The following is an 89,101-nucleotide window of genomic DNA, read 5'->3' as shown; positions in this document are numbered from 1 at the left end:
TTAAATTCTGTTTTGGAAGCATTCAAAACAACATAGCTCTAAAACAGCATTTAACACTTTGAATAAAAAACCTTGGTTTTGGAAGCATTCAAAACAACATAGCTCTAAAACAACATAACCTTTTAAAAAATATTTGTTTTTGTTTTGGAAGCATTCAAAACAACATAGCTCTAAAACCTGTCATGTTTCTTTATATTGATTTCATCGGTTTTGGAAGCATTCAAAACAACATAGCTCTAAAACACTCCTTTAATTAATCTAATTCATCTAACAGTTTTGGAAGCATTCAAAACAACATAGCTCTAAAACTTGTATGAAGCAGTTGCAAATCGTAATTTAGTTTTGGAAGCATTCAAAACAACATAGCTCTAAAACATGATTAGAACGTTATCGGCGCGCGTTTGAGTTTTGGAAGCATTCAAAACAACATAGCTCTAAAACACTAAGTACTGCATAACCTTCTGTCAACAAGTTTTGGAAGCATTCAAAACAACATAGCTCTAAAACCACCATGCTAAGAAACCATCACCCCACATTGTTTTGGAAGCATTCAAAACAACATAGCTCTAAAACATCAGGATTGAGGGGTTCGGCGATGGCGAAGTTTTGGAAGCATTCAAAACAACATAGCTCTAAAACCCATTTTTACCAGGCTCACCTTTTAAGTCAGTTTTGGAAGCATTCAAAACAACATAGCTCTAAAACACAGTGCTAGTAATCTGTCCTGCCATTTGTGTTTTGGAAGCATTCAAAACAACATAGCTCTAAAACATAATAAAACCATCAATACTAATTGTTAAAGTTTTGGAAGCATTCAAAACAACATAGCTCTAAAACTTCTGCATTGATTAGTGTTACGGTTAGTATGTTTTGGAAGCATTCAAAACAACATAGCTCTAAAACTTACTGGAATGGCTGCTAGTGCTGCTACTTGTTTTGGAAGCATTCAAAACAACATAGCTCTAAAACAGGTGATGCTACTTATGGTAGACGAATAGAGTTTTGGAAGCATTCAAAACAACATAGCTCTAAAACTAGACTGTTGAATATATAAGCTAAGAGATTGTTTTGGAAGCATTCAAAACAACATAGCTCTAAAACGGTGAATGCGGAGGAAATGGACTAGGTCTCGTTTTGGAAGCATTCAAAACAACATAGCTCTAAAACTTGCTTTGCATTAATCGCTTTGGTAATTATGTTTTGGAAGCATTCAAAACAACATAGCTCTAAAACAAGAGAAAGGGGTTGAGTGCCGAAGGCTTCAGTTTTGGAAGCATTCAAAACAACATAGCTCTAAAACTTCATGTTTTTTCTCCTTATATTTTTATTTGTTTTGGAAGCATTCAAAACAACATAGCTCTAAAACTCTTAACACAAAACTTCCACTTGTTCCAGAGTTTTGGAAGCATTCAAAACAACATAGCTCTAAAACGAATAAAGCTATAGACCTGTCAGAACCTAAGTTTTGGAAGCATTCAAAACAACATAGCTCTAAAACTATTTATGCTAAAATATGCATAATTAAAGAGTTTTGGAAGCATTCAAAACAACATAGCTCTAAAACAAGCGTTGTCGAAGGCATCTAAAACCTTTTGTTTTGGAAGCATTCAAAACAACATAGCTCTAAAACACAGCTTTAGTTATCTATTTGAAGAAATAAGTTTTGGAAGCATTCAAAACAACATAGCTCTAAAACACCTTTAGGACTATCTTTAATAGCTACAATGTTTTGGAAGCATTCAAAACAACATAGCTCTAAAACTATACTAGCGTTTGGAAGTGCTTAAACAATGGTTTTGGAAGCATTCAAAACAACATAGCTCTAAAACGAAACCATTGTTTGTTAATTTAGAATCTTCGTTTTGGAAGCATTCAAAACAACATAGCTCTAAAACACCGCATACCTTGCAAGCCTCATCAACGTAGTTTTGGAAGCATTCAAAACAACATAGCTCTAAAACTTATCTAATTTAGTTAGCTCTTGCTTAGGAGTTTTGGAAGCATTCAAAACAACATAGCTCTAAAACAGATGATGTTGTGAAGGTAAGTATAGTTAAGTTTTGGAAGCATTCAAAACAACATAGCTCTAAAACCTCGTAGCAAATAAAAATGCCCTTAATTTCGTAATCGCGCTACTCATCCATAGCAAGAATCCTGTTTTGAATGCTTCTTTTTTAAAACTATTTAATTGTCAAAGAACATTTTTTATTTATATTCAAGATAAAAATCTTCATCAATTACATATTGTTTAATAGCGCGCCTACTTCTAGGTTCAAGAAATAATACATCAACTTGTAATAAAGAGATGTAATCAACTATTTCCTTTAACTCTGTATCCGTCAAATAAGCTGTCACATTAACCAATATTAAAAGTTTCTTTCGAGACAAATACTTATAAATCTGAAGAATTTCAATAATTCTCTCAAAAATCGTATCACTTTTGGTTTCAATTTTGATTCCTAACACCTTAAAAAGCTCTAAAAAAGTAATTTCTTCATCCTCTTCTAAATCAATTTCGTGCTCAAGTAATTCATGATTCATTATATCATTGATTTCTGATGTTAACTGATTGATCTTTGTTTTTATTTCTGGCTTTTCATTAAGTTGTACTTCTAGATCAGCATAAATTAACTTTAGAACACTAGCAATATTCACATCAAATCCCATAGCATCTGTAATCAATAAAATTTCTGATTCTTTAATAGCTTTATGAGATGAACTATATATTCTTAGTTGGCTTTCCTCTGTGTATTGATAGACTTGTTTGACAACATCAGCATAAGCTCTAGTTGATTCTAAAACTACGAAGGTTCCTTGATTTATTTCTATTGGATCATCTAATAGTGAAAAATTAATCTTCATCATAATCATCTCCTAAAAACACAACTCTTGTATCTGTATTTCCAATCGCAAGATCTTTCTCACCATGTAAATAGACCATCTTAGAAAACTGTTTTTCAGTAATATTCAAAACCGTTACTAATCCTTTTTGAGGATTATGCTTTTTTAATCGATTGAGCATACCACTACTTGCCGTATTATTTAGTAAGATTTTGCTATATACCGAATATTGATGCATAATAAATCCTTCGCTCAGTAGAAACTTTCTAAACTTTCGATACGCTTTTCTCTCATCTGCGGTTTCAGTGGGTAGGTCAAACATCACTAACATTCTCATATATCGATAACTCATATCCTAAATTTAGGAACTCCTTCCATTTCATCATTTAAGGTTTTAATAATTTTTTTAGTATAGTCACTAGCAATATTAGTTAAAAACATTTGTTTGCCATTATACAAGTAAGTATCAGAAAATATATCAAATAATCTTTTCTTCATAACTCTAAAACTCTCTTCTCGATTTTCATAAATAATGGTATCAACAATCGGTCGAAATGGCTCCATAACATCACTTGCAAAATTAAAGTCATTGAATTGATTAGCATGTTTCAAACCAAATTGAGTCATACAACCTGTTAAAACCAATTCTCTAGCAAATATGCTTAACAGTAAGGCATAGCCGTAATTTAATCCTGCATTAATATCATTTTCTGCTTCTCTATTAAAATCATTACCAAACAATGTGTTGAAATAAATTCTAGCTGCATGACCTTCTCTATTTGTTGGATCAAATAATTGAAGCCCATCTAAAAGCTTATTAATGGCTTCTGACTTCTCCTCAAAATCACAAATTAATAGAAACTGACTTTGATTCTCAATTTTTTGTGAAATAATTTCTGTCCACACTTTGGCTTTCAAATCTATATCCCAAGCTATTTGTTTTGATAACTGTAAGCTGCTATCGTGTCTGGCATAGAAAGGTAATACTTTTCCAATCGGTAATCGTTTATTGTCACAAAAAATAATCAGTACGTTCTCATCTATCAATCGTTTGATTAACATCGTTGTCATTGTGATGTCTGTCGTTTCCAAAATGAGTACATCTAGTTCTGACAGATGAATCATCTCGTAATACTCCACAGATTTGAAAATCAAGTGATTATTCTTGTATGAAATTTTAGAATGCTTATTAACGACAAGTGTTCTCCAGCCCATTTACATTCACACTTTCTTATGGGTTTCATATAACCCAGTAATTGACTGATAAATTACTTTGGCTTGAAGTAGCTCTGTTGTTGATCTGTATTGTTTACGGGGAATATTAACATCAAAAAAATCAAAGCTTGATGGAGCACCCATTTTATTAAATTTCATCAAATTCACAAATGATTCTGCAATTTTTTCAAGTTCATTACTTTCTCTGTTCTCATAAAGATCTATTATTTTTTTGAGATTAGTATCTGCCAAAGTAAATTTTTTTGCAAAATCAACTACGACTGTTAGTAACTCATCAAACTGATTTTGATGCTCTTTAAGATAAGCAATACTCGCTGACTGACTTATATTTATAGAATGATATATCATATTATTCAAGTACGAAGGAACAGCCATTTGATTACCTTTTTGGCTTTCTTTATGACTTGCCAGCAACCTTCTACGACCATTTTCTAGCTCAAATAAAGAGTACTTAGGTAAAACATGCAAAATATTTGGTTCTTTATATCCAAGATTTTCTAGAAACTCGGATCTATTTTGTTCAAATATCTCTCGATTCATAATTGATATTCCAATAATTTCTTTAGTTGTCACATTTTTGGCTCCTTTACTAAATTCAAATATTACAGAATAGGCTATTTCAGGCTTCTTAAATCCTCCATAGTTAACTGGGCTAAGATTCTTTCCTCTAGAGATGTAGCTCGGAGAATTGCTCTTTGGATACAATGTTTCATCTGAAAATCTCCCTGTTTGAACTTCCACTTTCTTTACCACATTAACTTGGTGGTAATTTAGTACTTTTTTGATTTTGCCTATCTCTTTTTGATCCCACAGTATTTCAGCTGTTTCTTCGTCAATGATTCTTTCCTCTTTAGCTAATTTTTCCATAATATTGATATATTGTTGTTTTTTGGCAGTTGCTTTCTTTTCAGCATAATAATTTCCTTTAACATATTCTCCGTAAACAAAATCTGGTGTTAATTTAGGATAAATTTTTAACAACACATTAGCAACAACTGCATTAAGATACGCATCGTGAGCATGATGGAAGTCGTTAATATCACGTACCTTATACATATCAAAACTCTTTCTAAATTGACTAACAAGAGACGACTTAAGTGTTATTACTTTTACGTCTCTGATTAATTTTCCTTCAGTATCTGTTTGATGATTAAATCTCTGATCTAGAATTTGAGCCACATGTTTAGTAATTTGTCTAGTTTCAACCAATTGCCTATTTAAGAAGTTAGCTTTGTCAGCATCCGTTAGCCCTCCTCTTTCAGCTTTGGTTAAATTATTATATTTTCTTTCACTCATTAGACTTGCATTTTTTAAAGTCTTCCAAAACTCTTTATTCTTTCCAACTATCTCTTCACTTGGAACATCATCTGATTTCCCTCTATTATCTTTTGAGCTAACTAGTACACGGTTATCAATCGAATTATCTGTTGTAAAGCTTCTCGGAATAATATGATCAATGTCATAATGACTTAATCGATGGATATCTAAATCTTGTCCCGTATACATATCTTTCCCTTTTTGTAAGTAATATAGATACAAACGATCATCTCTTAACGCTTGATTATCTGTAGGGCAACGCTTTAATAAGTCGCTTCCAATATCACCTAGGCTTTTTTCCAATATCTTTAATCTTGGTGTAGCATTTCTTTTTCCTTGAGAAGTTGTTTGATTCTCTCTTGCCATCTCTACAACGATTGAGGTTGGTGGATAAGACATAATACTAACTAATTCATCGACAATTTTTAAACTTTGTAAAATCCCCTTTTTAATCGCTGGGCTTCCTGTTAGACCTTTGACTGTCTCTTCTAAAGAATCTATATGCTCACTTGTTTGCGCTTCTTTTATTTTGTCTTTAAATGATAGATTAGAGTCATTAATTAACTGCATAAAATTACGATTGAGATTTCTAGGAACTTGATCATCTTCTACTAAGAAATCTAAAATTGTTTTTCCAGATTCTTTATCTTTCATACCGAATAATAATTTTTGAGATAACCTTCCCCAACCTGTATAATGACGTCGTTCTAATTTTTTTAATGTGTTAGAATCAAACTTATCCTTATACTTATCTAACTGACTCCGAATCATTTTCCTGTCTTCAAAGATTGTCAGTATATTAATGATATCCTCAAACATATCTTCATTAGTTGGATCATCTAACATTTCTTTTGGTATACCTATTTTTAATAAATCATGGTAGGTTTTGAAATGACCATTAAACCCTTCTTCTAAACCTTTTATCGTTGGTGCTTCTTGTAAATATTCATCTTTTAAATAATTTTCAATATCTTTTTCTTTTACTTTTTTGGGACTTGATTTAAAAAAGGTATCAAAAATTGCTATTTTTTCTTTCCCAGAAAAATTACAGTTAACACCTCTATCATCTATGTAACTAACTTTAGTTAACTCATTGAAGATGATATATTTTTGATACAACAAGCTATTTTTAGGTAATACTTTTTCTTCAGGTAAATAGCTATCTCGATTAGTCATACGTTCAATAAAACCTTTTGCTGATTGTTCTATATCAACAACTTCAGCCATATTTTCAGGTGTTATAGCATCATCACTCTTTCTAACCAACCAAGCAAATGAACTATGACCATTAGCTAAAGGTCCCACATAGTATGGGATTCTGAAAGTCAGAATTGTTTTAATTTCTTCTTTCTTTACTTTTAAAAATGGATAGTACGCTTGTTGTTTTTCAATAACATGAACTAATTCTTCTAAATGTATTTGATGAGGAATCACGCCGTTATCAAATGTTCTTTGTTTTCTTAAAAAAGTCTCTTGATCCATCTTTTCAATAAAATAGTCACTACCTGGTATTTCACTAATTAATTTTTTAGTAAATTTATAAAAATTTTCTTGAGAGACTTTGCTACTTTTCTCAATATAGCCGGCGTAACCGTCTTTAGTTATATCCTTAAACATGATTGGATATTTTTCTGGTAAATTTTCTCTAAAAAATACTTTCATTTTTTTTAAATCATCTTTGTGCTCTTCATATCTTTCAACCATGCTTGATGATAATTTTGCCTTTGTTGTGTCATCTTTTGTTCGCAAAATACCGGAAAGCTCGATTGCTTCATAAACTTTTCTTGCTGAAACAAAAACATCACTATAGTCATCACCTACTTGAGCTAGGAGAGACTCGATGTCTTCTTCGTAATTTTCACTTGAAAATTGTAATTTAACATCTTCTTCAAGTCCAAACGTTTTTTTGAAATTCCCTTGGTTACCTACAATCATTTTCAAAAATTGAGCATATGTTCCATTAGATTTTTCAGTTGGAAATAAAGTCAAAACTCTATCCGCCTTTTTACTTCTAGACCCTGGATCTGTAAAACTATTTCCAATATCTGTATTTTCATTTAAAGGATTAATTAATGAGCCATCTGTTTGTCTTGAAAACATTTCATTGTATTCACTCAGAAACTCTTTAAAGTTTTTTTTGATGGAAGAGTGTTCTGTACTTAATTTGCCTTCAATTAAAAAATGACCTCTATATTTAATCATGTGAGCGAGTGCCAAATAAATTAAACGAATATCAGCTTCTTCTTCTGAATCAACTAATTTTTTTCTTAAGTGATAGATAGTCGGAAATTCATCATGATAGTTTGCCTCTTCTTCTATAGTCCCAAAAATAGGATGCTTTTCCCATTTTTTATCATCTTCCACTAAAAAGCTTTCGTTGAGACGATGGAAAAAATTCGGATCGTTTTTTTCGATTTCTTCGTTAAACAGAGTTTGTAAGTTCACTATACGATTTCTTCTTCTTGTATAGCGACGACGAGTAGTTCTTTTTAAGCGTGTTGATTCGGCAGTTTGTCCTTCTTCAAATAAGCGAACTCCCCAAAAATTCTTTTTAACATGACTTTTGGGACTATCTCCTAATATCTTCATTTTTTTCTTAACAAGGTCGTTAGTATCATCATATATGACTGACCAGCCAACACTCGCTGTTCCTATATCTAATCCGATTGTATAATTTTTTTCCATACTCATCATCTCCATTTTTATTAAACTCTTGAATTATTAATTGCCTCTGTTATAATGAACTTGTTGGTAGCATTCAAAACAACATAGCAAGTTAAAATAAGGCTTAGTCCGTTTCCAACTTTTGTGACGCTGTTTCGGCGTTATTTTTTTTATTTTTAAATGCGAAACAAAAGAAACATTAATTGAATTATATCATAACAAAACAAAAAGAAAGCGTATTATCTGAACATTATTCAGATAATACGCTTTTTAATTACCCTAACACAATCCCACTACTTGTTAAGGCTTGATCTACAATTTCCATTACCAATTGACTATGCTCAAGTTGCTCTTTTACAAGTGTCATATCATGACTTGCAACCATGTTATAAAAGGCTCTAAACTCTTCATGCATACGATTTGTATGAGCATTATCTTGATAAATAACATCTTCTTCACCATTGAGTTGTTTGTTAACCTCAGCAATAGTACTTGATGAGCCATCAATTAAAATAGAACCTTTATTTCCTTGAATCGTGCTTCTAATTTCTGACGTTGAGTCTTTAGCTCCTATACAAACAGCTTTTACTGTTGGATAATCCAGTACTAAAATACCTGACGTATCAATATCCTTTTCGATATTAGGTAAATAATAGACATCTTTTGGTTTTCCTAAAAGACCTACTACAAAATGAATGTTGTATATGTTGATATCCATCAAAGCTCCTCCACCCATTTTTGGGTTAAAAGCAGGTAAAATGGTTCCTTCTTTAAAGGCATTGTATCGAGAAGAATACTGAGAGTAATTACACTCAATAATTTTCAACTCTCCTAATTCAGGCAATAACTTCTTGATTGTTTGATAATTACCTAAATATTGATTTGTAATAGCTTCAACTAAAACTAAATTGTTAGCTAGTGCTAATTCTTTTAGCTCCATAAACTGAGCTAAGTTTAACGTGAATGGTTTCTCACAAATCACATGTTTTCCATGTTCTAATGCTTTCTTGGCATAATCAAAATGAAGATGATTTGGTAAAGCCACATAAATAGTATCCACATCTGCTTTTTCTAGTAACTCATCATAATCAGTAAACGCTTTGTCAATTTGATTCTCTGCTTGAATTTTCAGTAATTTTTCTTCGCTACGTTTTGTGCCAAGTATTGCTTTTAATTCAATTTCTGGTATGTCTTTGACCATAGTTAAAAAATCTCCTACAATCATGCCGGCTCCTAAAATTCCTAATTTCATTGACTCATGCACTCCCTTTCCTCATTGGCTTCAATTATACCTTAATATGATGGTAATTTAAATCCTTGAGGTCTTAGCAAATCGAGACCTTTACCATAGAAACTTCCTAAACTATGGTAAAATAAACTTATCAAAAAAGGTGCGTTTTTTACTATTAAGGAGGCTCTATCCATGTTAAAAGAAAATCTACTAGGTGGCGACTTAAGGTCTATATCAAAGGTGTCAGAAATTGTTAAAACTATTGATAATCAACAGGCATTTGATACATTGGTTGTTTTTTTATCCAGTTCAGATCGACTGCTACAAATGCGCTCGATTGATGCCATTGAAAAAATTACGGTCAACTATTCAGAATTTTTAATTCCTCACAAAAGCACGTTCTTAGAACTAAGTAAAAGTGAGCAAGCAATTGAATTCAAATGGCATTTAGCTCAACTACTTCCAAGATTACCTCTCAATCAAACAGAGCTAACTCAATTATTTGAGACTTTAAAAAACTGGGCATTAACCACCAATGAAAGTAAAATTGTCCGAGTAAATTCTATTCAAGCGTTATATGACATAACGCCAAAATTACTGGACAGACAAGAAGAATTTCAACAGATACTAGCTAATATCCAACAAGAGGATATTCCTTCTTTGAATGCTAGAATAATGAGGTTAATCTAAAAAAGGGACTGTGACTTAAGCATAAACTTAAGTCAACAGTCCCTTTAGTCATATCTATTGTTTATAACTCTTCTAAAAATTTTTCAGTATTACTTTTTATCTTTTCACCTAGTGTACTCACTTTTTCTCGGCCGTCCTTGATTTCTTTAACGACTTGACCGATTGAGTCGAGCTCACTGTCAGACAAATTATCAACAACATCTAATAATTTTTCGTTGCCATTGAATTTTTCATTCACCATTTGTTTGGCTTTACAACGTGTGCGACCGTGTTCCACTTTTTTTATTACTTTTTCTGATAGAGACACTGCTACGTATACACCTGCTACTGTTGCAATACTAAGTCCTAAACCAATTTTTGTACTTGTTTTCATCAAATCAGCTCCTGTCTTCTATTTTCTTGTTCTACTTAATTTTACCATAACAAGAAGAAAACAAACAATAAAACGGTAATATATTGTATTATATTTCTAAATACCAATCTTAAGCATCAATAAATAACAATACGTCCATTATAATAAACTGTTAGTTTTACCTACATTCTCATTTTCTTAAGCTCAGCATTATAGATTACTCTAAACCAATTCGCTAAAACTAGATAATTCAAAGCAACGGCTAATAAGAGAGTATAGATGTTGCTTAAGTTGAAAGAGTACAAAGAAACTAGTGTTAGTAACGTGAGTGCATTGACCAAGAAAGTTAAACGTAGGACCTGTTTTTCATGACCTAAACTCTGTAAACAATATTTGTACACTTCAAAAAACGGTCGCGCTAAGCTGACAAGTACGACAAATAACAATAATGAACTGGCTAAGTCAATTACTAACGAGTCATTGGAGAAAATTGATAGAATCGAGGGTCTAAATAGATACAACAAACCACTAGCTACGCTATAAATTCCGACAATCCAAGCTAATGATAGTTTTGGAATTAAGTTTAATTCATCTGTTTCTCTATTGGTTAGTCGCTCTCCAACCATGACCACAATAGCATTACAATACATAAACATAGGCGTTAAGCAAAGAGTGACAACATTTAAACAGACTAGATAAGCTGCGTATAGTGTGCCCAAGCGACTTAAAAAAATCGTTAGGACAAATTCCATAACTGACCCTTCTAATAATTCTTGACCAAATAATGGCACGCTTTTAATCAATAAAAATGTCTTTTTACTACTTTTGATTAGTTTTAACTCTTTTATATCTTTCCTGAGAATAAATAGATACGCCAGGACAGAAATCAGTAGACTTAACGTAGACGAGATGCCAATCCCTAGTATTTTTTCTTCACCAGAAAAAACAAAAAACACTAAATAAATAGCTAACAATACTTGAAAGATTGAACTAATCACACCCACTTTTAAAATATCATTAGTTTTCTTGTTAACTTTTACTTGATTAGACATGGCAAAAATCAACATATTAAAAAATACTTTTAGAGAGACTATTTTGGCATACCACGTCCCAATCATTAGTAAGTTTCCTGAAAACAAATAGATTTCCCTAAGAAAAAAAGTGGCACTAAACATTATCAAGAGGACAAAGATGACACCAATCATTCCGTTGAGTAGTAAGATTGATTTAAAGTAATCCTTGAACTCATGAGGCTTGTCTTTTCTTACTCTAGAAGCATAAATATTAAACGATAATGTCCCAACTCCTAACACGCCAATAAGAGTGTACATCAAACTATCAATAATACCTGTCACGATAATAGCATTTGGCGAGATATTTCCAATAATAGCAAACATAGCTGTAGACATCACAACACTAAATAAATTATTGAGAATCAACGGTGCTGCAAATGCGTTTAACTCTTTTGAAAGATGACGATACATACCTAACCCCTTCATTTCCTTTTAAAAAATACCCTTTTATTTTAATATGATATCATAGTTTGATTGTATATATTTAAGATTCTCAGATTAATAAATACGTTTAGACAACATAAAAACTCCTTTAGAAACAATTGTAGTGGACTATATCCTTACAACTATATTCAAAAGGAGTTTCTTTTATCTCTATTCTGGTTTATTTCCAACAGATTCACGAATCATAACATCGTGCTGAATGTAGACTTGTTTATCAACTTCTTTGCCTTGAATCATTTGGTGAGTTCTTCTAGCAGCCTCATAGCCAATAATTTCCATGTTTTGACTGACACTTGACAATTTTGGCGTTAAAAATTCATTTAACACAATATCATCAAATCCAATAATTGATATGTCTTCTGGAACAGTTAAACCTAGCTCACTAATAGCCTTCATTGCACCGATTGCCATCAAGTCACTGGCACAAAAGAGAGCTGTTATTTCTGGATTATTAGTCAGTAAATCTCTCGTTATTTCGACTGAAATTTTCTCACTAAAATTAGCATATTGAACATACTCTTGATTCAAATCAATGTTATTTTTCTTTAAAGCTTGAATATAGCCAGCTTCTCTTTCAACACTGACATATGCTTCTCTTCGTCCGTTAATCATGCCAATATGACTATGCCCATGATGAATCAACGCTTGAACAGCTTCTTCAGAAGCTTTTTCATTATCTATAGAAATATTGCAGACATTTTCTCCTAAAGCAACCATATCGATAAGGGCTACAGGAAAATTAGCTGATTCAATTTCTTTAAAATAAGGGTCATTCATTTTTAATCCCTGAACCACTGCTCCAGAGATACCTTTTTCATTAATAAATTCTCTAAAACTTTTTTTATTTTGTTTAATCGTTGATGTCGCTAAAAATACAAAATCAATATTCTCTTCTTCTGTGTAATTATAAACACCAGTTAAAACTTCCATAACCATAGTATTTTTACGACTAATTTCTAAGTCATTCAGGACTAAGCCTAGGGTTATTTGTTTTTTTGAGGAAAGGGATCTGGCAGCGGCATTTGGTAAATAATTCATTTCCTTGGCAATTTCTATAATCTTTTCTTTTGTTTCAGCACTAATATCTGTATAGCCATTGAAAACACGTGATACTGTCGCTGGGGAAACACCTGCAGCTTCAGCAACATCTTTAATTGTTACCCTCATTTTATCCCTCCTACTATTATAATGTTATGACAAGTCCACTTTCTAATATAACTGATTGCTTGTTAATAGCAAGAGTTATTTTTTCCCCTGAAACAAGAGTTACTCTCACTTCTTTATGACTAACAAAAACACGTATAACTCTTGATTGATACTTAATGCAGAATGTTAGTGACTGCCATTTATCAGGAAGGACAGGGCTAATATGTAGTTCCTTGTCTTGAATAGTGACACCACCAAATCCTTTGACAAGTCCTAACCACATACCACCTAAATTAGCGGCATGAATGCCGTCTATTGTATTTCCTTGAACGTCATCTAAATCCATTGAAACAGTATCCATAAAATAATCATAGGCTTTTTCTACTTCATTGATTCGGGTACCCACGATACCAAATATAGAACGAGACAGAGAAGAATCATGAGTTGTAATACTCTCATAATACGCATAGTCGCGAGCTAGTTGTTCTCTAGTAAAATCTCCCTCAAATAAGTACTGAGATAACACTGTATCAGCTTGCTTATTCACTTGATGCTTGTAAATCATCATCGGATGGTAATGTAACAGTAAAGGATACTTCTCTTTTGGCGTTGTTTTAAAAGGCCACACTTGTCTATAGACCATACCATCATCTTGTAGTGTTAAGCCTCGTTCTTTATCATATGGTAGGCGCATTAACTTAGCAGCTAACGCCCATTTTTCAATTTCATCTTGTTGGATTGCCAAGCGTTCTTGTAAATAAGGAGACTCTTGAATCAAGTTGACCACACACTCCAGATTGTACTTCGCCAGTTTATTTGTATAGAAATTATTATTAACTAATGCCGTATACTCGTCTGGTCCAGTAACACCGTTAATCATAAACTCGTCTTGATTGAATGCTCCAAATGACAACCAAAATCTTGCAATTTCAACCATCATCTCTGCCCCGTACTCTTCCATAAACTGAGTATCTCCAGTTACATCTACATAAGTTTGAATCGCATAACTAATGTCTCCATTGATATGAACTTGTGCTGTTCCTGCTGGGTAGTATGCACTGCACTCTTCTCCGTTTATCGTCCGCCAAGGGAATAACACTCCCGAAGAAATACCCAACTCTTCAGCTCGTTTTTTAGCATTATTTAAAATACTATAACGATACATAAGTAATTTTTTGGCTACTTCTGGCTGTGTATAGATAAAGAAAGGAATCATATACATTTCTGTGTCCCAGAAATAATGACCTTCGTAACCATCACTGGTAATACCTTTAGCAGAGATATTCGTTTTACCATCTCTACCTGCGGCTTGATTTAGATGAAACAAGTTATGACGAATGCCTTTTTGTAACGTCGGATCACCTTCAATTTGAATATCCGACATCTCCCAAAAGTCTAACCAATAAGCCTCATGAGCTGCTTTTTCACTCAAATAATCTAAAAATTCAGTTTCATAGCTTTCACCATAATAGACTTGTTGTCTAACGGCATAGGAGTTATCTTTAGCTACCTCTACCTCGAAATCATAGTGATAGCCAGTTGAGGTGCTTTGTGTACGAGGCAAAATTTTTTCTTGATCTGTACTTAAGGTCAAGGAAGACATCATACACAATCCAGAATGTGAAGTCCTAGTCTCTAGATAAGGCTCCTGTTCTTCACCAAGTAAAACTTGAGTTGTTAATAAATGAGCCATAGATTTTGCTTTTCTTGGGTCATCATCTTCTTCAAGAACTCGGTCATTAGTCGTAAATTCACCGTGAAATTCAAATAAACCCGAATGAGTCACTGGTGTCACTTCATATTGGTTGAATAGAAAATGTTTATTAGTCATGGACACAAAACGCTCTGTCTTGACTTCAACTACTTCATCTTTTTGAGATACCCATGTAAATGATCGACAGAGTATGCCTTTTTTCATATCTAAATAATGATGCTCATTTGAGATTTTTCCTTTAGAAAAAGGGGTGCCATTGAAGCTAAACATAAACTGTTTAGCATTTGGCACTCTGGCAATTGTTTGGCTATCTTTAGCATACCCATATGCTGCTTCTCCATAAACAATTGGTTCACTTTCATAAAAGCCATTCACAAATGTTCCTTGATCTGCTTTTTTATTTAGGATAAAATCCTCTTCTTTACTTCCTCTTGTGCCTAGATAGCCATTGGATAAACTAAAAATAGTCTCATAATTTTGCTGGTTCTTTTCTAAAGACATATCCGTTATTTCTAGTAAAAAATCAGTTTCTGACATTATTTTTCTCCGTCCATTCTAACTCCTTGAAGGAAGTATTTATTAAAGATAATGTAGATAACAATAATTGGTAAAATTGTAATCACACTGGCTGCCATAGTTTGATCCCATCTCACTCCACCGTTTTGACCTTGGAAAGTTTGCAAACCTAGTGTTAAGGTGTATTTACTTGGTGTTGAAATATACATCATTGGTTTCATAAATTCATTCCAGAATCCCATAAAAACAAATACTGCTTGAGTCGCAATAGATGGTTTGGCTAATGGCATAACAATTCGGAAAAATGTTTGGAATCTTCCCAAACCATCTATTGAAGCCGCTTCTTCTACGTCTTTTGGGAAAGATAAGAAGAATTGACGCATCATAAAAATATTCCCAATATTAATGGCTGCTGGTACGATTAAAGCTGAAAATGTATCTAGCATGCCTAAGTTCATTAAAATCAAGTAGTTAGGAATTAATAACACTTGAGCTGGCACCATCATTAAGGCTAAGAAACCATAATAAATTCGCTCGCGTCCAGGAAACTGTAATCTCGCTAATGCGTAACCTGCCATTGTATTTAAAAAGATGTTAATAATTGTTCCAATGGTTGCCACAATTACCGAGTTTAGGAACCACTGAGTAAATAGTGATGAACGACCAAAAATGTATTGATAGTTCTCTGTTGTAAAATTGCTTGATAGTAATTTTAAATTGCCACCAACAATTTCATTTAATGGTTTAAATGACGCTGCAATTGCCCATAGAAAAGGGTAGATTGTTGCCATTGCATAAATAAGTAAAATGACGTATAAAATGATTTTCATCGTTTTATTTTTTTTCATCTTAAGCTGCCCCCTTTTCGCCGTTTAATCTCTCAGCAATTCTTGATACTGTAAAAATAATAATCGCAAGTACAATGGCTAATGCCGCTGCGTAGCCCATCGTATTCATCTGACCAAAAGCATATTGGTAAATCATTAAGGCGATTGTTAATGTAGAGTTACTTGGTCCACCTGAGCCGCCTGAGAAGATGTAGGCTTGGTCAAACATTTGGAAAGTCCCAATAATTCCGGTTAACAATACATAGGTAGTTATTGGTCTTAAATAAGGAATCGTAATGTAGCGTAATTTTTCAATTGAAGAAGCCCCATCGATAGAAGCTGATTCATAAAGTGACTTAGGTAAATCAACTAAAGAAGCTAAATAAATCGTCATATAAACAGGGACTGTTGACCAAATATTCATCGCCATAATAACTTTCAATGAATACGCTGGATTTTGTAAAAAGTTAATAGGTTCACTTAAAATACCAGATGACATTAAAAAGCCATTAATCGGTCCATTGATATTAAAGATAAACATGAAAATAAAAGTTAAAGCAGAACTAGATGTTAATGTGGGTAAAAAATAAATCATACGAAACGCTTTTTTCCCCTTCACACCGTCACTACTTAGCACATAAGCAATAATAAGAGCAAAAATAGTTTGTAGAGGAACAACAATAGCAGCAAATGTTGCCGTATTTTTTAAGGCAATCCAAGCACGCTTATCATGAAACATCCTGGTATAGTTATCCAAACCTGTAAACTGATTTTGCCCGGAAATAAGGTTCACATTATTAAAAGATAAGTACAAAGCAAACAAGATAGATAAAATGAAAAAGACCACCGCAATAATAATTCCTGGTGTTAGAAATAGATAGGCTTGAAGCGCTTCTCCTTTTTCTCGTTTAGTTTGCTTTCTTCTTGGTTCTTTTTTTATCATAAAGAAAGACTCCTTTTCTACTTTTTAAGTCAAAAGAGGTTAGGCACAAGATAGGCCAACCTCTTTTGTCCAATTATTTTCCAGCGTCAATATCAGCGTTTGCTTGCTCGTCTGCTTTTTTCATTGCTTCTTCCATTGACATCGAACCATCTAATGCTTTTGGTACAAAGTTTTTAAAGGCATTGTCAATTGTTGTTAAGCTAACACCTTTTTGCCATGGAGTTGCATATTCCCAAGCATCTAAGTGAACTTTCATATCTTTGTTGTCAGCAATCTTAGCTGATTCAGCTACATCTTCACGACTTGGTAATGTTCCTGTACCTGTTACCCAAAGTTCCATACCTTCTTTTCCAGTTACATACTTGATCCATTTGTCAGCTAAATCACTTTGTTTTGTACCAGAGTATTTACCCCAACCAACAGAGAACATCATTGATCCTTTTTCACCTTTGTATGTTTGCATTGGTTTAACTGTGTATTTAATATCTTTGTAGTCATTGTTTAAGTTTTGGTATACCCAGTTTCCTTCTTCCATCATAGCAAGTTTTCCTGTACCAAATGCTTCACCGTTCCAACCAGCACCAATATCTTGAGGTGTAACAAATCCTTTGGTAGCAACTAAATCATTAAGAATACTGAAGTTATCTACCACTTTTTTATCTGATAAAGTTGAGCGTCCGTCTTTGTCTTCAATTGCTCCACCATCACGTTGAGCAATATGTAAATTACGTGACATTTCAGGATTGTAGCTCATTGCTGATACTTTACCTTTACCGTAAGCTTTATCAATTTTTTCTTGGAATCCTGGTAACCAAGTCACCATTTCTTCATAAGAAGCTGGTACTTCATCAACAGACACCCCTGTTTTCTCAAAAATTTCTGTATTTAAATAAAGAGCTAATGTTGAGAAGTCTTTTGGAGCTGCATACATCTCACCATCTGTTGAAAATGTATCGATTAATGTGCTATAGAATTTATCTGATTCAAATTCTTTTTTATCTAAAGGTGCAAGAGCTCCTTGACTTTGGAAGAATGGGTACATAGAAGCATCTACATAGAACACGTCTGGTGCTGTCTTACCAACTAAGTCAGTTTGCATTTGTGTATTGTAATCTGTGTAAACTTTTTTGTCGACTTTTGCTCCAGTTTCAGTTTCAAAGTTTTTAATTAACTCATCTAAAGATTTCTCTTCAGCTTCGTTACCACCCCAAACACCAATTTTTAAGGTATCACCTTTAAAATCTGTTTTGCCTTCACCAGCTTTACCGTCTTTACTACCACCACAAGCAGCTAAACCAACTAATAATACCCCAGCTAAAACTCCTAATCCTAAACGTTTAAAACTCTTTTTCATGTTTGTTCCTCCTATATTAAATTAATTTAATAACTTGTTTATCAGTAACGCTATATTGTTCACCTTTATGGTCAAAGGTAACTTCTTTCTCACCAGAAATCACTTCAACTTCAAAAGCTTCTTTTGTAACTGTTACTTTTAATTCTGTGCCATGCCAGAAAATACTAAATACCAGATTATCCCAGTTTTCTGGTAGATGAGGTTCGATTCTCAATTGCCCATCAAGAACTCTCACTCCACCATAACCAAAGACGATCATTTGCCAGATACCACCTAAAGAAGCTGCATGAATCCCTTCATCAGAAGAAGTCATATGAGGTCCCATATCAATGTGGATAGCTTCTTTAAACAATTGATAAGATAAATCAAGCTCACCTAAATCAGCTGCTAAAGCACTGTGTGTCGATAATGACAGTGATGAGTCATGCATTGTTTTTGGTTCATAGTAATTCCAATTATCTAGTTTGATTTCTTTACTGAATAAGTTTTCAAATAAGTAAATGAGTAATAACACATCTGCTTGTTTGGTTACTTGCATGTCATTGACTTGTTCTAAGTTGTACTCATGGAATAAAGTTCCCACTTGCTCATCTTCTTTATAAGGTACTAAATCAATGATTTTTTTACTTAGATACGTATCGTCTTGTGGGATAATACCGTCCTCATTTGGTGCTGGAATAAAGATTTTGTCCACACGATCTAACCAATCAGCATACACACGGTCCAAATCCAGTTTAGTATTTAATTCATTGAATTTTTCTACATTATTCTCTTTCAACTCTTCGTAAATATGAATGGCTTTTTGAATATTCCACTTAGCTGTGTAGTTAGTAAAGGCATTATTATCCACGTGCTCTTTGTATTCATCTGGTCCAATAACATCAGTAATTTGATAATTACTATCTTCTTCTGACCACTCTAAGCGGCTGCTCCAGAACTTAGCTGTATCTAAAATAATCTCGTAACCTTTTGTTTCTAGGAATTCTTTATCCCCTGTTGCTTCAACATATTGGTTAACGCCATAAACAACATCACTTGTAATATGTTGTTCAATGAACCCTGACCAGATTTTTGTTGCTTTTCCAGTTACAATATCCGCAGCTCCCCAGACAGGTGTTGTTTCTCCGTCTTCAATCCAAGCTGCTTCCCAAGGGAACTGAGCGCCTTCATAATTGTTTCCTGAGGCTTTTTTATGAGCCCCTTCTAATCCTAAATAACGAAACTCTAGTAAACTTTTAGCAATCTCAGGATGCGTGTAAGTAAAGTATGGCAACATGAAAATCTCCGTATCCCAGAAAGTATGTCCTTTATAGCCTTCACCTGATAAACCTTTAGCTCCAATGTTCATTCGGTTGTCATGAGCAGGTGTCATAACGTGTAAATGGTATTTCGCAAAGTTAATCGCTACTTGATCTTCGTGATCTTTACTTGTAATTGTAATCGGTGCAACTGACCAAACCTCTTTGTCCCACGCTTTAGCTGAGTTCGTTAAAAGAGTGTCGTAGCCACTAGCTAAAACAGCAACTAATTCTTCTAATCCATGTTTCTCAATGTCTTCAACTGATTTTCCTTCATGCTCTTTATCTCTAGTTGTATGAATATTTGAGAATTTTTCAAAGACGGCAGTTTCTCCTTGAGCCACCTCAAACCAATACTTATTAAAGACTTGGCGACGTCTCATTTCAATACGTGATGATAAGTTAGCCGCATTTGAAATCTCATGAACTGTGGTTTCAACCATACTGATGTTTGATTGACTTGTTTCAGATGTCATTTGAATGTATTTACCTTCAAATAAATGCTTAGCACCTTCTGAAAAATGCTGAGAGCCACTATTTGTAAGTTGTCCATTAATACCTGAATCAATACCGATGCGATTATTCCCTTTAACACTTGTTATTTCAACTTTTTGGGAAATTACATGTTTTTGATCCATAGAAACAAATCGACTAAATCTAAATGCTAGCTCACTATCATCTTCAAGATGATAATGGAACTCACGAATTATTTCTCCTGTTTTTAAGTTCAGTGAACGCTTATACTGAGACACTTCACCTTTGGATAAATCCAAAGCTTTGTCATTCACCTTTATCGTCATTTGGATTAAATCAGGAATATTTGGTAATTCAGTTACTTCATTTTCATCAAACTTGTTAAAAGTTCCGGCAACAAAAGTATTTCTCGTTTCTCCTAAATAAGGCTCTTCTGTTGTCCCTCTAATTCCCATGTAACCATTACCTTGGCACATGATTGATTCATACTTACCTAACCATTCTTGGTTAAAATAAGTCTCTTCAATGATCCATTTTGACTCTTCATTTATTTTAATACTCGGCTTCATAACATTCTCCCTTACTAAAACGTTTTCGATATTTTTTAAAAAAATTAATGATAAAAATAATGATTCGATCTAAATCCTAAAACAACTAACCCCATTAGCAACATGCCAATGATTAAAACTATCTTTACTTTTAATAGTAAAAAAATAATACTAAAAATAATGCCAAAAACACCATACATTTTCAACATCTTTGAAATCTTGTATGTATCTTTATAGCGATATGCCAGGAATAAAGCAGCTATAATGACTATAACAAATCCTAATAAAAGCGTCGTTGTGTCGATTGCAGCTAAAGGACTCTTGTCTATAGAATGACTCAATCTAATGCCCCTCCTCAATTAGATCTTTTTCTAGAATAACATCGCTCTTGCCAGCAATGTCGTGTAGAAACTTGCCTTTAAACAAGTAGATAACAATACTAATCACACAAAATACTGGACCTGCTATTGGTAAAAAATATAATAATTTAGTTACCTCTCTAATCCCTTTTTTTATTAACGGACTCTTGTCACCTTCCTCAAACTCAACATATAGTCGAGCTACTTTTTTTCCAAGGGTTTGTCCCTTTAACCAATCGATTAGCAAAAGGTTGTAAATAAGAAAGCCAAACTGAGCGTAAAGCTCACTTATTTTCACAGAAAAATGGAACACGTACAAACTAACAAAAAATAGCGGTACCATTATAACAATCACATCTATACTGCCGCTTAGAAGTCGTAAAATTAATTGTTCTATGCGTTTCTTGTTCATTCTCTCGCCTCCCGAAAAGGTTTTCGCTTATACGTTGATTATAACACCATTTTTTTATTAAGCAAGCGTTTTAATTTGTTTTTTTAGTTGCTTTTTTCAAATAATAAAGGTAATATTCACATTATTACAAAAACGTTTTAGGAGAGTGTTCAATAATGTTAAAAGCTATAGCCTTTGATTTAGATGGAGTTTTGACTGACACTGCTGAGTATCACTACTTAGCATGGAAAGAATTAGGTAAAAAAATTGGAATTGATTTTGATAGAGAATTTAACGAGAAGCTAAAAGGAATTTCACGTGGAGAATCTTTAGAGCTCATACTGGCTTTAGGTGATCAACAAAAAGCCTATACACCTGAGGAAAAAACAGAGATGATGGTTTGGAAAAACGACTTGTATATTGAGTTAATCCAAAACATTACAAAAAAAGATATCTTGCCTGGCATTTTGCCACTTTTGGAAGCTTTAAAAGAGAATAACATCAAAATGGCGATTGCTTCTGCTAGTAAAAATGCCCCTATGATTTTAGAAAAACTTGGCATTATTTCTTACTTTGACACAATTGTAGATCCTAGCTCAATTGCAAATGGCAAGCCTTTTCCAGATATTTTTATCGCAGCTTCCGAACAGTTAAATATTCCTGTTAGTCAGATGATTGGTATTGAAGATTCTCAAGCCGGTATCACAAGTATCAATGACTCTCAGATGTTCTCTGTAGGTGTGGGCGTATTAGAACAAGCTGACTATTTAGTCCCTTCAACTGCTGAACTTAATTTCGATTCAATCATTGCTCAATTTAATAACTAATAAAAAAGCTGTTACGAGTTATATTTTCTAACTCGTAACAGCTTACTTTATTTACTTAGTCATGAAGAAAACGATAATCCCAACAACTATTGTTAAGATACCTGAAATAAGTTGGCCTACACCAGATGCTTGGCCTGATAAAATCAATCCAATCACATTATTTGATACTTTATCTTTCTTAAAGTCTGTTTTTACTCTGACAAATTCCCACACAGTTAGTAGCAAGCCAAAACCAATTAGTAACATACTTGGTAACATCAATAACCATTCCCTTTTATCTTTATTTTCTTTAATATACCATATTTAAAATCGGATCAAATAGGTCTTCAGAACTATTTTTTTCTAAATTCAGACAATTATTTGATGTCACTTCACCATGTTAATACACTTAATTAGCTAAGCAATCCTTTATCTCTTGGCTATACGCGGTCTGACCTTCGACTGTTAGATGAATGCCATCTGCAACAAAGAACTGATTTTCTGGATGTTGTTCAACGTAGGTATTCCAATCACATAACAGAATATTTTTATTATTTTTAACGTACTCTTTAAGTAAATTATTACTTGGGACTTGCCAAGACATCTCAACGGTAGTCGTTATAAAGACAATATTTTTATCACTTAATTGTTTGAGCACTTGATCAAATTCATCTCTTCTAATCAAACCATTGTTCCCTAAGCCAATAACCACTGTATCAATTCCTGTTAAATCTACAGCACTTAAATCAGTTAATATCTCATAAGGTTGCTTACCAACAACGGCATTAAAAGTAATCTGTTTGCCTTCAAACACTTCATAAATACTAGATTCTGCTCCTAACATAACTGAATCCCCTAAAAACAGTAGATGTTTAACTTCTCTAATCGTTCTCTTTTTAGGCTCTTCTGGCACAACTACTTTTGTGGCACTTTCACTTGTTGTTGACTCAGTTGTACTTTTTGTCGTTACTGTTACTTGTGGTGATTTTGTAACGACTGGTTTCATCTGATTTGAGATCACAAAACCACTGACTATCATGACACTCACTAAGCACACCATTTCAAAAGAAATAAGCACCTGAATCATACTTTTTCTATCTCTTTTTCCAACTAGATACCTAGACAAATTATAGGTGAATTCACTTAACACTCCTAGTATCAGCAGCTGAATAATTAGATGAATCAGAAAGTAACTGCCATCCCATTTTGTGTATTTTTGATAAAGAACAATGACTGGATAATACCATAAATAGATGTCGTAACTGCGTGTTCCTATAAAATCAAATATTTTGTTAGAAAACAACTTATCCATTTTTTCCTGTGACGCAACTCCCCAAATTAATAAAGAAGCAAGTGCACTAAATCCCATCATTCCAACTATGTATGTCATGCTCTTATAGTCTGAAATCGTAAATAAAGAAATCAAGACTAATAACAGAGCCAATAAACTATGATTCAAAGATATTTTTTTCTCAAGTTGATGATAGTACAAGCTTACTAAAGAACCCATACCAAAAGATAAGAAACGACCACTAAATAGATAATAAGCTATTGCATTTCCTTTTAGTAAATAGACAATCATTAATACCAACCATGAGACTAAGGAAGTAATCACAAAAAATTCTCGTAAGTATCTCACTGGTTCTTTTTTCGTCACTATTTTTTGAATAATAATTGGTAAAATCAAATAAAATTGAAGTTCTACAGATAAGGACCACAGATGTTTTAATAAATTAACATCTTTAAATTGATCAAAGTAAGAAACTTGATTGGTCATTTGCCACAAATTATTCACGCCAAATAAGGCGCTAGCAGCTTCTAATAAATAGTTACTATCTTTTTCCTTAAAAATAGCAACACAACCAACAATTATTATAACGGTTATTAAAGAAGGATAGATTCTTTTACCCCTCTTTAAATAGAACTCTTTAAAGTTTATCCTCCCTTCAGTCTGTTTTTCTTTCACTAAAGGTGCTGTGATTAAAAAACCTGAGATAGAAAAGAATAATGGCACTCCTAGGAAGCCACCTTTACAGACTTCAGGCATAAGATGATATAAGATAACACTTAAAATTGCTAAGGTTCTTAGACCATCTAACCCACGATAATAATGTTTCAAATCAAATTCCTCTTTCATTACAAACTAGTCTCTTATTCGAAGAATTAAGCAAGTATAGGCTAGTATATAATTTTTGTATTATATGACATTTATTCACACTTCCAACAGTTTAAACCCTTTCCTATAAAATTAAAACATTTTTTTGATTTTTTGTTAAAAAACTATCAAAACTGTCATGTTGTATACTAATAATCATTATTAGCATGTTTAATATCATACAAATTCATTTCAATCTGTTACCTACGATTCTTCTCTATCCACTCAACAGAAAAATCTACTAAGTCACATTGGCTCATTAATTTAAGAGTCGCCTCCCCTAACAATTTAACAGATACATCATGTTTGTTCTCAAAGGCTTCTCCTATTTCTTCAAAATCCTCTCCATCTACATAAAGGGTGTTATAAGACTGCCACACTCGTTTATCGTTGATTGTCATAGCACTAAAATGAGTTTCATGATGCTTGGAAGGATACTCGGCTAATGCATCTGCCAAATGAATGGAGGTGTTTTTGTCATGACCAACCCCAATTAACAAAACCTTCCCTTTTAACTCATACAATTTCTGTAAAGGAGAACTTGGACCAAAAATATCAGATAAGTCATGCGCTACCATCATATCTTCGGCCCCTTTTCCCCACGCAGCAAGAGAACGTGAAGGGTGGCTGCTTCGATAGGTATTTGGCCATAAACGAAACATCTCAGCCACACTTCCCATAGTGTTAGTTGGTGTTAATCTCTTATTAAAGGCTGGCCACGTTTGACGAATCACATTAGCCTCTTCTTCTGTTACGGTCCCGTGAACGCCGGTATCTGGGTCTAAATTTTTCCAACTTTGAGTTGGCATCATGATGAGACCCTCTTCACTCACAATCTCCATCAGTGCTTCAATAATTGTTTGAGCTCCTCCAGACACAATCCCGCCAAAACTACTTAAAGAGGTATGAACCATTAGTCGATCGTTTTTTTCAAGTCCTAATTCTTTAAATGACTTTATCAACATTTCTTTTGTAATAATCATTTTTTCACTCCTTTTGCTATTGATGTTCTTTCGAAAAAGCCTTTTCACTTTTAATGATACTAAATCATGTCTATCCCTACCTAGACATGATATCTAGTCCCCATTCTTTTAGGATATCAAAGGCTGGTAGTAATTTCTCACCTTGTTCAGTTAAAGAATACTCAACGTGAGGTGGCACCTCTGACACTTGTTTTCTTTGGACTAACTGATAATCTTCAAGTTCTTTTAACGAGCGTGTTAGCATGATATTGGTAATCCCTGTTAGTTGTCTTTTTAATTCATTGTATCTAACTGGGCCATTAGCTAGTTTCCAAATAATTGGAATCCGCCATTTACCACCTATTACTTTCAAAGCTTCTGTCACAGGGCATAAATTAGTTGATGTTTGATTTTCAATTGCCATATCGTCCCTCTTTCTTTATTTAAGGCACAAAAAAGTGCGTACTAGTAAATTAAATAATAAAAGATATACTTTAATTTGTAAATAACTATTAGGAGAGATAACTATGAATACTAAAAGAGATCATTTAGTTAATCACATAAAGAACTTAGACAATAAGGAGTTAGTTTATAACACAGCCTGTCTCCATGTCACAGAAGGAAACCAGTTTGAAGCTGTTTATAAAGAGATGATGGCATTTGTTGAAAGAACTACTATAGAGAATGGCTGTATTGAATTTTTCATCGTACCAGGTGATATTGAACAAAAAGAAATTTTTCTATGGGAAGTCTGGGAAAATAAAGCAGCCTTTGATAATCATATGACTGAAGAACATACAGCTACCTTCTTAGGTAAAGGCCTAATCGAATTGCAATGGCATAAATTAGCGATTGCTTAACTAATTTAAACAGTCTATCTAATAAACTCCCCATCCCCTCAAAAAGGCCTTCAGATTTTCTGAAGGTTTTTTAATATCTTTTTTTGCAACTTCCTCATTCAAATATAAACTTGAACGTTTCGATTGTTGGTGGTATATTATATTCAAATATAAATTTGAATGAGGTGGCTATATGGCTAAAAATACGTGTGATGTGGATTTAATTCACTTAGAAGATGTCAACTACTGCAAGGAAGAAATTCAGGAATTACCTTTAGACAATTTGTTACAGCAACTCAAACTGGTAGCTGATGAAAAACGATTTAAAATTTTGTATAGCTTGTCTTTGAAAGAAGAGTTATGTGTGTGTGATATTGCTAATATTCTAGATTCAAGTATTGCAACTACCTCTCACCACTTGCAACAACTTAAAAAAATTGGTGCTGTAGATTCACGAAAACAAGGTAAGCTTCTATACTATCATCTCATTAACAAAGACTTACTCAGTATCATTCAATTTGTCTTATCTATGACTAAGGAAGTGGCCTAATATGTCAAAAAAAGAATACCGTGTAGAAGGGTTAAGTTGTCCCAATTGTTCTGCTAAATTTGAACAAAACGTTAAAGACATTCCTACTGTAACAGATGCCAAAGTTAGTTTTAGTGTAGGAAAAATTTCTGTAGAAGGCGAGGCTTCGATTGCTGATATTGAAGCTGCTGGAGCGTTTGAAAACCTTAAAATAATTGATCCTACTGCTCAGTCGACTCAAGAAGAAATACCAAAGACAAACAAACTAAAAGATAACTGGACATTGATTCTTTCAGCTTTACTCATTGCCTGCGCCTTTCTTGTTCAAAGTATAAAGGGTGAAACTTATCCTCTAACAATTGCTTTGTATGTTCTTGCAATTGTCATTGGTGGATTTAGTCTTTTTAAGGAAGGTGTCAAAGATTTAGTCAAATTAAACTTTTCAATGGAAGTCTTGATGACTGTGGCTATTATCGGTGCATCTCTTATTGGACAATGGGCAGAAGGCTCGATTGTGGTGATTCTATTTGCTTTAAGTGAAGCTCTTGAAAAATTCTCTATGGACAAAGCCAGACAATCGATTCGTTCCCTAATGGATATTGCCCCTAAAGAAGCTCTGGTGAAACGACATGGTGTAGAAGAGATGATTCATGTTAATGACATTGAGATTAATGATATTATGATTATTAAACCAGGTCAAAAAATTGCCATGGATGGTGTAGTTGTTAATGGACGTTCTTCTGTAAACCAAGCGGCCATTACAGGTGAATCCGTTCCTCTTGAAAAAATAGTAGATGACGAAGTATTTGCTGGGACATTAAACGAAGAAGGCTTACTTGAAGTAAAAGTAACCAAACTTGTCACAGACTCAACGATTGCTAAAATTATTCATTTGGTAGAAGAGGCTCAAGATGAGCGTGCACCTGCTCAAGCCTTTGTTGATACATTCGCTAAGTATTACACACCTGCGATTATGCTCATCTCATTTCTAGTGGTGATTGTCCCTCCCCTATTATTTGGTAGTGATTGGAACACTTGGCTTTATCAAGGCTTATCCTTACTGGTTGTTGGTTGTCCTTGTTCTTTAGTTATCTCAACACCTGTTTCTATCGTATCGGCTATTAGTAATGCAGCAAAAAACGGTGTGCTCATTAAGGGTGGTATCTACTTAGAAGAAGTCGGTGGTCTTCAAGCTATTGCTTTTGATAAAACAGGCACTTTAACAGAAGGTGAACCTGTTGTCACAGATTACATTTCAGTTGATGCTAGCAAAGAAAAAGACAACTTCACGAAGATTGCCGCTTTAGAATCATACTCTCAGCATCCTTTAGCTTCAGCAATCATGAAAGATTTAGTCAAACGAAACTTAAGCATTGATCACTTGAACATAAACAACTTTACTTCCATTACAGGAAAAGGGGTTCAAGCAAGTATTGACGGAGAGACTTACTTTATTGGAAGTGCTAAATTATTTGAAACATCTCTTAATCAAAGCTCTTCTCTTAAAGCAACTTACGAAAACCTTCAAAAGGAAGGTAAAACAGCGATGATCTTTGGGACATCAACTGAGATTCTAGGGATTATTGCTGTCGCTGATAAACTGAGAGAAACAAGTCAATCCGTGATCACCCAACTACATGATGCAGGTATAAAACATACCATTATGCTAACTGGCGACAACCAACACACAGCTCAAGCCATTGGCCGTGAAGTTGGCGTGACTGATATTAAAGGGGATTTAATGCCTCAAGATAAACTCGACTACATTAAATCTCTCAAACAATACTATACAAAAGTAGCCATGGTAGGTGACGGGGTTAATGATGCTCCTGCTTTAGCTGCAGCAAGTGTGGGTATTGCTATGGGTGGTGCTGGGACAGATACTGCTCTTGAAACTGCTGATATTGCTTTAATGGGGGATGACTTAGAAAAATTACCTTTCCTCATTCGTCTAAGTCGTAAAACATTAGGTATTATCAAACAAAACATTACGATTTCTTTAGCTTTAAAATTACTAGCCTTACTCCTGATTATTCCAGGTTGGTTAACGCTTTGGTTAGCTATCGTAGCTGACATGGGAGCAACTATTTTTGTTACCTTAAACGGATTGCGTTTAATGAGAATCAAATAAAAAAAAGCACTGAACAACAAGTTAAACATGTTGTTCAGTGCTTTTACGTTTATTTCTTCACACCAAGGACAGACAAACCACATCCTAATGTTGCTATAGCAATAACAATATACATCACAAAAAACGAACCATGATTGGCATCTACTACTCGTCCTAGAATCATAGGCCCTAAGAAACCACCAATCATGCCACCTGTATTTATAACCCCAATAGCCGTTCCAATAATAGAAGCGTCCATAATTTTATGAGGCCATGTAAAAATAGCTATAAAAGGCCCGATAAATAAAACACTGATCACAATATTACAAATCGTAGCAAGTAATAAGTTATCAATCATTGGAAATATCACATATAGAATAGAAACAACTAAAGAAGAACCAACAATAAATTCACGTTCTTTTCCAAGAAAAAGTTTAGACAATAACACACCGGCGACTAAGGTGGCGATGGTTGAAAAGACAGAGTTAAACGCTAATACAGTTCCAATTGTTTTTAGCTCTACGGAAAATGTTCCAGATAAATAGGTTGGCAACCACGACATACTACCATGTCCCACGAAATTTAGTAGCATCATCGAAAGAGATAAGACAATCACATTACGATTTGTTATGACCTCTTTAAACGTGATAGTCGGCTCTTTTTTAATGTCTTCTTGAGGAGCTGTTTCTTTTTTATCAGGAACAAAAAAAGCAATTAGCACACATGAGATGGCAAATAAACTTCCCAAGGCAATATAGCCATATCGCCAATTTTGATTGATCAAACTAGTTCCAACTGTTGCAGCAAGTAAACCTCCGATGCCTGAAGTTGATAACATCAAAGATTGGATAAGAGTTCGTTTTTCTTTAGGAAAGTTCTCTGCAACGGCTTTTGAACAACCTGGTGGGTACCCACAATGACCAACACCAGCACAAAATCGAATGACCATAAATAGAATCAAACTACTTACAGAACCAAAAGCAAATGAAAAAATAGCGATTAATGCAGTTGATAGCATTAATATTTTTTTCGCTCCAATCTTATCTGCTAAAAAACCACCTGGAATTTGCAAAATCGAATTACCTAAAAAGAAGAATGACATGATTAAGCCTGCTTGAGCTGTACTAAATTGAAACTCTTGCCTCATTGGTAGGATGGCTGTTGAAACCATTAATTTGTCCATATAAACCATGGAGTAACCTGCCATCAAAGATAAAACTAATCCTATTTTGTTTCTCTGAGAAAACCTCACATCACTTTGTCCCATTTTCTACTCCTCCATTTCTTGATGAAACCCTTTCCTTAATTATAGAGGGTTAAATAAAAAAACGAAACCACTTTTTAGTCGTTTCGTTAAATTTTAGTCTATTTTTCTCAGATAGCATCATTTTCTTGTGCATAGATCAGTAGTAAGTCTTTTCTTTTCGTGATAAAATAAAAGTAATGACACAAACTTTTATAAAAAAGGAGGGGACTTATTTGTTTAATCCAATAACTGATACTTTCATCCAACCCTTCATGAAGCAAGCTATGGCCTCTTATAGCACCATGCGATTGTCTTGGAACGGTTTGTCATCTTCTCATCCAGTTATCTTTGAAGAATTCCAGCTCTATTCAGATGAAACAATGTATTTAGATGTTTTTCCAGATAGCTATGCCTCCATCTTTTTTCGTCTCAATCCCGAAACCCAAGAAGTTACTGCTTTTTATTTTGGTAAAATGTTGACTACCAATCAAATTTCTTTTACCTCTGGCTGTACTTATTTTTCAGTCCGTTTACCACCTTGTTTACTCTTTAAAGAAACACGCTTTCCACCTGATTACTACATCAATAAAACAGTCTCCCTTGACGAGTGGACACCTGTTTTTCAACAGTTTGATGCTAAACAACTTATCCATTTATCTTTTGATGACAAAATCTCTTTCTTTCAGTCCTTTGTAAAAGACTATTTTCCTTATCATAACCATCCGATTATTAGTTTTGTCCTAATCAATGCAGCCAAAAATAAAAAGGCTAGTATCAAAGAATTAGCTCTTGAACTCGGTGTGAGTGACCGACATATCCGAAATGTCTTTAGCCAACACATCGGTGTCAGTCCAAAACAAATGATTCAAGCTGTTAGACTTCAACGAACACTAGCTCTGCTTGAAAAAACAGATTGCTTAACAGAGACGTTTATCTCCTCAGACTTTTATGACCAAGCGCATCTAACTAAGTTTATTAAAGAAGCAACCCTTTATAAACCTAGTGACTTAAAAAAATTAGGCCAATAGATAAAAAAGAGGCATGACAATAAAGAGAGCAGGTAAAAAATTAGTAATAGAAAACTCTTTAATCCCCATGATTTGTAGTCCTGTTGCTAACATGATCATACCACCAACAGCCGAAAAATTGCTCAACATCTCTGGCGTTGTTAAAGGCATAATTTGTGCTCCTAACAAGTAAAGAGTAAACATGACAATTCCTTGTGAAATAGCTGTTAGTGAAACCAAATGACCTAACTTAGCACCAAAGATAATCGCCGTAAAAAAGTCTAACGTCGCTTTTAAAATGAGAATAGATGAATCTCCCGTCATCCCTTCTCCCATGGCGCCAATAACACCTAAACCACTGGCACTAAACAACACAAAGACAGCCATAAATTGAGTCATAAACTCTTCTTTACTAAGATTACCCGACCTAACTGTCAATCGTTTTTCTAACGACCTCTTTAGCTTATTAGTTAAAGAGGTCAGTTTCTTTTCAAGATTTAATAACTCACCTATGATTAACCCTAAAAGTATAGCTAAGACTGCACTTAGCATATGTGTCATGCTCACAACCAAAGGAATCCCTAAACTAAAAGCAATTAAACCAAATGCTTGAGGCAAATTATCTTTGATTTTTTCTGGAACATAATGCCCTAAGCTTGCTCCGATTAAGCTTCCAATGAGAGTGGCCAACACATTAATCGTTGGACCAACTGGCATACCTACTCACCACTTTCTACTTTAAACACGTGTGATGTTTCTACGCCTTCTAATACTCGCGTTACACCACTTGCTAACGCATACATCTCTTTTTCTCCAGGGACAACAAAGAAAGGCCCTAAGAAATCAACTTTCTCCCTAACACTTTCGGCTAAACGAGTTGAAAAAGCCAATCCACCCGTTAAAATAATACCATCTACTTCTCCTTTTAAGGCGGTAGCTAAGGAACCTATGCCTTTAGCTACTTGATAAGAAAGAGCTTCAAAAACTAAGGCAGCTTCTTGATCCCCTTCCTTAATCCTTTCTTCCACGATTCTTGCATCATTTGTCCCTAAATAAGAATACATGCCACCCACTTGACGTCTTAAGCGTTCCATCTCTTTTTCTGAGTGTTTATAACATAACTTCATCACAGATTTAACAGGTAGTTCTCCCGTACGCTCTGTTGAAAATGGTCCTTCGTCATCTGATAAAGAGTCGATCATTCGTCCCTTTTGATGGACACTGATTGTGTTACCTCCTCCTAAATGAGCCACAATTAAATGACAGTCTTCATAGGCTTTCCCTAACTTATTTGCTACATGAAAAGCTACTGCTCGCATGTTTAAGGCATGTCCGATACTCACTCGTTCCACACCTTTTAAACCACTAATGCGACTAACTGGGGCAAATTGATCCACTGTCACAGGATCATACACATAGGCTTTTGTTTCTGGTGGACATAGTTTCAACAACTTATCAGCAATGATAGCTCCTAGATTTGAAGCATGCTCAACACGTGGTCGATTGACTAAAAAATCTAGCATGGCTTCATTTACTTCGTAAGCGCCTGACTCAACAGGCGGCAGTAATCCACCTCTGGCTGCAATAGCTGCAATTTCATCAAAATTAACATCATGTTTGTCCAAAGTTTCTTTAATCACTTCTAATCGGTAATCGAGTTGATCTGCCACCTTTGAAAAACTCTGAATGATAGCGGCTCTATGTTGAATGGTTTCTGTTAACAGATTCTCTTCACGGTTATAAAGAGCAATCTTTGTTGAAGTAGCTCCAGGATTAATAACAAGAATGTTCATCCACGTTCACTCCTTTGACTTACTCGTTTTGCTAATAACAGTGAGTAGAATTTTTCATCTGAGCTGGAGCCTCTTGAAGTCATAACAATTGGCACTTTAGCGCCATAAATGATGCCAGCCATTTGCCCTTTCCCAATCACTGTAAAACTTTTACCTAGTAGGTTCATAGCTGTCATATCCGGTGCAAGTAATACATCTGCTTCACTAGCTACGTTACTTGAATAATGCTTCAACTCAGCTACTTCTTTTGATAAAGCTAAATCTAAGGAAATCGGACCATCTATCTCACAAGGAAAAGTTGGCTTATTTGTGTAATCTTTTGCTAAGACACTAGCCTCAACAGAACTATTTATTTTTTGATTGACTGACTCAGAAGCAGCTAGTACGGCAACCTTAGGTACTTTTTTACCTAGAGAATAAGCAACTTCCAAGGCATTTTCTAATATACCGTGTTTTTGCTCAAGGGTTGGTTCTGGAATCATGCCGCCATCAGAAGTAATCAATAATTTCGGATAAGTAGGTAACTCAAAAACCACAATATGACTCAACAAACGGCTCTCTATTAGCCCGTATTGCTTATTAACAACTGGTTTTAAGAACTGGCTTGTTGCTAACTGGCCTTTCATCAAGACATCAATTTGTCCTGATTGGGCTAATTCAGCTCCCTTTTTGGCTGCTTCTTCTACTGAATCTGTGTGAATGATTTCTACGTGATCTGCCAGTAAAGGAATCTCTGCTAATTGTTGCATAATGACTAAGGAATTACCAATTAAGACTGGTGTTATAACTTGTTTTAAACGTTCGTCTAAGACTGCTTCTAAACTATGGGTATCTTCTGCGACAACAACACCAACTCGTGTCGGTTTCGTTTCTTCTTGGTTTGTCTCCAACAACTCTTCTAATTTTTTCAACACCTGACACCTCTTTCTAATAGAAAAGAGACTTCGACATAAATACTTCCTTACATCTCAGTCTCTTATTGGCAATGACACATCTGTCACTTTTTTAGTTCTTATTCAACAAAATTGGCTACTCTTGAAATATTTAATAAGTGTGTAAATGATAAGTTTTCAGAGATACTGTTATTTCCCCAAGAACCACACCCTAGAGAAACAGTAGGTGTTAACCCGTTATTCGGACTTCCTCCTGCATCAATAGTTGGTTGATTGACAACAACACGACTCACAGGAAGGCGTAATCCTGCTTCAACACCATGTTCTTTTGTATGAGATAATAAGCCAGCTGAGTGACCTTGTCCTTCAATTTTTAAATTAGCCTCTGCAATATCAAGAGCTTCTGAGAAAGTCTTGTAGGGAATTAAACTCATGACTGGGTTCATTTTTTCTTTAGACAACAACTCATCTTTCCCACTTTTTGTTGTTTTTAAGACGATGATTTGCGTATTTTCTGGTAAAGTCACGCCAATCATATCAGCAATCACTTGTGGGTCTTTTCCTACTGTATCTGGATTAGAGACACCATTTTTAAAAATAATCTCTCTAAATTTAGCCACTTCAGCTTCATCTGTTACTACATAAGCACCATTTTTTTCTAACTCTTGAATCACTTCTGCTTCTTTTACTTCAGGATAGATAAGCGACTGCGTACACGCACACACAATTCCGTTATCAAATGAACGTCCAATCACAGCTAACTGAGCAGCTAACGGAACGTCAAAATCTTCATCGAGAATTAACGGCACGTTACCAGGACCTACACCAAATGCTGGTTTTCCACTAGAGTAAGCCGCTTTAACCATGCCGGGGCCACCAGTTGCCACAATGACATCGACACTTCTCATTAACTCTTGAGATTTTTCAATCGATGGCTCTTCAATCATTTGAATCAAATCTTTCGGTGCTCCTAAGTTGCCTATAGCTTCACGCAATAACTCAATCGTGCGATGGGTTGTCTTTAGGGATCTTGGGTGAGGTGATATAATCACAGCATTTTTTCCTTTTAAAGCCATTAAACTATTTCCCATTGGAGTAATCGTTGGATTTGTTGTTGGTGATACAGCTCCTACAACGCCCACAGGATGCGCAATTTTAGTTATTCCTGTTTCTTCATTGACATCAATAACTCCAACAGATTTTTTACCTTTTAAACTATTGTAAATATTATTCGCCATGTTTTGATTTTTCATGACTTTATGATCCACACGTCCTAGACCTGTTTCTTCAACAGCCATCTTAGCTAATTCTTCATCGTGAGCTAGAATAATCGATGACATAGCTTCTAATAAGCTATCTACCTGAGACTGGTCATAGGCTTTTACCTCTTCCATTGCGACTCTTCCCTTATCTACTAATTGACTAATTTCCATGTTAAAAGCTCCTCTCAATTTACATTACTTATTTTGGTGGTTGGTACGTTTTATCCATCACTAAAACTGATTTAAGGGTTTTTCCAGAAATTAAATCAGCCTCTGCTTCGTTAATCTCTTCAAAATCATAGAACTTAATAAATTGATCAAATGGAAACTGACCTTGTAAATAAAAATCAATTAAACGTGGTAAGTGATACTTAGGAATCGTGTCTCCAATTAAGCAACCTACTATTTTTTTATTACCAAATACTAAATCAAAGAAAGTATTCACTTCAAAGTCTTTTTTGGTTACGGCAAGAGGGACAAAAGTTCCACCATTTCCAACAATCGCTAAGGCTTGTTTCATAACAGGCATTACACCAGATGTATCAATGGCATAATCTACTCCCACACCATTAGTAATAGCCATTACTTGATCCACAACCGTCTCAGGATTAACCCCACTATTAATAACATGAGTTGCTCCCAAATCTTTAGCAATTGATAGACGTTCTTCATTAATATCTAAAGCAATAATCGTTTTACACCCAACAATTTTTGCTGCCATTAAAGCTGCAAAACCAACAGCACCAGTCCCAAATACCGCAATACTTTCCCCTGCTTTTGGTCGCAAGACTTCTAACACAGCACCTGATCCAGTTCCAAGTCCACAGCCTAAAGGACCCAGTAAGCGTAAATCCACGTCTTTAGAGACTTTAACAATATTTGATTGATCTACTAAACTATGAGTTGCAAATGATGACTGGTTAAAGAAGTTATTAATACTATTACCTCCTTCATCAGTAAACACATGCTCACCACGGGTATTAACCCCTGAGTTATTAATATTTAACCAAGAATAACAAGAAGACGGGTGTCCTTCATGACATTTTTTACACTCTTCACAATAGCCATAAGATAGCAACACGTGATCACCTGGTTGAAGATCTTTGACATTTGGTCCAACTTTTTCGACAATCCCTGCTCCTTCATGACCCAAAACATTAGGAAACGGAACTGAGTTACCATTACGTTCAGCATAATCTGAACGACAAATTCCCGAAGCAACAATACGAACTAGAACATCTGACTCTTTTGGCTCTGCTAAGTTAACGGTTTGAATATCATACTCTTTACCCTCTTGTGAAACCACGGCTGCTTTAATTTTCATCTTGTATGTCATCCTTTCTGTTTTCAATTTAAGAATAACATGTAAACGCTTTATTTAATTGTATAAAACGGAACAAAAACGAATCTTTGAGTAAATTTCACACATTTTTTATAGATTCATTTTTGCTCTCATCTTCGATATAATGAAAGTAGGACTTGAATGATAATAGGAGGCAAAAAAATGATCTCTCGTACATATGGCTGGGTTCAAAACCCTTCTGATTTTTCTAAATTAAAACTAGTGGTTCAACTCTTTGATGCCACTTCTACTCATTATCAACACGTGAAAAATGACCTGGTGAAACAATACATTCCTTTTGATGATATTGCCACTCATTTACTAAATAAGCTCCAGAAAAACTGTGAAGCCTTTACCTATTTAGAGCTTGTTGGTACCTCTAAAGACATCACAGGGAAGTCTCCTAAAAAACGTAGTGAAGCTGTTGCTGATAGCTTAATTCAAATAACCATTTTGCCTCAATCAGCTCAAACAACTGGCAAGAAATGGACTGACAACTGGACTTCTGACGGATATTTACGTTGGGCCTTAAGTCTTAATTTTGTTCAACATAATAGAGAAACTGATGTCTGCTCACTAACATCACTGGGGAAAGAATTTTCAATATCTCCAGATAACTCAGAAGAAGAGCTAGCCATCCTTAGAAAAGCCTTACTCTCTTATCCACCTGCGACTCAAATATTAAGTCTACTAAACTCAGCAACTAAGCCAGTGACTAAGTTTTATATTGGGAATCAATTAGGTTTTTCAGGTGAAAAAGGCTTTACTTCTTATGATGAAGAACTCATGCTTGATTGGTTTAAAACAGGAACTATAGAAGAGCAGAAAAAAATAAAAACCGATATCGAAGGAACTAGTGACAAGTACGCTCGCATGATTGCTTCTTGGCTAACAAAAGTTGGTTTTGTGACTAAAGAAAGTACGAAAGTTGCTACGCGTCACGGTATAAAGGCAGGTTTTCAAGAGTTTAAGATCACTGCTCGAGGAAGTCACGCGATTAAACAAACCCATGGTAGCTCTAAAAATGCGCGAATCGATAAGTTTTTAACATGGGAATTTTTAGCAGTCGATGGAGATAATCGTAACTACGTTCGTTCTCGTCGCAGTTATTTACTCAAACTACTAGAAGAAACAACCTCTTTTGCTCAATTACTAGATAAAATGAAACAACTCGGCTTTCATGATGATTCGGCCATCATCGAAAATGACTTAATAGGTCTTACTCAATTCGGTATTCGGATTGAACGCTCAGGCAATCAAGTCATTTTAAAAGATAAATTAGTAGACTTCTCCATTCCAGCTCTCAACTTAACAAAAGAGTTGAAACATACTGAAATGGATAGACTAAAAGCAACCTACATGAAGAAAACCGGCTTACCAATGAAATACATCGAACTCTTGGAGATTGCTTTTGACGGCAAACGAAATCGAGACTTTGAAATGGTGACAGCTGATTTATTTAAGCATGTGTATGGTTTTAACTCAGTCCTATTAGGTGGTGGCAGAAAACCTGATGGGGTGATCTTTACCGAAAACTTTGGCGTCATTATTGATACAAAGGCGTATGAAAACGGCTATAGTAAATCCATTAGCCAAGAAGATGAAATGGTAAGATATATTGAAGATAATCAATTACGAGACACTGTTCGTAACCCAATTGAATGGTGGAATCATTTTGATGAGAACATTCAGCCTGATCAATTTTACTTCTTATGGATTTCAGGTAAATTCACTGGACAATTCCATGAACAATTAACATCTACTTATAATCGTACCTCTTCAAAAGGAGCTGCTTTAAACGTAGAACAATTGCTAATTGGTGCTCATAAAGTCCAGACTGGTGACCTCTCTTTAGAAGAGATTCCTAGTTATATGACAAATGAAGAAATTAGTTGGGAATAATCATATAATTCAAAGAATAGCAAAAAGCCAAAGAATTTTATATCTTTGGCTTTTTTTAATATCTTCGTGATAAAGTACGTATAAAGATTTCCGTCTGTCACTACAATTAAATCTTTTTTTCCATAGGATCATAATCTAAAAATATATTATATTAAAACTTAAAATCTATTTTAATTACTTATAATAAGTGGTTTAATAAAGTTAACAAATAAAATGAAAAGGATTTGATAACATGTTAGAAATTACTTATAAAACCGCACAAGAAGCTAATCCAGAAGTTAAAATTTTCGATAACTACGAAGAGTTTTTACAAGGTCAATTTTTAGAGGTATCTGTATTCCCAGATCATTATATTATTGTTAAAGCTATATTAGACGGAAAAGAGATCGGCTTAACAGATTCCACTATCAATGGTTTGTTTAATTATTTAAACACGTTATAACCATATTTAACGTTAAAACACCTCAAAAGTTTCAAATCGACAGTTCTACATCAAGTGATGTGGACAGACAAAATAATGGCTAAAACTTGTATCAAAATCAAAGTTAACCCCTCCGTATCTAGTAATCGGTACGGAGGGGTTAACTTTAGATATCTAGTTACGTAAAAAAGCTCTCTCATTATCTTTTCAGTCTGCATTAAGTATAGATTATACAGGATAGCTTCTTTTCAAATTAAAGCTTTACAACAGCCTCATACTAAAACCAAAAAATAAAAACTTATTTTCTAGAAATTAGATTTTCTATTTTTTCTGCATTAATTAACAAAAATAAACCAATCACAAAGCAAATTACCTCTGCTAATTGCCACTTATTCATAAATAAAAACAAAAAACCACTAACACCCATTAACACGATACTAAATAAAATGATATAAACTGCTATATTTTTCATTTTTCTTCTCCTATGTCTTTATCAATTAGTCTGGCTTTATGAAAATTGAACCACAAACAAGCAGTTAACATATCGCTTGATTCATTATTGTCAGAAGCACTCTTTATTTGATACAGCAACTTCAATCTTGATAAAAAGCTTGTTAATAGTTTTTTTCATTAGTTGAAATACATCATAAAATAAAGTGAAGGGTCAACACCATAGATAGAACTTACAGATTAGTTACAAAATTGTAAGTGATAGCTTCTTTTTTAGTTAATTAATGTTCCATCTTCAGGATTGTAATTGGTTACTAAGACTTCAATACTGCCACTTCCTTTTGAGTTGTATGAAGCATTATTGTAATGATGATCTAAGTACGTTACATGTAGGTCATGGGAGGCAACAAACTCTTTTAACAACTCATGACTTTTTCCTTTATGCTCCAAAACATTGCTCAAAGCAAAGGGAATGCCTTTTTCAGTTAAGCTTTCCAGTAACTCATACATTTGCTTTTCTTGTGTCTCTCCCCAATTTAAAAAGCCACGATTACCATCATTGTAATTACCAGTTGTAATTAAATAAGGTGGATCCAAATAAACAAAATCCCGAGATGTTAGTCCTGACAAATCAACTTCTGTAAATAAATTATCTGTAAAAGTAGCCTCAATGGTTTGTAGTTTTCTAACAAATAGACGTAAGTTTTTTTCCATGTTTTCACTAAAACGACTCCGATTCCGACCAAAGGGATTGTTAAATACCATGGAATTATTAAAGCGAAATTGATAATTGTAACTGTAAGATACTAATACATATAAATCTAATGGATTTGGTTTGTTATTGTACTGCTTTCTAAAAGCTAGATAACCTGCTTCGTTGGTTTTACTTAACTCATACTCAGCGATTCGTTGGTTGATTTTCTCCACTAATTCGTCTTCATCTTGTGTGGCAAAAAAACGAAACATCTCATTGATTTTATCGTTCATGTCATTAAATACATATCGACCAGCTTCTACATTAATCCCTACATTAGCCCCACCACTAAATAAATCCACAAATAAATCAATCTCTTTTGGAAATAAGGGAATAATTTGTTTTAATAGTTTGTATTTACCACCAACATAGTTCAAGGGACTTTTAATGTATTGATGCTTTTGGCTAGCCCATTTTTTAGGTGCCTCGACTTGTTTTGGTACAACTGCCACGTCTTCAAGAGAAGTTGTTTCTTTTTTCTGAATATAGAGTAACAATTCATACAAATCATAACTTGCTGATGCTTTTTTTGATTTGTATTTGCGGTAAGGAATTTTTTCCACAATGACTTTTTGATTGATATCTTGTTGCCTCATCAGCTCAATCAAGTCTTCCTCAGGAATAATCCCTTCGTTGTTGTAACTTAATACAATATGAGTGGCATCAATCGTCTCAATCAAATCAGTCATAGCCTCAATGGCTTTTTTCTTCATGGCATAATCACTACGAATAGGCGACCAATCAAATATTTTTGTTTTTCCTGAGAGTTCTGGTTTATCGTTTTTAGCAACATTCTCTAATAAATGATAATTAGACGCATACTGACGATTATTATATGGTGTATCAATATAAGCAATATCCACTGTTATATTCTTGATTAAGTCATTGGCGTTTTGATTAAAGGCTTTGTTTTCTCGCTCATTGTCATAAACTTCAAGAGGTACTAAATCTAACTGATTCAAAGCTCTCTTATCCCAATGCTTCAAAAAAGCCCCATAAGTTCCTGTAATATTACTCACATAAGGAATAGCTTCAATCAAAACTGATACCAAGTAGCAATACTCTGTTTCAGTCAGTAAGCCTTCTTTTTGCCATTCATCAATCTGATCTCTAATAAAATCAATTCGCTTCCCATTTTCTACTGTAAGATACATCGCTCCACCAGTTGGTGTGTAGCTCGCTTCATAATACCCAACTTCACTTTTTTGACTGTATACATCAGCTTGTTCTTGTAAAAAATCTAGTGGTGAGTCAATTTGTTTGTTTTTTAATTGTTTAAATTCTAGGTTGCCATTATTTTCAATAATTGCTTTGGCATTTATATAACTAAAATAAAGTAAGTCATTGGAATAAACTGTGTAATCCTTTTTGAAATAGTTGCCCACAGTATTTGTCCCAGCAAATAGATCCAAAAAGGTGGTTTCTTTCCCAGTTGTCCGACTCTTTAATAATGTATCAATATGTGTTAGTAGACTTGATTTTGATCCAATAAATCTCAAATTCACATCCCCTTTCATCCTCGTGGTTAATTTTACTTTCTAGGTCTTGAAAAGTCAATTGTATCTTTTAGCTTCATTAACTATTTTCGTTATTTAAATGTTATAATAATCAGACTGACTATTTTATTTTGGAGGAATTTCATTGAAACATATCATCAAAAAATTAAGCTTAACACTCCTTTTAAGTACCTCTCTACTGGGGCTGACAAGTTGTGGGGCTTCTGAAAAAAAGGAAGTCCAATCGGCAACACAAGAAACAAGCTCATCTGAAACAGTAATAACAAAAGAACAAACGTCATCAAGCAAAGAAACCTCTACAACTACTTCCCTTACTGATTTAGCTAATCTGACTTACGAAGGGACACAAACCATAGATGTGAACGAAGGTATTCCATCTTTCACACAAGAAGAATTATCTTTAGATAATGGTGCTTGGGAAAATTACGGTGATTTAGACGAGTTAAACCGAGCTACAGCAGCAAATGCCATGCTAAATCAAAGTCTAATGCCAACTGGTGAAAGAGAAAGCATCTCTTCTGTCACGCCAACTGGTTGGAAAAACAAAAAAATTGAAGGTGGTTATTTATTTAATCGCTCTCACTTAATTGGTTTTGCCCTTGCTGGTGAGAACGCCAATTGGAAAAACCTTATTACTGGTACTCGCCAACTAAATAGCCCTGAAATGCTTCGTCATGAAATGGACGTTAAGTATTACCTAGAACAAAGTCCAGATAACTATGCTAGGTATCGTGTAACACCTGTCTTTAAAGATGATGACTTACTGGCTCGTGGCGTTCAAATGGAGGCTCAATCCATTAACAGTGATGGGATTCAGTTCAATGTTTATATTTTTAATGTGCAAGATGGAGTCTCTCTTAATTACGCTGATGGCTCTAGCCAATTTGAAACAAGCGTGGCTACATCAACACAATCTTCATCAAAAGAAGCCGTTGAGGCAAATCCTGACACTAATACTGCATCAGTTTTTGTAACACCAACTGGAAAAAAATATCATGCTAAAGCTCATGGTAGAGGTAATTTTAGCGAAACCTCCTTAGATGACGCTTTATCTAGAGGTTTAGAACCCTGTGATGTTTGCTATTAAAAAAAAGAGTACCAAGGAAATAATCCTGAAGTGACCCCTAAAAGTTAGACTTTTAGGGGTCACTACATCCTTGGTACTCTTTTTAAGCTTCTGAAAAATCAAACGTTTCTAGATTTAGCACCTCAATAATGCGGTCTAAATCTGCTACTTTTACTACCATAGTTCGATCTGGCCTGCCTGGAGCAAAAACAAGTTTTTCATGAGCTAATAACTCTTGATCAATAATTACTGGTACCTTTTCCTCGTAGCCAAAAGGTGACACTGCTCCTGGTTTTTGACCTGTTTTCTCTTCCATTTTTTCAGGTGAAACAACTGATAATTTTGCTCCAACTAACTGACTCAATGCCTTAAAATCACTTCGTTTCGTAGTAAACGTTAAGAAAATATAATTATTTCCTTTTTTATCCTTTAGAAACAAGCTCTTTGTTTCTGTCCCAGAAAATTGTTGCTCTGCTTTAATCACAAGAGCATCTTCATTAGTATAAATGCTTCGATGTTCGTATAGTTCAAAAGGAATTCCCTCTTTGTCGAATTTTGCTGCTAAATCAATCATATTAATCACCTATTCTTTCTTAAATGTTCATAAATAATACTTTTAGTTTAACATAAACCAACAAACAGAAATGATAGCTTTATCTCATTTATTCTCCTTTTTACTCTTTAACAAGTTGGCTAAATCCTTGATTTAACTCACCATTTTGAGATTCTTTGAAGTAAAGATAGTTATTCTCATTTCCTTGATTTTGTTGTGTCACATAGACTTTAGGCACTCCTTTTTCTAAGACAAAGAAATACACATGTTTCTGTAAATAAGGTTGCGTGTCGGCATCTGAGTAGACTGCTACTAATTGTAAAGGAGCACGACCTTCTCCTGTTGTTGACCACTCAATGTCAACTGGTTGCTCGTTAACAGCCATTTCCCAACTACCATCTAGGACAGCTGCTGGTAAAGGTAAACCGTATAAATCCACTGACTGAACTTGATTGTACTCTTGATATTGTTGATCCATAGTCTTTGAAAAATTAGCCATAAATGTTTTTAGCGAATTAGCCTTTTCTGTCGTCCACAGATTTTTTTCTGGCACCTCTTCTGAGGAACTATCTGTTTGAGCTGTTTCTGTTTGGGTACTTAAACGCGCCTTATCCTCTTTTGCATAGCCTACTATTTTATCTGATCCTTTTTCAATGCTAATTAGTTTATCTAGTTTTACAATCGCATTATGAGTGTCCTCTTTTTCCATAAAAGTAAGAGCTTCATTATAGAGTTCAATTTGTTTTTGGTAGGCTTTTGCCTCTTCTTCTTTAGGACGACTTTCTAAAGCCATCTCAACAAAACCTTCTGCTTGTTCAAATTTCTTTTCTATAATAGCTTCTTTTGTTTTACGCATAGACTGCTCGTAAGCATCATTTTTACCGCAAGAAGCAAGAACTGTCATAAGAAAACCAATAGTCACTACTTTCATAATCATCTTTTTCATACTTGTTCCTCCTAAAAAATAAACTGTACTCCCCTTATTGTATATCATTAAATCCCCTTTTTTAAGTACATCTGTCTATTTTAAGAAAAAAGAAAAAAAGTAAGCCAAAAGCCTGATTGCTTAAGTCTTACTCTTTTTGATTATATATTAATTAATGTAGCAAATATTGGAACTAAAATCACAGTAACTAGACCAACTACCACAACAGATAGACTCGCCATAGCTGCCTCAGTTTCACCTAACTCTAACCCAACAGAAACACCTAAAGCATGTCCTGAAGCCCCAAGAGCTAACCCTCTTGAAATGGGATGTTTAATGCCGAAGAACTTAATCAAGTTACCACCTAGAGCGTAGATCAAAACTGCTGTAAAAATAACGGCAAAAGCGGTAATGCTTGTTAATCCACCAATTGATTTAGACACAGGTACCGCAATGGCTGTTGTTGCCGCCTGAGGTAAGATAGCTAGGGTAATGTCATTGTGGACATTCATGATTTTCCCAACAGCAATAATCACAAAAAGTGCTACAGATGTTCCGATTGTTAAAGATAGCATAATTTCTAAAGCGTATTTTTTTAAGACATCTCTTTTCTTATAAAGAGGAATAGCAAATGCTACTGTAGCAGGATCTAAGAAGAAACTGATTACTTTTCCGCCTTCGTTGTACTCTTCATAACTAATTCCTGTGACTTGTAAAATCACAATACCTAAAACCATTCCCACAAAAAGTGGCGTAAATAAGAAGAAGCCTTTGCTCCATTTAAACAAAATCGCTCCGATTCCAAAAGCTACTAATGTAATCATAATTCCAACATATGGTGTCATCTTAAAGCACCTCTTTCACTGATTCTACTCGTGTCTTAGCTTCAACGCCCTTACCACTTTTAAATGACTCTCTCACTTTTAAAAGCAGTGTGCTTGAATAACCAATCGTTACAAATAAAACGAGAATACCAATAAAGATTAAACTCATGATTTGAACACCGTACTTCGCCATAATATCTAAAGAGGTAATTAAAGAAATGCCTGATGGAACAAATAAAAATGAAATGATTTTTGATAAGTTATTTCCTAATCCTTCTACTTGCTCTAATTTAATGATATTTAAACATAATGCTAAAAATAAAAGCACCATACCGATTAATGAGGGAGGTAGTGGGATTGGGGAGATACTAGCAATCCCATTAGCTATTAATAAGATTAAGGCATAAATGAAAGCCTGTTCCAAAAAACCATACACTTTTTTCTTTTCCATTTTTGTCACTCCTACTTGTTTTTGATGAGCTTAGTATACAACTCATTTTAGACAGTTTGAGTGATTTTGACATGAGTTGCATAAATCATGACACCACTTACAATATAGAGAACATCACTAACGGATAACTAATCAAGACCAATTTTTTCTTTAAACACCTTAATGTAAGAACGACTAATTGGCACCTTTACTTGATTGAGTAAAGTCACTTGTAATGTGTTATTAAACCAAGGTTGAATCTCCTTGATTTTAGTTAAATTTATCATGTAGCTTCGATGGGTCTGTAAAAAAAGCTGATTCGGTAATTTACTTTTCAAACTATTTAAAGTCCCAGTCATTTCATACTGGTGGTCTTTTGTCATAATTGTCAGTACACGACCTTCCACAGAAATACCATATATTTCCTCCGGATCGATTAAATAAATTCGATCCTCCATATAAACAGGTATTGTATCAAGAACAGCTCTCTCTTCTTCAACTTGAGGATTAGCCGTTCCTTTTAACGCCTCCATGGCTTTATCTAAGGCTTGTAAGATTTTCTTTTCCTCAAAAGGTTTTAGTATATAATCCCTAGCATTAACTTCAAAAGCTTTCACCCCATACGAATCAAAGGCTGTAGCAAATATTAAATATGGTGCTTTTTTCAAGGTGACTAGTCGTTTAGCTAAATCAAAACCAGTTTCTCCCATTAGCTGAATATCAAGAAAAATAATATCTGGTTTGTCATCCATCATTTGCGACATAGCCTCATCTACTGACTCTGCCGTGGCAATACTAGTGACACCTGAGTGCTGCGTCACTAAATAAGCCAACTCCTCTCTTGCTAAGGGTTCATCATCTACAATTAATACGTGCATTACAACGTCTCCTCTCTCATAACAGGTAGTTGAATCAAGAAGCGACTACCACCCTCTGATAAAGAGGAAATAGTAAGGCTTCCTTCTTCACCAAATAAATTATTAATTCGTCTCACTAGATTATATAAAGCAGTACCAGACCCTACTTCAGAAGTTAGCACGCCTTGACCAATCTGTAAGATTCGCTCATCTGTAATCCCTGTTCCATTGTCCACGACTTCAATTTCCAATCTATTATCACGAGTTCTGATTGTCACCTTAATTTGATTATCATTTCGCCTTTTATCAAAGGCATGCTTAATCGCATTCTCAATCAAAATTTGGAGTGAAAACGGTGGAATTTTCATCTGACGCGTCTCTTCCTCTATTTGAAACCTTACTTGATACTTATCTGGAAAACGGGTTTGCTCAAGGTTGAGATACGCATCTACTTGGGCTAACTCTTGTTCCAAGGGAATCAAGGTTTCTGCCGCTCCTATTAAGTTACTTCTAAAATACTGACTTAGTTGTAGTAACAGTTCTCTTGCTTTCTCACTATCTCGTCTCATCAAAGCAGAAATAGTATTAATCGCATTGAAGAAAAAGTGTGGGTTCACTTGAGATTGTAAAGATTTAATCTCCGCATCTTTTAACAACTGAGTCTGCTCTTCAGCTTCTCCAAGTTCAATTTGAGAAGAAAAAATCGTGCCTAATCCTTCAGCTAAAGACTTCATTAACTCTGTTAAATGTCTAGAATCAGTAAAATATAACTTCAAAGTCCCTGCGACATTGCCTTGACTTCTTAAAGGAATCACAATAGCAGCTGATAGAGGACAACTCTCCTCAGTACAACCAACTTCTTCCTTATGATACGCAACGGCCATCTCTCCTGAATGAAGAACCTCTTTAGATAATTCAGTAATCACATCTTTTTCTGGAATATGATGGTCGCTTCCGGCTCCTACATGGGCTAATATCTTATGTTTGTCTGTAATACTTACAGCACTTACTTTGGTATAATGCTGAATAATTTTGGCGACACTTCGACTTGTATCAGGCTTTAACCCTTCCCTAAAATAAGGTAGAGTTTTGGCCGCAAGTTCAAGTACATCATGGGTTTGAATTGCTTTTGCTTCCTCTACTTGATTGATTGTGCTATTTAAAATGGACATAAAAATAAAAGTACCCACACTATTAAGTAAAATCATTGGTACTGAAATAAGTTTGACTAACTCCACACCTTCAGCTAAGCTCCCTGTAAATAACAAAACAAAAATCATTTGAATAAGCTCCATTAAGGCACTCACCAATCCTGACTTCAAAGGATTAGGAAATAATTGTTGCTTAGATAGTAACCCGCCAAAATAACCAGATAAAATCCCAATAATGATGGATGACGGAATATAAAATAGGCCGGTTGTCCCTGTTCCTTGAAAGGCTCGATGAACCCCTGCAATTAGGCCCACCACAGTCCCTACAACAGGTCCACCTACTAAACCAGACACACTGATTGCTAACGTCCTTGTATTAGCAATCGCTGCTTCATTTGAAATATGGGTCAATACATTACTTAAAATAATTTTATCCCCAGAAATTTCAATTCCTGTTAAATTAGAAATAATAGCAAATACACCAAAAAACAAAATAAGTTTCACTTTGGATTGAAACAACTCACGCTCATACAATAGCTTCTTAAAATAAGTCACATTTACAAGTAAATAGGCTAATAAAATAATCAAACCTACTCGCTCCATCATCATAATAAATAAATCAATCACTACAAACACCCCTCTTTCGCCCTATTGTAACACTCTTTTTTAAAAGATAAATAACTTGATACTCATAAAAAAACTCAAGAGGCAAGCTAAGGGCTTATCTCTTGAGTTCCTCTTATTGATTTAGTAACAGCTTATTATCATAAACTGTGTAATCACAACGGTAAACAAATAAACGTTTTCCATCAACTAAAAAGTTAGTTGATGAAGGCACTTCTGTATCAGACAAACGGATATTGTCTCCAGTAAAGGTCGCTAAAGGTGATCCATTTTGACTTCTAATTAAAATGGTCTTTGATTTACCAGTAAAGTCATTTTTAAACTCATTCACCATACTATTTAGCATAGGAACTGACTTATTTTGATTATCAATCGTTACAGTTTTTGCATACTCTTCAAAGACATTGGTCATTCCTTCTTCATAAGCAATTAACGAAGAACCTACATGTGTCATATTCTCTCCACCTACCGTAATGGATAATACTTTAGATTCTTTTCTCGTCTCACCATCAGAGTCTTTTCGGTCAAATGTTGTATCTTTTTCAATTTTTACAGATTTCCCTTTAATGGAGTCAATCAACTGTGAGTTGTTGTCATAAGTTTGAATCACCATATCTAGTCCTTTAAAATCCTGTTTAAAGTCTTTTCCCCAATTTAACAAATCTGTACACCCTGACAATATCACAGTCAAAAATAATAAACCAAAAACTGCTTTTAAGCTCGTTCTTAATTTCTTCTGATTAAATCCCTTCATACCTAATCTCCTCCACTCACCTTTTTATTTATCTTACTAGATTCTCTCAAAAAGATAAATCATAACTTCTGTTGTTCTTCTTGCTTAATCAACTCATCAAAAGGTATTCTGATAATATAATCAACTAACTCAGATGTTTTATGACGATAAGCTTTAGCACCACTTTCAAAAACAGCATATAAATAGCCATCTTTCACAGTAATCTGTTCTAAGTAAGGTGGGAATTCAATGGTATAAGTAGCTTCTGATATCTTTAAGTTTCCTTTATTTTGGGCTTTATCAAAAATGTAAAGTTTCGAATTCTGTTTGCCATAAGATTGAGATAAAAGTACATAATTTTGATAAAAAGCAATTCCTTGAATTTTATTAATAGACAGTGTTTCTGACGTATAATACAGTGGATTAGCTGAATTAGTCTCATCTGTTGGTATTCTAAGTGAATTCGACAACTTGCCACTTTGATCAATGGCATACAGCGTCAACTTACCATTTGTTTGCTTTTTGAAATTACCAACAATTAAGAAGTTATTAAAGACAGTCATAACAGAAGACCGATTAATATTGAGTAGGAGATTATTATCATAATAACGAACTGGTCGGTTATCTTCTATCTCATAAGTCAATATATCTGATAAGGTGATTGCTGCCACACCACCTGTGGTACTGACCCACACATTATTTTTATTCTCATCAAATCCTAAACCTCCTGCGTGGGACGTATCCATTAAAATAGCTGTCCTTAAAAGTTCATGACTATGACCGTCTAAGATGTAAATAACTGAGTGATGCAGATGATCATGACAATAAGCAGATATCAATAAATAATCATCTGAAAGGGTCAATCCTTGAGGTGTCATAGCATCACAAACAGAAACCTTTCCTTTATCATTTAAAGTTTTAGTTGCTTTTAGCCCAGGGATTGGAATTAAAGAAGCTGAATTTTCAGTCTCCAAAACAGTAGCAATACTTGGATACTGATTCAAAATAGCTAATTGCTCCTTTTTACTTTGATTGTGATTCATTGTTTCTTGTTTCTTGTATTGCAACAAATTATTTGGAGAAAATAGAATAACACTCTCTACAACCAGTACCAACAACAGGCCAACTATAAAATAACTAGTTTTTATCTTCATCACTTTACTCCTACTGTTTATTTTATCTCCATTATATAGGATTGTTATCACTAAAGGTAAATAAGAGAACTAAATCACCTATGTATTATCTTATGATAACAATTTAAAAGTCACGATACCTTTAATTGTATTAAATCTTTGATATAATGAAAAGAAAACAGGTATCGGAGAATTAGACGTGACAAAAGAAAACTTAACAAGAAGCTTAAAAAATGATCGAAATAACAAAGATTTATTGCGAACAGAGATTAATCATGCAACAGATCCTAACGTCAGACTTGAGCTGACAAAAATGCTACTCGAACTTGAAAAAGAAGAAAAAAGAAAACGAATTAGAAATTGGATAATAGTAGGCGTCTTACTAATTTGTATCTTATTTTTTTTACTATACTTAGGAACTCAGTCTTCAAAAAATACTCCAGAAACTAGGATCGCTACAAAATCGAGTTCAACAGAACAGTCTACTGACTCAACGACTACAGATTCTAAACCTTTAGAAACCAATCTGACAGAAGAGCAGCTAAAAAATTGGGTGATGGCTATTTTAGATTTAACACCACCGCCACCAACTCGTTATCTACTAGATGTTTACATTGATGAAAAAGATAAATTAGCATACATTCAAGTTGGTGTTAATCAATTAGATAATCTGGGTACATTTAGAGTTAACGCTCAAGGACAATTAGAAGCTAATGGCCCAATAACAGGCAGTATTGGCAATTCTAATTGGGTATTAATGTCAGAGAAGTACCTAGATACCAGTATCGCTGAAGAATACCTAAAAACGAATAAACTAAATACTATCCAAAACAAGCGGCAACTGCCTGAGATACTCCTGCCTTATTCTGATGAAGAGATTGAGTATGCTAGAGTATGGTTGGCTGTTATGGGCGAGGATTATTTTAACCAAGTTGATATAGATGATTTTAAACTTAACGTTAGCTTTATCAAAAAAGGAACACCTCTTTATTATGCTAAAGAAGAGTTACATATTAATTGGCCAAGTGATGTAGTACTCCTCACAGGAAATTATACTGCTCAAGGACAGATATTTTATTCGAGTAACTTTGATGGAACTGTTACTGTATATCCTATGCCATCTCATTGGCATCAAGATGAAAAAGACTGGAATGATGACACCTACATGTCAAATTACCTAAATGATATTTTAGCAAACAAAAGAATAGTCAAAGTACCTGCTGGAGATTCTCAGCTAGTAAAAACATTAATTGAACACGAGAATATTATTCATTAGAAAAAGAAAAGAAGCTCCTCTATAGAGCCTCTTTTCTTTTTCTATATTTCTTAAATAGCTAACTCGCCATCAGATAATCGAACAATCCGTTTGGCTTGTTGAGCTACCTGTTCATCATGAGTAATCACCATAATTGTATACTCCAACTCATTTAACTCATGAAACAAATCAATAATTTCTTGTCCTGTTTTACTATCTAGGGCGCCTGTTGGTTCATCAGCCAAAAGTAAAGTTGGCTTTGTAATTAACACTCGTTCAATTGCTACACGTTGTTGCTATCCCCCAGATAATTCTTTCGGCAGTTAAACATGTACAAAAGCAGATGAATCCTACTCCTGATATGTCTGATTAAGTCTATTTAGTGTTTTTATGTACTCTTCTTCCATTGACTCATATGTTTCAGAATCTTTTTTGTCTATTTCTTTATTTTTAATACTAATATCGTTTAGGTTATCATCAACTATCTCTTCTAACTCTGGAATAACCTGATTGGTTTGTCCCTCACTAATTAGCCTCTCATCACCAAACGTAAACTTGGTAGCATCTCGTCCTGCCATCATGACTTTGAAGGTACTGTTCATTAAGTAAACTCTTCCTTGATTGGCTGTATCATGAGGAAAAGTCGTTGGTGCAAAGGTTGCGTCCACATAAGATGGGCTACCTACCCATGTAGCAACTGATATTTCAGGTGAAGCCATAGCAAGTAAAGCATCTGGCGATTTATTTTGACTATTTGGAACAGAGCTTTCAAAATTACTTAATCCTGATTTCATCACATAAGTTTCTTGACTAAATCCAGTGTATTTCGGTCCAGCATATGGCTCAGAACCATTTGGACCAGTTGCTTCTTTTAGCATGCTAACCATTGTTTTAGCTGTTGAAGAACTCATCGCTCGCTTACTTTCTGGTTCTGCTAATTTAATTTGAACATCACCAGTTTGAATACTTTCAATTGTTGTTGGCTCGACCCTGACACCATCATTTCCAAAAGCACTAAAGGCTGAGGATAAAGCTAACACATTAGTCGGATAATTAATGGCTTGTTCTGGATTAAAGCTAGAACCATTCGGATTATATGACTGCAGTCCCAGTGGTTCCATGATATTATTTTTTTGTTGGTCATTTGTTAGCTGGAAAGCCTCAACTGCAGCTGTATTGAGAGACAATCCCAAAGCATAAGATGCTTTGACATTCCCATAATTTTCATCTCCGTAATTTTTAACTTTCCAATCACCTACTGAAAAAGATGTTCCATTCTGTATTGTGTTTGGAGTCATTCCTGCATATTCAATAGCTGGTGCATAATCTAATAACGGCTTAATAGTTGAACCTGATGATCTCGTTGCCGTATATGGAATTAAGGGATTATCCGAATTTGTCCCTAAGCCAATAATATGTCCTGTTTTCGTATCAATCACAGAAATCGCTGTTAAGCTTTCTTTATGCTCTAAATAACCATTTGGCAAACGATCATCTTGAGGGTAAACACCTGTTGCAATATGATGTAACTCTTTTAACTGGTTCGCCTCAGCGTATGTTTTAACTGTAATAGTCGTACTTTTAGGTAAATTCAGTTGACTTAACTCGTCTTTAACCTTTGCCACGTAGGCTTGATACTCTCTTGGCGTCCCTTGTTGGGTATAACTTTTTAAAACAAATTCTTCCTTTTCACTTTTTACCACATCAAGAGCTTGTTTATAGATGTCTTCACTAATTAACTCGTTATCCTTCATAACCCCTAGAACTGTTCGTGTCCGCTCTTTACCACTCTTTTCAAAATCCTGTACATAGGTTGATGGAGACTGACCAAGTCCTGCCATAAAGGCTACTTGAGCCACTTGCTTAGGATCTTTTGAATTAATATCTGACATATCATTACCAAATAATTCAATTGAGGCAGCTTTCAAACCGACTGTATTTGGCGTTAAACGTAATTCATTTAAATAAGCCTTCAAAATGTCATCTCGGCTATACTTCAAAGTTAGTTTCCTGGCATCAATTAATTGAATAATTTTATCAGATACTGAATTTTTATTATTTGTTCCAAACACCATTAATTTAACCAACTGTTGCTCAATCGTTGATCCTCCTCTTGAAACGACGTCTTTACCTCGCTTACTTTGAACTTGGGAAACGATAGCTCCAATTGTCCCTTTTATGGAGTAGCCATTGGTTTTTCTTGTATAGAAAGAACTATCCTCAACAGCTAAAAGTGTATCAATATAAAGTTGACTAACATTCCACTTAGGCTCATATTCAATAGGATCAAACTTAACAATCACTGTATTAGCATCTAAGGGTTCATTGTTTCTATCTAGTATAATAAAAGACTGAGTAATTTTTTGATCAATTGTTTGAATTTCAAGCAGAGAGCTGTATGGACTATATCGTTTACTAATCTGATAACCACCAATTGACACTAATAAGACAATCAACAGCCCTACCAAGCCTAATAGATTCAAAATCAAGCGACCGCGTCTCTTAGCTTTCGATTTTTTTTTTACTTTTTTCTTAATGCCCATTAGCTAACTCCTTTTCTCCACTATCTTTCACTAACATCACTATTTGTTGTACTAGTGGTTTCTTCTGTTGAACTTGAACTACTTATTGAAGACTCAAAAATTGAGCTACTACTTGATTCTGTTGATTCTTCTGGTTTATTGATTGGTTTGTTTTCAACAATTACTTGAATCGTAGAGCCATGGGTTATAAATTCATAATCAGTTGGTGAAGGTTCTTGGCGCATAATCTTATCTTGTTTGTCATTATCCCAATTCTCTATCTCTCTCTGACTTTCCTGAACTCGGTCACCATTCTTATAATTTTTATTGGTGTAACCTCTAATACCTAGATTGAGTTTAGCTTTATTTAATTCTTTTTGCGCTTCTTCAATTGTCATTCCCACTAAATCAGGCGTTTTTACTGAATTTTTGATTATTTCTTTATTAGTCGATAGATTCCTTTGCAATTCACTATATCTATTTTTAAATTCAGTAACCAGTCGTTTTGATTCGATGTAATGATTGACTTCAAAGACATAGCTATCTAGCTCCACACCAAGTCTTGTGGTTGGTTCTGTTATTGGTTCATTCAACGTATCAAAGTTCGCATAGGATGATTTAATCTGATTGACTTCTTTAAAATTACTATTGATTTCTTCGATTAAACTAACAGATTGTTTAAAATTAGGATCATTCGTAACTGACTGCATTCCTTTTTGATTATATATTTTATTCAATAAATCCAGTAATTCAAATATTTCCTCATACTTTGTTTCTGGTTGGTCTACTGTCATTTCCTTAAAAGACTTATCTGCTTTCTCATATTGTTTAGGTAGTACTTTTTTGTAATATAAGACATATAATTCCTCAATATCAGAGTCACTAATTGTATCTACGTCTTTTTTCAAATCACCTATAACAGAATCAATGGCTGAAACCTTCACTTTTCCTTCAGTGATACTTGTAATAATTGCTTGAGTCTCTTCTAACTTTTTAACTTTGTCATCGTTTGCCTCGTAAAGCCATGAATCAAACGCATCATTTTTCAATGCACGGACTAGTTTAATATCAGACTCTTCGATTCTAGTTAAGTCGTAAATTTCTTCCTGAGTGATATTATTTGCTTCTGGTACATTACTAATATACTGGTAAGTTTTAAAAAAGAAATATACACTTAGAGAAATCATCATGAGATACAGAATCTTGATCATTTGTTTATTGTAACTTGATTTCTTTTTGTATTTTTTAACTTTCATTTTGATACCCTCTAATAACTTTTTCTCTCATTTTTTTAATCTACTTAAGTATACACGATATTGGATTGAACTATCGCTAAAAAATGAGTAATCACACCATCTGCTCTTGATATAGTTATTTTTCTAATCTCTTAAAGTATCATGTTCATTTTCTATCTACCAAAATTCCTTTTTCACTGTTAGCCGAGGCAGTCTTTAGTAATAGAGGAACTAAAAGAAGCATGGTAACCCTCTAGAGGTTATCATGCTTCTTTTCTATATTCTTATTTATTTAATTGGTGGTGTTCCTTCTGCATTTCCCGCAATCGCATCAATTTGAATTAACGCACCTTTTGGTAATTTAGCAACTCCTACAACACGACGAGCTGGAGTACCTTCTGGGAAGAATGCTTTATAAGCTGCATCCATCTCTTCTGTCATTGACAAATCAGTCATGTAAACATTCAATTTAACCATATCAGCCATAGAATGATCTACGCTCTCAATGATTGTTTGAATGTGTGATAAACATTGTGTTGTTTGTTCTGTAATGCCACCAGATACAACTTCTCCTGTTGCTACATCAACAGGTAATTGAGCTGAGATATTATTGTAGTGTGAGAAAGCAACTGTTTGTGTTGATAAGCTATCAATCGGTGCTTTTTCAGTATTGTTTGCTTCAATAATTAGCCCGTGTCTATCTTCAATGGCTTGTGGTGGAGTACCGTCACCGTGAGACACAACAGCTTCGATTTGTACAGAGGCACCCATTGGTAAGTCGGCTACTTCAACAACTGTTCTTGCTGGTAAGTAATTAACAGCTCTTGCAATACCAGAATCTGGGAAGAAAGTTGCATAAACTTTGTTAACAGCTTCAACATCATTTAGATCCTTAAGGAATACTGTTGTTTTAACAATGTCATCAAAAGGAACATCAATGCTTTCTAAAATTGTTTTAATATTTTTTAAAGCTTGTCTAGTTTGTGCCTTAACACAACCTACAACTAAGCGACCTGTTTTAGGATCAATTGGTAATTGAGCACTAATATTATTGTAATGTGAAAAAGCAACTGTTTGCGTTGATAAACCATCAACTGGAGCCTCACTTGTTCCATTAGTCAATTTAATTAAATCACCTGCTTGTGGTGCGTTTGGAATCGTTCCTTCTCCATTAGAAAGTAAGGCTTCAACTTGGATCATTGCATTCATTGGCAAGTCAGCCACTGCTACAACTGTACGTGTTGGTAAATAAGTAGGGAAAAATGACTTAACTACTCTGTCTACAACAGCCATTACTTTAATATCTTTCACAAAAATAGATAATCTAATGATATCTGTTAGATCATGATCAATGCTTGAAACAATAGTTTGAACGTTATTTAAACATTGTTCTGTTTGCTCTTTGATACCACCCTCTACAAGTTTACCTGTTTCAGGATTGATAGGTAATTGAGCTGAAAAATTATTATAATGTGAAAAGGCAACTGTTTGTGATTGAACATCACTCACTGGTGCTTTTTCTGTATTTCTTGCTAAAACGACGTTGTCTTGACTCATAGGTAATTCCCCTTTTTATGTTTTATTTTTTAAGAACTTAAAAAAAATTCTAGTCTAAAAAAACACATCTGTAAAGCGCTTCCACGTTATTTATAATGAGACTATTACAATGAAAACTATCACCTATTTTAAACACCTAAAGTCTTGCAATCTATTTGCTAGTTTGATAGCTTTTAGCCTCAGAACCAAAAGAACAGAAACGATTTATACGTTTCTGTTCTCTTTTCTTATTCTTTTTCTCGAAAAGCTACCAACTTGTCCAAATAAGCTTGAGACATGTTTTCTACACTCTCTACATCCCTCGTAAGCTCACCGCCAACACTAATCATAGCAGCTCCTGACTCTAACCATTGAGTGAAGTTAGATAAATTTATCCCGCCACTTGGCATCAGAGTAATTTGGGGTAATGGGGATTTAATTGACTTGATAATGGCCGGATCATATACGTGACTTGGGAATAACTTAATCACGTCAACACCTGACTCAAGGGCTTCTTTCATCTCTGAAACACTCATGCAACCTGGGATATAAGGAATTTGATACAGATTACACACTTTAGAGATAGCCTGATCGTATACAGGACTAACAATAAAAGAAGCACCTTGATAAATTGCATTTGAAGCAGTACTAACATCTAAAACAGTCCCAGCACCAATGATGACACCTTCGATTTCTTCGTACTTTTTTTGTAGCTCACTAATGATACTTAAAGCATTTGGTGTTGTCAGTGTGACTTCAATCGCCTTAATCCCATTTTCGATTAAGGCCTCGCTCACAAGTAACCCCTCGTCCTCAGTCTGGCTCCTAACAACAGCTACTAAAGCATTTTGTTGCAATTGTTGTAATAACTCAACTCGTTTCATTTAGTTTCCTCGATTCTTATTCCACGTTGACATGACTGGCTAAAGCGTCTTGATTAGATGTCTCATCTCTTTCTGCTAATTTCAACGTCAGTGCATCTAATGTAATATGTACAGTTTGGTCAAATAAGGAAGACAATAGCTGTTGTGATTTAACTCCAGCACCTGTTTTAGTAGCTCCAGGCACAACAATTACATGGTCTGCTAGTTTGGCAAGAGGTGATGTGTCATCACTTGTTAGGACAACCACTTTTAGTCCTTTAGTTTTAGCTATTTCAGTTTCCATTAAAATTCCTTTTGTCGTACCAGAGCCTGAAATTGCTACCCACGTGTCACCAGCTTTAATGGATGGCGTGATTGTTTCTCCTAACACAAAATCTGTGTAGCCAATGTGCATTAAGCGCATCGCAAAGCCTTTTGCTTGAAAACCACTGCGTCCCGCTCCAGTAATAAAAATACGTTTTGCTTTATCAAAAAAAGGTAACGCTTGTTCTAATTGTTGTTCCTCTACTAAATTCATCACTGTATTGATTTCATCCATAATTGTCTTAATTGTTTTCATTACCCAATTACCTCCATAAACTTTTCTGCTTCTTTTACTGGATCATCTGCTTTGGTGATACTTGATCCCACAATGATAATTTCCATTAAGCCTTGTTCTTTCAATTCACGGGCTTGGGATAAATCAATCCCACCTGCAATTGCTAAACGCTTCACTTGAGGATACGCCTCCTTAAATGCTGCTACTGTTTCAACGACTGACCACTTTTCTTCTTTATCAACTGAATTGTGTAAGCAAAAAATAGCTGAGTCAAACACTTGGAGTTCCTCTATTTTTGACTCACACACTTCTAGCAAATCTATCATCATAGTTCGATTCATCTCTTTTGTGACCTTCTCACATAACTCAATCGTTGCTAAAGAAGCTGCTCCCATGACCGTTAAGATGTCTGCTCCATATTTAAATCCTTGTTTGAATTCATACTGACCTTCATCAATGGTTTTAATATCTGCTAATAATTGGCTATCTGGTAGCACTTCTTTAAGTTGACGAATGGCTTCATTTCCATAATCTTTACTTAGAGACGTTCCCATTTCAATAATGTCCACCTGACCATTTAGCTGACTAGCTAAATCCACGGCTTCTGTCAAACTGACTCGATCAATTGCGACTTGTAACTTCATATTTAAAACACCTTTTCTTCTTCTAAAAATTGCGTTAACTCTTCTGGAGTTGGGTAGCCATCATTATCTCCTGGTGTCTGCACAGCTAAAGCACCTGTAGCATTTCCTCTAATAACAGCCTCTTTTAAGCTTAACCCTTCCATCAAAGCACTAATCACACCAGCAGCAAATCCGTCTCCTGCACCTACTGTATCCACTACTTTCTCTACGTTAAAGCCAGGTACAACAAAGGTATTACCATTTTGTTCTTTAACAAATGCACCTTCTTCACCAAGTTTGACAATCACTGCCTCTGTATTGGCACCATTTTGCAAATAAAAGTCAGAAATGGCTTCAGGGTCACGGCTTCCCATTAAAATTTCCCCTTCATTAATACCAGGAAGAATAATATTAGCATGAGAGGCTAATTCATTAATAGTTTCAACCATCACTTCAGTGCTTTCCCAAAGTTGAGGTCTTAAATTTGGATCAAAAGTTGTTTTTACTTGATTCTTTTCTAGTAAACTAACAAAATGCCTAAAACTTTTAAGAGCGACTGAGGAGATGGCAGGAAAAATACCAGATAGATGAGCCATCTTCACTTCTGAAAAATCAATTTTATCCAAGATTTCTTGATTAAAATGAGAAGCAGCAGAATTTTTTCTAAAGTAATGAATACTCGGATCTCCTTTGCTTACACGGTCTTTTAACTGAAAGGCCGTCCAGTAACGATCAGACTCATCAATGTATCTAGTGCCAATATTATTCTCCACTAGTTGATCCTTAATAAAAGCGCCAAAAGGATCTTGTCCAAGAGCTGTAATGTATTCTGTCGTATGTCCATATCGCGACACTCCAACTGCTACATTGACTTCAGCTCCTGCTAAAAATTTTTGGAAAAACTTAGCATCTTTCAAACTTTTATCCACTTCTTCTGACCCGAAAAGGGCGATTGGTTCACCGATTGTTAAAAATTCACTCATTGTTAATTCCTCCATTAAATTTTATAGTAAAAAGTAAGCGGCAAATAAATTCAAGACAGTGGCTACCCATGCCCAAGGTAAGCCCGTTAAAAGAAACGTCTTCGTATCAAGCTCTGCATATTGAACAGACCATAAATTCCATGACTGGGTAATACAAGCTGACACACCCATCATTGAAGGCACAACGAGTAATCCATATAAAAAGTATTGATCAAACATACCTGTCCCAACAAAAATCGCTGCTGTTGCGGCACCAGCTCCGTATAGCATTAATGGACCTCTAAAATAAGATAAAGGTGCTAGAATTGCTACAATAACTACTAAAACAAGTTTGCTACTTGGTAAAATCGTTTGGAAAATCTCTGTAAAACCTGACATAGCATGAATAGCTGCTGATTGGAACATCGTTAAAACAAATAGCATAATCAGTAAGCCAGCGATATCACTAATCGCGTGTTTGGCTGTGTCATTCATTTTCGTTACAAACCGTGTGTAACTCTTCATATTGCCAGTTGCCAAAAAGGCAATAATAATAGATAGGAGTAACGCAGGAATTGCGTCCCATTTAGCAAAAATACTTAGTAAAACAGGCAAGACTGGTAATACGTAAGTCCATTTTGACACTTCTACTTGCTCTGATTCTTCATCACTTTCAATAATAATAGCTTTTCCATTTTTGATTTTTTTTGCGTTGAACAAAATAAACAGAATCACTATCGCCATCTGAATTCCCATCGCAACAAAACCAAATCGTTGATAATGACTACCCCACTCTACTTCTGGGAAAAATACTTGAAACTGAACGAATAACACGTTGTTTACATACATAGCTGCTCCAATCGACATCGTAAAAACGGTTACAGCAATATTTTTAGGAACACCCATAGAAAACATAATTGGTAATAAAATAACTCCAACTGCAATAGCTGAACCAACTCCGTAAGAACTTGTAAAGATTAACGCAATAACTAAAGCAATTAAGATTGTTGCAATGACTGGACTTTTTTTACCCACTTTTTCAGTTCGTCGACTGATACTTCCCGCAATCCCCGTATCAACAAGGACCCGTCCAAACCATGAACCAAAGATAATGTAGGAAGCTGTTTTTCCGTAATTTAAAACTGGTTCTGTAAAAATCTCTTTTATGGCTTGATCAAAAGGCACCATGCCAATAATCGTCCATAAGACTGCCATCACGAAGAAACCAACAGTTAAGTTGCCTCCTTTCATGGCATAAACAATAAATATTCCAAAGGTAATCGCTAATAAAATACCTGTTATCGCACTGGCCACACTAAATCCTCCCCTCGTTAGTACTGATTTAACTCACTTAGTATTTTTTGATATGTTGATACTTCTTTATGTTGTTCTTCCTTAAAAAAGGAATTTTCAAGATTGTTAAAACGTTGTGCAATATAGTAAGCCGTTAAGTAAGCTGCTAGAGATTCTTTAGCTGCTTTTTCCATTTCTTCTGTGCCCATATTTGGACGTTTTATCGTATCAAGAAAATGATAAGCAAATGTTTCTGGATCAATCTTTGTTTGTTTTTCCATGATTAGGCTTCCTCCAATAATTCTTTAGCTTCTAAAATTTCTGAGTCTTTTTCAGTTGGGTACTCAATAGCTACTGGTACATCTTGTGGTAGAACTTGTAGTACTTGACGCCAGTTAATGTCCCCCTTATCTAAACCTGCAGCAGCGGGGTGCCCCTCAACTGATTCCACGTCTTTTACGTGAATGTAAGTCACATATTGTTTAAGTTGCTCTGCTGCCACTTCTTCATCTTCTCCAACAAATCGCCAATTACCTAAGTCATACACATAACCAATCTTTAATCCTTTATTCGATACCGCTTTCATAAAGGTGTGAATAGCTTCGATTTTACCTGATGTGTTGGTTTGATCATTTTCAATAGTCACATTAACACCCATTTCAGTTAACGATGATAATTCTGCGAGATTTCCATTAAAATGAGCATAATCTCCAATATTCCATTTAATATGTTGTGCGCCCATTTCATTAGCTTCTTTAAGGTAATCTACTAAATTCGAATTAATAGTCCCATTGACAAAAACTTCCTCTGGCACACTATAAAATAACTCAATCCCATGAGTATCAACTAATTGTTTAATCTCTGGAATTTCTCTTTTAAGGTCTCTAAAATACTCTCTTCTGACTTCAATCTTGTCAAATCCTAGTAAAACAGCCTTTTCTACAAGCTCTTTTTGAGACTTTCCTGCTAAAAACTCTTGATTAAAAACTAATAAATTTAATACGATTGATTTCATTTTTTCACTGTCCTCTCAATTAGTTAACCGGTTTCTATAAACGTATAGTAAACCGGTTTCTTAAATAAAGCAAGCGTTTCCTTTTAAAAGAACAGCACAAAAAAAGACTAACTCGTTAAGTAAACCGGTTTCTTAATGAGTTAGTCTTTTAAATTTTATTATTAAATAACACACATCATAATGAATCTCTTAGTTGTATTTTCGCAGGAACGACTTTTACTTCTTGTTCTTTAGATTCATCATCTAAATAAGATAGCAATTGTTCTCCTGTCACGTTACCAATGTATTGTGTCTGTTGCTCAATACTAGTAATTCCAGGACCTACAAGAGCTGACAAATTCCAATCATCAAATCCTGTAACACCTATTTCATCTGGAATAGAAATATTCCCCGTGATTAATATCGTTAAAACTTCCATGAGCATCTTACCATTTGAAGCAAATAGAACAGTCTTTTCAGGATAAGCTAAACACGTATTAATTTCCATCTGTAAATCAGTCTCACTAGTTACTTCCAATAAATCAAGATGAATGTTTTCAGCCTCTATCATGTCTTTAATTGATTGATACCTGATCTCTCTTGTTAAAATATCTGCCAGTGGTTCACTAATAACAACTACTCGTTGGTATTTTTTTTCTAGAATATAGGGCAGCATTTTTTTAGTTGCCGCTTCATTATCCGTTGTTACAAATGGATAAATAAGTGGCTCAATCCCTCTATCAACAAGAAGTAAAGGGATTTTCTCAGATTGAATAAACTCATATCGACTAGCATCTCTTGAAGACGGTTGTAAAATAATCCCCTCTACACTTTGATCAATTAGTTTATGCAATAAATCTTGCTCTTTTTCTACTGAATTAGCCGCGTCCATAATAATCATTTGATACCCCGCAGCCTCTAGTACCTCTCCAATTCCTTTTAAAAGAAGTGATGAATACATATTAGAAATATCTGAAACTATGACACCAATCAAATAACTTCGCTTTGATTTTAGCGCTTGAGCTTGACGATTTGGTCGATAGTTCAAATCAGAAATAACTTGCGCAATACGAGCCTTCGTCTCAGCTGACATGCTACCAAACTGGCCATTTAAATATCTGGAAATCGTTGTTTTAGAGACTTCTGCTTGCTTTGCTACATCAGAAATAGTGATATTTTTTTTCATAGATTACCTCTTCAATCGTTTCTTATTCTTTCTCTAATTGTACCGTATCTGAGTGTTGAATTGGGAGAGAAATGGAAAGAAAATTTAAGATTTAATCGTATTTGTTATTAATAACTATCAACTAGTTCTAGGACTTTTTCTCTATTGTTATGAGCCTTTACTAAGTAACTAGTCACTAAAGATACTAACTCATCTACAGAGCAATTCTTTTTTATTTTCATTGATTTATACAAATGGTACTTACCATATTGATTAAACGATTTGTTTTTTGTTGTAGGATAAATGACATCTGTCTCATTAATTTTTGCTTCAGTCAATAAACCAAAGTCAAACCAAAGATTATTTTTTAAAAGATCTTGTGTTATTTTTTCAGCAGTAAATCCTACTGTCTCAATCATTAGCTTAAAACTAAGTTCTTGAAGTTGGACAGCAAACCCTATCTGTTTTTTTTCACTTATTTTTATCCAGTACCTTGTATCTGTTATTCCTGTTCCACGAGTATATGCTTGCTGTAAGACTAGTTTATCACTAGAAAGATTACCCAGTTCGATGGATTTATTTGCTTGAATCCTGATTTTATCGACCATTTCCTGATGCTTTAGTTTGATAAAAAGATCATCAACCCTAATCTCCTTTAATTGATTCATAACAGAATTACCTGAGTAAATATCATACACTCTAAACTCTTGATTAGTAATGTTATCAGCCAAGTCTTGAAGTAAGCTAATAAATTCAATATAATCCTCCATCAATGATTGGTGGTAATTATTCTTCATATTCATTTTAATTGATGACAATCTTTGGGATAACTCTCGATAATCCATGACTGACCACTTCATATCTTCGAGAATCTCTTGATTTGGTTTGGATAAACTTAATAATAAAAATGATCCCTCTTTTAACTTAGCTACATATTTTTCTAGTTGCTCTTTATAAGGAATACTTTTTACTTTATTCTCAATATACAATTTCACTTCTTCTTTATTTTCATTCTTAAAAGTAACAGTCAAATCAATGTTTTTTTCTTCTCTTGAAACTGATACGATTTTAAGAGGACTATTAGTATTAATATAACTAGCAAATAAAGCAGTCGATTCCTCATTATAATTAGTTAATAACCAGTACAAAAAATTACTATGAAACAACTCTCTTGAAGACAATGACAACTGAAAAAGTGGTGATTCTTTTAGCAAACTAATACTATCTGTGATATCTACTGGTTTTTTCTTTTTCACTATCTCCCCCCTTTCTTAAATAGACATTAATCCTGATAGGTAGCCTATCATTTTTTAATTCTTTAATTGAAACAAACTATTACTGCTACAATTATCAAACAAATTATACCTGATATGAGTTGGCCTATCCCTGATGCTTGTCCTGATAAAATTAATTGTAATAAATTATCATCAGATTTATTTGCTGTCATTCTAATTCCTCCAACAATTATTAACATACTTCCAAGTATAATTAGTATTAGTTGCGGTCCCATTATATCTCCTCTTCTCTATCTTCTTTTAGTATACCATCAGATAATCTTAAAATTCTGTTAGCATGTTTTGCAACATGTTCGTCATGAGTAATCATTAATATCGTGTTTCCCATTTTATTTAATTGATCAAACAAAAATAAAATGTCATCTCCTGTTTTTGAATCCAATGCACCTGTCGGCTCATCAGCCAAAAGTAATTTTGGCTTAGTAATCAAAGCTCTAGCAATTGAAACTCGTTGTTGTTGACCACCTGATAACTCACTAGGCTTATGTTTAATCCGATCAGTCAGTCCTACCAAATCAATGATATTTAAAGCCTCTTTGGTTGCCTCTGCTCTACTATCTCCTCTAATTAACAAAGGTAAAATGATGTTCTGAAGGACGTTATACTGTGGGATTAAATGATAATTTTGAAAAATAAAGCCAATTTTTTCATTTCTAATCTGAGTCAATTCTTTATCTTTACATCTATTAATTAGTTTCTCCTCTAATAAGTAAGTACCTCTATCCAATGTATCCATACAGCCAATAATATTCATTAATGTTGATTTTCCCGATCCAGAGGCACCCAATATAGCCACGTAGTCTCCTTCGTCCAAAGAAAATGAAATATCTTTTAGGACAGGATAATTATCACTTCCAATAGTAAAAGACTTATTTATTTTTTCCAATATAACGATCTTTTCGTTCTTCATTTTACCTACCTCTTTAATCTAATAATGTAATTTTTAAAATTTTTCCCTTTTTATCCTTATCAATTGCTACTAAACTTCCTTTTTTAATTCCATTTATCCCTACGTCTTTCCCTTGACTACTTATTTCTAAACCAGCATCAATCTTTATTTCTGTTGTTTTATCAGAGTACTCCAACTGACTTTCAAGACCTGCTCCTTCAGCTGCAGTAGCGGCTTCTGTCATGACACCGGCATCCATGCCACCTGTATCAGATTCTTTTTGCTGTTCTTCTTCTTTTAAAGTTCCCATTTTTAATGATACTTCATTACCATTTACATCTAATACTTTCCCATACTCTGTTTGAATATCTTCATAAACTAATTCTTCTGTTGATTGCTTTGTTTCTTGTTCTTTAACTTCCTTATTTTTTGTTTGGCAACCTGTCATTATCATCAAACTACTCAATCCTACTACTATCAATTTTTTATTCATTTTATTCTTCCTTTCTAATCTTGTGTTAATGCTTCTATTGGTTTTAACTTAGAGGCTTTATAGGCAGGATAAAAGCCAAATATTGTTGCTGTTAATACAGCAAATAAAAAGGCAACTACCTTTCCTTCCCATGTAGCAAATGTAGGAATGTTACTTTTTTCAAGAATTGGAATTGCGACAAAACTAAGAATGACACCTATAGATCCACCAAAAATACCAATTCCAATAGATTCTAGTAAAAATAGGAATAAAATATCTTTTCTTGTTGTTCCTATTGCTTTTAATATACCGATCTCTTTTGTTCTTTCCTTAACTGATACAAAAAGAACGTTCATGATGCCAATTCCACCTACTAAAAAAACAATGATAGACATTGATAAAAGTAACACTTTCATTGTAGTAGCTGATGCCATGGCTGCTTCTATTCGACTGCCAGCGTCTTCTACTTCATACACACTACTATCATCAAAAACATAATCTAAGCTACTTTGAATTCTTTGTTTTGCCTTTTCTAAATCTTTTTGATTATTAGCTAAGGCCACTGCTTGTGGAAAGGATTCTGCACTTAATAATTTCTCCTTTTGAGCTGTTTCATAAGGAATAAACAGCGTATCATCTGGACTAACACCTTGTAATCCCTCTGACGTTTTCTTTAAAACACCGATTACTTCATACAAATTTCCATTCATTTGAACTTTCCCTGTTAAAGCTTTTTCAGGCGTTTTAAATAATTTTTCTGCCATAGAATAACCAATTACTAGAACTTTTTTTTCTGATTGATAATCATCATCTGAAAAATCTCTTCCAACTTCTATTTGATAATTTGAAACATCTGAATAACCAGAGGACACAGCTGTAATCATTTGATTTTCTTTTTTCCCTTGAACTGATACATCACTATTAAATAGGCTTCTCAGATAAATATCTTTAATATAAGGATTTTCCTCCTTAATTAACTCAATTTCATTTAATCCCATTTTCGGCTCATCTTTTTTAGGTTGAGCTATTGGTTGATAGTTGACATAAATTGTTTCAGCTGACATATTTTTAAATTGGTCAGCTATCTGTTTTTCTCCACCTTGACCAATAGCAATCACTAGAACAATTGTTAATGTTCCTATGATAATACCTAGTGAGGTTAATAGTACTTTGTATTTATTTTGAATTAAATTAATGAGTATCATTCGAATTGTTTCAACTAACTTCATTTAATCATCCCTTCACTACGACAATATCACCCTCTTTTAATCCTTCTATAACTTCGCTAACTGCCCCATCAGAAAAGCCCGTTTTAATTGTAACTTTTTTGATTTCACCATCTTTGTCTCGGATTAAAACTTGTTGATTACCATCTTTGTATTCGATTCCTTTATTAGAAACTGTTAAAACATTCTCCACATTTTTTTTGATAAATTTTGCTGAAGCTGTCATACCTGACAAAAGTTTTGTATCCGTTTCAGCTAACTTAACAGTTACCTCATAACCAACTGCACCTGATACATCTTTTGGTAATTGATTTATCTCTGTTACAACGCCCTCTATGTCATTCTCACTTTCAGCCATAAAATTCAATAAAACCTTTTGATCTAAAACAACATTATTTATTTCTTCTTGAGATACCATTATTTTAGTATATTTTTTATCATAATTACCTATAGTTACAATTGGTTTTTTATATTGAATCTCTTTCTTAGCTTCAGCTTCTAATTTAACAACCACTCCATCGCTATCTGCTTCAATAATATTACCATTTGAATCTTTTAATATTGCTTGTCCTTTTTTAACTTCTTGTCCTTCTTTCACATACACCTCACTCACCATCATCCAATAGTCTCTCGTGTATGTTTCTTCGATTAAGTTCAACTTGCCTGTTCCATCAAAGTAAGACATAATATTACCTTTTGTTACTGGGTATTCTCTCCATAAAATGTCTTCTTTATCTTCTACTTTCACTTGCGTGTAAAAATAATAACCTCCTCCTCCAATCGCCAATAAACATATTAGAAGAACTGTTATACGTTTTAATTTTTTCATGTGATACCTCCTATCATTCTACTTGCCTTTACTCTAACATTCTCTTTGTTAGATTATTGTTAGGAAATAAAAAATAGAATAGGGCAAAAGTCGTTTTCTCCATTACTCATGGGAGCAGACGTTTTATCCCCTAACTATTACATATTATTCGTATAAATAAGAAAGAGGATGACTTTTGGGTCATCCTCTCATTCATAAATAAGCAGTATTACAATCTCTGATTGATGATTAGATAATAATTCTAAAAACATTATACTTCTTATCTTCTTCATCAATTTCTAATTTGAATTCATGGACCTCTAAGATAGACTGAACAATAGCTAGCCCCAGTCCAGACCCCGTATATTGTCTAGACCACGATTGGTCCACTCGGTAAAAGGGATCAGTGATAAACGCTTTGTGTTTTAGGTCAATCAATTCTCCTTCATTTTTAATTTCAATTAGTAACTGTTCTTGTTCTTTTCTGGTGATTAATCTGATTTCGCCCTGTTTTTTGTTATATTTATAAGCATTATCCACTAAATTATAAATAGCCCTATATAACAAATCAATGTTTCCTGAAACAATTGGCTCTATTAATTCAATAAAGACATGAACTTCTTTATCTTTATAGACATATCCAAGTTCTTCAACAATATCTTGAAATAATAGATCAAGGTGTATCTCTTCTTTTTCTAATTCATTTATCTGATTAACATTTGTTATTAACAATAAGTCATTAACTAAATGATCTAACCTATCAATAGTATTTAATTGAACCTGATAGCTATCTTTAATTCTTTGATCTAAAGACTCACTAGCCAAATCAAGTGTTTGAATAGTCGTTTTCATAATACTTAAGGGAGTTTTAAACTCATGAGCTGCACTAGCTGCAAATCTTTTTTGTCTCCCATAGGCATCTTCTATTCGATTTAACATATGATTAATACTTTCTGTCATATCAGATATTTCTGGCGGTACATTTTCTTTGCTTAATCGGACAGACAGATTTTCTTCATCAATTTCTTCAATTTCTTGACTCAAACTTTTTATAGGTTGGATAGCTTGTCCAGAAATAATATACACTAAGACCATTCCTGTCACCACTGAAAACACACAAAATAGTATACTATTTGTGTCAAAAGAGTGTTTAGCTTCTTCAATTGACTTGGCTGGTAATGATGTTGCTGCTATTGAAGGGTCATTAGGTGTTACTTCTTCTATGGGATATAAATTTTCAAGTGGCTCTATTAATTTTGTCCCATTCGATATCGAGAAAAAAGTAATGGCTAGTGCAACTGCTGTAAGAATAACCCCTGTTAATAACGTTATCCGCCATTGCAATGATATTTTTTCAAACCACTTCATTTATCTGACTCCTCATCTATAATGTATCCTTGCCCTCTTATTGTGCGAACTACTTCAACATCAAAAGATTCCATAATTTTTTTCTTTAAACTTGATACATGATAACGTAATGCACTGGAAAATGGATTCACATCATCATTCCAAACGTGATTTATTATTTCTTCTGCACTAATAACATTTCCCTTATTAAATACTAAATACTCTAATATACCGTATTCTTTTCTGGTTAAAAGTAATTCTTTATTATTTTTTTTTACAACTTTTTTATTGGTATCTAAAATTAACTCACCAAATGTGATTAATGTTGGGCGTTGAACAAATTCTCTCTGGACTAAGTTGCGAATTCGTACGAGCAATTCCCCAAAATCAAAAGGTTTTACAAGATAATCATCCGCCCCTTCTTCTAATCCTCTGATGCGTTCTTCAACAGTTACCCGTGCGGATAGTATAATAATTTTGGTGTTTTCTGAATATGTTTTTATAAATTTCAACACATCTAGTCCATCTACTTTAGGTAAGTTTAAGTCTAATATGACTAAGTCGTATTGATTTATTTCTAGTTGAAACAGGGCATCCTCCCCATCTAAGCTACAATCAACTGCATACCCTTCCTTTTCCAAACCTCCCTTTAAACTATTAGATAATTCAACTTCATCCTCAACAATAAGTAATCTCATAACCTCACCCCAGTATACTTGTTTTCTTTATTGTAGATTACTTTAACAGTGAGTTAAAGTAAAACAACACCTATTTTAAAGAATATCTTTAAAATAAGTGTTGTTCAAAAAATTCTATTTATTTTGCATATATAAGACAACAAAGCCAATAATAAACATGATAATGCCTGAAACAAACTGACCAATACCTGATGCTTGTCCTGTTAATAAAAGTTGTATTAGATTATTGTTACTTTTATTTTGTCCAAAATCTTTCTTCATTCGATAAAATCCCCAACCTGCTAATAATAAACCAAATCCCCATAAAAAAATACTTACCATCATTTCACATCACCCTATCTTTTTAGTATGGAAATAATATACCTTTTTTCAATCTCAAAAAAATCAGTCTTCAGAATGAGTTTTATCTAATCAATTTTATTAATATAATTTTTTATTGGGCTAATCTTTGAGTATCCTCCTTTTCCAATAAACACTATTTTTTAACCCCTGTTCATTTAAAGGTTATCTTTTAACATGCACTTCATTTGTCAATATCACTCTATTTGAACATAAAACACACCATTATTATTTTCTCGTTATAACTGAATATGTTTAATATGACTTTATAATGCGCCTCTAAACAATCAATGATTTTCAAAAAATAAAAAAATCTAGTTTACCCCATACAAGTAAACTAGATTCATATGTTTTCTATAATTCACCTAGCTCTTCTTCTTTAAAACGTTTCTCAACCATTAAAAAGAATGGTAGATATAACAAGATGTCCAAAATAATTAATACCACTTGAAGACCTGATCCTCTTAGGCTTCCTGTAGTCAAAAAGCCACTAATAATTGGTGGCATTGTCCAAGTAGCAACAGTTCTTGTTAATGGTACTAGCCCTGAGGCCATAGATAAATAGGTGACTACAACATTAACAATTGGCGCTAACACAAATGGAATCAATAACATCACATTAAGGACAACTGGCAATCCAAACATCGTTGGTTCATTGATATTAAAAAGTCCTGGAACAACAGTCACTGGCGCAAGTACCTTCGTTTGTTTACTCGTTTTTTTCTTACGAGCTAAGTAACCTAATACAAGCACTAAACCGATTGTCGCGCCACCACCACCGATGTACACAAAATTATCCATAAAAGCAATTGTAAAGATATGTGGTAAACTTTCTCCGGCTTGGTACGCTGCTCGGTTAGCATCTAAGTTGGCAATCCAAACTGGCTGCATTACTGAATTCACTACATTTCCTCCATGAATCCCAATAAACCAGAACATACTATTTAGAGCAACAACGATAATCGTTCCAAACACATTACTTCCTAGTAAGCCAAGTGGTCCACCTAATACAACTTGAGCCACATCATGTAAATTAGGTAGTGACATAGCATCTAACACACCAAAAATAATTAACCAAGCAGTAATTAAAACCGCTCCAGGAATAATAGCACTGAAACTTCTTGAAACAGCTGGTGGCACCGTGTCAGGTAGTTTAATTTGAATGTCACGATTAATAAACCATTGGTACACATAACCGTTAATTAATCCTAAAATAATAGCAACGAATAAACCTTTAGCAGCCATGTATCCTGTGGGCATTCCTGCACCTGCATCACTAATAACAAATGGTGTCACAGTAATAAATGTTGATAATGACACAATACCTGATGAAACACCATCTACACCGTATTGTTTTGTTAAACTATATGCGATACCAAAACTAGCAACTAATCCAATCAAACCAAAACTGCTGTCCACACCTTTCCATAGATAGCCAGACACACCAACTTTACCTAACCAATCTTCCCAACCTGGAATAGGAAAGCTAGCAATCACCATAAATAGTGAGCCAATAATAATCAGTGGCATGGTTAACGTAATACCATCACGAATAGCCACTAAAAATTTATTGCTACTTAACTTACCAGCAACAGGTAACATCTTTTCTTCTAAAAACACATTAATCTTTTTCATGTGTAATCCTCCCATTTTTGTTTAACGATTAACAGATCTGGCAATCATTGAGGCAGTATGTCGCATACCGCGAATTGCTTTACTCATAGCGAAAATATTTTCAACTGGGGCTAAACCTGCATATCCAGCGTCTCCAATATGCTGAATATCAACACCACAAATTTTATTTTGAATAGCAATTTGCTTAATTGTATCTGTATCAGAACTCTCTTGACTTGTTCCAATAGCACTTAGAACTAATGCATTTTTCTCATGAGCATGTTTGACAATTAGTTTTAGATCATTACTATCAAACCCTGGTACTGTGCCGACAGCTGGTACCAAAATAACATCTGCTCCTGCTTCAATAAACGCCTCCACTGTTGCTTCATCAATGATTTTTTCTGTAGCTCCGGCGCCATGCATTTTACCAGCAATTATTAAGCCTGAAAAATGTTTTTTCGCGATTTTTATGGTCTCTATTATCTTTTTATTACTGACACCGCTTCCAGGATTTCCAGTGAAGCAAACAAAATCAAGACCTAATTTTTCAATCTCTTTAATCGTATTCAAACTAGCTTGACGGCCTTCTGCAATCTCTAAACGTGTTTCAGCCATTTTAGTTGTCTCATCCACTGGTTCTAAATTAACTCCTACGGGACGACCTACTAATTGATGCAGTGTTTCTACGAAAGTTTTATCTGATGACGGCAAGCCGTTAATAACAGGATTTAACACATCAATGCCATTTAATAAAATCAAATCAGCTCCAAAAGCTTTTGCTAACTCTGCATTTGTAATGTCATCAATAAAAGCCTCTCTAAAGACAACATTTTCAGACATAATCACTCGACCTTCACTTGCACTAATACTTTGTTTTAGTTCTTGCGAAGACATATTCAGTATATCTGACGCATTCGAACTAATTAATCTTTTTACCATAACTTCACCCTCCTGATTAATTACAAAAAAGAATCAATTAGATTTAAAATAATATAAAAATACGTAATTTGATTCTTTTTTATTATTAAATTCATAATAAATAATTTTTTATTATTTGTCAATCGATAAATATGACTTATCCACCTAAAGTTGTTTATAAAAAATAATCAATATGCTATACTAATTTTATTACTAGTGGAGGAATTCTGATGAAATTAACTAAAATACAACGCGATAGACTTATCAAAGTCTTAACCATCATTTATACTCAATCTCCTATCTCGCGAATTGACATTTCAAAACAAACAGGTATCACACCTGCAACCGTTAGTGAAATCACTGGAGAGTTGATTAATGAAGGACTCATCCAAGAAATCGGTGAAAAAAATGACACACATATTAAATCAGGCAGAAAAAAAATACTGCTCACCATTTCTAGCCAGCATAGTTATTATATTGGGATAGAGCTTTCTGAAAAATTCTTTTCCTTTGTTGTTTGTGACAATAAAGGAACTACTTTTGAAAAGGAAGTTATCTTTGCTAGAAACTTTGAAGATGGCTTAACAACTGATATTTTTTATGATGCTTGTAAAACATTTGTGACTAACAATAAAACGTATCAACCTAAAGCAATCGGCATGGCATTACCTGGGCATTTTTCTGAATCTAAACAAGGTATCCAAACAAACAACCCATTCTGGGAACATTTTATTTTTGATCAGTTACCAGAATATTTTGATGGACCGATCTTTTTTAGTAATAATGTTGAGTGTCTAGCTATTTCTGAAAGACTTTATAACAATAGCCCTACAGATGATAATTACTCTATACTTCATGTGGGACGCGGTATGTTCTGCTCTAGTATTTATGAGGGTAAATTATATGGACTCACGAATGTCATCATTGGGGAAGTTGGCCACATGATTGTCCATCCTGATGGGGAATTATGTGAATGCGGTAAGCGTGGTTGTTTACAAACATACGCTAGTGAAGCTTGGATTATTAAGAAATCTCAAATTTTATATGACAACTCTGAAACTACTTATTTAAGGCAACTTTGTACAAATAGAGATAAATTATCTATTGAAACCATACTAAAAGCCTTTCAATTAGGAGATGAGGGTGTGATGAACATTCTTTCTAATGCTATTAAATACCTAGCTATTACCCTAAATAACTTAGGTATGATCATTGATTCTAGGCGAATCATCATTCACGGACAGTTATTTGATGAACCTCAACTATTCAAGTTGCTACAAGAGCATATTGATAAAAATAAAACACTGCTAAGTACTGAGAAGAAACAAGTGGTCACCTTAAAGCCTTATCAAGAAATTAACGGCGCTGTTGCTGCTACTGGGCTATGTGTTGATCGAATGTATTTGAACTAGTTTGAACATATTTAGTTAAAAAGAATACCCAAAATCAACATCTGATTTTGGGCATTCTTATTTTTTTAGGTTATATAATTGGGGAGATGGATAGAGAAATTGTTAAATCTTTAAATTAGTTTGAGTATTTTTATTTACCATCATAAAATAACTACTGATTTTGTTTAAATTTAAATTTACTCCATGGATGAATATATTTTAATAACATTATTTCATCTTTTGAGATCTTTCCAACCAAATTTTTTCTTGAATCTTCATGTGGTTCTAACACTACTTGTAATTCATTTTTGTATTTACCAAAATCATTATTACCTATTACAATATCTCCAACTTCAAAACGAGCCTCTTTTTGATTAGATGGATTATCGTTATTTTGATATTTTACTCGAACTTGTGTTGATCTGATTACTTGAGAAGTGATATCTCCACGTCGATAATGTTGTTCTTCAATAATATTCTTTTCTAATTCGGAATGCTCTCCAATAGAATCATATAAAAATTCAACTTGATTGCGATTAACTTGAGCCATTTCTTCTAACTCTTTATCAGTGGCATATCCATTTCCTATAATAACAACGTCAATTAAGTCAGTTGCAAATAAGTGTTTAACTTGACTAGTTAAAGGCATATTACGATGTTCTTCTAATGTTGGTAAACCGTCATTAATATCCCAAGGGCCTTGATTTCCATTTGAACACGTTACAAAAGCCGCTGTTTTTAGTCCTTTGCTTTTAAAACGCTGACTACATTCTACAAAGAAGTCAAAAGGAAGTCCTGTATTTTTTTGTGGGTAAAAATTATGACAACCGTAGATTGCTGAAGCATTTGGTTTATATGTAAAAATATTATCTAAATAAGCAACATTATTACTCATGTTTAATTCGATGATTAAATCATGTTCATTGAAAGTCATCAAAGATTCTTTAAACCCATCAAAACCTACATCTAATCTAACACCGTGTGCTTCAAGTTCAGCGAAAAAAGATAGATCATCGTAAGAAATACCAAGATCATCAAAAATATTGGGAGCGACATCTAGAATAACCTCAAATCCCTTGTCTCGGCTATAAGATATTAATTCCTTAAATTTTCTTTTGACTGTCTCTTTTCCTTCACTAACTTCTAGCATACTAATGAACATTCTTGTGTAACCTAATTTAGCAGCTTTTTCAATATAAATGCGGTCCTCTTCATTATTACTTGCATCTGGATAGATAGATATACCTATTTCACGTTTCATTAATTACGTACTCCTTAAGAATTATTGTTATTGATAGCGTCTTTACCTGCTGCTATCACAAATGGTGCCCAAATAAATATTGATATACCGATATTTACTAAAGATAAAACAATCGATCTCCAGTCACCAGCAGTTGCTAAAAAGCCACTTAATACTGGGGGCATCACCCAAGGAACTGTCACAACTACTGGATCAACGAAGCCCCAAATAGTTGCAAAATAAGATATTGTTGCCGTTACTAAAGGAGCGACAATAAATGGAATCATATAAAGAGGATTTAATACGACTGGTAAACCAAACATGATAGGTTCATTAATATTAAACAATCCTGGAGCTAATCCTAACTTAGCAACCGTACGTTGTTCAGATCTTTTTGAAAAAATCAATAAGGCAATAATTAACGCCAACGTTACACCTGCTCCACCAGGCCATACAAACACATCAAATGATGCTGCAGACCATTTGTAAGGAATGTCAGCGCCACTTTGAAACGCATTTGTGTTTTCAACCATTGCTACTCCGTATAATGATTGGAAAACAGCTCCCATAATATTAGTTCCGTGTAAACCAAAGACCCAAAGAACATGAACTAATAAAGTGATAATTAAAACGGCAAAGAATCCTTGTGACATATTTATTAATGGTGCTTGAATAGCACTTGCTATCCAATCAATCATATTTTGTGAAGTTAGTTTTTCGAATAAATAATAAATTAATCCACTGGCATATAATGCAACTGTTCCTGGAATAATCCCTGCAAATGCTTTAGAAACAGCTGGTGGAACAGATTCTGGTAATTTAATGATTATATTACGTTTCAATAGAAACGCATAAATTAATACTGAAATAAAACTGAAAATCATAGCTGTAAACAATCCAGTACCACCAAAGTACTGACCAAAATTAAAATAACCCCATGCGCTAGACTCTAGCTTAGTTACACCATCTACAGTGTTGACAACACCACCTGCATCAACAATTAGATTAGAAACATTTTTTGGTAATCCTTCCGCTAAATCTAAAGAAATTTTAGCCATTTGAGGAATTCCCATTACAAAAGAAGATAAAGAAACAAACATCCCTCCTAGTGGATTCACCTCATAAGCTTTAGCTAATTGATAACCTAATGAAGCAGAAAAAACAAGTGCCATAATTGCTAAAGAACCTGTCCAAATCAAGCCATTAATAGCAATCAAAGGTTCAAAGAATGTTGTTATCCCATTTCCAACTCCCAAGTATTGATTAGGAATATCTCTAGTGAAGGCATTTAATAACACAGCTATTGCTCCTGCCATTGTAATTGGCATCATTGTAATAAATGCGTCCCTTATGGCCAGTAAATGCTTTTCATTCCCTATCTTTGTAGCTACAGGTAAAAGATGTTTTTCTATAAACTCCGTTACTTTATTCATTTTCATCCTCCTAAAAAATTATTACTTCCAACAAATTAAATATTATGCGTTTTCATAACGAAATTCAACGCTACTAATCGTCAACTAGACTAGTATAGATTGTAAAAAATTGGTACTATAATAATAAATAAAGAGGTGAATTTTATATGGAGAAATACTTACAGATCAGTCAGGATATTCTTAACTCTATGCGAGAAGGAGAGTATAAATCGGGTGACAAATTACCTTCCATTAATCAACTAAGTAAAGAATATAACTGTAGCCGTGGAACTGTGATTAGAGCTTATCTTAATTTAAAAGAGCAACAATTTGTTTATGTAAAAAATAAAAGTGGTTACTACTCTTCTTTTATACCCGAGCGAAGTAAAAAAAGTACGGGGTATCATTTAGAATCTGGTAACCCATTAATGGGGACTTTCCATATTCCTTATGCCAAACAAAGTCTCTCTCTTGCTTTAGAAGCCTATCAAATGGAATCTTTAGATGCCGATGTTGTTGGTGTTTCAAATGTTGTAAAACAATTAACTAAAACACTAAGTAATATGGGGATTTATACGAAAGAAGACAGTCTATTTTTAACAATGGGAATCCAACAAACTGTGTACACGCTTTTTAAAATGAAATTTCCAAACAACCGGAAAAATATCTTACTTGAAGAGCCTACTTACCGATTTGTAGTAGATATATTTTTAGAGACACCACACGAAAATATTTATACAATAAAACGAACAAAAGACGGTTTTGATTTATTAGAATTAGAAGCTATTTTTAAAACTAAAGAGATTAAATTTTTTTATTTAACTCCTAGAAATCATAACCCTTTAGGCACAACTTTATCTGTTAATCAAAGAAATAAAATTGTTGCTTTGGCTCAAGAATACGATGTTTATATTGCAGAAGACGATTATTTTTTAGATGCCAATTATATTCCCAACTATACAACTCTTCATTATTTAGCTTCCGGGAAAAACTGCATTTTTTTAGGGTCGTTTACTAAAATATTACCTTACTTAAGAATTGGGTTTGTTATTGTACCCGCAGAATTGCAAGAATTTTACCATGCTGCTGTCGATAAAATAATGCATACTGCTTACTATACTCCTCCACTTATTTCTCAATCTATGTTAGGGATTTTAATTCAAAATAACTTTTTAGAAAAAAACAAATCAATGATTAACAGCGAGTTGAAAAATAAAATTAAAATGATAAAAAAATGCATCGCCCATTGGGATAAGACAATCGTAAACTACACTGGTTTTGATGGTTATTATTCTAGTATCCAATTTAAAGATAATTTCTCCATTGATCAGTTAATTGAAAATCTCAAAAAATTGAATATTTTTGTTGTTAGTAACATCTCTAATTATTTTTTTAAACAACATTTCGACAACTCCATTAGAATTTCAATAGCAAAAGTAACCGCTAAAGAAATTTCAGAAGCTTTCCCAATTATTTATGAAGAAATAATAAAACTTAATGTTGATTAACTTCTACAATGGCTAGTTTTATTGAAAAAAAGATGATAAATCTGAGATTAATACTCAAATTTATTATCTTTTTGTAGTTCTTAGTGTGATTCATTTTGTAAATTTTTAGGTTTTCTTTTATTTTTTATATGATTAGATTAGCTTCACTGTTTATGATGCGAGTAGTATAGGCTATTGTTAGTGGTTATCACAACACTAACAACAACTAACATTATTTTGCCCTCTCACAATTATTTTCTTAACAAATTTTTCAATTCATCTATTGTTAACACTTTTCCTTTTCTCCTATGAATCATTCTATGACAATTTGAGCATAAGGGGATCAAATCAGTTATAGGATTTACTATTTCTTCATCTGTAAAACTAGAAATTGGTTTCGTATGGTGAATCTCAATAAAATCCTTGCCAATTTCACCATATGTTTGACCAAAATTAAACTCACAACAAGCACAACTCAAGCCATGGTAATTAATAGCTGCTTGTCTTAATTTTGAATTTCTTTCATATCTGTAAGTATAATATCCTATTCGTTTTCCTTCTTTATCAATTAATAATGTTGTTAGATCAGAACTAGATTCATTATTTTTAATATCATTATCTAATTCCCAAGATAAGATTGCTGTCAAAAGTTCAGAATTAATTCGTTCGGGACTCTGTAAATAACTTTTTAAGCCATTATTTTTTAACCAAGCTCTATCCATACCTTCATCAAACATTGTAATAAGTTTCATTCTAAAATAACCTGTTTTACTAATCTTGACTTCTTCTTTCCAAAACATATCATCTTTAAGTCTATTTTTATCAGTTACTTGGTTATCAATCACCTCTAACTTAGCAATAATTCGTTTAGATGTTTTGGATTCGTAAATATAGAAGATATCTCCAATTTCAATACTTATTCTCTTTGTCCAATCAACTTCATTATCAAATTGATCTAAAGCACCCCTAACGTCATAATAATTAGGATTACAAGGTCCTATCCAGTAGGTCATTGAATATCTTTCCCCTTTTCTTGACTAATCTTCGATACTTATAGCAGTCAATAAAATTACTCCCAAAGTTCCTACAACTGCCGCAGTTCCAGTTCCAACTGCTTTTCCCTTCTCTTTAACTGATTTTTTATGATGACTACAAAATAGCCCTTTTTCTCCTGGTATCTCTTTTTGACATTTTGGGTACTTACAAACTTTCTTCTTTGATTCGTTCATTTCCCTCATCTCCAACCTCTATCTCTTTATTTGTGATTAATGATTCTATTTTTGTTGATACTTTTTGTGACATCTCTAAAAATTGTCCATCATCTTCTTTTCGATTATTATCAATTAACCATGCAATAGAACGATTGTCTTTGGTCTTATCACTTAATAAGGTTTGATCAACAAATGCTTTATAATTTCTAAGGGTTGTTGATATTGCTTTAGCTTCACCTAATGTTGTATATGCTACTACGTTCAATTGAACTGATGCATTTAGATAACTTAATGATTCTGTTAAATGTTTTTCTAACCTAATTATATCTTTTGTTTTTGTCTTATCGTTGATTAGTTCTAATGAATTTCTATGAATTGAAAACATTAATTTTCCAATCGTTTCATTATTCAAGTTTATTGCTGAAGACAATAAGTTTTTCCTAATCGTTTCATCAGATACGGACATTCCTTCTAACACCATTTGTCTAGAACTAATGAATCCTGCATACCGATCATCATATTGACCTTGTTCCACTCTAGTAACTGCTTGAGTTAGTGTTTGTATCTGTTCTGATATTTCTTTCAATTGATATTGAACTGCTGCTAACTGTGGTAACATACCTAAATCAGTCATTACTTTTTCTTTTAAAGTTACAAAACTTTGGCTTCTTCCAGTTGCAGCATCTTTAATTACTGCATATGTTTCTCCTGTTTTAGCTCTCACGCCTAGTTTCCACTCACCACTAGCTAATTTTTCTTTTGCTACTTTAGATAAATCTGCTACATATTCAGTTTTTTGACTATCAAATAGATTTTTTAACTCTCCTATTGTTGAAGCGTTTTCCACAATCATATTGGTAAGCTTATTCAATATCTTATTATTTACTTGAGCATTAGCTGTTTCTTGCAAACTACTTAACGAAAAAGCTTCAAAATTATAATCATATAGGCTTATATCTGTTACATCGATTATTAATTCTGATTCATTAGGTATTATTATATCAAATTCATTCATAATATTTTCCTCCTAATCTAATCAACCTCACCTATTTATGATACGCATGCCCATGTATTATCCTAAAACAACGATACACTTGCTCTGTTAAGATCAAGCGCATTAGCTGATGTGGATAAGTCAAGCGACCAAAGGAGATTTGAGCGTCACTTCTCTTCATTACCTCTTCTGACAATCCTAGCGAGCCTCCAATCACAAAGGCGAATGAGCTAGTTCCTCGTGTTGATAGACTATCAATTTGCTCAGCAAAGCCTTCTGAGGTGATTTCTTTTCCCTGAATTGCTAAGGCAAATACGTAGTCACTATCTGATATTTTAGACAGTATTTTTTGTCCTTCTTTTTCTTTTACTTGTAGCATCTCTGCGTCACTTAAGTTTTCTGGTGCTTTTTCATCAGGTACTTCAATAATCTCAAACTTGCAATACTTACCTAATCGTTTTTCGTATTCAGCTATACCTTGTTTTAAGTACTTCTCTTTTAGTTTTCCTACTGCAATTATTTTTATCTTCATTTTATCTCATCCTTTTTTTCTATTTGTCTACCTTCAACAAGTTATCCACATTAATCCACAGTTTTATTCACAGGTTTTCTCTTGTTTTTCTAGTTATCAAGAGAGTTATACACATATTTGTGGATAAGACATGTGTATAAGTGACTTCTTAATTCTATTTTTTCATGCTTATTTCACGATTTTTAAATTAAAAAAGTTAAATTTTACGAAAGTTCTTCACTTTTTTTTCAAACTTGAAGGTTAGACTGTATTCAATAAACAAATTATAATAAAAATAGATAATTATTTAAAGGAGGAAAGGTGCTTAGCACCGAATATATATGAGAAAAGATGTTACCCCACACCAACCAGGTCGTCAGACAGAAGAAAAGAAAAGTGATTTTATTAGAAATACAAAGAGTAATGACTCTTACATCAAGCGTTTTGGAGTTTCCTTATTAGGAGGGGCTTTAGGTGGTATGCTTATTCTAGGTGGTTATACCCTTATTGATAATAACTCAAATAATTCATCTAACAATCAACAAGCTACTCAAAAAGTTGAGGATACAGGTAAAACAAAAGTTCAAAATACAAAAGTCGATGCTAAAACTGACGTGACAGAAGCTGTTAACAAAATGGAAAATGCCGTTGTTTCTGTTACAACTCTTCAAAAACAAGCCTCACAACTTTCTGAGTTGGAAAGAATATTTGGCCCAGCTGGTGGTAAAAGCGAAGATACAGGTGAGTTAAAAGAAGCTAGCGAAGGTAGTGGCGTTATCTACCGTAAAGATGGCAACAAAGCTTATATCGTTACTAATAACCATGTAGTAGCTGGTGCTGACGCTGTTAATATTTTATTCAACGATGGAACAAAAACAGAAGCTAAAATTATCGGAACAGATACGTATAGCGATTTAGCTGTTTTAGAAATTTCATCAGAACACGTTCAAGCAGTTGCTGAATTTGCTAATTCAGATGATATCAAAGTTGGTGAAACTGCTTTAGCTATGGGTTCTCCACTTGGTTCAACTTTCTCTAACTCTGTCTCACAAGGGATTGTCTCTGCTAAAGACAGAATGATTAGTAACCAAACAGATGATGGTCAATTAATTAACAGTAAAGCCATTCAAACAGATGCTGCGATTAACCCTGGTAACTCAGGTGGTGCCTTAGTTAACACAAGTGGTCAAGTTATTGGTATCAACTCAAGTAAAATCGCTCAAGCCGCTTCTGGTGTCTCTGCAGAGGGTATGGGATTTGCCATTCCAAGTAATGAAGTGGTTAAAATCATCAACCAATTAGAACAAGGTAAAGATGTGGTTCGACCAATGCTTGGTGTTACCATGATTGACTTAAACATGATCAGTGCTCAAGAAAAAGCTGAAGTCTTAAAACTAAAAGATGATAAAGTCTCTTCTGGTGTGATTCTTGGTTCTGTTGAAAAAGATTCTCCTGCTGAAAAAGGTGGTCTTAAAAAATACGATGTGATTACCCAATTTGATGGTAAAGACGTATCAACTAGTGCCGACTTACAAAATATTCTTTATCAAAAAAATATTGGTGATAAAGTTGATGTGACTTATTACCGTGAAGGACATCAGAAATCAACTACTATCACATTAGATCAAGATTCAAGTAAACTATTAGAAAAACAACAAAAACAAAAAGAAGAAGCGCAATCTGAAGCTGCAAGTGATGCCTTTAATCAATAAATAAGCGAAAAAAAGATGACTCTTTTAATTAGAGTCATCTTTTTTTATATAGCGAATAAATCACAGGCCTTATCTGGATCAGTGTCCATGACTTTGACTTGTTTATAGATATCCACATCATGTTTGATGAGAGTATCTGTCATAGTCATATGAGCTAGTTCTTTTAAGTTGTTTTCTTTACTTAGATGGCCTAAGTAAATTCGTTTGGTTTTGTCACCAATCACATCTGTCGCAACTAAAGCACCATCTTCATTAGATAAATGTCCTTTGTCACTTAAAATACGTTGCTTCGTACTCCAAGGGTAACGTCCCATTCGCAACATGCCTAGATCATGATTGCTTTCCATTAAGTAACCATCAGCATTCTTGATAATGCCTCGAACTCGGTCACTACAATACCCTGTATCTGTTAAGACCACAAAGGATTTGTTGTCTTTATGGAACTGATAAAACTGAGGTTCTGCTGCGTCATGAGAGACGCCAAAACTCTCAACATCTAAATCTCCTAAAGTCATTACTTGACCCATGTTGAAGATATTTTTTTGCTCAAAGCTAATGTTGCCGATTAAAGGCTCCATAGCTAACCATGTTTTTTCATTGGCATAAATATCTAGCTTGTATTTTCTTGCTAGTACTCCCACACCGTGAATGTGATCTCGGTGCTCATGAGTGACTAAAATGGCATCTAAATCTTCTGGTTTTCGATTGATCTGCCCTAATAAAGCAGTAATTTTCTTACCACTCAACCCAGCATCAACTAATAATTTTTTCTTGCCTGTTTCAACGTACAAGCAATTTCCAGAACTACCGCTTGCAAGGACACTTATATTAAACTCACTCATCGCTTTCAAGGGCCTTCCTTTCTACTTATAACTGACACCCAGTATATAACATTTTACCTAATTTTTCACTTCCGACACGTTGCTAGAAATAATGGCAGATGAGAAAGCATTCACTCGTTCTACTTGAATGTTATTTTTGTTTGACTCAACAGCCACAAACCAAGCTGGAATGTAAACATTTTTCTCACGTACTGTAAACATACGCGTATAGCCTAGCTCAATCCATTTAATTTTATTCCCTGATTGAAGTCGGTTATTTGTATACAAGCTAATAATCGCTTCTCTTTCAGTAATTAAATTTTGTGGCTCACGCAAAGCTTCAATGTTACTTAAATGCGTTTCTTCATAAGAATTAATAGCTAGGCTATCAAAATTATTTTTACCAAGAATTAAGCTGATTTGTGAAGTTTCATCGTAAAAAGGTATCCCTTCAAACTTTTGATGGAACACATACTTCTCACCTTTTTGACTTTCAAACTCACTTAACTCAAATTCTTTTCCAAATAACACATTGCCTTCTTTTGAGACGAAATGTTGTGCTTGTTTTTCTTCGTCGTTGTCAACCATCTCTGTTTCTAACTTCGAGGTCATTTGCCCTGTTAACTGACCATCATTGACTTGCCATTCTTGATTTTTTAATTCTGTTTTAGCTTCTGAATAAAGCTCTGTTTCTTCTGCTGATAAATAATACCCTTGTTGTGTCTTCTCTGATAAATCATGTGGAATCTTAATATCATCTGCTTTTAAACGCTCTTCAATGTTTTCTGAAATAGCACCTGTGGACACTGTTTTTTGTTCTTGGTCCCCTTCTTGATACACGTAAAATAAAAACATATTCAAGAATAAGAAAACCACTAAAAAGATGCCTTCAACTCGTTTAAAATCCATTACTTAGCACCTCCTTGTTCAATCAACGCAGAGGCTGGGTACCAATTATCTTGATACTTGATGTACCAAGTTGGGACCAAATCAACAACTTGTTTGGTTTCTAAGTTTGCTTGCCATTCGTAAGAAATTTGAGCATCATCAATTAAGCTCAAATCCACACCCGCTACTGCCAAGTTACCCATCAACTCCGCTGTAGGAATCAACGTCACTGTCTCATCTGAGGGAATTGGCACTTGAATGGTTTCTTGATTGGTTCTAACAAACACATTTTTGTTTTGGACGCCTACTTCTAAACGGCCCTTCATGTTTTTACCAAAGACAGGAAAGCCTTCAATGTAGTTACGGTAAATAATATCTCCTTCTTTAGCATCAAAGAAACGCAAAGTACCTAATGTACTTCCTAAGTTCTCTACATACTGGAACGTATCAAAGTAAATATTATTACCTTTAGCATTTTTACTTGTTTTTAGCTTACCAAAGTAATTAACTTCACCTGTACTTGATTGAATGGTTAGAGATTCACCCTCACCATTAAACACATTTAAATTATCACTTTCATTGGAATACAAATCATTTGGCTGATTAAAAAATGCCTTGGTAAAAGTGGTAAAGGACTGTGTTGCTACAATATAGCTATAGGTTTTAAGTTTCACTTCTTCTTTTAAGTAGTAGATACCTGCCACGTTATCTGGCGTTAAGGATACAGGTAAATAATTATTTCGCTTCGTATCTTCTAACAGATGCTTTATACTTTGCGTGTCACCAGAGACATCATACTCTACTCCCTGATTCAGCTCATGATTAACAAAATAAACTTTTTCTTTATCTAAAGAAAAGATAATTCGATTGAATACAAAGTCAGACATTTTACTTGGTATATTCAAGCTCATCTCATAAACCTCTTCATAAGTCGCTAATGGAAAAGCTTCAGGGAAAAATAAATTAAAGGAATCACTTGTATATAAGGCTTCTTCAATTTTTTTACTGCCGATTTCTTTACCATTACGAAATTCAAAGGCTGACAATTTATTGTTCACATCAAGAATAGTACTTTCCTTGTTGGAGTATACGTAATCATCTTTACCTTGGTGATAAAACAATTTGGTTGGTACATAAACTTCAGTCATCTTTTTGGTATGAAGTACTTCTTCACTGCTTGCTTTACCTTTATCTGATAGAGAACGATTGGCTGGTTTAGTCCATATTTTATAGGAGAGTAGCAAACTAATGAGAATCATAATAACTAGACTTACTTTGATAACACGATCAACTATTTGGTTCATTCCCACAAGTCCTCCTCATATGGTTCGTATGGTAAGGAAATAAAGAAGGTTGAGCCTCTATTTTCCTCACTTTCTACCCAGATACTACCGCCATGAGCTTTTACCGATTCTTTTGAAATCGCAAGTCCTAATCCGGAACCTCCCATGGCTCTTGATCTTGCCTTGTCCACACGGAAAAAGCGATCAAACACTTTTCCTAGGTTTTGTTTTGGAATTCCCAGACCCTCATCAGAAATACTTACAATCACATTCTTATGAGTTTCAAGTAAACGACACGTAATAGTTCCTCCAGCTGGAGAGTATTTCATGGCGTTATTTAAAATGTTATCAAACACTTGAATCATTCGGTCCGTATCAATTTCTACCCAAATCGAACGCTTCGTGAATTCTCGTTTAATTTCATAATTTTTATCACTGTCTTTAATGACCATATCAAATCGATCTAACACATAATTGAACAACTCATTTAAGTTAACCAACTCTTTTTTCAACTCAACTTTGTTAGCATCCATACGAGATAGTTGCAGTAAGTCATTAATCATTCGAATCATTCGGTTGGTCTCTTCTTGAGTGACTTTTAAGAAAGCTGGAGCAACTTCTGGATCTTGCCAAGCTCCATCAACTAAAGCCTCAATATAACTTCTCATACTCGTTAATGGTGTTCTTAATTCATGGGACACATTAGAAACGAATTGACGACGTTCTTCTTCATCTTTTTCTTTTTCCGTTACATCATGAAGTACACACACTAACCCACTGATAAAACCAGACTCGCGACGAATCATCGAAAATTCTGCACGGAGTAGCATGGCTTCATCTAATTTTTCAGAAAAATCAATCAAGATTTCTTCTTGTTCTTCTAAAAGTGTTCTAAACGTATATTCTTCCTCAATATCTAAAAGAGTTAAAATAGAGGTTCCGAGTACATCTTCCATTTTAATTTGCATTAAATTAAGGGCTGTCTCATTAATCAAAATAATGTTACCACGACGATCCGTCCCGATAACGCCATCGGTCATATGAGAAAGCACGCTGTCAAGACGCCTTCTTTCAGCATCCATGGTTTCTTGAGCTTCTTCAATCCGTGCTGATACTTCATTGAATGTCTCACCCAACTGACCTAACTCATCTTTTCCGTAGACTTCTACTTGTCTTGAGTAATCCCCATTAGCAATACGCACTGCTTGTTGCTTCATCTCACCAATCGGCTTTGTGATGGTTCTAGCAACTAGAAGGGCAATAATCAAAGAGAAGACTAAAGCAATCATAGAGGCATAGAAAAAGATTAAAGCAATGTCACTAACTTGCTGGTACTTGCTTTCAATATCACTTTTTACGTAAAGAAAACCAATAACCGCATTTCCTGTTGGTGCATAGATTTGTTGAATATTGACATACACTCGATCTCCCGTAACAGGATCTCTGCGCTCTTCTCGTTTTTGTGTGTAAGAGTTAAACGCTTCGTAATCATTTTTCTTCCCAACGTCTCCTTGAAGATTTGGGTCACTTGTGGCAATTACAATTCCCTTATCATCAACTAAACGTGCTTCTAAAATATCACTTTTAGAAAACTCGACTAGGGTGCGTTTTAAATTATTATCTTTTGGATTTTCTTTGTATTTAGTTAGCTCACTACTTAAATTGGTTGCAAGGGAATCCACTTGTGAGGTGATGTTGTCCTCAAATGTTTGAATCGTTGAAGCTTCTAATTCACGAATAAAAATAGCCCCGATGATTTCAATGGAAATCATCAACAGTAAAACAAATACTAGGGCTATTTTAAAATGGACGGAAGAAAAAAAGCGTAATTTTTTTTGCTTCATCTTATTGGGTACTCCTAATCTTGTTCAGGATTTCTTAAGTAATAACCCACACCACGACGAGTCACTAACCATGTTGGATGACTTGGGTTATCTTCAATCTTCTCACGTAAACGTCTCACTGTTACGTCTACTGTACGCACATCACCAAAATAATCATATCCCCAAACTGTTTGAAGTAAATGTTCACGGGTCATCACTTGACCAATGTGTTTAGCTAAGTAATGTAATAACTCAAATTCACGATGAGTTAACTCAATTGTTTCGCCACGTTTTGATACCACATAAGCATCTGGGTGAATCGTTAATACGCCAATATTTAATTCATTGTTGTTTTCTTCTTCTACTTTAGCGCTTGTGTTGCCTTGACGTCTTAAGTTAGCTTTCACACGAGCTACTAATTCACGATTTGAAAATGGCTTAGTCACATAGTCATCTGCACCAAGTTCTAAACCTAATACCTTATCAATTTCTGAATCTTTTGCTGTTACCATAATAATTGGTGTGTCATAGTTTTTACGAACTTCACGACAAACCTCTAAACCATCCATTTTTGGTAACATTAAATCAAGTAAAATCAAATCTGGTTCGATTTCATTTACCATCTCTACTGCTTCTTCACCGTCAAAAGCGGTAAACACTTCATATCCTTCTTTACTCAAATTAAATTTAACAATATCTGAAATTGGTTTCTCATCATCTACTACTAATATTTTCTTCAAATTAAGAACCTCCTTAAATTTAACATTCTTTAATTGGTCACTTTTTATTATACAACATTTTTCAATCTATCTAAAATTTTATCCCATTCTTTTCATTTAAAGCTTGAGCTTATCCCATTCTTTGTCAATTTTTCGTTAATTCTACCAACTTTTGCCTATTGATGAGCAAAATATGAATTCAAAGTAACAGTTGATATAACAAGCTTTAAGATTCATTATGTTATTCATTTTTAAAAAAGTAAGCTTTTATGTTGTCAGTTTATTAGTTATGTTTTAAGCTATTGGTATAAGTTAATTTATTTAATTTATTCGGCTAATACTTCAACGTAAGTTTTGTTTTCCCCTTCCCTTACAAAACCTTTCTTACGTTGAGGTAGATTAGACAGTAGCTTTTAGCTATTGTCTTTTTTGTTATTTTAAACACATATTAAAGCGCTTTCTTTTAACTTCGGTCTAGTTACTTTTTTCGGATATATTGCCTCTTTTTGTCAACGAAAACGCTAGTCATTTTATTTGCATAAAAGAAAAACATCACTCTCCCCTGTCAAGTTTGAGTGATGTACTAAATATATAACAACACAATTATTATATCATATTGGAGGAGAATGAAAATGGCAAAGAAACACATTGTTGGTGAAGATGGTAAGAAATATGTAATGAAGGAGAAGAAACCTTTTTATAAAAAATGGTGGTTCATCGTAATCGTTGCATTTGTGGTAATTGGTTTTATTGGTTCGTTAGGTGGAGGATCAGATAAAGAAACAACCAAAGAAAAAGACGCACCACAAAGTTCAGTAGCAACTAACACAGAAAAAGTTGAAACAAAAAAAGAAGTTGCTGAGCCCAAAAAAGATGATGTCCCTATGGAATTTAAATCAGCATTAAAGAAAGCTGAAACTTATTCTTCTATGATGTCTATGTCTAAAGCTAGTATCTATGATCAGCTTACTTCTGAACATGGTGAAAAATTTAGTCCTGAAGCTGGTCAATACGCTGTTGATAATTTAAAAGCTGACTATAATGAAAATGCATTAAAAAAAGCTGAAACTTATCAATCTGAAATGTCAATGTCACCTGACTCGATAATGGAACAATTAACATCTGAGCATGGTGAGAAATTCACACAAGAAGAAGCACAATATGCAATCGACAATCTAAGTAAATAAAATAAGCATTTCTTATACTTTCTAGGGGATTCAAGAACTTTTAACATGAAAGCTTATTTAGAAATCATGATTTCCTAATCACAAAAAATAGTGAATATGTAAGT

Annotated in this window: 83 protein-coding genes and 1 CRISPR repeat array; of the genes, 14 read left to right on the top strand and 69 right to left on the bottom strand. The window is 34.0% G+C overall.

Going from position 1 to position 89,101, the window contains the following annotated elements; translation table 11 throughout:
• Window positions 1-9 precede the first annotated feature (9 nt).
• Window positions 10-2,093: direct repeats of the CRISPR family, unit length 36 nt; unit sequence GTTTTGGAAGCATTCAAAACAACATAGCTCTAAAAC.
• 112 nt (window positions 2,094-2,205) lie between these two features.
• From csn2 to DOK76_RS00575, 5 genes are all read right to left on the bottom strand, one after another.
• Window positions 2,206-2,862 (bottom strand): type II-A CRISPR-associated protein Csn2, encoded by a 657-nt coding sequence (gene csn2 / locus DOK76_RS00595; RefSeq protein ID WP_206964174.1) that lies wholly within the window; start codon window positions 2,860-2,862, stop codon window positions 2,206-2,208.
• Window positions 2,852-3,193, bottom strand: a complete 342-nt coding sequence (cas2, locus tag DOK76_RS00590) for a CRISPR-associated endonuclease Cas2 (protein WP_206964160.1) — start codon at window positions 3,191-3,193, stop codon at window positions 2,852-2,854. The genes csn2 and cas2 overlap by 11 nt, the downstream gene beginning before the upstream one ends.
• Entirely contained in the window at window positions 3,190-4,056 is an 867-nt protein-coding gene (gene cas1 / locus DOK76_RS00585) for a type II CRISPR-associated endonuclease Cas1 (protein WP_206964158.1), read from the bottom strand. Before cas1 ends, cas2 begins: the two co-directional genes overlap by 4 nt.
• A gap of 6 nt (window positions 4,057-4,062) precedes the next feature.
• Entirely contained in the window at window positions 4,063-8,079 is a 4,017-nt protein-coding gene (gene cas9, locus DOK76_RS00580; protein WP_206964157.1) for a type II CRISPR RNA-guided endonuclease Cas9, read from the bottom strand.
• A gap of 253 nt (window positions 8,080-8,332) precedes the next feature.
• On the bottom strand, window positions 8,333-9,310 hold the full coding sequence (locus DOK76_RS00575; protein ID WP_206964156.1) for a Gfo/Idh/MocA family protein: 978 nt from the start codon (window positions 9,308-9,310) through the stop codon (window positions 8,333-8,335).
• Between the two features lie 171 nt (window positions 9,311-9,481).
• Here DOK76_RS00575 and DOK76_RS00570 point away from each other — a divergent pair, with 171 nt between their 5' ends.
• Window positions 9,482-9,979 (top strand): HEAT-like fold family protein, encoded by a 498-nt coding sequence (locus tag DOK76_RS00570; protein WP_206964155.1) that lies wholly within the window; start codon window positions 9,482-9,484, stop codon window positions 9,977-9,979.
• Between the two features lie 61 nt (window positions 9,980-10,040).
• Here the strand turns inward: DOK76_RS00570 and DOK76_RS00565 are convergent, their stop codons facing one another.
• The 10 genes from DOK76_RS00565 to DOK76_RS00520 form a co-directional block, all read right to left on the bottom strand.
• Window positions 10,041-10,352, bottom strand: coding sequence for a hypothetical protein (locus DOK76_RS00565; RefSeq protein ID WP_206964154.1), 312 nt, complete (start codon window positions 10,350-10,352; stop codon window positions 10,041-10,043).
• Window positions 10,353-10,513: 161 nt separating this feature from the next.
• Entirely contained in the window at window positions 10,514-11,815 is a 1,302-nt protein-coding gene (locus DOK76_RS00560) for an MATE family efflux transporter (RefSeq protein WP_206964153.1), read from the bottom strand.
• A 183-nt stretch (window positions 11,816-11,998) separates the two neighbouring features.
• On the bottom strand, window positions 11,999-13,015 hold the full coding sequence (locus DOK76_RS00555) for a LacI family DNA-binding transcriptional regulator (protein WP_206964152.1): 1,017 nt from the start codon (window positions 13,013-13,015) through the stop codon (window positions 11,999-12,001).
• A gap of 16 nt (window positions 13,016-13,031) precedes the next feature.
• On the bottom strand, window positions 13,032-15,245 hold the full coding sequence (locus DOK76_RS00550; RefSeq protein WP_206964150.1) for a glycoside hydrolase family 65 protein: 2,214 nt from the start codon (window positions 15,243-15,245) through the stop codon (window positions 13,032-13,034).
• On the bottom strand, window positions 15,245-16,072 hold the full coding sequence (locus tag DOK76_RS00545) for a carbohydrate ABC transporter permease (protein WP_206964147.1): 828 nt from the start codon (window positions 16,070-16,072) through the stop codon (window positions 15,245-15,247). Before DOK76_RS00545 ends, DOK76_RS00550 begins: the two co-directional genes overlap by 1 nt.
• Window position 16,073: 1 nt before the next feature.
• On the bottom strand, window positions 16,074-16,994 hold the full coding sequence (locus tag DOK76_RS00540; RefSeq protein WP_206964145.1) for a carbohydrate ABC transporter permease: 921 nt from the start codon (window positions 16,992-16,994) through the stop codon (window positions 16,074-16,076).
• Window positions 16,995-17,067: 73 nt separating this feature from the next.
• A complete protein-coding gene (locus DOK76_RS00535; protein WP_206964144.1) occupies window positions 17,068-18,348 on the bottom strand; it encodes a sugar ABC transporter substrate-binding protein in 1,281 nt (426 codons plus the stop codon).
• A 16-nt stretch (window positions 18,349-18,364) separates the two neighbouring features.
• On the bottom strand, window positions 18,365-20,689 hold the full coding sequence (locus DOK76_RS00530) for a glycoside hydrolase family 65 protein (protein ID WP_206964143.1): 2,325 nt from the start codon (window positions 20,687-20,689) through the stop codon (window positions 18,365-18,367).
• Window positions 20,690-20,733: 44 nt separating this feature from the next.
• Window positions 20,734-21,009, bottom strand: coding sequence for a hypothetical protein (locus DOK76_RS00525; protein WP_206964142.1), 276 nt, complete (start codon window positions 21,007-21,009; stop codon window positions 20,734-20,736).
• 1 nt (window position 21,010) lies between these two features.
• The gene (locus DOK76_RS00520) at window positions 21,011-21,439 is read right to left on the bottom strand and encodes an RDD family protein (protein ID WP_206964141.1); all 429 of its coding nucleotides are present in this window, start codon (window positions 21,437-21,439) and stop codon (window positions 21,011-21,013) included.
• A gap of 155 nt (window positions 21,440-21,594) precedes the next feature.
• Here DOK76_RS00520 and pgmB point away from each other — a divergent pair, with 155 nt between their 5' ends.
• Complete coding sequence (pgmB, locus tag DOK76_RS00515) at window positions 21,595-22,245, top strand: beta-phosphoglucomutase (RefSeq protein ID WP_206964140.1); 651 nt, start codon at window positions 21,595-21,597, stop codon at window positions 22,243-22,245.
• Between the two features lie 51 nt (window positions 22,246-22,296).
• Here the strand turns inward: pgmB and DOK76_RS00510 are convergent, their stop codons facing one another.
• The 4 genes from DOK76_RS00510 to DOK76_RS00495 all read right to left on the bottom strand — a co-directional run bounded on the left by DOK76_RS00510 (window position 22,297) and on the right by DOK76_RS00495 (window position 25,765).
• On the bottom strand, window positions 22,297-22,503 hold the full coding sequence (locus DOK76_RS00510; RefSeq protein ID WP_242542142.1) for a hypothetical protein: 207 nt from the start codon (window positions 22,501-22,503) through the stop codon (window positions 22,297-22,299).
• A 130-nt stretch (window positions 22,504-22,633) separates the two neighbouring features.
• Complete coding sequence (locus DOK76_RS00505) at window positions 22,634-24,361, bottom strand: acyltransferase family protein (protein ID WP_206964139.1); 1,728 nt, start codon at window positions 24,359-24,361, stop codon at window positions 22,634-22,636.
• A gap of 218 nt (window positions 24,362-24,579) precedes the next feature.
• Complete coding sequence (locus tag DOK76_RS00500; protein ID WP_206964138.1) at window positions 24,580-25,362, bottom strand: AAC(3) family N-acetyltransferase; 783 nt, start codon at window positions 25,360-25,362, stop codon at window positions 24,580-24,582.
• A gap of 76 nt (window positions 25,363-25,438) precedes the next feature.
• The gene (locus DOK76_RS00495) at window positions 25,439-25,765 is read right to left on the bottom strand and encodes a winged helix-turn-helix transcriptional regulator (RefSeq protein WP_206964136.1); all 327 of its coding nucleotides are present in this window, start codon (window positions 25,763-25,765) and stop codon (window positions 25,439-25,441) included.
• 103 nt (window positions 25,766-25,868) lie between these two features.
• Between DOK76_RS00495 and DOK76_RS00490 the strand changes: the two genes are divergently transcribed.
• The 3 genes from DOK76_RS00490 to DOK76_RS00480 all read left to right on the top strand — a co-directional run bounded on the left by DOK76_RS00490 (window position 25,869) and on the right by DOK76_RS00480 (window position 28,840).
• Window positions 25,869-26,201 carry a putative quinol monooxygenase gene (locus DOK76_RS00490; RefSeq protein ID WP_206964135.1) on the top strand — a complete coding sequence of 111 codons (333 nt, stop codon included), beginning with the start codon at window positions 25,869-25,871 and terminating at the stop codon, window positions 26,199-26,201.
• Window positions 26,202-26,373: 172 nt separating this feature from the next.
• Window positions 26,374-26,730 carry an ArsR/SmtB family transcription factor gene (locus DOK76_RS00485; RefSeq protein WP_206964134.1) on the top strand — a complete coding sequence of 119 codons (357 nt, stop codon included), beginning with the start codon at window positions 26,374-26,376 and terminating at the stop codon, window positions 26,728-26,730.
• Between the two features lies 1 nt (window position 26,731).
• Window positions 26,732-28,840: a heavy metal translocating P-type ATPase gene (locus DOK76_RS00480; RefSeq protein WP_206964133.1), complete on the top strand. Its 2,109-nt coding sequence runs from the start codon at window positions 26,732-26,734 to the stop codon at window positions 28,838-28,840.
• A 49-nt stretch (window positions 28,841-28,889) separates the two neighbouring features.
• Here DOK76_RS00480 and DOK76_RS00475 read toward each other — a convergent pair whose 3' ends face one another.
• Complete coding sequence (locus DOK76_RS00475; RefSeq protein ID WP_206964132.1) at window positions 28,890-30,086, bottom strand: MFS transporter; 1,197 nt, start codon at window positions 30,084-30,086, stop codon at window positions 28,890-28,892.
• Between the two features lie 212 nt (window positions 30,087-30,298).
• Here DOK76_RS00475 and DOK76_RS00470 point away from each other — a divergent pair, with 212 nt between their 5' ends.
• Complete coding sequence (locus tag DOK76_RS00470; protein ID WP_206964131.1) at window positions 30,299-31,093, top strand: helix-turn-helix domain-containing protein; 795 nt, start codon at window positions 30,299-30,301, stop codon at window positions 31,091-31,093.
• Here the strand turns inward: DOK76_RS00470 and DOK76_RS00465 are convergent.
• The 5 genes from DOK76_RS00465 to DOK76_RS00445 all read right to left on the bottom strand — a co-directional run bounded on the left by DOK76_RS00465 (window position 31,082) and on the right by DOK76_RS00445 (window position 36,344).
• Window positions 31,082-31,789 carry a DUF554 domain-containing protein gene (locus DOK76_RS00465; RefSeq protein WP_206964130.1) on the bottom strand — a complete coding sequence of 236 codons (708 nt, stop codon included), beginning with the start codon at window positions 31,787-31,789 and terminating at the stop codon, window positions 31,082-31,084. The genes DOK76_RS00470 and DOK76_RS00465 overlap by 12 nt on opposite strands.
• Window positions 31,790-31,791: 2 nt before the next feature.
• On the bottom strand, window positions 31,792-32,865 hold the full coding sequence (gene buk / locus DOK76_RS00460) for a butyrate kinase (RefSeq protein ID WP_206964129.1): 1,074 nt from the start codon (window positions 32,863-32,865) through the stop codon (window positions 31,792-31,794).
• Complete coding sequence (locus DOK76_RS00455; protein ID WP_206964126.1) at window positions 32,862-33,779, bottom strand: phosphate acyltransferase; 918 nt, start codon at window positions 33,777-33,779, stop codon at window positions 32,862-32,864. The genes buk and DOK76_RS00455 overlap by 4 nt, the downstream gene beginning before the upstream one ends.
• A gap of 98 nt (window positions 33,780-33,877) precedes the next feature.
• Window positions 33,878-35,191 (bottom strand): aldehyde dehydrogenase family protein, encoded by a 1,314-nt coding sequence (locus tag DOK76_RS00450; protein WP_206964125.1) that lies wholly within the window; start codon window positions 35,189-35,191, stop codon window positions 33,878-33,880.
• A gap of 28 nt (window positions 35,192-35,219) precedes the next feature.
• Window positions 35,220-36,344 carry an NAD(P)-dependent alcohol dehydrogenase gene (locus tag DOK76_RS00445; RefSeq protein ID WP_206964123.1) on the bottom strand — a complete coding sequence of 375 codons (1,125 nt, stop codon included), beginning with the start codon at window positions 36,342-36,344 and terminating at the stop codon, window positions 35,220-35,222.
• 180 nt (window positions 36,345-36,524) lie between these two features.
• On the opposite strand from DOK76_RS00445, the gene DOK76_RS00440 reads away from it, so the two are divergent.
• Both DOK76_RS00440 and DOK76_RS00435 read left to right on the top strand, forming a co-directional pair.
• Window positions 36,525-38,264 (top strand): restriction endonuclease FokI C-terminal domain-containing protein, encoded by a 1,740-nt coding sequence (locus DOK76_RS00440; RefSeq protein WP_206964121.1) that lies wholly within the window; start codon window positions 36,525-36,527, stop codon window positions 38,262-38,264.
• A gap of 232 nt (window positions 38,265-38,496) precedes the next feature.
• Complete coding sequence (locus DOK76_RS00435) at window positions 38,497-38,706, top strand: DUF4649 family protein (RefSeq protein WP_206964119.1); 210 nt, start codon at window positions 38,497-38,499, stop codon at window positions 38,704-38,706.
• A 277-nt stretch (window positions 38,707-38,983) separates the two neighbouring features.
• Here DOK76_RS00435 and DOK76_RS00430 read toward each other — a convergent pair whose 3' ends face one another.
• Both DOK76_RS00430 and DOK76_RS00425 read right to left on the bottom strand, forming a co-directional pair.
• A complete protein-coding gene (locus tag DOK76_RS00430; protein WP_206964117.1) occupies window positions 38,984-39,157 on the bottom strand; it encodes a hypothetical protein in 174 nt (57 codons plus the stop codon).
• A gap of 251 nt (window positions 39,158-39,408) precedes the next feature.
• On the bottom strand, window positions 39,409-41,388 hold the full coding sequence (locus DOK76_RS00425) for a Dam family site-specific DNA-(adenine-N6)-methyltransferase (RefSeq protein WP_206964115.1): 1,980 nt from the start codon (window positions 41,386-41,388) through the stop codon (window positions 39,409-39,411).
• A 142-nt stretch (window positions 41,389-41,530) separates the two neighbouring features.
• Between DOK76_RS00425 and DOK76_RS00420 the strand changes: the two genes are divergently transcribed.
• Window positions 41,531-42,493 (top strand): DNA/RNA non-specific endonuclease, encoded by a 963-nt coding sequence (locus DOK76_RS00420; RefSeq protein ID WP_242542141.1) that lies wholly within the window; start codon window positions 41,531-41,533, stop codon window positions 42,491-42,493.
• Between the two features lie 82 nt (window positions 42,494-42,575).
• On the opposite strand, the gene DOK76_RS00415 is transcribed toward DOK76_RS00420, so the two are convergent.
• The 8 genes from DOK76_RS00415 to DOK76_RS00380 form a co-directional block, all read right to left on the bottom strand.
• Window positions 42,576-43,046 carry a YbaK/EbsC family protein gene (locus DOK76_RS00415; RefSeq protein WP_206964113.1) on the bottom strand — a complete coding sequence of 157 codons (471 nt, stop codon included), beginning with the start codon at window positions 43,044-43,046 and terminating at the stop codon, window positions 42,576-42,578.
• A 100-nt stretch (window positions 43,047-43,146) separates the two neighbouring features.
• Window positions 43,147-43,971, bottom strand: coding sequence for a DUF4767 domain-containing protein (locus tag DOK76_RS00410; RefSeq protein WP_206964111.1), 825 nt, complete (start codon window positions 43,969-43,971; stop codon window positions 43,147-43,149).
• A 140-nt stretch (window positions 43,972-44,111) separates the two neighbouring features.
• Window positions 44,112-44,795, bottom strand: coding sequence for an antiholin-like protein LrgB (lrgB, locus tag DOK76_RS00405; protein WP_206964109.1), 684 nt, complete (start codon window positions 44,793-44,795; stop codon window positions 44,112-44,114).
• Window position 44,796: 1 nt separating this feature from the next.
• Complete coding sequence (lrgA, locus tag DOK76_RS00400) at window positions 44,797-45,225, bottom strand: antiholin-like murein hydrolase modulator LrgA (protein WP_206964107.1); 429 nt, start codon at window positions 45,223-45,225, stop codon at window positions 44,797-44,799.
• A gap of 128 nt (window positions 45,226-45,353) precedes the next feature.
• The gene (locus DOK76_RS00395) at window positions 45,354-46,082 is read right to left on the bottom strand and encodes a LytR/AlgR family response regulator transcription factor (protein ID WP_206964105.1); all 729 of its coding nucleotides are present in this window, start codon (window positions 46,080-46,082) and stop codon (window positions 45,354-45,356) included.
• Window positions 46,082-47,839: a LytS/YhcK type 5TM receptor domain-containing protein gene (locus tag DOK76_RS00390; RefSeq protein ID WP_206964103.1), complete on the bottom strand. Its 1,758-nt coding sequence runs from the start codon at window positions 47,837-47,839 to the stop codon at window positions 46,082-46,084. The genes DOK76_RS00395 and DOK76_RS00390 overlap by 1 nt, the downstream gene beginning before the upstream one ends.
• Window positions 47,840-47,951: 112 nt before the next feature.
• The gene (locus DOK76_RS00385) at window positions 47,952-48,590 is read right to left on the bottom strand and encodes a DUF5052 family protein (RefSeq protein WP_206964101.1); all 639 of its coding nucleotides are present in this window, start codon (window positions 48,588-48,590) and stop codon (window positions 47,952-47,954) included.
• A 59-nt stretch (window positions 48,591-48,649) separates the two neighbouring features.
• A complete protein-coding gene (locus tag DOK76_RS00380) occupies window positions 48,650-49,723 on the bottom strand; it encodes a hypothetical protein (protein WP_206964098.1) in 1,074 nt (357 codons plus the stop codon).
• A 178-nt stretch (window positions 49,724-49,901) separates the two neighbouring features.
• Between DOK76_RS00380 and DOK76_RS00375 the strand changes: the two genes are divergently transcribed.
• Window positions 49,902-50,978: a YdeJ family lipoprotein gene (locus tag DOK76_RS00375; RefSeq protein ID WP_206964096.1), complete on the top strand. Its 1,077-nt coding sequence runs from the start codon at window positions 49,902-49,904 to the stop codon at window positions 50,976-50,978.
• A 50-nt stretch (window positions 50,979-51,028) separates the two neighbouring features.
• On the opposite strand, the gene DOK76_RS00370 is transcribed toward DOK76_RS00375, so the two are convergent.
• The 23 genes from DOK76_RS00370 to DOK76_RS00260 all read right to left on the bottom strand — a co-directional run bounded on the left by DOK76_RS00370 (window position 51,029) and on the right by DOK76_RS00260 (window position 72,339).
• On the bottom strand, window positions 51,029-51,229 hold the full coding sequence (locus DOK76_RS00370) for an ATP-binding cassette domain-containing protein (RefSeq protein WP_206964095.1): 201 nt from the start codon (window positions 51,227-51,229) through the stop codon (window positions 51,029-51,031).
• A 78-nt stretch (window positions 51,230-51,307) separates the two neighbouring features.
• Window positions 51,308-53,500: a transglycosylase domain-containing protein gene (locus tag DOK76_RS00365; RefSeq protein ID WP_206964094.1), complete on the bottom strand. Its 2,193-nt coding sequence runs from the start codon at window positions 53,498-53,500 to the stop codon at window positions 51,308-51,310.
• A 20-nt stretch (window positions 53,501-53,520) separates the two neighbouring features.
• A complete protein-coding gene (locus DOK76_RS00360; RefSeq protein WP_206964093.1) occupies window positions 53,521-54,735 on the bottom strand; it encodes a PASTA domain-containing protein in 1,215 nt (404 codons plus the stop codon).
• 267 nt (window positions 54,736-55,002) lie between these two features.
• A complete protein-coding gene (locus tag DOK76_RS00355; protein WP_206964092.1) occupies window positions 55,003-56,271 on the bottom strand; it encodes a RidA family protein in 1,269 nt (422 codons plus the stop codon).
• Window positions 56,272-56,498: 227 nt separating this feature from the next.
• Entirely contained in the window at window positions 56,499-57,134 is a 636-nt protein-coding gene (locus DOK76_RS00350; protein WP_206964091.1) for a bifunctional 2-keto-4-hydroxyglutarate aldolase/2-keto-3-deoxy-6-phosphogluconate aldolase, read from the bottom strand.
• Window positions 57,135-57,150: 16 nt separating this feature from the next.
• Window positions 57,151-57,693 (bottom strand): 6-phospho-3-hexuloisomerase, encoded by a 543-nt coding sequence (gene hxlB / locus DOK76_RS00345; protein ID WP_206964090.1) that lies wholly within the window; start codon window positions 57,691-57,693, stop codon window positions 57,151-57,153.
• Complete coding sequence (locus DOK76_RS00340) at window positions 57,693-58,316, bottom strand: orotidine 5'-phosphate decarboxylase / HUMPS family protein (RefSeq protein ID WP_206964089.1); 624 nt, start codon at window positions 58,314-58,316, stop codon at window positions 57,693-57,695. Before DOK76_RS00340 ends, hxlB begins: the two co-directional genes overlap by 1 nt.
• A 2-nt stretch (window positions 58,317-58,318) precedes the next feature.
• Window positions 58,319-59,278, bottom strand: a complete 960-nt coding sequence (locus tag DOK76_RS00335; protein ID WP_206964088.1) for a sugar kinase — start codon at window positions 59,276-59,278, stop codon at window positions 58,319-58,321.
• A gap of 21 nt (window positions 59,279-59,299) precedes the next feature.
• Entirely contained in the window at window positions 59,300-60,571 is a 1,272-nt protein-coding gene (locus tag DOK76_RS00330; protein ID WP_206964086.1) for a gluconate:proton symporter, read from the bottom strand.
• A 17-nt stretch (window positions 60,572-60,588) separates the two neighbouring features.
• Window positions 60,589-60,834, bottom strand: coding sequence for a hypothetical protein (locus DOK76_RS00325; protein WP_206964168.1), 246 nt, complete (start codon window positions 60,832-60,834; stop codon window positions 60,589-60,591).
• A complete protein-coding gene (locus DOK76_RS00320; protein ID WP_206964084.1) occupies window positions 60,834-61,565 on the bottom strand; it encodes a sugar phosphate isomerase/epimerase family protein in 732 nt (243 codons plus the stop codon). Before DOK76_RS00320 ends, DOK76_RS00325 begins: the two co-directional genes overlap by 1 nt.
• 175 nt (window positions 61,566-61,740) lie before the next feature.
• Window positions 61,741-62,730 (bottom strand): LacI family DNA-binding transcriptional regulator, encoded by a 990-nt coding sequence (locus DOK76_RS00315; protein WP_206964083.1) that lies wholly within the window; start codon window positions 62,728-62,730, stop codon window positions 61,741-61,743.
• Between the two features lie 107 nt (window positions 62,731-62,837).
• Window positions 62,838-63,965: a PD-(D/E)XK nuclease family protein gene (locus tag DOK76_RS00310; RefSeq protein WP_206964082.1), complete on the bottom strand. Its 1,128-nt coding sequence runs from the start codon at window positions 63,963-63,965 to the stop codon at window positions 62,838-62,840.
• 62 nt (window positions 63,966-64,027) lie between these two features.
• Complete coding sequence (locus DOK76_RS00305) at window positions 64,028-64,219, bottom strand: hypothetical protein (protein ID WP_206964081.1); 192 nt, start codon at window positions 64,217-64,219, stop codon at window positions 64,028-64,030.
• A complete protein-coding gene (locus DOK76_RS00300; RefSeq protein ID WP_206964080.1) occupies window positions 64,219-64,914 on the bottom strand; it encodes an ABC transporter ATP-binding protein in 696 nt (231 codons plus the stop codon). The genes DOK76_RS00305 and DOK76_RS00300 overlap by 1 nt, the downstream gene beginning before the upstream one ends.
• Window positions 64,915-64,927: 13 nt before the next feature.
• Window positions 64,928-65,386 (bottom strand): hypothetical protein, encoded by a 459-nt coding sequence (locus DOK76_RS00295; RefSeq protein ID WP_206964079.1) that lies wholly within the window; start codon window positions 65,384-65,386, stop codon window positions 64,928-64,930.
• Between the two features lie 14 nt (window positions 65,387-65,400).
• Entirely contained in the window at window positions 65,401-66,594 is a 1,194-nt protein-coding gene (locus DOK76_RS00290) for an ABC transporter permease (RefSeq protein WP_206964078.1), read from the bottom strand.
• A gap of 4 nt (window positions 66,595-66,598) precedes the next feature.
• A complete protein-coding gene (locus tag DOK76_RS00285; protein WP_206964077.1) occupies window positions 66,599-67,420 on the bottom strand; it encodes a biotin/lipoyl-containing protein in 822 nt (273 codons plus the stop codon).
• A 228-nt stretch (window positions 67,421-67,648) separates the two neighbouring features.
• Complete coding sequence (locus tag DOK76_RS00280; RefSeq protein WP_206964076.1) at window positions 67,649-68,767, bottom strand: sensor histidine kinase; 1,119 nt, start codon at window positions 68,765-68,767, stop codon at window positions 67,649-67,651.
• Window positions 68,764-69,444, bottom strand: a complete 681-nt coding sequence (locus DOK76_RS00275; protein ID WP_206964075.1) for a response regulator transcription factor — start codon at window positions 69,442-69,444, stop codon at window positions 68,764-68,766. Before DOK76_RS00275 ends, DOK76_RS00280 begins: the two co-directional genes overlap by 4 nt.
• A gap of 114 nt (window positions 69,445-69,558) precedes the next feature.
• Window positions 69,559-69,768 (bottom strand): hypothetical protein, encoded by a 210-nt coding sequence (locus DOK76_RS00270; RefSeq protein WP_242542139.1) that lies wholly within the window; start codon window positions 69,766-69,768, stop codon window positions 69,559-69,561.
• Between the two features lie 369 nt (window positions 69,769-70,137).
• Entirely contained in the window at window positions 70,138-71,418 is a 1,281-nt protein-coding gene (locus tag DOK76_RS00265) for a PTS sugar transporter subunit IIC (protein ID WP_206964074.1), read from the bottom strand.
• A gap of 21 nt (window positions 71,419-71,439) precedes the next feature.
• Window positions 71,440-72,339: a DUF7916 family protein gene (locus tag DOK76_RS00260; RefSeq protein ID WP_206964073.1), complete on the bottom strand. Its 900-nt coding sequence runs from the start codon at window positions 72,337-72,339 to the stop codon at window positions 71,440-71,442.
• Between the two features lie 209 nt (window positions 72,340-72,548).
• On the opposite strand from DOK76_RS00260, the gene DOK76_RS00255 reads away from it, so the two are divergent.
• The gene (locus tag DOK76_RS00255) at window positions 72,549-73,730 is read left to right on the top strand and encodes an ROK family protein (protein WP_206964072.1); all 1,182 of its coding nucleotides are present in this window, start codon (window positions 72,549-72,551) and stop codon (window positions 73,728-73,730) included.
• 151 nt (window positions 73,731-73,881) lie between these two features.
• Here the strand turns inward: DOK76_RS00255 and DOK76_RS00250 are convergent, their stop codons facing one another.
• Window positions 73,882-74,970 (bottom strand): DUF871 domain-containing protein, encoded by a 1,089-nt coding sequence (locus tag DOK76_RS00250; protein WP_206964071.1) that lies wholly within the window; start codon window positions 74,968-74,970, stop codon window positions 73,882-73,884.
• A 14-nt stretch (window positions 74,971-74,984) separates the two neighbouring features.
• Window positions 74,985-76,382, bottom strand: coding sequence for a PTS sugar transporter subunit IIC (locus DOK76_RS00245; RefSeq protein WP_206964069.1), 1,398 nt, complete (start codon window positions 76,380-76,382; stop codon window positions 74,985-74,987).
• 146 nt (window positions 76,383-76,528) lie between these two features.
• Between DOK76_RS00245 and DOK76_RS00240 the strand changes: the two genes are divergently transcribed.
• Entirely contained in the window at window positions 76,529-77,869 is a 1,341-nt protein-coding gene (locus DOK76_RS00240) for an aminotransferase-like domain-containing protein (protein WP_206964068.1), read from the top strand.
• A gap of 230 nt (window positions 77,870-78,099) precedes the next feature.
• Here DOK76_RS00240 and DOK76_RS00235 read toward each other — a convergent pair whose 3' ends face one another.
• Genes DOK76_RS00235 through rlmH form a run of 4 tightly spaced genes read right to left on the bottom strand, consistent with a single transcriptional unit; the run spans window position 78,100 to window position 80,585 of the window.
• Window positions 78,100-78,861, bottom strand: coding sequence for an HNH endonuclease (locus DOK76_RS00235; RefSeq protein ID WP_206964066.1), 762 nt, complete (start codon window positions 78,859-78,861; stop codon window positions 78,100-78,102).
• 24 nt (window positions 78,862-78,885) lie between these two features.
• On the bottom strand, window positions 78,886-79,077 hold the full coding sequence (locus DOK76_RS00230) for a hypothetical protein (protein WP_206964061.1): 192 nt from the start codon (window positions 79,075-79,077) through the stop codon (window positions 78,886-78,888).
• On the bottom strand, window positions 79,049-80,074 hold the full coding sequence (locus DOK76_RS00225; protein WP_206964060.1) for a hypothetical protein: 1,026 nt from the start codon (window positions 80,072-80,074) through the stop codon (window positions 79,049-79,051). The genes DOK76_RS00230 and DOK76_RS00225 overlap by 29 nt, the downstream gene beginning before the upstream one ends.
• A gap of 31 nt (window positions 80,075-80,105) precedes the next feature.
• Window positions 80,106-80,585, bottom strand: a complete 480-nt coding sequence (rlmH, locus tag DOK76_RS00220; RefSeq protein WP_206964059.1) for a 23S rRNA (pseudouridine(1915)-N(3))-methyltransferase RlmH — start codon at window positions 80,583-80,585, stop codon at window positions 80,106-80,108.
• A gap of 320 nt (window positions 80,586-80,905) precedes the next feature.
• Between rlmH and DOK76_RS00215 the strand changes: the two genes are divergently transcribed.
• On the top strand, window positions 80,906-82,276 hold the full coding sequence (locus DOK76_RS00215) for a S1C family serine protease (RefSeq protein ID WP_206964057.1): 1,371 nt from the start codon (window positions 80,906-80,908) through the stop codon (window positions 82,274-82,276).
• Between the two features lie 44 nt (window positions 82,277-82,320).
• Here DOK76_RS00215 and DOK76_RS00210 read toward each other — a convergent pair whose 3' ends face one another.
• From DOK76_RS00210 to yycF, 5 genes are read right to left on the bottom strand one after another with little or no spacing between them, the layout of a single operon-like run.
• On the bottom strand, window positions 82,321-83,118 hold the full coding sequence (locus DOK76_RS00210; RefSeq protein WP_206964055.1) for an MBL fold metallo-hydrolase: 798 nt from the start codon (window positions 83,116-83,118) through the stop codon (window positions 82,321-82,323).
• Between the two features lie 57 nt (window positions 83,119-83,175).
• On the bottom strand, window positions 83,176-84,006 hold the full coding sequence (locus tag DOK76_RS00205) for a two-component system regulatory protein YycI (protein ID WP_206964053.1): 831 nt from the start codon (window positions 84,004-84,006) through the stop codon (window positions 83,176-83,178).
• Complete coding sequence (locus tag DOK76_RS00200; RefSeq protein ID WP_206964051.1) at window positions 84,006-85,289, bottom strand: YycH family regulatory protein; 1,284 nt, start codon at window positions 85,287-85,289, stop codon at window positions 84,006-84,008. Before DOK76_RS00200 ends, DOK76_RS00205 begins: the two co-directional genes overlap by 1 nt.
• Complete coding sequence (gene walK / locus DOK76_RS00195; protein ID WP_206964049.1) at window positions 85,286-87,112, bottom strand: cell wall metabolism sensor histidine kinase WalK; 1,827 nt, start codon at window positions 87,110-87,112, stop codon at window positions 85,286-85,288. The genes DOK76_RS00200 and walK overlap by 4 nt, the downstream gene beginning before the upstream one ends.
• A 14-nt stretch (window positions 87,113-87,126) precedes the next feature.
• Window positions 87,127-87,831 carry a response regulator YycF gene (gene yycF, locus DOK76_RS00190; RefSeq protein ID WP_206964048.1) on the bottom strand — a complete coding sequence of 235 codons (705 nt, stop codon included), beginning with the start codon at window positions 87,829-87,831 and terminating at the stop codon, window positions 87,127-87,129.
• Between the two features lie 611 nt (window positions 87,832-88,442).
• On the opposite strand from yycF, the gene DOK76_RS00185 reads away from it, so the two are divergent.
• The gene (locus tag DOK76_RS00185; protein WP_206964047.1) at window positions 88,443-88,997 is read left to right on the top strand and encodes an Ltp family lipoprotein; all 555 of its coding nucleotides are present in this window, start codon (window positions 88,443-88,445) and stop codon (window positions 88,995-88,997) included.
• Window positions 88,998-89,101: the final 104 nt, after the last annotated feature.

The organism is Candidatus Vagococcus giribetii, from assembly GCF_017316185.1.
Lineage (GTDB): Bacteria > Bacillota > Bacilli > Lactobacillales > Vagococcaceae > Vagococcus > Vagococcus giribetii.
Note: the sequence above shows the minus strand (reverse complement) of the source record. Positions and strands in the feature narration are given on the sequence as shown.

Bases quoted from the DNA above. Each gene is read 5' to 3' on its own strand.
- DOK76_RS00445 (WP_206964123.1), bottom strand. From the start codon at position 36,344: ATGAAAATTAAAGCAGCCGTGGTTTCACAAGAGGGTAAAGAGTATGAT.
- pgmB (WP_206964140.1), top strand. From the start codon at position 21,595: ATGTTAAAAGCTATAGCCTTTGATTTAGATGGAGTTTTGACTGACACT.
- DOK76_RS00485 (WP_206964134.1), top strand. From the start codon at position 26,374: ATGGCTAAAAATACGTGTGATGTGGATTTAATTCACTTAGAAGATGTC.
- DOK76_RS00300 (WP_206964080.1), bottom strand. From the start codon at position 64,914: ATGAAGAACGAAAAGATCGTTATATTGGAAAAAATAAATAAGTCTTTT.
- DOK76_RS00355 (WP_206964092.1), bottom strand. From the start codon at position 56,271: ATGAGTCAAGACAACGTCGTTTTAGCAAGAAATACAGAAAAAGCACCA.
- DOK76_RS00200 (WP_206964051.1), bottom strand. From the start codon at position 85,289: ATGAACCAAATAGTTGATCGTGTTATCAAAGTAAGTCTAGTTATTATG.
- csn2 (WP_206964174.1), bottom strand. From the start codon at position 2,862: ATGAAGATTAATTTTTCACTATTAGATGATCCAATAGAAATAAATCAA.
- DOK76_RS00480 (WP_206964133.1), top strand. From the start codon at position 26,732: ATGTCAAAAAAAGAATACCGTGTAGAAGGGTTAAGTTGTCCCAATTGT.
- walK (WP_206964049.1), bottom strand. From the start codon at position 87,112: ATGAAGCAAAAAAAATTACGCTTTTTTTCTTCCGTCCATTTTAAAATA.
- DOK76_RS00430 (WP_206964117.1), bottom strand. From the start codon at position 39,157: ATGAAAAATATAGCAGTTTATATCATTTTATTTAGTATCGTGTTAATG.
- lrgA (WP_206964107.1), bottom strand. From the start codon at position 45,225: ATGGAAAAGAAAAAAGTGTATGGTTTTTTGGAACAGGCTTTCATTTAT.
- DOK76_RS00225 (WP_206964060.1), bottom strand. From the start codon at position 80,074: ATGAATGAATTTGATATAATAATACCTAATGAATCAGAATTAATAATC.
- DOK76_RS00385 (WP_206964101.1), bottom strand. From the start codon at position 48,590: ATGAAGGGATTTAATCAGAAGAAATTAAGAACGAGCTTAAAAGCAGTT.
- DOK76_RS00535 (WP_206964144.1), bottom strand. From the start codon at position 18,348: ATGAAAAAGAGTTTTAAACGTTTAGGATTAGGAGTTTTAGCTGGGGTA.
- cas1 (WP_206964158.1), bottom strand. From the start codon at position 4,056: ATGGGCTGGAGAACACTTGTCGTTAATAAGCATTCTAAAATTTCATAC.
- DOK76_RS00295 (WP_206964079.1), bottom strand. From the start codon at position 65,386: ATGAATAAAAAATTGATAGTAGTAGGATTGAGTAGTTTGATGATAATG.
- DOK76_RS00575 (WP_206964156.1), bottom strand. From the start codon at position 9,310: ATGAAATTAGGAATTTTAGGAGCCGGCATGATTGTAGGAGATTTTTTA.
- DOK76_RS00365 (WP_206964094.1), bottom strand. From the start codon at position 53,500: ATGGGCATTAAGAAAAAAGTAAAAAAAAAATCGAAAGCTAAGAGACGC.
- DOK76_RS00230 (WP_206964061.1), bottom strand. From the start codon at position 79,077: ATGAACGAATCAAAGAAGAAAGTTTGTAAGTACCCAAAATGTCAAAAA.
- DOK76_RS00570 (WP_206964155.1), top strand. From the start codon at position 9,482: ATGTTAAAAGAAAATCTACTAGGTGGCGACTTAAGGTCTATATCAAAG.
- DOK76_RS00560 (WP_206964153.1), bottom strand. From the start codon at position 11,815: ATGTATCGTCATCTTTCAAAAGAGTTAAACGCATTTGCAGCACCGTTG.
- DOK76_RS00235 (WP_206964066.1), bottom strand. From the start codon at position 78,861: ATGACCTACTGGATAGGACCTTGTAATCCTAATTATTATGACGTTAGG.
- DOK76_RS00555 (WP_206964152.1), bottom strand. From the start codon at position 13,015: ATGAGGGTAACAATTAAAGATGTTGCTGAAGCTGCAGGTGTTTCCCCA.
- DOK76_RS00290 (WP_206964078.1), bottom strand. From the start codon at position 66,594: ATGAAGTTAGTTGAAACAATTCGAATGATACTCATTAATTTAATTCAA.
- DOK76_RS00505 (WP_206964139.1), bottom strand. From the start codon at position 24,361: ATGAAAGAGGAATTTGATTTGAAACATTATTATCGTGGGTTAGATGGT.
- DOK76_RS00265 (WP_206964074.1), bottom strand. From the start codon at position 71,418: ATGAAAAAGATTAATGTGTTTTTAGAAGAAAAGATGTTACCTGTTGCT.
- DOK76_RS00565 (WP_206964154.1), bottom strand. From the start codon at position 10,352: ATGAAAACAAGTACAAAAATTGGTTTAGGACTTAGTATTGCAACAGTA.
- DOK76_RS00210 (WP_206964055.1), bottom strand. From the start codon at position 83,118: ATGAGTGAGTTTAATATAAGTGTCCTTGCAAGCGGTAGTTCTGGAAAT.
- DOK76_RS00435 (WP_206964119.1), top strand. From the start codon at position 38,497: ATGTTAGAAATTACTTATAAAACCGCACAAGAAGCTAATCCAGAAGTT.
- DOK76_RS00545 (WP_206964147.1), bottom strand. From the start codon at position 16,072: ATGAAAAAAAATAAAACGATGAAAATCATTTTATACGTCATTTTACTT.
- DOK76_RS00185 (WP_206964047.1), top strand. From the start codon at position 88,443: ATGGCAAAGAAACACATTGTTGGTGAAGATGGTAAGAAATATGTAATG.
- buk (WP_206964129.1), bottom strand. From the start codon at position 32,865: ATGAACATTCTTGTTATTAATCCTGGAGCTACTTCAACAAAGATTGCT.
- DOK76_RS00350 (WP_206964091.1), bottom strand. From the start codon at position 57,134: ATGAAACGAGTTGAGTTATTACAACAATTGCAACAAAATGCTTTAGTA.
- DOK76_RS00255 (WP_206964072.1), top strand. From the start codon at position 72,549: ATGAAATTAACTAAAATACAACGCGATAGACTTATCAAAGTCTTAACC.
- cas2 (WP_206964160.1), bottom strand. From the start codon at position 3,193: ATGAGTTATCGATATATGAGAATGTTAGTGATGTTTGACCTACCCACT.
- DOK76_RS00275 (WP_206964075.1), bottom strand. From the start codon at position 69,444: ATGAGATTACTTATTGTTGAGGATGAAGTTGAATTATCTAATAGTTTA.
- rlmH (WP_206964059.1), bottom strand. From the start codon at position 80,585: ATGAAGATAAAAATAATTGCAGTAGGAAAACTAAAAGAGAAGTACTTA.
- DOK76_RS00305 (WP_206964081.1), bottom strand. From the start codon at position 64,219: ATGGGACCGCAACTAATACTAATTATACTTGGAAGTATGTTAATAATT.
- DOK76_RS00395 (WP_206964105.1), bottom strand. From the start codon at position 46,082: ATGCACGTATTAATTGTAGATGATGAACCCTTAGCAAGAGAGGAGTTG.
- DOK76_RS00475 (WP_206964132.1), bottom strand. From the start codon at position 30,086: ATGGGACAAAGTGATGTGAGGTTTTCTCAGAGAAACAAAATAGGATTA.
- DOK76_RS00465 (WP_206964130.1), bottom strand. From the start codon at position 31,789: ATGCCAGTTGGTCCAACGATTAATGTGTTGGCCACTCTCATTGGAAGC.
- lrgB (WP_206964109.1), bottom strand. From the start codon at position 44,795: ATGACACCATATGTTGGAATTATGATTACATTAGTAGCTTTTGGAATC.
- DOK76_RS00270 (WP_242542139.1), bottom strand. From the start codon at position 69,768: ATGATGGTAAGTATTTTTTTATGGGGATTTGGTTTATTATTAGCAGGT.
- DOK76_RS00530 (WP_206964143.1), bottom strand. From the start codon at position 20,689: ATGAAGCCGAGTATTAAAATAAATGAAGAGTCAAAATGGATCATTGAA.
- DOK76_RS00495 (WP_206964136.1), bottom strand. From the start codon at position 25,765: ATGGCAATTGAAAATCAAACATCAACTAATTTATGCCCTGTGACAGAA.
- DOK76_RS00320 (WP_206964084.1), bottom strand. From the start codon at position 61,565: ATGAAATCAATCGTATTAAATTTATTAGTTTTTAATCAAGAGTTTTTA.
- DOK76_RS00285 (WP_206964077.1), bottom strand. From the start codon at position 67,420: ATGAAAAAATTAAAACGTATAACAGTTCTTCTAATATGTTTATTGGCG.
- DOK76_RS00245 (WP_206964069.1), bottom strand. From the start codon at position 76,382: ATGAATAAAGTAACGGAGTTTATAGAAAAACATCTTTTACCTGTAGCT.
- DOK76_RS00540 (WP_206964145.1), bottom strand. From the start codon at position 16,994: ATGATAAAAAAAGAACCAAGAAGAAAGCAAACTAAACGAGAAAAAGGA.
- DOK76_RS00315 (WP_206964083.1), bottom strand. From the start codon at position 62,730: ATGAAAAAAAATATCACTATTTCTGATGTAGCAAAGCAAGCAGAAGTC.
- DOK76_RS00500 (WP_206964138.1), bottom strand. From the start codon at position 25,362: ATGATTATTACAAAAGAAATGTTGATAAAGTCATTTAAAGAATTAGGA.
- DOK76_RS00490 (WP_206964135.1), top strand. From the start codon at position 25,869: ATGAATACTAAAAGAGATCATTTAGTTAATCACATAAAGAACTTAGAC.
- DOK76_RS00335 (WP_206964088.1), bottom strand. From the start codon at position 59,278: ATGAGTGAATTTTTAACAATCGGTGAACCAATCGCCCTTTTCGGGTCA.
- DOK76_RS00380 (WP_206964098.1), bottom strand. From the start codon at position 49,723: ATGAAGATAAAAACTAGTTATTTTATAGTTGGCCTGTTGTTGGTACTG.
- DOK76_RS00520 (WP_206964141.1), bottom strand. From the start codon at position 21,439: ATGAACAAGAAACGCATAGAACAATTAATTTTACGACTTCTAAGCGGC.
- cas9 (WP_206964157.1), bottom strand. From the start codon at position 8,079: ATGGAAAAAAATTATACAATCGGATTAGATATAGGAACAGCGAGTGTT.
- DOK76_RS00510 (WP_242542142.1), bottom strand. From the start codon at position 22,503: ATGTTACCAAGTATGTTACTAATTGGTTTTGGCTTGCTACTAACTGTG.
- DOK76_RS00240 (WP_206964068.1), top strand. From the start codon at position 76,529: ATGGAGAAATACTTACAGATCAGTCAGGATATTCTTAACTCTATGCGA.
- DOK76_RS00340 (WP_206964089.1), bottom strand. From the start codon at position 58,316: ATGAAGTTACAAGTCGCAATTGATCGAGTCAGTTTGACAGAAGCCGTG.
- DOK76_RS00450 (WP_206964125.1), bottom strand. From the start codon at position 35,191: ATGGAAATTAGTCAATTAGTAGATAAGGGAAGAGTCGCAATGGAAGAG.
- DOK76_RS00440 (WP_206964121.1), top strand. From the start codon at position 36,525: ATGATCTCTCGTACATATGGCTGGGTTCAAAACCCTTCTGATTTTTCT.
- hxlB (WP_206964090.1), bottom strand. From the start codon at position 57,693: ATGAAAACAATTAAGACAATTATGGATGAAATCAATACAGTGATGAAT.
- DOK76_RS00280 (WP_206964076.1), bottom strand. From the start codon at position 68,767: ATGAAGTGGTTTGAAAAAATATCATTGCAATGGCGGATAACGTTATTA.
- DOK76_RS00415 (WP_206964113.1), bottom strand. From the start codon at position 43,046: ATGATTGATTTAGCAGCAAAATTCGACAAAGAGGGAATTCCTTTTGAA.
- DOK76_RS00250 (WP_206964071.1), bottom strand. From the start codon at position 74,970: ATGAAACGTGAAATAGGTATATCTATCTATCCAGATGCAAGTAATAAT.
- DOK76_RS00550 (WP_206964150.1), bottom strand. From the start codon at position 15,245: ATGTCAGAAACTGATTTTTTACTAGAAATAACGGATATGTCTTTAGAA.
- DOK76_RS00215 (WP_206964057.1), top strand. From the start codon at position 80,906: ATGAGAAAAGATGTTACCCCACACCAACCAGGTCGTCAGACAGAAGAA.
- DOK76_RS00205 (WP_206964053.1), bottom strand. From the start codon at position 84,006: ATGGATTTTAAACGAGTTGAAGGCATCTTTTTAGTGGTTTTCTTATTC.
- DOK76_RS00260 (WP_206964073.1), bottom strand. From the start codon at position 72,339: ATGGTAAAAAGATTAATTAGTTCGAATGCGTCAGATATACTGAATATG.
- DOK76_RS00410 (WP_206964111.1), bottom strand. From the start codon at position 43,971: ATGAAAAAGATGATTATGAAAGTAGTGACTATTGGTTTTCTTATGACA.
- DOK76_RS00360 (WP_206964093.1), bottom strand. From the start codon at position 54,735: ATGAAAGTTAAAAAATACAAAAAGAAATCAAGTTACAATAAACAAATG.